The organism is Chryseobacterium sp. StRB126 (assembly GCF_000829375.1).
Classification (GTDB): Bacteria; Bacteroidota; Bacteroidia; order Flavobacteriales; family Weeksellaceae; genus Chryseobacterium.
This window is the reverse complement of the sequence record NZ_AP014624.1, coordinates 5,013,679-5,129,021: the sequence shown is the minus strand read 5'-3', so window position 1 is coordinate 5,129,021 and position 115,343 is coordinate 5,013,679. Positions and strand designations below refer to the sequence as shown.

The 115,343-nt window shown below is 36.0% G+C and carries 92 protein-coding genes, 9 tRNA genes and 1 other RNA gene (2 of these 102 only partly in view); 81 read left to right on the top strand and 21 right to left on the bottom strand.

The features are described from left to right. The 6 genes from CHSO_RS23200 to CHSO_RS23180 all read left to right on the top strand — a co-directional run. A protein-coding gene (locus CHSO_RS23200; protein WP_045501184.1) for an OmpA family protein crosses the window boundary here: on the top strand, window positions 1–227 show its final stretch. The gene continues 607 nt to the left of window position 1, outside the view; 227 of the gene's 834 nt are visible here — the last part of the coding sequence; the start codon falls outside the window, past its left edge; it ends in the stop codon at window positions 225–227. Between the two features lie 470 nt (window positions 228–697). Then, complete coding sequence (locus CHSO_RS25745; protein WP_144429021.1) at window positions 698–850, top strand: CCPGW family putative bacteriocin; 153 nt, start codon at window positions 698–700, stop codon at window positions 848–850. Between the two features lie 136 nt (window positions 851–986). Next, window positions 987–1,634 carry an O-methyltransferase gene (locus tag CHSO_RS23195; protein WP_045501183.1) on the top strand — a complete coding sequence of 216 codons (648 nt, stop codon included), beginning with the start codon at window positions 987–989 and terminating at the stop codon, window positions 1,632–1,634. Window positions 1,635–1,721: 87 nt separating this feature from the next. Then, window positions 1,722–2,438, top strand: coding sequence for a C40 family peptidase (locus CHSO_RS23190; RefSeq protein ID WP_045501182.1), 717 nt, complete (start codon window positions 1,722–1,724; stop codon window positions 2,436–2,438). Between the two features lie 3 nt (window positions 2,439–2,441). Continuing rightward, the gene (locus CHSO_RS23185; protein ID WP_045501181.1) at window positions 2,442–2,906 is read left to right on the top strand and encodes a DUF1648 domain-containing protein; all 465 of its coding nucleotides are present in this window, start codon (window positions 2,442–2,444) and stop codon (window positions 2,904–2,906) included. Window positions 2,907–2,917: 11 nt separating this feature from the next. Next, complete coding sequence (locus CHSO_RS23180) at window positions 2,918–4,156, top strand: 3-deoxy-D-manno-octulosonic acid transferase (RefSeq protein ID WP_144429020.1); 1,239 nt, start codon at window positions 2,918–2,920, stop codon at window positions 4,154–4,156. On the opposite strand, the gene CHSO_RS23175 is transcribed toward CHSO_RS23180, so the two are convergent. From CHSO_RS23175 to CHSO_RS23165, 3 genes are read right to left on the bottom strand one after another with little or no spacing between them, the layout of a single operon-like run. Then, the gene (locus CHSO_RS23175; RefSeq protein ID WP_045501179.1) at window positions 4,148–4,774 is read right to left on the bottom strand and encodes a hypothetical protein; all 627 of its coding nucleotides are present in this window, start codon (window positions 4,772–4,774) and stop codon (window positions 4,148–4,150) included. The two genes, CHSO_RS23180 and CHSO_RS23175, sit on opposite strands and share 9 nt — an antisense overlap. Then, a complete protein-coding gene (locus tag CHSO_RS23170) occupies window positions 4,774–5,529 on the bottom strand; it encodes a glycosyltransferase family 2 protein (RefSeq protein WP_045501178.1) in 756 nt (251 codons plus the stop codon). The genes CHSO_RS23175 and CHSO_RS23170 overlap by 1 nt, the downstream gene beginning before the upstream one ends. 25 nt (window positions 5,530–5,554) lie before the next feature. Beyond that, entirely contained in the window at window positions 5,555–6,532 is a 978-nt protein-coding gene (locus CHSO_RS23165) for an acyltransferase family protein (RefSeq protein WP_045503250.1), read from the bottom strand. A 198-nt stretch (window positions 6,533–6,730) separates the two neighbouring features. Between CHSO_RS23165 and CHSO_RS23160 the strand changes: the two genes are divergently transcribed. The 13 genes from CHSO_RS23160 (at window position 6,731) to CHSO_RS23100 (ending at window position 23,065) form a co-directional block, all read left to right on the top strand. After that, window positions 6,731–7,210: a lipocalin family protein gene (locus CHSO_RS23160; RefSeq protein WP_045501177.1), complete on the top strand. Its 480-nt coding sequence runs from the start codon at window positions 6,731–6,733 to the stop codon at window positions 7,208–7,210. 181 nt (window positions 7,211–7,391) lie between these two features. Next, window positions 7,392–10,205, top strand: coding sequence for a leucine--tRNA ligase (leuS, locus tag CHSO_RS23155; protein WP_045501176.1), 2,814 nt, complete (start codon window positions 7,392–7,394; stop codon window positions 10,203–10,205). Window positions 10,206–10,444: 239 nt separating this feature from the next. Next, window positions 10,445–11,308: a MotA/TolQ/ExbB proton channel family protein gene (locus CHSO_RS23150; protein ID WP_045501175.1), complete on the top strand. Its 864-nt coding sequence runs from the start codon at window positions 10,445–10,447 to the stop codon at window positions 11,306–11,308. Window positions 11,309–11,364: 56 nt separating this feature from the next. Further along, window positions 11,365–11,973, top strand: a complete 609-nt coding sequence (locus tag CHSO_RS23145) for an ExbD/TolR family protein (RefSeq protein WP_045501174.1) — start codon at window positions 11,365–11,367, stop codon at window positions 11,971–11,973. Between the two features lie 10 nt (window positions 11,974–11,983). Next, complete coding sequence (locus CHSO_RS23140; protein ID WP_045501173.1) at window positions 11,984–12,550, top strand: ExbD/TolR family protein; 567 nt, start codon at window positions 11,984–11,986, stop codon at window positions 12,548–12,550. Window positions 12,551–12,577: 27 nt separating this feature from the next. Further along, window positions 12,578–13,417 (top strand): energy transducer TonB, encoded by an 840-nt coding sequence (locus CHSO_RS23135; protein WP_045501172.1) that lies wholly within the window; start codon window positions 12,578–12,580, stop codon window positions 13,415–13,417. A 78-nt stretch (window positions 13,418–13,495) separates the two neighbouring features. Continuing rightward, window positions 13,496–13,693: a C4-dicarboxylate ABC transporter gene (locus CHSO_RS23130; protein WP_171817683.1), complete on the top strand. Its 198-nt coding sequence runs from the start codon at window positions 13,496–13,498 to the stop codon at window positions 13,691–13,693. Beyond that, window positions 13,683–14,561, top strand: coding sequence for a PstS family phosphate ABC transporter substrate-binding protein (locus CHSO_RS23125; protein WP_045501170.1), 879 nt, complete (start codon window positions 13,683–13,685; stop codon window positions 14,559–14,561). Before CHSO_RS23130 ends, CHSO_RS23125 begins: the two co-directional genes overlap by 11 nt. Before the next feature lie 88 nt (window positions 14,562–14,649). Further along, window positions 14,650–16,302, top strand: coding sequence for a tetratricopeptide repeat protein (locus CHSO_RS23120; protein ID WP_045501169.1), 1,653 nt, complete (start codon window positions 14,650–14,652; stop codon window positions 16,300–16,302). An 82-nt stretch (window positions 16,303–16,384) separates the two neighbouring features. After that, window positions 16,385–17,104, top strand: coding sequence for a bacillithiol biosynthesis deacetylase BshB1 (gene bshB1 / locus CHSO_RS23115; protein ID WP_045501168.1), 720 nt, complete (start codon window positions 16,385–16,387; stop codon window positions 17,102–17,104). 35 nt (window positions 17,105–17,139) lie between these two features. Further along, window positions 17,140–17,215, top strand: a tRNA-His gene (locus tag CHSO_RS23110). 346 nt (window positions 17,216–17,561) lie between these two features. Further along, the gene (locus CHSO_RS23105; RefSeq protein ID WP_045501167.1) at window positions 17,562–17,996 is read left to right on the top strand and encodes a hypothetical protein; all 435 of its coding nucleotides are present in this window, start codon (window positions 17,562–17,564) and stop codon (window positions 17,994–17,996) included. 26 nt (window positions 17,997–18,022) lie between these two features. Next, the gene (locus CHSO_RS23100) at window positions 18,023–23,065 is read left to right on the top strand and encodes a DUF4132 domain-containing protein (RefSeq protein WP_045501166.1); all 5,043 of its coding nucleotides are present in this window, start codon (window positions 18,023–18,025) and stop codon (window positions 23,063–23,065) included. Between the two features lie 148 nt (window positions 23,066–23,213). Here the strand turns inward: CHSO_RS23100 and CHSO_RS23095 are convergent, their stop codons facing one another. Then, window positions 23,214–23,549 carry a DUF3276 family protein gene (locus CHSO_RS23095; RefSeq protein ID WP_002976288.1) on the bottom strand — a complete coding sequence of 112 codons (336 nt, stop codon included), beginning with the start codon at window positions 23,547–23,549 and terminating at the stop codon, window positions 23,214–23,216. Between the two features lie 99 nt (window positions 23,550–23,648). Then, entirely contained in the window at window positions 23,649–25,310 is a 1,662-nt protein-coding gene (locus CHSO_RS23090; RefSeq protein ID WP_045501165.1) for an ABC transporter ATP-binding protein, read from the bottom strand. A 91-nt stretch (window positions 25,311–25,401) separates the two neighbouring features. On the opposite strand from CHSO_RS23090, the gene CHSO_RS23085 reads away from it, so the two are divergent. From CHSO_RS23085 to CHSO_RS23065, 5 genes are all read left to right on the top strand, one after another. After that, a complete protein-coding gene (locus CHSO_RS23085; protein ID WP_045501164.1) occupies window positions 25,402–26,307 on the top strand; it encodes a transcription antitermination protein NusB in 906 nt (301 codons plus the stop codon). 1 nt (window position 26,308) lies between these two features. After that, entirely contained in the window at window positions 26,309–26,818 is a 510-nt protein-coding gene (locus CHSO_RS23080; protein WP_045501163.1) for a DUF1573 domain-containing protein, read from the top strand. Between the two features lie 10 nt (window positions 26,819–26,828). Then, window positions 26,829–27,194 carry a preprotein translocase subunit YajC gene (gene yajC, locus CHSO_RS23075; RefSeq protein ID WP_045501162.1) on the top strand — a complete coding sequence of 122 codons (366 nt, stop codon included), beginning with the start codon at window positions 26,829–26,831 and terminating at the stop codon, window positions 27,192–27,194. Window positions 27,195–27,464: 270 nt separating this feature from the next. Beyond that, window positions 27,465–28,199: an SDR family NAD(P)-dependent oxidoreductase gene (locus CHSO_RS23070; protein WP_045501161.1), complete on the top strand. Its 735-nt coding sequence runs from the start codon at window positions 27,465–27,467 to the stop codon at window positions 28,197–28,199. A 320-nt stretch (window positions 28,200–28,519) separates the two neighbouring features. Then, window positions 28,520–29,365, top strand: a complete 846-nt coding sequence (locus CHSO_RS23065) for a mechanosensitive ion channel family protein (RefSeq protein WP_045501160.1) — start codon at window positions 28,520–28,522, stop codon at window positions 29,363–29,365. A gap of 77 nt (window positions 29,366–29,442) precedes the next feature. Here the strand turns inward: CHSO_RS23065 and CHSO_RS23060 are convergent, their stop codons facing one another. After that, window positions 29,443–29,988 (bottom strand): hypothetical protein, encoded by a 546-nt coding sequence (locus CHSO_RS23060; protein WP_045501159.1) that lies wholly within the window; start codon window positions 29,986–29,988, stop codon window positions 29,443–29,445. A 212-nt stretch (window positions 29,989–30,200) separates the two neighbouring features. On the opposite strand from CHSO_RS23060, the gene CHSO_RS23055 reads away from it, so the two are divergent. Both CHSO_RS23055 and CHSO_RS23050 read left to right on the top strand, forming a co-directional pair. Further along, on the top strand, window positions 30,201–30,773 hold the full coding sequence (locus CHSO_RS23055; protein ID WP_045501158.1) for a Crp/Fnr family transcriptional regulator: 573 nt from the start codon (window positions 30,201–30,203) through the stop codon (window positions 30,771–30,773). A gap of 265 nt (window positions 30,774–31,038) precedes the next feature. Beyond that, a complete protein-coding gene (locus tag CHSO_RS23050) occupies window positions 31,039–32,307 on the top strand; it encodes an adenylosuccinate synthase (protein WP_171817682.1) in 1,269 nt (422 codons plus the stop codon). A gap of 66 nt (window positions 32,308–32,373) precedes the next feature. Here the strand turns inward: CHSO_RS23050 and CHSO_RS23045 are convergent, their stop codons facing one another. The 3 genes from CHSO_RS23045 to aspS form a co-directional block, all read right to left on the bottom strand. Next, entirely contained in the window at window positions 32,374–32,802 is a 429-nt protein-coding gene (locus CHSO_RS23045) for a bleomycin resistance protein (protein WP_045503247.1), read from the bottom strand. A gap of 61 nt (window positions 32,803–32,863) precedes the next feature. After that, window positions 32,864–33,478, bottom strand: coding sequence for a hypothetical protein (locus CHSO_RS23040; RefSeq protein ID WP_045501156.1), 615 nt, complete (start codon window positions 33,476–33,478; stop codon window positions 32,864–32,866). Between the two features lie 53 nt (window positions 33,479–33,531). Next, a complete protein-coding gene (gene aspS, locus CHSO_RS23035; protein ID WP_045501155.1) occupies window positions 33,532–35,286 on the bottom strand; it encodes an aspartate--tRNA ligase in 1,755 nt (584 codons plus the stop codon). A gap of 184 nt (window positions 35,287–35,470) precedes the next feature. On the opposite strand from aspS, the gene CHSO_RS23030 reads away from it, so the two are divergent. Further along, complete coding sequence (locus CHSO_RS23030) at window positions 35,471–36,865, top strand: MATE family efflux transporter (RefSeq protein ID WP_045501154.1); 1,395 nt, start codon at window positions 35,471–35,473, stop codon at window positions 36,863–36,865. A 214-nt stretch (window positions 36,866–37,079) separates the two neighbouring features. Continuing rightward, window positions 37,080–37,199 (top strand): 30S ribosomal protein THX, encoded by a 120-nt coding sequence (locus CHSO_RS25510; protein WP_084221053.1) that lies wholly within the window; start codon window positions 37,080–37,082, stop codon window positions 37,197–37,199. Between the two features lie 60 nt (window positions 37,200–37,259). Here CHSO_RS25510 and CHSO_RS23025 read toward each other — a convergent pair whose 3' ends face one another. Both CHSO_RS23025 and CHSO_RS23020 read right to left on the bottom strand, forming a co-directional pair. Then, window positions 37,260–37,916 carry a DUF937 domain-containing protein gene (locus tag CHSO_RS23025; protein ID WP_045501153.1) on the bottom strand — a complete coding sequence of 219 codons (657 nt, stop codon included), beginning with the start codon at window positions 37,914–37,916 and terminating at the stop codon, window positions 37,260–37,262. A gap of 208 nt (window positions 37,917–38,124) precedes the next feature. Beyond that, window positions 38,125–38,634: a DUF2480 family protein gene (locus CHSO_RS23020; protein ID WP_045501152.1), complete on the bottom strand. Its 510-nt coding sequence runs from the start codon at window positions 38,632–38,634 to the stop codon at window positions 38,125–38,127. Window positions 38,635–38,780: 146 nt separating this feature from the next. Between CHSO_RS23020 and lpxB the strand changes: the two genes are divergently transcribed. The 12 genes from lpxB to CHSO_RS25225 all read left to right on the top strand — a co-directional run bounded on the left by lpxB (window position 38,781) and on the right by CHSO_RS25225 (window position 62,466). Then, complete coding sequence (gene lpxB, locus CHSO_RS23015) at window positions 38,781–39,884, top strand: lipid-A-disaccharide synthase (protein ID WP_045501151.1); 1,104 nt, start codon at window positions 38,781–38,783, stop codon at window positions 39,882–39,884. A gap of 33 nt (window positions 39,885–39,917) precedes the next feature. Further along, entirely contained in the window at window positions 39,918–41,009 is a 1,092-nt protein-coding gene (locus CHSO_RS23010) for a glycoside hydrolase family 99 protein (RefSeq protein ID WP_045501150.1), read from the top strand. Window positions 41,010–41,147: 138 nt separating this feature from the next. After that, on the top strand, window positions 41,148–42,926 hold the full coding sequence (locus tag CHSO_RS23005; protein ID WP_052480700.1) for a ComEC/Rec2 family competence protein: 1,779 nt from the start codon (window positions 41,148–41,150) through the stop codon (window positions 42,924–42,926). Window positions 42,927–43,072: 146 nt separating this feature from the next. Beyond that, window positions 43,073–43,735 carry a succinate dehydrogenase cytochrome b subunit gene (locus tag CHSO_RS23000; RefSeq protein ID WP_045501149.1) on the top strand — a complete coding sequence of 221 codons (663 nt, stop codon included), beginning with the start codon at window positions 43,073–43,075 and terminating at the stop codon, window positions 43,733–43,735. 15 nt (window positions 43,736–43,750) lie between these two features. Then, complete coding sequence (locus CHSO_RS22995; RefSeq protein ID WP_045501148.1) at window positions 43,751–45,763, top strand: fumarate reductase/succinate dehydrogenase flavoprotein subunit; 2,013 nt, start codon at window positions 43,751–43,753, stop codon at window positions 45,761–45,763. 24 nt (window positions 45,764–45,787) lie between these two features. After that, complete coding sequence (locus tag CHSO_RS22990; protein ID WP_045501147.1) at window positions 45,788–46,555, top strand: succinate dehydrogenase/fumarate reductase iron-sulfur subunit; 768 nt, start codon at window positions 45,788–45,790, stop codon at window positions 46,553–46,555. A 312-nt stretch (window positions 46,556–46,867) separates the two neighbouring features. Further along, window positions 46,868–48,397: a TlpA family protein disulfide reductase gene (locus tag CHSO_RS22985; RefSeq protein ID WP_045501146.1), complete on the top strand. Its 1,530-nt coding sequence runs from the start codon at window positions 46,868–46,870 to the stop codon at window positions 48,395–48,397. Window positions 48,398–48,505: 108 nt separating this feature from the next. Continuing rightward, window positions 48,506–49,918, top strand: coding sequence for a 23S rRNA (uracil(1939)-C(5))-methyltransferase RlmD (rlmD, locus tag CHSO_RS22980; RefSeq protein ID WP_045501145.1), 1,413 nt, complete (start codon window positions 48,506–48,508; stop codon window positions 49,916–49,918). 104 nt (window positions 49,919–50,022) lie between these two features. Then, complete coding sequence (locus tag CHSO_RS22975) at window positions 50,023–50,475, top strand: DUF6452 family protein (protein ID WP_232509117.1); 453 nt, start codon at window positions 50,023–50,025, stop codon at window positions 50,473–50,475. Beyond that, window positions 50,441–51,106 carry a DUF6048 family protein gene (locus CHSO_RS22970; protein WP_045501144.1) on the top strand — a complete coding sequence of 222 codons (666 nt, stop codon included), beginning with the start codon at window positions 50,441–50,443 and terminating at the stop codon, window positions 51,104–51,106. Before CHSO_RS22975 ends, CHSO_RS22970 begins: the two co-directional genes overlap by 35 nt. 886 nt (window positions 51,107–51,992) lie before the next feature. Further along, window positions 51,993–57,188, top strand: coding sequence for a fibronectin type III domain-containing protein (locus CHSO_RS22965; protein WP_084221052.1), 5,196 nt, complete (start codon window positions 51,993–51,995; stop codon window positions 57,186–57,188). Window positions 57,189–57,435: 247 nt separating this feature from the next. Next, the gene (locus tag CHSO_RS25225; RefSeq protein WP_052480699.1) at window positions 57,436–62,466 is read left to right on the top strand and encodes a GEVED domain-containing protein; all 5,031 of its coding nucleotides are present in this window, start codon (window positions 57,436–57,438) and stop codon (window positions 62,464–62,466) included. Window positions 62,467–62,554: 88 nt separating this feature from the next. Here CHSO_RS25225 and coaE read toward each other — a convergent pair whose 3' ends face one another. The 4 genes from coaE to ruvB form a co-directional block, all read right to left on the bottom strand. Next, a complete protein-coding gene (gene coaE, locus CHSO_RS22950) occupies window positions 62,555–63,181 on the bottom strand; it encodes a dephospho-CoA kinase (RefSeq protein WP_045501142.1) in 627 nt (208 codons plus the stop codon). Window positions 63,182–63,190: 9 nt separating this feature from the next. Next, window positions 63,191–64,057 (bottom strand): MBL fold metallo-hydrolase, encoded by an 867-nt coding sequence (locus CHSO_RS22945; protein WP_045501141.1) that lies wholly within the window; start codon window positions 64,055–64,057, stop codon window positions 63,191–63,193. Between the two features lie 12 nt (window positions 64,058–64,069). Then, window positions 64,070–64,681 (bottom strand): FMN-binding negative transcriptional regulator, encoded by a 612-nt coding sequence (locus CHSO_RS22940; protein WP_045501140.1) that lies wholly within the window; start codon window positions 64,679–64,681, stop codon window positions 64,070–64,072. 65 nt (window positions 64,682–64,746) lie between these two features. After that, the gene (gene ruvB, locus CHSO_RS22935) at window positions 64,747–65,769 is read right to left on the bottom strand and encodes a Holliday junction branch migration DNA helicase RuvB (protein WP_045501139.1); all 1,023 of its coding nucleotides are present in this window, start codon (window positions 65,767–65,769) and stop codon (window positions 64,747–64,749) included. A 251-nt stretch (window positions 65,770–66,020) separates the two neighbouring features. On the opposite strand from ruvB, the gene hutI reads away from it, so the two are divergent. From hutI to CHSO_RS22910, 5 genes are all read left to right on the top strand, one after another. After that, the gene (gene hutI, locus CHSO_RS22930) at window positions 66,021–67,247 is read left to right on the top strand and encodes an imidazolonepropionase (protein WP_045501138.1); all 1,227 of its coding nucleotides are present in this window, start codon (window positions 66,021–66,023) and stop codon (window positions 67,245–67,247) included. Between the two features lie 19 nt (window positions 67,248–67,266). After that, window positions 67,267–68,328 carry a DUF695 domain-containing protein gene (locus CHSO_RS22925; RefSeq protein ID WP_045501137.1) on the top strand — a complete coding sequence of 354 codons (1,062 nt, stop codon included), beginning with the start codon at window positions 67,267–67,269 and terminating at the stop codon, window positions 68,326–68,328. Between the two features lie 415 nt (window positions 68,329–68,743). Next, a complete protein-coding gene (locus CHSO_RS22920; RefSeq protein ID WP_045501136.1) occupies window positions 68,744–70,756 on the top strand; it encodes a BCCT family transporter in 2,013 nt (670 codons plus the stop codon). 125 nt (window positions 70,757–70,881) lie between these two features. Further along, window positions 70,882–71,805, top strand: coding sequence for a formimidoylglutamase (hutG, locus tag CHSO_RS22915; protein ID WP_045501135.1), 924 nt, complete (start codon window positions 70,882–70,884; stop codon window positions 71,803–71,805). A 137-nt stretch (window positions 71,806–71,942) separates the two neighbouring features. Continuing rightward, on the top strand, window positions 71,943–73,235 hold the full coding sequence (locus CHSO_RS22910; RefSeq protein WP_045501134.1) for an aldehyde dehydrogenase family protein: 1,293 nt from the start codon (window positions 71,943–71,945) through the stop codon (window positions 73,233–73,235). A gap of 163 nt (window positions 73,236–73,398) precedes the next feature. Here the strand turns inward: CHSO_RS22910 and pyk are convergent, their stop codons facing one another. Genes pyk through CHSO_RS22885 form a run of 5 tightly spaced genes read right to left on the bottom strand, consistent with a single transcriptional unit; the run spans window position 73,399 to window position 77,580 of the window. Continuing rightward, window positions 73,399–74,844, bottom strand: coding sequence for a pyruvate kinase (pyk, locus tag CHSO_RS22905; RefSeq protein ID WP_045501133.1), 1,446 nt, complete (start codon window positions 74,842–74,844; stop codon window positions 73,399–73,401). After that, window positions 74,837–75,310 carry an IPExxxVDY family protein gene (locus CHSO_RS22900; protein WP_045501132.1) on the bottom strand — a complete coding sequence of 158 codons (474 nt, stop codon included), beginning with the start codon at window positions 75,308–75,310 and terminating at the stop codon, window positions 74,837–74,839. The genes pyk and CHSO_RS22900 overlap by 8 nt, the downstream gene beginning before the upstream one ends. Further along, window positions 75,288–76,052 (bottom strand): ribonuclease III, encoded by a 765-nt coding sequence (rnc, locus tag CHSO_RS22895; RefSeq protein ID WP_045501131.1) that lies wholly within the window; start codon window positions 76,050–76,052, stop codon window positions 75,288–75,290. Before rnc ends, CHSO_RS22900 begins: the two co-directional genes overlap by 23 nt. A gap of 9 nt (window positions 76,053–76,061) precedes the next feature. After that, window positions 76,062–77,306: a beta-ketoacyl-ACP synthase II gene (gene fabF / locus CHSO_RS22890; RefSeq protein WP_045501130.1), complete on the bottom strand. Its 1,245-nt coding sequence runs from the start codon at window positions 77,304–77,306 to the stop codon at window positions 76,062–76,064. Window positions 77,307–77,340: 34 nt separating this feature from the next. Then, window positions 77,341–77,580 carry an acyl carrier protein gene (locus CHSO_RS22885; RefSeq protein ID WP_002976354.1) on the bottom strand — a complete coding sequence of 80 codons (240 nt, stop codon included), beginning with the start codon at window positions 77,578–77,580 and terminating at the stop codon, window positions 77,341–77,343. A 392-nt stretch (window positions 77,581–77,972) separates the two neighbouring features. On the opposite strand from CHSO_RS22885, the gene catB reads away from it, so the two are divergent. Next, window positions 77,973–78,602: a type B chloramphenicol O-acetyltransferase gene (gene catB, locus CHSO_RS22880; protein ID WP_045501129.1), complete on the top strand. Its 630-nt coding sequence runs from the start codon at window positions 77,973–77,975 to the stop codon at window positions 78,600–78,602. A 154-nt stretch (window positions 78,603–78,756) separates the two neighbouring features. Here the strand turns inward: catB and ssrA are convergent. Continuing rightward, window positions 78,757–79,155, bottom strand: a transfer-messenger RNA (tmRNA) gene (gene ssrA, locus CHSO_RS25505). Between the two features lie 269 nt (window positions 79,156–79,424). Between ssrA and rpsU the strand changes: the two genes are divergently transcribed. The 35 genes from rpsU to CHSO_RS22695 all read left to right on the top strand — a co-directional run. Further along, on the top strand, window positions 79,425–79,622 hold the full coding sequence (gene rpsU, locus CHSO_RS22875) for a 30S ribosomal protein S21 (RefSeq protein ID WP_045501128.1): 198 nt from the start codon (window positions 79,425–79,427) through the stop codon (window positions 79,620–79,622). Between the two features lie 78 nt (window positions 79,623–79,700). Next, window positions 79,701–80,588: a tyrosine-type recombinase/integrase gene (locus CHSO_RS22870; protein WP_045501127.1), complete on the top strand. Its 888-nt coding sequence runs from the start codon at window positions 79,701–79,703 to the stop codon at window positions 80,586–80,588. Then, window positions 80,585–80,875 (top strand): HPF/RaiA family ribosome-associated protein, encoded by a 291-nt coding sequence (locus CHSO_RS22865; RefSeq protein WP_045501126.1) that lies wholly within the window; start codon window positions 80,585–80,587, stop codon window positions 80,873–80,875. The genes CHSO_RS22870 and CHSO_RS22865 overlap by 4 nt, the downstream gene beginning before the upstream one ends. Window positions 80,876–80,985: 110 nt before the next feature. After that, window positions 80,986–81,059, top strand: a tRNA-Thr gene (locus CHSO_RS22860). Between the two features lie 20 nt (window positions 81,060–81,079). Continuing rightward, window positions 81,080–81,160, top strand: a tRNA-Tyr gene (locus CHSO_RS22855). 88 nt (window positions 81,161–81,248) lie between these two features. Next, window positions 81,249–81,321 (top strand) — tRNA-Gly (locus tag CHSO_RS22850). Between the two features lie 89 nt (window positions 81,322–81,410). Beyond that, window positions 81,411–81,484: transfer RNA gene (locus tag CHSO_RS22845), tRNA-Thr, on the top strand. A 19-nt stretch (window positions 81,485–81,503) separates the two neighbouring features. Continuing rightward, window positions 81,504–81,584 (top strand) — tRNA-Tyr (locus CHSO_RS22840). An 87-nt stretch (window positions 81,585–81,671) separates the two neighbouring features. Further along, window positions 81,672–81,744 (top strand) — tRNA-Gly (locus tag CHSO_RS22835). Between the two features lie 41 nt (window positions 81,745–81,785). After that, window positions 81,786–81,857, top strand: a tRNA-Thr gene (locus CHSO_RS22830). 342 nt (window positions 81,858–82,199) lie between these two features. Next, complete coding sequence (locus CHSO_RS22825) at window positions 82,200–82,880, top strand: response regulator transcription factor (RefSeq protein WP_045501125.1); 681 nt, start codon at window positions 82,200–82,202, stop codon at window positions 82,878–82,880. Beyond that, on the top strand, window positions 82,881–84,245 hold the full coding sequence (locus CHSO_RS22820) for an ATP-binding protein (RefSeq protein ID WP_045501124.1): 1,365 nt from the start codon (window positions 82,881–82,883) through the stop codon (window positions 84,243–84,245). It abuts the gene before it with no gap. A 224-nt stretch (window positions 84,246–84,469) separates the two neighbouring features. Beyond that, entirely contained in the window at window positions 84,470–85,711 is a 1,242-nt protein-coding gene (locus CHSO_RS22815) for a TolC family protein (RefSeq protein ID WP_084221051.1), read from the top strand. A 3-nt stretch (window positions 85,712–85,714) separates the two neighbouring features. Further along, the gene (locus tag CHSO_RS22810) at window positions 85,715–86,800 is read left to right on the top strand and encodes an efflux RND transporter periplasmic adaptor subunit (RefSeq protein WP_045501123.1); all 1,086 of its coding nucleotides are present in this window, start codon (window positions 85,715–85,717) and stop codon (window positions 86,798–86,800) included. 62 nt (window positions 86,801–86,862) lie between these two features. Further along, window positions 86,863–89,961 carry an efflux RND transporter permease subunit gene (locus tag CHSO_RS22805; RefSeq protein WP_045501122.1) on the top strand — a complete coding sequence of 1,033 codons (3,099 nt, stop codon included), beginning with the start codon at window positions 86,863–86,865 and terminating at the stop codon, window positions 89,959–89,961. A 266-nt stretch (window positions 89,962–90,227) separates the two neighbouring features. Then, on the top strand, window positions 90,228–91,433 hold the full coding sequence (gene tuf, locus CHSO_RS22795; RefSeq protein WP_045501120.1) for an elongation factor Tu: 1,206 nt from the start codon (window positions 90,228–90,230) through the stop codon (window positions 91,431–91,433). A gap of 54 nt (window positions 91,434–91,487) precedes the next feature. Continuing rightward, window positions 91,488–91,558: transfer RNA gene (locus tag CHSO_RS22790), tRNA-Trp, on the top strand. Between the two features lie 12 nt (window positions 91,559–91,570). Then, a complete protein-coding gene (gene secE / locus CHSO_RS22785; protein ID WP_045501119.1) occupies window positions 91,571–91,777 on the top strand; it encodes a preprotein translocase subunit SecE in 207 nt (68 codons plus the stop codon). Between the two features lie 21 nt (window positions 91,778–91,798). Then, window positions 91,799–92,341: a transcription termination/antitermination protein NusG gene (gene nusG / locus CHSO_RS22780; RefSeq protein ID WP_045501118.1), complete on the top strand. Its 543-nt coding sequence runs from the start codon at window positions 91,799–91,801 to the stop codon at window positions 92,339–92,341. Window positions 92,342–92,991: 650 nt separating this feature from the next. Next, the gene (locus CHSO_RS22770; RefSeq protein ID WP_045501116.1) at window positions 92,992–93,612 is read left to right on the top strand and encodes a hypothetical protein; all 621 of its coding nucleotides are present in this window, start codon (window positions 92,992–92,994) and stop codon (window positions 93,610–93,612) included. 10 nt (window positions 93,613–93,622) lie between these two features. Further along, a complete protein-coding gene (locus tag CHSO_RS22765) occupies window positions 93,623–94,261 on the top strand; it encodes a hypothetical protein (protein WP_045501115.1) in 639 nt (212 codons plus the stop codon). Window positions 94,262–94,267: 6 nt separating this feature from the next. After that, window positions 94,268–94,936 carry a hypothetical protein gene (locus CHSO_RS22760; protein ID WP_045501114.1) on the top strand — a complete coding sequence of 223 codons (669 nt, stop codon included), beginning with the start codon at window positions 94,268–94,270 and terminating at the stop codon, window positions 94,934–94,936. Window positions 94,937–95,306: 370 nt separating this feature from the next. Beyond that, the gene (rplK, locus tag CHSO_RS22755; RefSeq protein WP_045501113.1) at window positions 95,307–95,753 is read left to right on the top strand and encodes a 50S ribosomal protein L11; all 447 of its coding nucleotides are present in this window, start codon (window positions 95,307–95,309) and stop codon (window positions 95,751–95,753) included. A gap of 11 nt (window positions 95,754–95,764) precedes the next feature. After that, complete coding sequence (rplA, locus tag CHSO_RS22750) at window positions 95,765–96,457, top strand: 50S ribosomal protein L1 (protein ID WP_045501112.1); 693 nt, start codon at window positions 95,765–95,767, stop codon at window positions 96,455–96,457. A 17-nt stretch (window positions 96,458–96,474) separates the two neighbouring features. Continuing rightward, a complete protein-coding gene (gene rplJ / locus CHSO_RS22745) occupies window positions 96,475–97,062 on the top strand; it encodes a 50S ribosomal protein L10 (RefSeq protein ID WP_045501111.1) in 588 nt (195 codons plus the stop codon). Window positions 97,063–97,108: 46 nt separating this feature from the next. Further along, window positions 97,109–97,477 carry a 50S ribosomal protein L7/L12 gene (rplL, locus tag CHSO_RS22740; protein ID WP_045501110.1) on the top strand — a complete coding sequence of 123 codons (369 nt, stop codon included), beginning with the start codon at window positions 97,109–97,111 and terminating at the stop codon, window positions 97,475–97,477. A gap of 273 nt (window positions 97,478–97,750) precedes the next feature. Beyond that, a complete protein-coding gene (locus tag CHSO_RS22735; RefSeq protein WP_045501109.1) occupies window positions 97,751–98,248 on the top strand; it encodes a hypothetical protein in 498 nt (165 codons plus the stop codon). A 118-nt stretch (window positions 98,249–98,366) separates the two neighbouring features. Then, a complete protein-coding gene (locus CHSO_RS22730) occupies window positions 98,367–99,497 on the top strand; it encodes a hypothetical protein (protein WP_045501108.1) in 1,131 nt (376 codons plus the stop codon). 38 nt (window positions 99,498–99,535) lie between these two features. Continuing rightward, entirely contained in the window at window positions 99,536–102,136 is a 2,601-nt protein-coding gene (locus tag CHSO_RS22725; RefSeq protein WP_045501107.1) for a T9SS type A sorting domain-containing protein, read from the top strand. A gap of 446 nt (window positions 102,137–102,582) precedes the next feature. Further along, the gene (gene rpoB, locus CHSO_RS22720) at window positions 102,583–106,404 is read left to right on the top strand and encodes a DNA-directed RNA polymerase subunit beta (protein ID WP_045501106.1); all 3,822 of its coding nucleotides are present in this window, start codon (window positions 102,583–102,585) and stop codon (window positions 106,402–106,404) included. Between the two features lie 127 nt (window positions 106,405–106,531). Then, window positions 106,532–110,797: a DNA-directed RNA polymerase subunit beta' gene (rpoC, locus tag CHSO_RS22715; RefSeq protein ID WP_045501105.1), complete on the top strand. Its 4,266-nt coding sequence runs from the start codon at window positions 106,532–106,534 to the stop codon at window positions 110,795–110,797. Between the two features lie 87 nt (window positions 110,798–110,884). Beyond that, window positions 110,885–111,190 carry a DUF3467 domain-containing protein gene (locus CHSO_RS22710; protein WP_027375539.1) on the top strand — a complete coding sequence of 102 codons (306 nt, stop codon included), beginning with the start codon at window positions 110,885–110,887 and terminating at the stop codon, window positions 111,188–111,190. Window positions 111,191–111,551: 361 nt separating this feature from the next. Further along, window positions 111,552–114,398, top strand: coding sequence for a T9SS type A sorting domain-containing protein (locus CHSO_RS22705; protein WP_052480698.1), 2,847 nt, complete (start codon window positions 111,552–111,554; stop codon window positions 114,396–114,398). 3 nt (window positions 114,399–114,401) lie between these two features. After that, complete coding sequence (locus CHSO_RS22700) at window positions 114,402–114,857, top strand: hypothetical protein (RefSeq protein WP_144429019.1); 456 nt, start codon at window positions 114,402–114,404, stop codon at window positions 114,855–114,857. Window positions 114,858–114,931: 74 nt separating this feature from the next. Further along, window positions 114,932–115,343 carry the 5' portion of a hypothetical protein gene (locus tag CHSO_RS22695; protein ID WP_144429018.1) on the top strand. It continues 77 nt past the right edge of the window, so 412 of the gene's 489 nt are visible here — the first part of the coding sequence; its start codon is at window positions 114,932–114,934; its stop codon lies beyond the right edge, outside the window.

Here is a 115,343-nt window from a genome sequence, read left to right as displayed (position 1 = left end):
ACAACTGGGATCTTTCTGCATTAAGAGGTACCTCTGTTGCTAAAGTTCTTCAGACTCAGTTTGGGGTAGATCCTGCAAGAATTACAGCAGGAGGTCGTTCCGAGTACAACCCGAAAGCGACTAACATGAGCGTTTCCGGAAGAGCAGAAAACAGAAGAACGGAAATTATCATTATGCCTAAGCTGGATGAGTTTATGAAGCTAATGGATATTGCTCCAAAGAAATAATAATGAAACTATTAAAAAAAATCCCGAGAAATTCGGGATTTTTTCTTTAATCAAATTAATTCTTCTTTTTTCAAAAGAGAAATAATTCGTCGTAAAAAATGATTGGATATTTCAGTCTTGTTTTTTTTTGCAGAAGATTGTGTACTTCCTTTTGGGAGTACATTTTTTTGATTCTCATGGTTAGTTTGTGGTTGATCTTCTGCAATCATTTTGTTTTCTAGTGTTTTTACCCCTTCGTTCTCTTTGCAAACTTAGAATTAATACTACAGAAAAAACATCCGTATTTTCACGGTATTTTGTATGGGCTTTTTCCCGAGTGTTAGATTATTGAACTCTCTAAAATAATTCGTTTTAAATATAATTATCTGATTAATAAAAGAAAACGTATATTTAAATCTTAATATAGGGAAATAAAAATAGAGGTATCCGAAAATCTTCAAGAGTGGGAAATTAATACTAAACAAAATAATATGAAAAATTCAAAAAAACTTTCAAGAGGAGAAATGAAAAATGTAAAAGGTGCTGCCTTAGCTTGTAATCCGATGATAATTTGTCAAAAAACCATTGACTGCTGCCCGGGATGGGTATGTGCTTCAAAAGGAAGATACTGTGTAGCTTTATAATAACCTTCTCTACCTCAGAGAAAATATATCTAAGAAAAGAGGGATTAATTTCTCTCTTTTTTTTGTATCTTATATTGAACAAAAGCTAGGTTCAAAAAAGTTTTAAAATTCTTAAATTTGTTTAAATTAAAATGGTATGAGTTTTTTTGAAGAAAAGAATCCTGAAATGGATAGATATTTGGAAGCACACGCTTCCTCAGAATCCGAAATTCTGAAAAAGCTGAGAAGAGAAACTTATCAGAAAACCACCCAACCTCATATGATTTCGGGCTACCAGCAGGGAAGATTGCTGACGATCATTTCTCAAATGCTGCAACCTAAAAGCATTCTTGAAATCGGTACATTTACAGGATATGCTACCTTATGCCTGGCTTCAGGATTAGCAAAAGATGGTAAAATAACTACCTTAGATGTGAATGAAGATCTGGCTTATCTGCCGAAAAAATATTTTGAATCCAGTGAATACGCTGCTCAGATTGATTTTAAACTTCAGGATGCTAAGGAGTTTTTAAAAGAAACAGATGAGTTTTTTGATTTAATTTTTGTAGATGCCGATAAAGAAAATTATGCCGAATATTTCAAACTGATAAAACCTCATACAAAGTCAGGATCAGTAGTGATGTTCGATAATGTTCTGTGGTATGGTAAGGTGCTGGAAGAAAATCCGAAACTGAAATCTACACAGTCTATTCAGGAATTGAATGATTTAGTGGCAAAAGACGAAGATTTTGAAAATCTTATTTTACCTTTGCGCGATGGAGTCAACTTCCTTCGCAGGAAGTAATTATAAAGAAAAGATTAAGAGATTTAGAAACTAAGCAATAATGTCATTTCTAAATCTCTTAATTTTCCTAATTTCTAAATAAATAAAATGAATAAAGGAATTTGTATCGTAACAGTAGCGCCGATTCGTGCTGAAGGCTCTGACAAGGCTGAAATTGTTACGGAAATATTGTTTGGAGAAAGTGTAGATATTTTAGAAGTGAATAAAAACTGGACTAAAATAAAAATGCACTATGACGGTTATGAAGGATGGATGGATACCAAGCAGCTAAAAACAATAACAGATGAAGAACTGGCCAATAGAAAAGTGACTGTAGTGACGGAAGATTTTTCTTCTGTATTGATGAAAGATGGTAAAACTTTACTATCCATGGGATCTGAAGTGGACTTTCCTGTGGTAGCCTCAAGAAGAAGCCATGATGTGAGGGAAAGTGTTGCTCTTACTGCTAAAGAGTTCCTTAATGTGCCTTATTTATGGGGTGGTAAAAGTTTTTTTGCAGTAGACTGCTCCGGATTCACTCAATTGGTGTATAAAGTTCATGGTATTAAGATTCCAAGAGACGCTTCACAGCAGGCAGAAGTAGGAGAGGCTCTTACTTTTGTAGAAGAAACCAGACCCGGAGATCTTGCCTTTTTTGAAAATGCTGATGGGAAGATTATCCATGTGGGTATAATGCTCGAGAATCAGAAGATTATTCATGCCTCAGGAAAAGTGAGAATTGATACTTTGGATTCTACCGGAATCTTTAATGAAGAAATGAATAAGCATACTCATAAATTGAGAGTGCTTAAAAGTGTTATTTAAAACATGAAAACTTCCAGCATATTATTAATTGTGAATACTCTTTTACTGGTTGTAATCTGGGTTTTTACTGGAATCAAATATGTTGGGCTTCCTGAAATCATTCCCACTCATTTTGATTTCCATGGGAATGTAGATGGAGAATCCGGGAAAGAAACAATTTGGGCTTTACCATGTATTGCGGCTTTTATTCATCTCCTTTTTGTTGGGATAAAAGATCCCAACTCACCGCTTTTGAATGTTCCTCAAAGTTTTCGAAATGAAAAAACGTTAAAGCTATATCTGTTTTCTCTGGAATTGCCTGTAATGGTTCTGTTTTTGGATATAATTGTTGAAAGTATACGTATTGCTGAAGGCAGGCAGAAAGAACTTAGTGGTGCTGTCTTCTTTATTTTAGGGGGAATATTGGTTGTAATTGGTACGGGACTTATCAAATCATTTCGGGAAAGTAAAATAAAGTCTAACGACTAGATCTATCAGAATTGAATTTACTTTATAACATATTTATCAGTCTTCTTATTTTTGGAATGAAGGTTTTCTCATTATTTAATGATAAAACTAAAAAGGGCGTTGACGGAAGAAAGCGATCTTTAGATAAGGTACAGTCTGCTTTTTCAAAAACAGATAAGGTCATCTGGATGCACGCTGCCAGTTTAGGAGAATATGAACAGGGATTGCCTGTATTGGAGAGACTTAAAGAACAATTCCCAGATCATAAAATTCTGATAACTTTCTTTTCTCCGTCAGGATATGAAAATGTAATTAAAAAGAAACATATTGCAGATGTGATCTGCTATCTGCCGTTTGATAAAAAGAATATTGTAAGAGAATTTATATCTCAATTTGATGTTAAACTATTTTTTACGGTGAAGTATGATTATTGGTATAATCTGTTTTCGGTGCTTAAAGAGAGAAATACAAAGATATATGTGATTTCTGCCTTGTTCTACGAAAGACAATCATTTTTTACTTCTTATGGAAAGTGGTTTGTAAAGGAGCTAAAAGAGAATGTAGATTGGTTCTTTCATCAGACTCAATTTTCACTTGCTTTGGCTAAAAGTGTGGGCTTGGTGAAGTCTTCTGTAACAGGAGATACAAGGTTTGACAGGGTAAAACAACTCAGGGACCGTAATAATCATGTGGATTATATTGTAGATTTTATAGGCGGTCATAAAGCGATTGTTTTCGGGAGCTCATGGCAGGCGGAAGAGAAAATTGCAGAAGTGGTTTCCCGTAAAAATAAGGCAGTCAAAATAATTATTGCACCTCATGATCTGAAGAGAGTAGAACATCTGAAAAATATCTTTACCGATGCTTTGTTATACAGTGAGATCAATGATTCCCTACCTGTAAATTTAAACTCTCAAATCTTAATTATTAATAATATAGGATTGTTATCTAAACTGTATTCCTATGCTGATGTAGCAGTTGTTGGTGGCGGATTTCATGATGCAGGACTTCATAATATACTGGAGGCTGCCACATTCGGGGTTCCGGTTATCTTTGGAAATCATTATAAAAAGAATCCTGAAGCAGACGATCTTATCAGCAAGAATGGCGGAAGATCTTTTGCAGACGAATATACCGCTGCAGAATTTGTTTTATTCCTCACCAATGAAGATAATGAGGAAGAACTAGCAGAAATGTCTGAAAATGCAAAGAATTTCGTTGATGAGAAACCTAATTCTACAGAAATGATCCTTCAGAAAATTCTATCTTAAGAATCCCTGGCTTTTTATATCCTTCATGATTTGTTCAATGTTGTCAGGAATGTTGTCAGATTCAAACCAGTTAAGGTCAAGCCCGTTATTGATACATAGCTTTTGCAGATAATGGTTTTCAGTTATTTTTTGCTGTATTGTTCTTAAAAGATCATCAAATTCCATCCAGTAATCTTCATCCAGTTTCTTAATTAAGATCAGAGATTTGAATATCTTATTGATGATATAAATATAAAGTTTATAAACATTATCAAACCGTTGTCTGCTCAGATCATTATTGTAATCTAAAATTTTATCAACCATCAGCAGATTGAGTGAAGCTTCCCCGAATTTGTCTGTTGTTATTTTGATATGCTCAGTGACTTCTGCACTTATTTTTCGGATAATGGTCAGAAAATATTTAGCATTACCAATATATTTTGAAGCCAGCAGAATTTTTTCTTCTACATTTTGTTCCATTGCATTTCTCTTATCATCGGTATTTTCCGGATCAATAAGTTCAAAATACAATTTCTTTGATAATAATTTATCCTTTCTCAGAAGCCTGAAAATAAGTTTATCTTTTTCTGTGCTGGAAAAAGCACTCAGCGCTGCTTTAAATTCTTTTGAATACTCCATTAATTGAATATTTTTGAATATTTCATAAATCCGTTAACAGCCCAGTTTGCTGTATAGTACAATGATTTTAAAGTGGAGAATCCCATGAAATCTTTATAGACCAGATATTGATCTTTAATGATGTTTTTTTTCTTTCTGGAAACACTGTTTTCACGCATTCTATACTTCGCCATTGTTTTGTTGATAGGCATCCCTTCCGGAATTACTTTAAGGAGATTTAGCCACATGACGTGGTCCTCACGCTTACTTTTTACCGGGAATAGAAACTTTCCAACCCTTTTAGTATCATACATTGTAGAAACCGGAGCCAGCCGGCATGTCTTCAACAAATTAGAAAATGTAACCACTTTATCTGCAAGAAAATCTTTTAATATAGGTTGAAGCTGCTCATCACATCTTGAATAATTACAGTATACAAGTTCTGCATTGTGTTCCTGCATATAATCTGTCATGGTCTCAAGGTATTCAGGATGCCAGAAGTCATCAGAATCCAAAAAGGCAATATATCGGCCTTGGGCTCTTTCAAGGCTATTGTTTCTTGCATTTCCTGCGCCACCGTTTTTCTCCAGAATCTGAAGCTTTATTCTGGGGTCATTATATTTCCTGATAATTTCAACAGTATTGTCTTTAGAAAGATCATCAGTAATCAGCCACTCCCAGTTTTCATAGGTTTGGCTAAGGACAGATTGTATCGTTTCCTCTATAAAATCAGCAGAATTGTAGCAGGGAGTGATAATGGAGACCAGGTCTTTCATTCGTGTAGTAAAATATTATGTAAAATTATAAAAATCTTTTTTCATAAAGGTGCCATGAAGCAATTCCCACTCCAATAACAACAAACATGCATAGAATGCTCATGATATAAGGATTGTAGTTGGCAAAAAGGCCCAAAGTTGCAAATACTCTGATGATAGGGAAATGGAAGATATAAATTCCGTAAGTGAAATCCCCGTATTTTCCGAAATTATTCAGGAATTTAAAAGAATAAGCAATATACAGAACAATAATACTGATCATTATGGGAGAGAACAGCTTTATATCAAAAACAAGATCAATCCAAACCGTAACGATAGCAATGATGAAAAGAATATTTTTATATTGAATAAACTTATCAAAGTGAAAATACAGAAGCATTCCGCCAATAAAATAACATAATGAGCCGGGAAGTTGCCGGGAAAGTGCTGCTTTTCCTGCCATTTCGAAGTAATTCAGATAAACCAGAGAAAGAAAATAGAGTACGATCAGGCTAATGGTACGGTATTTATTGTTTTTTCCAAACAGTAAAAACATGAGCGGAACGGCTATATAAAAGCACATTTCGATCTTAAGCGTCCATAATGCTCCGTTTACAGCCTGGTTTCCAAATACACCCGGAAGCCACGGAGCCTTAAAGTTGAGGAATATTGAGTTCCAGAACAGGTATTTATAAACCTGCGTATTCCCAAAATATTCAGAAATCGGCAGGGTGCTTACCAAGCTTAGAAGGGTAGCACAAAGAAATACAACAAGCAAATAAGCCGGAACGATCCTATTGAATCTTTTTTTTGCGTAGCTTTTTAGACTGGAAGACCTTTCGTAGCTTCTTGCAATTAAGAATCCGCTTACAATAAAAAACGAGAAAACAGCAACTTCAACAGGGCTATGCGTTAAAAAAGAAAGCTTTTCAGAAGCACTTAAAGCACCCAAGTGTCCCATAAATACAATAAAAGCGAGGAGAACACGGATGAAGTCAAAATTGTTTTTCGTTATATCTTGCATTTTTTTTCTTTCCTACAAAAATAACTTTTTTAATAAAACAGAGGTGTTTTAGAATGTTCAATATTTGTTAAATAAAGGCAATATGGCTTCTTTTAGTTTTAAAATATGTATAAATAGAAGCTGATAAAATAATTTTTCATAAAAAATGGTAATATAAATCAAAAAAATTATAATTTTAGCCCTTGAAAAAATTGATCTATGAAGAAATTAGCACTACTATTTTTTGGTTTATCATTATTGGTAACCACCGGATGTAATAATAGCAACGATATTGTTATAGAAGAACCGATTATTGGATTCTGGCAACCGCAAAAAGAGGTGGTTACTACTGTTGAGGTAGGTGAGCAACCAATTTCAGATGTGATTACTTATACCGACTGTCAGAAACAATCCAGATGGTGGTTCAGTACAGAGACAACCGGGAAAAGAATAGATGTGGAGGATCCTATTACGGGAACGGCTTGTAATATTTTGCCGGATAAAAACTTTAGCTACTCGTATGACAAGAGCAGTAAGGCTCTTCAACTGAAATATCAGGGAGTGGTAGCACCAGAAAATACAAAGGTTGTTACGCTAGACGCAACTACGCTCAACTTATCAATAAGAGTAGAAACCGAAGATCCTACAATATACAAAACAAGAACTATTACGTTTAAAAGGGTAAGCCCTAAACCTTAATAGTAACTTCAGGATATAATAAATTAAGGTCTCATCTTCGGGTGGGACCTTTCTGTTTACCGGGGAATTGCAATTCATCATAAATTAAATTTCTATTTCCTTTAAAATCATTATTTTTGTGAATCTTGTTTAAAAGAAAAACAATTCAATATTAAAGTCTAACATATAACATATATATAAAGTGTTTTACGATCATCAGCAGATAGAAAAAAAGTGGCAGAAATACTGGGAGGACCATCAAACCTATAAAACTTCCAATAATACCGATAAACCTAAATTTTATGTACTCGATATGTTTCCGTATCCATCCGGAGCAGGACTTCACGTAGGACATCCACTGGGATATATTGCGTCAGATATCTATGCGAGGTATAAAAGACACCAAGGGTTTAACGTTCTCCATCCGGTAGGGTATGACAGCTTTGGGCTTCCTGCTGAGCAGTATGCAATCCAGACAGGGCAGCATCCGGCAATCACTACAGAACAGAATATCAACAGATACGAAGAGCAGTTAAGAAAAATAGGATTCTCATTCGATTGGAGCAGAGAAGTAAGAACTTCTGATGCATCTTATTATAAATGGACACAGTGGATCTTTATTGAACTGTATCATTCTTGGTATAATAAAAATACAGATAAAGCAGAAGCTATTGATACCTTAATCAAACATTTTGAACAAAAAGGTACAGAAGGCTTAAATGCCAATCAAAACGATGAATTAAATTTCACGGCTGAAGAATGGGCTAATGCTTCTGATATTGATAAAGAAGATATCTTATTAAACTACCGTCTTGCTTACAGAGCAGAGACTACTGTAAACTGGTGCCCTGCATTAGGAACTGTTTTAGCAAATGATGAGATCAAAGACGGAAAATCTGAAAGAGGAGGATTCCCTGTATTCCAAAAGAAAATGATGCAGTGGAGCATGAGAATCTCTGCATATTCTGAAAGATTATTACAAGGGCTATCTACATTAGACTGGCCACAACCTTTGAAAGATTCGCAGGAATACTGGATCGGAAAATCTCAGGGAGCACAGGTTCAGTTCCAGGTAGAAGGTCATGATGAGGTTGTTGAAGTTTTCACGACAAGACCTGATACCATTTTTGGCGCAACCTTTATGGTGTTGGCTCCGGAAAACCCATTAGTGGATACGATTACTACAGCTGCTCAGAAAGCAGAAGTAGATACTTATATAGAAGAAACTTCCAAAAAAACTGAAAGAGATAGAATGTCTGACGTGAAAAACGTGAGCGGAGCTTTCACAGGAAGTTATGCAATCAATCCGTTCAGTGGAGAAAACATGCCAATCTATATTTCAGATTATGTATTGATGGGCTATGGAACAGGAGCAGTAATGGCAGTTCCTGCACATGACGAGCGTGATCACAGATTGGCAAAGAAGTTTAATTTAGAAATTAAAAAAGTTGTAGCAACTGAAGAAGACGTTCAGGAAAATTCTTTTGATTCTAAAGACTCTGTTTGTGTAAATTCAGACTTCTTAAACGGACTAAATTATAATGATGCCAAATCAAAAATAATTTCAGAAATTGAAACGAAAGGTATCGGTCACGGAACTACGAACTACAGACAGCGTGATGCAATTTTCTCAAGACAGCGTTATTGGGGAGAACCGGTTCCTATATATTATAAGGATGAGATGCCATATACGTTGCCGGCTTCTGCTTTACCATTGGAACTTCCTGAAGTTGAAAAATATTTGCCGACTGAAGATGGAGATCCACCATTAGGAAATGCAAAAACATTTGCTTGGGATGAAGTGAACCAGAAAGTAGTTTCTACGGATTTAATTGATGACAAAACTATTTTCCCATTAGAATTATCTACAATGCCGGGCTGGTCTGGAAGCTCTTGGTATTTCCTTAGATATATGGATCCACAAAATGATGGAGAGTTCTCTGCAAAGAATCTTTCAGACTATTGGGGACAGGTAGACTTATATATAGGTGGTAGCGAACACGCAACCGGTCACCTATTATATTCCCGTTTCTGGAATATGTTCTTAAAAGACAGAGGGTATATCAATCATGATGAACCTTTCCAGAAATTAATCAACCAGGGAATGATTTTGGGAATGAGTGCATTCGTGTACAGAATTGATGGTACTAATAAATATGTATCTAAAAATTTAGCCAGCGGATATCAGACTCAACAGATCCATGTTGATGTAGCCTTATTAAAAGGAACATCTGATGAATTGGATACTGAAGCATTCAAAGCATGGAGACCAGACTATGCAGATGCAGAATTTATTCTGGAAGATGAAAAATACATCACAGGCCGTGAAGTAGAAAAAATGTCCAAGTCTAAATACAATGTAGTAAACCCTGATGACATCTGTGAAGAATATGGGGCAGACGGATTGAGACTATATGAAATGTTCTTAGGGCCATTGGAGCAATCCAAGCCTTGGAACACACAAGGGCTAAGTGGAGTATATGGTTTCCTTAAAAAATTCTGGAATCTTTATTTCAACGGAGATGTATTTGAAGTTTCTGAAGAAGAACCTACAAAAGCGGAATATAAAGTTTTGCATACCTTAATAAAGAAAGTCGTTTACGATATTGAAAATTTCTCTTTCAATACTTCAGTATCATCATTTATGATTGCTGTAAACGAACTTCAAAAATTAAAATGTAACAAGCGCAATATTTTAGAACCTTTAGCCGTTATCATCTCTCCATATGCGCCGCATATCTGTGAAGAATTGTGGAGTGTATTAGGACATGATACATCTATCGAATTCGAGAAGTTTCCGGTATTAAACGAAGATTATCTGATTGAAGATGAAATTGAATATCCGGTAAGCGTAAATGGTAAAATGAAGTTCAAAATTTCTCTTTCGGCCCAATTATCTGCTAAGGAGGTAGAAGATTTGGTGATTTCAAATGAGAAAATGCAACTGATTCTGGAAGGTAAAACCCCTAAAAAAATCATTGTAGTCCCTCACCGTATTGTGAATATCGTAATTTAAAAAAAATTAACATTGGGAAATTAAAAAAAATGGGTGTCTTATTTTTATGATTTTTTAACTTAAATGTTAAATTTGGAAAAAATAAATAAAATATTTAAGAATAATTATTATATCGAAATCGTATTAAATTTTCTTTATCAAAAAAAAGCAAAATGTTTAATTAAGACTCTTGCATTTTAATTAATTTTGCCTTTAATTTACACCCTGTAAAATTTTAAAACAATATAATTTAGTTAAATATGGAAATGAATGTTTCAAAAAATGATGAGCAAGTAGTTGCTAGAAAAGCGGGAGGTTTAAATCCAGCTGTTATTATTCCTATTTTATTAGTAATAGGAATTTGTATTTGGTTATTCGTTTTAGGTAACCCAGGTAATTTTAAAGCTGATCCAAGATTAGCAGGTGCATCAGTAGCGTTTTCTGATGTTGAAGGTAAGGAGATGCATCCAGAAGGGTTTTTAGGGATGATCTACATGGGAGGTATTATTGTACCATTACTTGTAACATTCATGATTACTGTTATTGTTTTCTCATTTGAAAGATACTTTGTATTAAGCAAAGCTTCAGGTTCAGGTAATGTAGATAACTTTGTAGTAAAAGTAAGAAGCCTACTAAATGGAAACAAAATTGACGAAGCTTTAGAAGAGTGCGACAGACAACAAGGTTCTGTAGGGAACGTTGTGAAAGAAGGTCTTACTACTTACAAAGCTCTTGCTCACGATACTACTTTAAATAAAGAGCAGAAAATGGTAGCTCTTAACAAAGCTATCGAAGAAGCTACAACTCTTGAGATGCCAATGCTTGAGAAAAATATGATGATCCTTTCTACACTAGGTACAGTTGCAACGTTAGTAGCACTACTAGGAACGGTAATCGGGATGATTAGAGCATTCTTCGCACTAGGTGCTGGAGGTGGTACTCCTGATGCTGCAGCTCTATCAATCGGTATCTCTGAAGCCTTGATCAACACGGCATTAGGTATTGGTACTTCTGCAGTAGCAATTATTCTTTATAACTTCTTTACTTCTAAAATTGACGGATTAACTTATAAGATCGACGAGATCGCAATGAGCATCCAACAGTCTTTTGCTGAATTCCACTAAGATGGAACTGTGTTTTGCACAATAAAAGAAGTTTAAAAAATAATTTATAAAAAATAATGGCGAGAATTAAACCAAAAAGACATGGAGTAGTTACGGACATGACCGCGATGTGCGACGTTACGTTCCTATTACTTACGTTCTTTATTATGACCACGCAGTTTAAAAAACCTGATGTGGAGCAGATCAAACCGCCATCTTCAATTTCGGAAAAATTACTTCCTGATGCTAGTTTAATGACTATCAATGCTACACCGGACGGAAAATTTTATTTCCAGCCAGTAGAAAATGCATCAGAAAGACTTGCACTTTTAGATAAAATGGGTCAGAAGTATGGCGTTACTTTTGATAATAATCAAAAAGCAGCTTTCCAGAAAGTTCAGGCTATTGGAGTTCCAATGAACCAATTAAAAGGGTATTTGGATTTGCCTGAAGATGAGCAGAAAAGTTACAAGAGTCCTACAGGGATTCCTATGGATAGTACAAATAAGCAATTAATTGATTGGGTAAAAGAAAGTTTAAGCGTTAACCCTGACTACAAGTTAGCTATTAAAGGTGACGTTACTACTAAATACCCTAAAGTTAAAAGCCTATTTGAGGGTTTAAGAGATATTGATTTTCTTAAATTTTGGTTGATTACATCACAAGAAGGTAAACCTAATGAATAATTAAGAAGAAATGGCAGAAGTACAAGTACAGGATAAGAGTGCCAAGGGTGGCAAGGTTCGATCCAAGAAAAACAACCCCAGAGTCGATATGACTCCGATGGTTGACCTTAATTTCTTACTATTGATGTTCTTTATGTTTACGTCAACCTTTAGTAAACCAAATGTGATGGACTTAGGTCTTCCGGCTAAACCAAAGCCTACTGATCCTAAACCACCTCCAACAGAAATTAAACTTTCAAATTCAATTTCTCTATTACTAGGAAAAGACAATAAAGTATTTTGGCACCAGCAGGATCAAACATCCTTAAATGACCAAAATCTTATGGAAACTAGTTTTGACAGAGAAGGAATTAGAAAAGTAATTGAGCAAGCAAAATCTAGAGCAGCGGATCCTACCAAATTTACGGTGATCATTAAGCCAACTGACGATGCTGTATATAAGAACTTTGTTGATATTCTTGATGAAATGGCAATTACCAAAAGCGAACAGTACGGTGTTACTGATGTCAAACCTTGGGAAAAGGCTATTTATGAAAAGAAAGTAGGTGGTGCTGCTGCACCGGCTGCTACAAAGTAATTTAACCATAAAATTGTTATATTATCTATGGCAGATGAAAATGTATACGGTAGGAATCTAACTTTAGATGAAATCGTATTTGAAAATAGAAACAAGGAATATGGTGCCTATGATCTTAGACATCAGTATCCTAGACTTCTGACAAAATCTTTTATTGTCGGAACATCTATCTTTCTTTTGGTAGCTTTGTCTCCGTTCATCTATCTTACAATTAAAAACCTTACAGCTCCGCCTAAGCAAGAAGTAAAGGCAGATCTTGTAAATATTGTGGAAGATGAACCAATTATTGAGCAACCTAAAGAAGAAGAACCACCACCACCTCCTCCTCCAAAAGAGGAACCAAAAATTGAGGTGATCCAAAACGTGGTTCCAGAGCCTGTAAAAGCTCCGAAAATTGAAACTCCACCACCACCGATTTCTAAGCAGTTGGAAACTACAACTGGTTTGAATAATCAGGAGGGGGTAAAAGCTCCGGCTTATACACCACCACCGCCACCACCATCTACAGGTACAAAAACTGCAACTGTAGAAGTGAAAGCGAATAACCCTAACGAAATCTACAAAGATGTAGACCAGTCTGCAGAATATCCTGGAGGTATGGGTGCATTAAGAAAATTCTTAGGAGAAAACTTCGATACTTCATTAATGGAAGGAGGTGAAGGTACCCTTAAAGCTAAGCTTAAGTTCGTTGTAGAAAAAGACGGAACTGTTTCTGCAGTTACTATTGAAGAGAAATCTCCAAATAGCGACTTCAACAATGAGGCAATTCGTGTAGTTAAGAAACTTAAAAAATGGACTCCTGCGAAGAGAAACGGGGAGAGCGTTAGATCTTACTATAGCGTACCATTTACTATGAACTTTGAATAATTAGACTTATTTATTCAAAATATAAATAAAAAGAGAGGCTTATGCTTCTCTTTTTATTTTTTTTGGTATTTTTGTTACATGATGTTCAAGTGGTTATCCCTCATTGCGGGATTGTTTTATATCGTTTTAGGAATTGTAGTAATGGTCTACAGATTCTTTTTTACTATTTTAGACCCTATTGTAGCGTATGCTTTAGGTGGGGTATTTGCTCTTTATGGAATATTTAGAATCTATAGAGCTGTATCAGAAATCAAAAAAAACAGAAATGAAGAATAGTTTTTTTAAGACTGCTGCCATTGTTTCTCTTAGTTTAATGGCCATAGGCTGCAAAAAAAAAGACGATAATGCTCCTTCTTATAATAAAGGTAACCTAACAATTTTTACGGATGGTTCCTTTCAAAGTGTTACAGAAGCATTAGCTGATGGCTATATGATCAGTTATCCTGAAACACATATTAAGGTCGAAATTAAAAAAGAAGACTTAGGATTCCTGGATTTGCTGAATGAGAAAGCAAAGATTATTGTAATGTCCAGAAATCTTAATGCAGAAGAAGTAAAAACTTATGAGGAAAGAACTCAATTAAAATTTACTCCTGCTAAATTTGCTGCAGATGCTGTAGTTTTTGTAGTTCCAAAAGACTCTCCAAAAGAGAGTATTAGTATGGATGAAATCAATAGCGGGCTACTTTCGGAAAATAAAGACTTTATTTTTGATGGAACAAATTCTAGTAATCTGAATTTTGTTGCTGAAAAATTAAAAAAACAGCCTAAAGACCTTAAATTTTCCATTATTCCGGGAAATCAAAAGGTTATAGAAGAACTAGGAAAATATCCAAATAAAATTGGCGTTATTGGACTTAATACTTTCAGTCGTCCTTATGATAAGGAATCAGAGAAATTGAGAGATATGGTGAAAATTCTTCCGGTTATTAATAATGGAAAAGCATACAATGCGGATTCCGAAGGACTTCGCTCTATGGATTATCCTTTTACAAGAGTCCTTTATTTCCTGGCGAATGAAGGTGGTTTTAATATCGCGAGTGGATTTATTAGATTTTCATGTACCCATTTAGGACAGAAAATTGTTCAAAAAGAAGGTTTACAGCCTTACAACCTGTACAAAAGAGAGGTGCAGATGCGTTAAAAATGATTAGATTCACAATTTACCCTTAAACAAAATATTTTGGTCTGAAAATTGTGTAGCATATAACTCAATTATTAGAAAATATAAAATGAAAGATATAATGAATATGAATGTAAAGAAGATTGCTTTTGGAGCAGCCGTGGTATTTTTTACCGGTTTTGCCTCTGCACAGACATTGCAGGATGGTATTAACAGTATAGACAGTGATAAATTTGCTCAGGCAAAAACAAACTTCACTGATATGATTGCTAAGGAGCCAACAGCTGAAAATTATTTCTATTTAGGAAATACTTTCTTAAAGCAAGGAGAACCAGATTATGCAAAGGCTACTGAAAACTTTAATAAAGGATTAGCTGCAGATGCTAAAAGCTTCGTTAACAAAATTGGTTTAGCTACCGTAAAGCTTGGAAAAGGCGATAAAAGTGCTGTTGCTGAAATTCAAAAAATCGTAACCGATTCTAAAGAGAAAGATGCAGAAGTATTATTTAGAGCAGCAGAAGCTTTAACTTTATTTGAAAAGAACAGTTCTCCGGATCTTGCTATCCAATTCCTGACTAAAGCAATTGAAAAAGCTGAGAAAAAAGGAGTTCCTGCACATTACTATTATACATTAGGAGATGCTTACAGATTGAAAAGATCTCCAGGTGATGCTATGAGCGCTTATGACAAAGCATTGCCATTAGCTAAAAATAAAGCTTCTGTTTATACAAGAATGGCTACATTATGGATGGCTGCTCAGATATGGCAGAAAGCTAAAGAAAGCGTAGATAAAGCAATTGCTGTAGATCCTACTTATGCACCAGCATACAAAGCATTGGCTGGATATGATATCAGATACCAACAAAATGCTAAGGCTACACAAGACCTTATCAACTATACAAAATATGCTGATGAAGATCCGTATACTCAGTTAGAAATTGCAAAATTATACTTCACTAACGAAGATTATGCAAACTCTAAAGCTGTATTGGATAAGATTTTTGATAAAATTGATGATCCTATTAAGTTCAAATTAAGAGCTTATCAAGCTTATGCAGATGGAAATTATGCGGATGCAAAACAGAATATGGACACTTTCGTTGCTCAGGCTGACAAATCAAGAGTATTGCCTGCTGACCAAGGTTTACAAGGACTTATCGCTGCAGGATTAGCAAAAGACGAAAAAGATGCTGCTAAAAAATCTGCTCTAACAACTGAATCTCAGCAAAAAATTGCTATTGCTAAAGCGGCAAAAGACGAAACAATGAAGTGGGATTTAGAATTGGCAAACATTGCTGGAGGTGGTGGTGCTTCTCAGGCAGAAGCAGATAAAGGACCTACTAACCCTGCTATCGAAGCATTGAAGAAACAAGTAGCAGCTAACAACCAGGATTCTGATGCTTTATTCAAATTAGCAACAGCTTATCAGGATGTTAAAAACTGGAACGGGGCAATCCTTACATGGCAGAAAATGTCAGCACTTCTTCCTGACTGGGCACCGGCTTATTATAGCCAGGGATATTCTTACCAACAGGCAGGAAACAATGATGCTGCTAAATTAGCTTATGAAAAGTTCATCAGTACTGTAAAGCCTGCTGAGCAGGAAGCTAACAAGCAGACTCTTGCTTACGCTTACTTTGCGGTAGCTTATATGAGTAAAGATTCTGATGTAGCAAAAGCAAAAGATTATGTTGCTAAATCTTTACAGTTAGATCCAACTTATCAGGATGCTGTAAAATTAAACGCAGAGATCAACAAATAATTTAAATTTTAAATTATAGATATTAAAACTTCCCATTCGTAATGTTTGGGAAGTTTTTATTTTAAACCTTATCTTTGATACTATGAAAACAGATATACTTGCTTTTGGAGCTCATCCTGATGATGTAGAATTGGGATGCGGAGGGACAATTGCCAAAATGGTTGCTGAGGGGAAAAAATGTGTTGTAGTAGATCTCACCAGAGGAGAACTTGGAACAAGAGGTACAGATGAAACAAGGAAAACAGAGGCCGCAGATGCAGCAAAAATCCTTGGGCTCTCCGCAAGAGAGAACTTGGGAATGAAAGATGGTTTTTTGGTGAATTCCGAAGAGTATCAAATGAGGATTGTAAAAATGATCCGCAAATACAGGCCGGAAATCGTTTTAGCTAATGCGATTGATGATAGGCATCCAGACCATGCAAAAGGAGCGAAATTAGTATCGGATGCGTGCTTTTTGTCCGGACTGAGAAAAATTGAGACCGTAGTGGATGGAGAAGTTCAGGAAGTATGGAGACCCAAGCATGTTTTTCACTATATTCAGTGGAAAGATATCAAACCAGATTTCGTTATAGACATTTCAGAGTTCCTGGATAAAAAGATTGCTTCATGTATGGCTTATAAAACTCAGTTTTATGACCCAACTTCTAAGGAACCTGAGACTCCAATTACTACAAAAGACTTTTTTGAGAGTTTAACTTACCGAGCTCAGGATTTAGGGAGATTATCGGGAGTTACTTACGCTGAGGGCTTTACATCAGAAAGGTTAATTTCTTTGAAAAATTTTGACAGAATTGTTTGGTAGTTGAAGAAATTGTCCTATATTTGCACTCAGAAAACGGTGATTGTAGCTCAGTTGGTTAGAGCGTCGGATTGTGGTTCCGAAGGTCGGGGGTTCGAGACCCCTCATTCACCCAAAGAAAGTACACTTTTTGAAAGTGTACTTTTTTATTTTACCCCTATTCTGAGGGTGAAATAATATCTGTTTTTTATTTTTTTTCGAAAAGCTTTTTTCCGCTATCCATTCATACTCCTCACGCCAGTACCTAAAAATGGGATTACTTGTGGCGAGGTAACTGTTTCTATCGGAGCTATATTAATAAGTAATGAGCAATAAATATTAATTTTTATTTGTTATCTCTCTTTGCCATTTACTTGTGAAGCAAAATTAGTTTCCTTTTACTTGATATTCGTCATAAAACCTCAATTTGGTACAATAGAACTTTTAAATTTCACTATATTTAAACACACTAAGTTCAAATATGGATATAAAAGTCACTGTAAAGCAGTTGGGCAGGAAGCATCCTGTTCTTTCGGAACAAAAAATTGAAATCGCTTACGAAGATTCAATGATCTTTTTAGAAAATCTATTAAAGCTAATCGTTCAGCAGCAGGTTGAAGAGTTTAATGCTAAGTCATTTGAATTCGAAGATGAAGACTATACCAAAATTCCAACAGATAATTACCTGAATATCCTTACAGATACCGGTAAGATAGGTTTTGGAAGTATTTATAATCTTAATAAAGCAAATGTGCAAAAAGCCCAAGATAGTGTAATTCAGGCATTTGAAGATGGTATGTTTGCTGTATTTTACAATGATGAGCAGCTTGAAAGTCTTAATCAAACTATAGATCTGAGTTTACAACATACATTTACCTTCATCAGGCTTACCTTTCTTGCAGGAAGTTATTGGTAATCAAATTATACTAATATATAAAATACATGGAAATCACAAAAAAATTAGAATCGAAAAAACTAATTAAAAACTTTTATGAAAAACAACGGAAAGACCTATTGGAACATTCGGAGCAGGGGGTTCCTTCTTCCCTTTTTCCAGATAGACCAATCCTTACCAAAGAAGTAGCAGAATTAAGCAAATTACTGAAAGGTAAACCTAATTATTTTGAAAGAGTAAATTTAGGGTCAAAAGAAGCCGAAAAACTTAAAGAATATATCAACCCTGATATCTGGGAAGATCAGGACTATTATAATTTATTAATTTATCTTTTTGGGGAGAATGCAGACTTGGTAAAGTATGCATGGAATAAAATGCAATACAAAATGTATCAGAATAATTATTCCAGACGTTCTTTCCGCGCTCCTCATCGTGAAGATTATATAATGCTCAACCAGGTTAACTTCATTAGAGAGCTAATGATATTCCCTTGTATTTATTCTTATAACGATGACCAGAATTTTGACCTGTCTTTAGAAGAACAGATTATTTATGATAATGAATTAGTTCATAACTCAAGTCGATTCTATGTTTGGTCTGCCGCAATAGATACTGGAAATACGGCTATTTATCAATTGATTGAAGATATTATTTTCAATAAACATACTGAAGGAAAAGTTTCCCTGAATATTATTAAAGCTTTACTCAATTGTGAACAGAAGAAATGTTGGGAACTGGTGGAAAAACTTTTACTGGCAGCACAGAGACAAGAAGGCTTACGCCAAACCATATTAGAGGCTTTGGATGAAACAAGTGTTGGTGCATTGGAGTACATGATACATGTGATTATTGACCAAAAGCTCACTCGCTTCTCATCCGTTGTAAGAGCTATAGATACGTGGACCGGCTTGGGCTGGGAGGCAGAGAAAGAATCTGTAGTAAAAAATATCCTGTTATCGGCAGACCATTATTTTAAAAATCCGGGAGAGATCGCGGAAGCGATGAAAAGCAGAAATAATAATGAAGTGTATATGGCACTTTGGGTACAAGGGGTAAAGGATGTTGAAAAAACGGTTCCTTATCTGCATCAGCTTTTTGATAAGGGTGATGTGGCGAAAAAATGTCTGGCTATTAAATTTGCCATAGAAACTGCAGATCCTTATATTCAGATGCCCTTATATTATAAAGCAGTTTTAGAGGGTAATATTGAGGTGTTAGCTTTTGCTGGTTACCCAATGTCTATGCTGTTAAGTAACAATACAGATTCCAAATTTTTCATCAATAATGCAGATTATCCGGACTTTTTTGAAAAACTGCATGAACTGACATTAAAGACAGAAATAAAAGAGAAAAAATTTGAAGGAAAAATATTCTCATGGCTGAATGCAGCATTCAAAAAAAGCGATTTGTATGCCTCTATGTTTTATCTGGTAGGAGAAGATAGTGATAAACTTGATATTGTTCTTTCTTATTTCGATCAGTTTGATCTTCCGTTGCGGGAGTTATTAACCAGAAATATATTACGTGAATTTTACTGTTATTCTTTATCGTATGCAGTAGGAAAGAAGAAATTAAAAGTAACGGCTTTTCAAAAAGAGTTTGCTTTTAAGATTTTGAAAGACAGGGGAGAAGCTTTAATTGCATCCGGAATTAATGTTTTGCTGCAAGATCCTTTAAATAAGGAGGAAATTATGGTTTTCTTTGATCTCTTCAAAAGAAAGGGAGGTGTCCTTCGAAAAAAACTTATAGAACTTGTTATTCAGCAGAATGATAATGTTATTACTCCATTAGTTGAAGAATTGATGGGAAAAGGTGATCTGGAGCAGCGCGCAGCCTCATTAGATATTATGCTTCAGCTTCAAAAAGAAAAAAGAATATCTACCCAAATTGCCAACTGGACTCAACAATATGCTGAAAGATCAAAAATAACGGAAAGAGAACAAGGTTTATTGGATCAGATTAATCCAGCCGGAGATCAGCCGATTCTTTCTGAAGACAATGGATATGGTTTTTATAATCCTGGCGTGATATCAAAGTTTGCTTTGCCGAAGGTAAAACCGGACTCTTTATATGCACAGGCTACTAAGAAAGATAAATACGGGTTTACAAAACCCATGGATGATATAAAAGAGGAAATAAAGAAGCTTAATGATTTGTTTCTCCAGCATAAAGATCATGAATATGAATCTGATGAATGGGACGGCTCTGTAACCACTTTGCTGATAGGAAATACTTTTCGCCAGATTAAAAGAAATACAGATGGTTTTACTTCTGTACAATTAGCAGAAAATTACCCATTGCATGAGGTTTGGGAGCAATGGTATCTGGAGTCGGGTTTACAGCCGAGAGATTTATTTTTATTAACATTGGCTGAGAGTTGTGACAGAAAAATCTTCAGGGATTTTATGGAGAATTATGTATTCTATTACAAAGATCTTTTAATAAATCCACTGAAAGGAAGATATGCATGGGAAAATCCAATCATCATGATTCTGCAATCGTTAAAGGATAAATTCGTATTCGAAGAGCGTATAGATTTTGCATTAGATGCTGCCAGTACGGTCTTTGCCAATCTTCCTGAAAGCATTATTCACTATAAAGGAAAAGATAGCAATGATTATTATTACCAGGACCAGGGTAATGGCTGGCAAAGGCTTGATTTTTTCATGCCTTTCTTATGGGCAGTTCCTGAGTCGAATCTTACTGATGAGCAGCATAACAAACAATGGAATTTATACCGATGGATGCAGCATAACGGACTGCAGGAAAATATAAGTAAATCTGTACCCGATTTTTACTTCTTCTGTAAAGCCTATGAATTAAAACTCATTACCAAACAAGAACTTTACGAAGGAATACTTACTGCAGATTCTGCAATCGGAGATCTTACAAGAGGCAAACTAATCAATGGTAATGAGAATATTCTGGAAGAATTTCCTTTCCTGAAACCTATGATTGCGGAAATACAGGATAAATTCCTTGATGTAGAGCTTATCCGCGGTGATGCCAATACCGCAGTTTCTCACTTTGTCCAGGAGTTTCGTACGATATATGGAGCGCAACGTTTGGTTCAGCTTCTGAAAGGTTTGGGTAAATCGGGATTGTATGCCAACTATATTTATGCTTACAGGAATGAAAATATGACCAAGCAAAAGCTCTTCTCTAAATTGATTTCAGATTGTTATCCTCTAGAAACTGATACTCAGAAGGCTTTTGATGAAATGATGAAGAAAGAGAAAGTCTCAGAGCTTCGTTTGATTCAGGCAGCAGTGTACGCACCGCAATGGCAATTACTCATCAGCAGTTACTTAGGTTGGAAAGGCTTGGATTCAGCAATATGGTGGATGCATGCTCATACCAAGACCAGTGCTTATGAAGAGCAGAATGCAAAACTAGAAAGTGAGGTGGCAAAATATTCATCCGTAGATATTCAGGAGTTTAAAGATGGAGCTGTGGATAAAGATTGGTTTACAAAAGCCTATAAAGAACTAGGTAAAGCCCGTTGGGAGATGTTATATGAATCTGCAAAATATATTTCCGATGGAAACGGTCACCGAAGAGCAAGATTGTATTCCGATACCTTGTCCGGAAGTTTAAAGATTAAAGAAGTTACGGCTAAAGTAAAAGACAAACGTGATCAGGATTATCTTCGTGTGTATGGACTTGTTCCTTTAAGCAAAGCCAATCCGGAGAAAGATGTGTTGAGCAGATACGAGTATATTCAGCAGTTTAAAAAAGAAAGCAGGGAGTTTGGCTCTATGAAACAAGCAAGTGAAGCTCTGGCAATTCGTGTGGCTCTGGAAAACTTGGCAAGAAATGCCGGGTATCCGGATCCGGTAAGACTTACTTGGGCTATGGAGACCAAGCAAATTCAAACCCTTTTATCAAAAGAAACCCAAGTGACGATTGATGGGGTAACTGTGGGCTTAATTATTGAAGATAACGGAAAAGCAGAGCTTGTCGTTTTTAGAGATGATAAACAGTTGAAATCTATTCCACCAAAAATTAAAAAGGATAAAGCCATTGTGGAATTAACCAATAACCGCAAAATTATGCGGGAACAGTGGACTCGTTCCAGAAAAGGATTGGAAGAAGCTATGATAAGAGGTGACGAATTTTTCTTAAAAGAAATGAAAACCCTTTTTGAACATCCTGTTATCGTTAAGCATTTAGAGAAGTTAGTATTTATTTCCAATAATGATAAAATAGGCTTTTACCATGATGGAAGCCTTGTGAATGCTCACGGAGAGATCCAGGAACTGAATGAAGATAACACTTTACGTATTGCGCATTGTGTAGACTTGCATGAACATTCTGTATGGAGTGATTATCAGCATTATTGCTTTAACGAAAAGCTGATTCAACCGTTTAAGCAAATTTTTAGAGAACTCTATGTTCCTACACCTGATGAATTGAAAGATAAATCTATTTCCCGTAGGTATGCAGGACATCAGATTCAACCAAAACAGACATTGGCATTGCTTAAAACAAGAGGGTGGAAGGTAGATTATGAGGAAGGATTACAGAAAGTGTATCATAAAGAAGGCTTCCAGGTGAAGCTATATGCTATGGCAGATTGGTTCTCACCTGCAGATATAGAAAGTCCAACCTTGGAAACAATAGAATTTCATTCATTAAAGGATTATAAGAATATTCCTTTTGAGAAAATTAATCCAAGGCTATTCTCGGAAGTAATGCGGGATGTAGATCTGGTGGTTTCAGTAGCACATGTAGGAAGTGTAGATCCTGAAGCCAGCCATTCATCCATTGAAATGCGGACGGTACTGATGAAGGAAACGGCTCGTCTGTTCAAACTGGATAATGTGAAAATTGAAGGCTCACATGTACTGGTAAAAGGGCAAATAGCAGAATACAGCGTACATTTAGGAAGTGCGGTTGTTCATCAGATCCCGGGGAAATATTTATCTATTCTTCCCGTTCATTCCCAGCACAGAGGAAGATTATTCCTGCCTTTTGCAGATGATGATCCAAAATCAGCAGAAGTATTATCTAAGGTATTATTGTTGGCTAAGGATCATGAGATACAAGATCCAACCATATTATCGCAAATAAAACGGGAGTATGTATAAATAAAAACAAAACGGTATGCTTTTAAAGCGTACCGTTTTTTATATATAGAGTGAATAAATAATTATTGTTAGCTGAATGGAAATCACTAACCATAAAGACATAAAAAAAGCATCCTTTTCAGATGCTTGTGTTTTTAGATATTCTTTTTTAAACTTCGTCGTCAGAATCTATAGTGTAAGATCTGCTTTTGAAATCTTTGTCATGTTTTTCTGAAATTACATCCTCACCCTTTTCATTAATGATGAAATCTGTGGACTCATTAAACATCTCCTGAAAACTCTTAAAATCTTCCTTGTAAAGGTAAATTTTATGCTTCTCGAATGTAGCTTCCCCATTCTCTCCGAAATTCTTCTTACTCTCAGTGATTGTAAGATAATAATCTCCCGCTTTCGTCTCGCGCACATCAAAGAAATAAGTTCTTCTCCCTGCTTTTAACACCTTAGTGAAAATCTCATTTTCATGGCGTTCCTTGTATTCACTCATTGTTAGATATTTTTTAATCTTGTTAAGAACAAATATAAAAGAATTCTTTTAATCACAAAATTTTTTTTATGATTTATTTAACAATTAGGAATGAAATAGCTATGCGGTTACAGAATTGGCAATTTCGGTAAGGTTGATAATCTGATGTGCTTTTTGAGCGCTAGACTCTCTGTGTGTGATAATTATGGATGTCGCATTGCCAATTTTTTTGTCAATATTTTCAAGGATATTCTGCTCTGTTTCGGTGTCTAAAGCAGACAAAGAATCGTCAAAAATAATGATATTTGGGTCCTTAATCAGGGCTCTGGCAATGCAAATTCTTTGCTTTTGTCCCCCCGAAAGCATTACCCCACGTTCACCAACAAGTGTTTTATATTGTTCCTTAAACTCCACAATATTTTTGTGAACATCTGCGATCTGAGCGTACTCAATTACTTTTTCGTGTGAGGGATGATCTATGGCAAATCCGATGTTGTTTTCAATAGAATCGGAGAATAAATAGCTTTCCTGAGGAATGTATCCGATGAAGTTTCTGTAGTTGTACAGATTATGTTCTTTCAGGTTTTTTCCATCAATCAGAATTTCTCCTTCAGTAGGATCTATAAGCCTGCATAAAAGAAGAGCAATGGTAGACTTTCCACTTCCGGTTTTTCCCATTATGGCAAGGGATTCTCCGGCTTTAATTTTAAAACTTAAATTATCCAGTGCTCTGATCCCTGTATTGGGATACACATAAGATACATTTCTGAATTCGATTTCCCCTTTAATAGGATATGTTTCAAAATTGGTATTGACAATCTCAGATTTTTTATCCATGAATTCATTGATCCTTTGCATAGAAGCTTCAGCTCTCTGATTTACGGAAGTTACCCAGCCTACCATAGAGAATGGGAAAATTAGGGTGTTGATATACATGAAGAAATCAGCAATTTTACCAATGCTTAGTTCTCCTGCAATATATTTTGTTCCTCCAATCCAGATAACGGCAACATTCAATAGGCCAATAACAAACAAGATAATGGTAAAGAAATAAGCTTCTGTTTTGGCAAGATCCAATGCTTTGTTCTGGTAATCGGTTACTTTAATTCCGTAGTTTTTTTCAATGTATTTTTCTCTCGCGAAAAATTTTACCACACGGATTCCTGAAAAACTGTCCTGTACAAAAGTTGAAATAGCAGACTGGCTTTTCTGCATAATTTTCGACTTTTTATTGATGATTGAGCTTACTTTATAAATAGCAAAAGATAAAATAGGAAGTGGGAGTAAAGTCCACAAAGTCATGGAAGCATCCGTTTTTACCATATAAATTGCCGTAATCAACACAAGAACAATAAGGTTGGCCACATACATTACGCCTGGGCCAAGATACATTCTTACCGCCACCACATCTTCACTTAATCTGTTCATTAAATCTCCGATGGTCGTCTGCTTATAATCCGTTAAAGATAAATCCTGATAATGTCTGTAAATTTTATTTTTCAGTTCATATTCAATTCTTCTGGAGGCCACAATAATGGTTTGTCGCATCATAAAAGTAAAGAATCCGGTTAACAGTGAACAGCCTACGATGATTCCAACATAGATAAGCACCTGTTGATTGAAACCGAGGTTTCCGCTTTTGGTAAGTTCATCTACAGATTTTCCTACAAACTGAACTTTATATATATTGAAAAAATTACTGGCAATGATAAATAGTACCCCCCAAAACAAAAGTATTTTGTGTTTCCAAAAATAGGGGTTTAAGGTTTTTAGAGCTTTCATATAGTTTTACAAAATTACAAAAATGTCATCAGACTACGAATTACATCAATTTTAAATTTTGTATCTTTGCACTCATTAAAAAGCTCTTTGAATGTTAGGAAGACGACAAATTCGTGAAAAAGTAGTACAGGCGGTGTATTCATACTACCAGAACCCTGTAAAATTTGATGTTTTAGAGAAAAACATGTTCGCTGGAATAGAGAAAATCTATTATCTCTATATTTATCAGCTTAATTTTTTAGTAGGACTTAAAGATTTAGCAGAACATCAGATTGAAATCGGGAAGAACAAGTATCTTAAAACCGATGCAGACATCAATCCTAACCAAAAATTCATCAACAACCAGGTATTGCTTAAGCTGGAGGAAAATCCAGAAAGATTGTTCTTCACAGGTCAGCACAAGCAGCTGAAATGGGATATGCATGATGATTTATTGGTAAAGACTTTCCAAAGAATTACTGCTGGAAAACGTTATCAGGATTTCATGAAAGAAGAAGGATATTCTTTTGAAGAAGATCAGAAGTTTATCGGAAAATTATTTTTAAGATATATTGCTGAAAATGATGATTTCCACGATTATCTTGCAGATAAAGAACTTTCATGGTATGATGACATCCATATTGCCAATTCCATGGTGCAGAAAACAATAGGATTCCTAAGAGAAGATGAAGAAAGCAGAACTTTAATCAAAATGATTAAAGATGAAGACGACAAGACTTTCGCAGCTAAATTATTGAAAGATACTCTGAACAACTGGGAAAACAACGAGAAAAAGTTGGAAGAAAGATTGGAAAACTGGGATCTTGAAAGAATTTCCCTGATGGACAAAGTGATCTTATCAACTGCTATTTCAGAGCTTGATAACTTCGCCTTCACCCCTTCAAGAGTAATTATTAATGAATATATTGAGATTGCAAAAGTGTTTGCTACAGACCGTTCGAATATCTTCATTAATGGTATTTTAGATAAATATTGTAAAGATCAAAATAGAATATAAAATGAAAAAGACGTTATCAATTATCGCCTTGTCAATTATAGGCTTTGGATTAGTTTCATGTAAAAAAGAAAACAAAGAAACTCAAAGCCCTGAGGCTGTAGCTACTGATTCTACGGCTCTAGGAACTCCAGTAACAGCTGACTCTGCTGCTACATCTGTAACAGGAGAAGCTCCTGCTGCTCCGGTTTCTAACGAACCATCTACTTCTATCGCTTTATCTGAAAGCAATTTCGATTTCGGAAAAATTAAAAAAGGAGATAAAGTAGAGCACGTTTATGAAGTTACCAATACAGGAAAAAATCCATTGGTGATTTCTGAAGTAAAGCCCGGATGCGGATGTACTGCTCCTGATTTTACAAAAGAGCCTATCATGCCTGGTAAAAAAGGAAAAATTACATTGCATTTTGACTCTTCAAGCTTTGATGGAAACGTTCAGAAGTATGCAGATGTTTTTGCAAACGTAGAGAAGGCTCCAATCAAATTAACGTTCACTGCGAACATTCAACCATAATTTTTAAAATATGTTGACATTATTTTTACAGGCACAGCCACAAGGTTCTTCATCTATGATGCTGATCATGATGGGTGTGATGTTTGTAGGGTTTTATTTCCTGATGATCAGACCTCAGATGAAGAAACAAAAACAAGAAAAAAACTTTCAGGAAACCCTTAAAGTAGGTACTAGAGTAGTCCTTACTTCTGGTCTTCACGGAAGAATTGCTCAGGTTCAGGATGACGGTTTTGTAATCGAAACATTATCCGGAAAACTGAAATTTGAAAAAGCTGCTGTTTCTAGAGAAATGACAGAAAATCGTTTCGGAGATAAAGCAAAAACGGCTGATAAATCAGCGGATAAAAAAGAGACAGAAACTGAAGAAAAGAAATAATTTAATTCAGTTTGAAAATATTTGGCTGCGGCGGGTGAACTTCGTTCACCCGCCGCAATTTTTTATAGCTCTATTTTAAATATACTGTTTGTTAATGGGACTTGAGTGTATATTAATGAGTATTCAATATCAATGCTGTCATTCTGAATGAAGCATGGCGTAATGAAGAATCTCATGAAAACATTTTTTTATTATCAAAACGTTATAATGTATAAATTCATTTGTTGCTATCGGTAAAAGTAATATTCAATAAAAAATTATCTTTGCCCCATGAATCAAAACACAAGCAAAACGGTTCTCATTTTAGGAGCCAATTCAGATGTAGCAAAACAGAGCATTATCCAATACCTTGAAAAAGGATTTTCTGTAATGGCGGCTTCCAGAAATACCAAATCACTGGAAGATTTTATGAGATCCAATAATCTGGATCAGAATAAAGTGACGGTGCTATATTTTGATGCTGCAGACTTTGATTCTCATCAACAGTTTTATAACGAACTTGCTGTAAAACCTCATATTGCTGTATATTCCGCAGGTTTTCTTGTGGATAATCAAAAGGCTTTGAGAGATTTTAAAGGAGCCAAACAAATGATGGAGGTTAATTATATGGGCGGAGTGTCTATTCTAAGCATTATTGCTATGGATGAAAGCAATAAAAACCTGGAAAGAATCATCGGACTATCTTCATTATCCGGAGTAAGAGGAAGAAAAAGTAATTTTGTGTATGGAAGTACTAAGGCTGCTTTCACCCAATATCTTGCAGGATTAAGACAAGAGCTAGCGTCCAGAAAAATAACGGTTAATGCTTTGGTGATAGGGTATATCCGAACAAAGATTAATGAAGGGTTAGAACTCAATGAATCCTTAATTATGGAACCAGATTATGTAGCGAAATATATTGTGAATGCCGGAAATGGCTTTACAATTGTTCCTAATTTCAAATGGAAAATGATTTATCATATCCTTAGGCTTTTACCAGAAAGCTTAGCGGCAAAATTGCCATAATTCTTTAATTTTTGCTGTTCAAAATTAATTTTAAGGAAAGATTTTTTCTCTGAAATGAGACTTCGGTATTTTTTTTGTAATGATAGCCTCGAATTATTCTTCCTGGCAAGATTCAATTTCTAAAATAATCATTGAGTAAACAGAAATAATCTGTTCTGCTTTCAGCCTATTGTAATGCATATAATCATTGATTTTAACTTCCAAAGAGTTAAGGTTGATCTTTTTTGAAAAAAAATATGCTTTCTATTCAGATTCATTTTAAAATTTTGCATTACAGGGAAGAATATCTGTAATGATATATAAAAATAAGCAGTATAAAAATGGACGATTTACAATTGAACAGCATTCAAAAACATTGGGATACCTTAATAACTTCAGCTATTTCATGGGCTCCGAGAATCTTTACTGCAGTTATTTCTGCATTATTGATTTATCTGATCGGGTCATGGATGATAAGAATGATTAAGAAACTTGTTGCAAAAGGTTTCAGAAAACGTAATATGGAAGCTTCTTTACAGCACTTCCTTCTAAATATTATCAATTGGGGACTTAATATTCTTCTCTTCATAGTAGTGGTTACTCAATTAGGAGTACAAACCTCAGCCTTTGTGGCGATGATTGGTGCTGCAGGTTTAGCTGTAGGTTTGGCTTTGCAGGGTTCTCTGACAAACTTTGCAGGTGGAATTCTGATTCTGTTATTAAAACCATTTAAAATAGGAGATTTTATTTCTACCAATTCCGGAGTTTCCGGAACAGTAGAGGCCATTGATATTTTCCACACAAAACTAATTACTCCACAGAATCAATTAATCATTATTCCTAACGGGGTGGTTTCCAATAATAGCATTACCAACTTTACACAGTTAGGAACAAGAAGAACATCATTGGATATCGGAGTTGCTTATGATGCTGACCTTAAACAGACAAAAGAAGTTCTGATGAGAGTAATTCAAAAGAATCAATATGCTCTTTCTGAGCCGGCACCCCAGGTAGTGGTAACAGCACTTGGTGATAGTGCAATTAATTTATCAGTGAGAGTGAGTGCTACTACAGAAAACTTCTGGAAAATGAATGAAGATCTTATCATTGATTGTAAAGAAGCCTTAGATCAGGCCGGAATCGGAATCCCTTTTCCACAGAGAGATATACATGTTTACAATAAATAGTTATCTGCCAAGATTTAAAATTATAAAAAAACTCCTGTATTACTTCAATGCAGGAGTTTTTTATAAGATATTATTCTTTATTTTTCTTGCTTTGAGTATTGTTCAAGGAAACTTGTGAAAGTTTTATAATCTCTTTCCTTAAAATCACTTTCAGAAAAAACAAAATTGAGGTTGCTGTTAATAATACTCAGAATAAGGTATTGATCAACGAATTTATAGCTGGTTTTACTCCATACACTGCCTATTGTACTCAATGAATTCTCGATAGTAATATTATCTTTATCAAGAATTATAAAACTGGCATTCTCATTTTTTTGTTTAAAATCATTGATCTGCTCTTCCATGGATTCATAGAACTTCTTTTTACGTGTGAAATACTGATAAAGAAGTAAGAAAATGTAACCAAGAAAAATAACTCCCGCATATCTAAAGATAGTAGAAGCAGGATTGTTCTGAATAAAATTTAAAGAGGAAAATCCAAGTGACAGAAATAAGATAGCATAAAATATTGCTTTTTTAAGTTCTGTAAATCCTTGTTTCCATGTGTAGTGAAAGAAAAATTTTTGATGTTCTCGTTCCCTATTTTCATCAAAAGGAACTTCCAGTTTAATAGATTCATTCATTAGTTAAAGTTTTGAGAGTAAAAGTATAGAAATTAATCAATATTCTATTCTTTACTTCAATGTCTTTACCATACAAATCTCCTTTCCTAAAAAGGTTTCAAGCTGTTTTTTCAGGTTATTATGAGCTGTCAATTTGTTTTTTACCAAATGGCAATTGTTTTTACATTCTACTTTTATACCTTTATCTTTCCACAATCTGCGGATAAAATAATATGGAAGAACTTTTTAATTACATCAAAAAATTTGGATTGCTGAATGCACAGGATGAACTTCTGATTGCAGAAGGTATCCAGGAAATTTCTGTGAAGAAAGGTGAAATTTTTGTAGAAGCAGGAAAAGTAAGCCAGAAAATAGCTTTTGTAAAGAAAGGAGTATTTCGTTCTTTGTATTATAACAAGGAAGGAGATGATTTTACCCGTTATTTTATCTATGAAGGTCGTTTTATTGGCGATTTCCAGGGGTTTACAGATCAACTTCCTGCCCATGAATACATAGAAGCCATTACAGATGCTGTTTTACTTGTTATTGATCTCAGTCATTTTAAAGTATTAGAGAAAAAAATTACGATCTGGCCTGTTTTATTTGCCAGAATTCATGGGTTTGTGGCTGAAAATAAGCTTAAAGTGGCAAGCATTATGCTCAATCAGGATGCAAAATCCAGATATATTCACTTTCTCAACCATTATCCGGGGCTTGCTAATAGAGTTCCACAGTCTATGCTGGCTTCTTACCTTGGTGTGACGCCTTCATCGCTAAGCAGAATCAGGAGGAATATTAATGAGTAATGAGTAATGAGTAATGCAGCTCCAACAAAATAAATTATCTACAAATTGTAAATATTCAATAGGAACGAGCTTTAGCCCGTTCTATCATTTTAAAAGCCTTCCATTGGCTTTAGCCAAAACCTAGTCAATACGTCTCATATTAAAACAAACTCTCGCCTCATACTTGTAAGTAATTCTCCTCTACATTCACACAAATACGTTTTTGTCAAATGGCAATGGTCTCTTTTTCAAACTGCCATAGCTTTGTCCTATGAAAAATAATTATATGGATATTGTATTAGGACTTCAGTGGGGAGATGAGGGAAAAGGAAAGTTTATTGATCTTATCAGTGAAAATTATGATATTGCAGCCCGTTTCAACGGTGGCTCGAATGCTGGGCATAGCATTGAAAGAAACGGGAAGAGAATCACCCTTAAAATGATTCCTTCGGGAATTTTTATGCAAGGGGTTCAGAATGTTATTGGGACAGGAACTGTTCTTGATCCGATAAGTTTTAAAAATGAAATTCTGAATTTAAAAAAGTTTGATGAAACTCTTCAGCCGGAGAAGAATCTGATTATTTCTAAAAAGGCTCATTTTGTATTGCCTACTTATAAACTTTTGGATATTTTCATGGAAGAAAGTCCAGCGTATACAACCATAGGAACAACAAAGAATGGTATTGCTCAGGCATATTCAAGTAAAATTTTAAGACAGAATGTAAGAATCGGGGATATATATTCATCGGATTTTCAGGAGAAAGTAGAGCGTATTCTAGAGAGAGATTATCAATTTTTGTCTGAAGGTGGGATGGAATTACCCTCTTTACAATCAATTCGTGAAGAGTTTTTTGATTCGGTGGAGTTTTTAAAGCAATTCAATTGTACAGAAACAGAATTATTCCTGAACAAAGCGATGTCTGAAGGAAAGACAATCTTGGCAGAAGGATCACAGGCTGCTTTATTGGATATTGATCATGGTACTTATCCTTATGTAACTTCCTCTTCAACTACTGCTTCAGGAGCTTGCAGCGGATTAGGTATTTCTCCTAAAAAAATCGGTGAGATTTATGGGATTGCCAAAGCATATTGCACAAGAGTAGGAAACGGAATATTCCCAACAGAACTTTTTGATGAAATGGGTGAGGAGATCAGAACAAAAGGAAATGAATTCGGATCCAATACAGGACGACCTAGAAGAACCGGGTGGTTGGATCTTCCTGCTTTACGATATGCTGTAATGATTAACGGGGTTACTCAATTAGTTTTGACTAAAGCGGATGTTTTAAGCGGATTAAAATCTGTAGCAGTCTGTACTCATTATGAATTGAAAGACGGAACTATTGAAACGAATGCCGGAACACTTCCTGAAAATGCAAAACCGGTATTCAAATGGCTGGATGGCTGGAATGCTGATTTTTCAGTGATTAAAGAGCTTTCTGCACTTCCAAAAGAGTTAAAAGATTTCCTTACTTTTCTAGAAACAGAATTGGAAATTCCTGTGGGATATCTTTCTACAGGGCCGGGAAGAGAGCAGATTTTGAAAATGAAATAGTAATAAAAAACGGGAAGTAAATATTTCCCGTTTTTATTTTTTTGACAATGCAAACAATATATTGTATTACTGTGACTGCTCTCTGTATTCCCGTTCACCCAAATATTGTTGAAATCTTAAAAGGTAACCATCCGGATCCTGAATTAATAATTCTCTTACTCCTTCTTCCTGATCATTTATTCTGTACCATTCTTCTTTCGGTTCTCTAAAGTAAGAAAGATTGTGTTCTGTGATTTTTGCGATAATAGTATTCAAGTCGCTTACTTCAATTTGGAAATTAATTCCCCTCCCTCTTGGAAATGAGAGGCTACCCGTTATCCATGCATCAGGATGATCTTCCTCAAGCATAAATTGAGAGCCTTCGTAGGAAATGAATACAAACCGGTCTTCTTTTCTTTCAAACTCTATGGTAAACCCAAGCTGCGTCACATAAAATAATTGAGACTGATGGAGGTTGCTTACAAGTAATTCCGGGGTTAATTTATTGAAATCCATATTTACAATTGCTGTTATTATAAAAATAGCGGGGTAAATGCCCTGCTTCAAATTTATGCTTTTACATCTTATCATTTTGTATTTCCCAGCTTTGTAAAAACTCCAGATCTAGATAATAATTGGTAGGAATGTATTTATCGAAGTAAACTTTTGTTGAGGTATATTGCTGAAAAATTTCTTTTAATGTAATCTTGTCAATATTGGTATAAGCAGTAAGGAATAGAGGAGTGTCATCTTTCGTATATTCAACGGTTATTTTTGTTTTTACAAATTCAATACCAGATTTGTTATAGAAAATATTGGCATAATCATTTTGATCTTTACCGACTCCAAAAACATAACTTTCTATCATCGAGTGGATTAAATCTATATTTTCAAAGATTTTGTGACGTTTTATATCTTGAATCACAATTTCTTTATTAAAATTTTCAAGCGGATATCCTTTTTCACTTTCAATAGTGGAATGAATATAATAGTAAATGGGAGCAATAATGAGAATTCCAATTATAAAATATCCTGCTTTAAAATCTAAACTACTTTCATATTTTGAATAACCGATTCCATGAAAAAAGAAAAATAGACCAATGAACCAGAGAATGGTCATTGCAATTGTCCATGGTGTCCATTTTTTGTTTTTGGAAAGTGGAGTACTTGTTTTTTCCTCTGATTTATTCATGTATTAGGGTTTTTCATGGTATAAAAAAGCGGGGCAAATACCCCGCTTTAAATTTATGCTTTTAAATTTAATTTTAACTCTAGTTCATCGAGCTGTGCATCAGCAATGGAAGCCGGTGCATCAATCATAACATCACGCCCGGAATTGTTTTTAGGGAATGCAATATAATCTCTGATTACTTCATTTCCATCCAGGATAGCTACTAAACGGTCAAACCCGAATGCTAAACCACCGTGTGGCGGTGCTCCGAATTTGAATGCATTCATTAAGAATCCAAACTGAGCTTCTGCTTCTTCTTTTGAGAATCCTAGCAGGTCAAACATTTTAGATTGAAGATCTCTGTCAAAAATTCTGATAGATCCACCTCCAATTTCATTTCCGTTAAGAACCATATCGTAAGCGTTAGCTCTTGCTTTACCCGGATCTGTTTCCAATAAGTGAATATCTTCAGGTTTTGGAGAAGTGAAAGGGTGGTGCATAGCGTGGAATCTTTCAGAGTCTTCATCCCATTCCAATAGAGGGAAGTCAACAACCCAAAGTGGTGCAAATACATTTCCTTTTCTTAATCCTAAACGGTTACCAAGCTCCATTCTCAATGCAGAAAGCTGTGCTCTTACTTTGTTTTCGTTTCCAGAAAGAATCAACATTAAGTCTCCTTCTTTAGCCCCGAATTTTTCAATGATCTTTGCTAAATCTTCTTCGTTGTAGAACTTATTTACCGATGAAGTTTTCACACCATCATTCTGGAATTTAGCCCAAACCATACCTGAAGCTCCGATCTGTGGACGTTTTACCCAATCCACAAGCTCATCAATCTGCTTTCTTGTATAGTCTGCACATCCTTCTACATTAATTCCGACAACCAATTCAGCTTCATCAAATATCTTAAAGTCTTTTCCTTTTACAAGCTCATTAAGTTCTACGAATTCCATTCCGAAACGAATATCCGGTTTGTCATTTCCGTACTTTCTCATTGCATCAGCAAAAGTCATTCTTGGGAAATCTCCAAATTCCTGACCTGTAATATCCTTGATAAGAGTTTTAGTCATTCCTTCGAAAACGTTCATTACATCTTCCTGCTCTACGAAAGCCATTTCACAGTCGATCTGTGTAAATTCCGGCTGTCTGTCGGCTCTTAAATCCTCATCACGGAAACATTTTACGATCTGGAAATATTTATCCATTCCACCTACCATCAAAAGCTGCTTGAAGGTTTGTGGAGACTGTGGTAATGCATAAAACTGCCCCGGGTTCATTCTGCTTGGAACCACGAAATCTCTTGCTCCTTCCGGAGTAGATTTAATCAAAACAGGAGTTTCCACTTCAATAAAACCTTCATCAGATAAATAATTTCTTACTTTCTGAGCCATTTTATGACGGAAGATCAATTTATCTTTTACCGGATTTCTTCTGATATCCAGGTAACGGTATTTCATTCTTAATTCCTCTCCACCGTCCGTTTCATCTTCAATAGTGAAAGGAGGAAGCTGAGAATCGTTCAGGATGGTTAGTTTTTCAACTAAAAGTTCAATTTCTCCTGTAGGAATATTAGGATTCTTACTTACCCTTTCAATAACTTTTCCGGTAGCCTGAATAACAAATTCACGGCCTAATTTTTTAGCTTCTTCCATCAGTTGTGCAGAAGAACGCTCCTGGTCAAAAACCAGCTGGGTAATTCCGTAACGATCTCGAAGATCTACCCAAATCATAAATCCTTTATCACGGATAGTCTGTACCCATCCAGATAGTGTAACTTCTTCATTCAGATTTTTCAGAGATAGCTCTCCGTTGGTGTGTGATCGAAACATAATTATTTGTTTAAAGTTCAATGTTTAAGGCTCTATTTTGAACCTTGATTTTTTCGTTGGCAAAGATAAGATTTTTGCAGGTTTTATAAATAAAAAAACTTCTGATTAATTTTATTGCCAATTGCTAAGGCATACTACAAAGCAGATTTGTATTTTTGAGAATATATAAATTATAATCAGAACAATGACTAAATATATTGACTTTTTTAAAAAAGCTTTTCGTGGAGAAGAAACTGATTTTACGAAGATAAATATCAGAAGTGCTGTTCTGCTTCTGGCTATTCCCATGATGTTGGAAATGGCGATGGAATCAGTGTTTGCATTAGTAGACCTGTATTTTGTGGGACATCTGAAGGAGAGTGGTTTTGCCATTCAGACGGTGGGGCTTACAGAGTCTGTACTTTCCGTAATGTACTCCATTGCAATTGGGATGAGTATGGCGGCAACAGCGATGGTAGCGAGAAGAATTGGGGAGAAAAATCCGGAACAGGCCTCCCAAAGCGCAGCACAGGTATTGTTGGTTTCATTTGCAATAACACTTGTTTTAAGTGTTTTAGGTGTTGTTTATGCTGAAGAAATTCTGATCCTGATGGGATCAAGACCGGAGGCGGCTGCTTATGGAAAAGACTTTACGAGAATTATGATGGGAAGCAGCACAATCATTATGCTTTTATTCCTTATCAACGGGATCTTTAGAGGAGCAGGAAATGCGATGATTGCAATGAAAAGCTTATGGATTGCCAATATTGCCAACATTATTCTTTGCCCTGTTCTGATTAAAGGTTTTGGACCTATTCCTGCAATGGGCCTTACCGGAGCTGCTTTGGCGACTACTATTGGGCGAAGTATTGGAGTGATCTATCAGCTGTATCATCTTTTGGTGGCAGACACACAGATTAGGATTAAACTTCCTTATTTTAAAGCAGACTATAATTTAATTAAATCTATTGTAAAAATTGCAACTCCCGGGATTTTCCAATTTGTGATTGCTTCATGCAGCTGGATTTTTTTGGCAGAGTTGGTAGCAACTACTGGTGGCGAAAATGCTTCTGCCGGTTATCAGACAGCATTAAGGTTAATGATGTTCTTTATGCTTCCGGCTTGGGGATTAAGTAATGCAGCATCTACTTTGGTAGGGCAGAATATGGGAGCCAATGAAATGTTGAGAGCAGAACAATCTGTAATGAAAACAGTGAAGTATAATGTAATTTTTATGGTAATTGTAAGCTTGATATTTATTCTCTTTGGTAACTTTTTAGTAAGTTTCTTTACGCAGGAAGCAGAGATCAAGAATTTTGCTAAAAATGCACTTCACATCATGAGTATAGGTTTTATTTTCTATGGAATAGGAATGGTGATGATTAATGCTTTCAACGGAGCAGGAGATACCTGGACACCAACCTGGGTAAATCTTTTTGGATTCTGGCTATTCCAGATTCCTTTGGCTTATTTTCTTTCCAAATACCTGGAAATGGGACCAAAAGGAGTATTTATCTCCATTCCTGCAGCAGAGACACTGATTACAATTGTTGCTTTTATTTTGTTTAGAAAAGGAAAGTGGAAGACGATTAAGGTTTAAGAGAAAGGAAGCTGGAGGATGAAAGCTAGGAGTTTATGAAGATTAAAGTACAGATGATCATCTTTTATCTTAATTAAATGATCATATGAAATTAACGACTGGCAGAACTTCCCTCTTCCCGCCTTCAGCTTCCCTCATAAAACTAAATCCTTTAAACGATTGTATATAAGTCATATATTCCCTAAATTCGTAGTAACAACAAACACTTATTACTATGGGAAAGGGAGACAAAAAATCAAGAAAAGGGAAGATTCATTCCGGAAACTATGGAAAAAGGAGACCTAGAAAAGCATCGAAGTCTATTGGTGCACCAGAGGAAAAACCTAAAAAGTAATGACAATAAAAAAGACCGAAGAAAACTTCTCCGGTCTTTTTTTATGACAAATTAAATTAATTATTTTCCAAAAATATTTCCAAGGATGCTTCCTAGTCCGCCACCTTGTTGCTGTTGGTTTCCGCCGCCGCCGCCAAGTACGCTTCCTAAGATGTCATTCAAAGGATTTCCTGATGATTGAGCTTGTCCATTACCCAAAACACTTCCGAGGATGTCATTTAATGGGTTAGATTGTTGAGCCTGTGCCTGGTTAGAGGCATTTCCTAAGATTCCGCCCAAAAGATCACCTAAACCTCCTGCTCCAACATTGCTCTGTTGTTTTTGCTGGCCAATATATCCCATAACAACCGGTGCTAACATCGCAAGAATAGGTCCTATCTTATCAATTGAAATTCCTGTATTCTGTGATAACTGGTTTTCTACTGTGCTCTTTTGTCCACCAAAAATATGGTCAAGGATAGATCCACCCTCAGCCTGTCTGGCTTCAACTTGTGAAGGATCGTTTAAGATGCTTCCGTTATGATCTTTGTCTAAAGCACTGTTTAACGCCTCAGCTTCCTTGGCATCCTGAGATTTATTTCTTAGGTAAGAAATGATAAGAGGAGCGGCTACTGCTAATAAAGCTATTACCTGATTTCTATTGATTCCGAATTTGTTTTCAGCCTGTTCAGCAACCTGGTTGCTAGTGTTCCCTGTAAGGAGGTCTATTAAGCTCATTTTTTGTGTTTATTAAAGTATTAATTGACTCAAAGTTATCAAAAAATATGCCTCACAAAATTTTTTGGATTCATAATTATTGTTAAAGTTTTCTGATGGATATCTCAAAATGCTTTATTGTTGTGGAGTAGTAAGATAAGTCATCAACAAAAGAAATGCAAATGTTGAAAAATTGGCAGTTAATACACTATAAAGAATTGATTTGTTCTTAGTTTCTCACAATCGGAACATTAGAACATGCTTCTCCAAACATCAGAGATTTTACAATAGGTTTTAGCTGTTCTACCAATTCTATATAAGCATTTTCAGGAATTTCCTTATCCGAACATCCTTTTACCAGCACTCTTTTTCCTCTCATATCATCAAAATCATAGGTCTGGATAGCATTATGCATCAGAATAACTTCCAGATCCTCGCGGTTTCCAAACACAATTTTTTTGGTTACATCAGTTAGTTTAGCAGTCAGTACAAAATAAGCCCAAAGGGGGATAATGGTGTCTACAGAATTGTATATATAGATATATGAATCTTTATATTCTTCTACGTTGATAGCTTCTACCTTTTCTCGGAAATCTTTTTCCTTCAGGATCATTTCCTGAAAAAGGAAATCTTTAAGGTCAATACCTTTTCTTTCCCCTTTTGGAAGTAAAGTGGTAAGGTCAAAATTCACAAGGCCGCTTTCAGCAACTTTATTTCGGATTTCAAATTCTTCTGACATTTTTATCATTATCTTTGAACAAATTTACGAATTAAGATCAATATACATTTTAATTTGTTCTCTATCCTTACCATAGAAACTGCCCATGATTCAAAATATAGGCTGTTTCTGAGGGGTCATTAAAACAAATAAAGATTTCGGAAGAAATGAAATATTACATTATTGCAGGAGAAGCTTCAGGTGATCTTCATGGAAGTAATTTGATGAAAGCGCTTAAACAAAAGGATCCGGATGCGGAATTCAGGTTTTGGGGCGGTGATCTGATGAAAGCTCAGGGCGGAACACTGGTAAAACATTATCGTGATCTGGCATTCATGGGCTTTTTGGAAGTTGTCATGAATCTGAGAACCATTTTAAATAACATTAAATTCTGCAAAGAAGATATTCAAAACAATAGACCTGATGTTCTGATTTTGGTAGATTATCCCGGTTTTAATTTAAGAATTGCCAAATTTGCCAAGGAATTGGGAATTAAGGTGATTTATTATATTTCACCACAGCTTTGGGCGTGGAAAGAAGGGAGAGTAGAGATTATCAGAAAATATGTAGATGAAATGATGGTCATTCTTCCGTTCGAGGAAGACTTTTACAGAAAGCATGGGATTCATTCACACTTTGTAGGCCATCCTTTATTGGACGCGATCTCTGATTTAAAAGAAATCAGTATTGATGACTTTAAAAAAGAAAATGGATTGAACGAAAAAGAAATTATTGCACTTTTACCGGGCTCCAGAAAACAGGAGGTTGAAAAGATGCTTGAAATTATGCTTTCCGTAAGACCCCATTTTAAAAATTATCAGTTTGTGATTGCAGGAGCACCAAGTCTTCCCAAGGATTTTTATGAGAAATATGTGGATGATAATGTACACTTTGTGTCGAACAGAACGTATGATTTACTGAGATGTTCCAAAGCAGCTCTGGTAACTTCCGGGACTGCCACATTAGAAACGGCGCTGCTGAATATCCCTGAAGTGGTATGTTATCGTGGAAGTGCTGTTTCTTACGCCATTGCCAAAAGATTAGTTAAAAATATCAACTATATTTCATTAGTGAATCTTATCATGGATAGAGAAGTGGTGAAAGAACTTATCCAGAGTGATCTGAATACTAAGAATCTGGTGGATGAGCTTAATAAAATTTTAGAAGGAGGGAAAAGAGAACAGGTCCTGCATGACTATAGCCTTTTGAGAGAAAAGCTTGGAGGCAAAGGGGCCAGCGATCATGCGGCTGAGGTGATTTTAAAAACCTGACACCAATTCCGGAAATATAATTCCCTTATTACCATGAAACATCTAAAGAATTTTTTATTATTACTTGCCTGTACAATTTTTTCAATAAGTTTTTCCCAGGAAGAAACAATATCAAGAGATAAAGTGCAGATATTCTATTATGGCTGGTATGGAAACCAGAAAACTGACGGCGGCCTGCAGCATTGGAATCATGAAATTATTCCTCATTGGAGCAACCCTAAATGGAATAATCTCGGACATTACAAAGGAGGGGAAGATATTGGAGCTAATTTTTATCCTGAATTAGGAAATTATAGTTCCAATGATAAAACGATTATTGAGAAACACATGAAGATGATGAAAGAGGCTGGTGTGGGTGTTGTGGTGATAAGCTGGCTGGGGAAAGATTCTTTTACTGATAAAAGGGTGATGCAGTATCTGGATATTGCAGACCGTTTTCATTTAAAAATAGCCTTTCATATAGAGCCTTTCTATAAATCCGTTACAGAATTTAGAGATCAGCTTTCTTATCTTGTGAAAGCATATGCTCATCATCATGCTTTTTACAAAAAAGACGGAAAACCTTTGTATTATGTGTATGACAGTTATAAAATAGCTCCGGAAGAGTGGTCGAAATTGCTTTCTAAAAACGGAGAGAAAACAATACGTAATACAGAATTAGATGGCTATTACATTGGTTTATGGGTAGAGAAAAATGATTCAGCTTTTTTTGATACTTCCGGTTTTGATGGTTTTTACACTTATTTTGCCAGTGAAGGTTTTGTTTTTGGAAGCACAGCTTCTAACTGGAAGTATATGGCTCAGTATGCAAAAGATCATCATCTTATTTTTATCCCATGTGTGGGCCCAGGCTATTCAGATACAAGAATCAGACCTTGGAATGAAGCTAATTTTAAAAGCAGAGAAGACGGAAAATATTATGAAAGAATGTTTGATGCAGCTATTACAATTAATCCTGAATTTATAGGAATTACTTCATTTAACGAATGGCATGAGGGAACACAGATAGAACCTGCAATTCCTAAAAAGATAAAAGGCTTCATCTACGAAAACTATGGAAAAGATCCGTGGATGTACATCAAAGAAACAAAGCGTTTAACAGATAAGTTTTTGAAAGGAAAGTAAAACTTTTTATGCAAACGTAATTTCATAGGAAAAAAATAAGCGCCCTGTTAATCTCTTTAAAGATAACAGGGTGTTTTATTTAGTAATTACAGTAATAACAATGAACTGTTAAATTTCTTATCTTGGTGATATATTTAATTGGAATTGAATAAGGAACCCCTATTGATCTTAGTTATATGCTTTATCCTTGGAATTTTTTTTCAGGACTATTTCTTATTGGGAAAAGAACGGATGTATAGTGTGGCTATCATTGAAACTGGAATCTTAATTTCTATATTCTTCAATACTTATTTTTTACATAACACCAGGGTTATTTTGTTTGGGATACTTTTCTTCGGAATGGGTTTAGTTTTTCATTTCTTTAATAATCATTCTCCAAAAGCTAATACCTCTGCGAATAAAATGGAGACTGTTATTTTGAAAATTTCCCAGAAATTAAATTCAACAGAAAAATATAAAAAGTATGAAGGAATAGTTCGTTTAGGGAAAAAAAGTTTTAATTCAATTATTTATATTCCGAAAAACCATGAGGAATTAGATTATAAGAATTATTATAAAGCTGAAGCTTATATCACACAGCCCCGGCAACCCCAATACGATTTTCAATTCAATTATGCGAAATATCTGAAACGGAAGGACATTGACTATCAAATTTATCTTTCGAAAATTTTTTTTGCTGTTGAACGGAATGATTTGAGTTTTACTGAACAAATCCGCCAATACAGACTCAATGTCCTACAGAAAATAGATAAGACAGATATGTCCGGAACTACTAGGGCATTTTTGAAAGGAATTATTCTGGCAGATCGAACAGAAATGGATATGGACACTGTACAAGATTTCAACCGATCTGGGCTGGTGCACCTATTAGCCATTTCCGGAACTCATATTGTGATTATTTTCGGACTTTTTAATTTTTTAATGGTCCGTTGTATTCCTTTGAAATTCAGGAAGTATTCAATTATTTTAAGTTTGATTTTTATTTGGTTGTTTGCTTTATTTATCGGCTTCGGAAATTCGGTGCTGAGGGCATGTATCATGTTGTGTGTGTATTTTATTTTTGTTTTATTGCAGAGAAAGCCAGATTTGTTGCACTCGCTGGCATTGTCAGCATTTATTATTTTAATTCTTGACACTCAGCAGCTTTTTGATGTGGGGTTCCAGCTTAGTTTTTTGGCGGTATTAGGAATTTTTTGGTTGAATCAGCCACTTTTAAAATATTTTCCAAAAGCAGATAATTATTTAAAAAAACTGATCTTTAATACCATTACCATATCCTTGTCAGCTCAGTTGGTAACGCTTCCGTTGGTTCTGTATTATTTTCACCAATTTTCATTTGTTTCGATTGTTGCTAATGTGATTATTGTTCCTTTTTCTGAAGTGATTATTGTGTTTTCATTTTTGATGACTTTTCTTATTGCCTTTGGTCTGGATTTCAGTTTTATTAATCAATTGTATGATGGAGTTATACAAATACTTCTGAAGGTTATTCACTGGTTTGCCGGAGCAGATTGGGTATTTATTAAAAACATTCCGATGAATCTGATTGAAGTATTAGTCATATCAATAGCCATATATTTGTTAAGAGCATTGATTTTAAAAATAAACTTTAAAAATTCAATGAATTTCATAATCACTATTTTGGCATTCTTGGTGATAAGAATCGGATGTAATATTATTGAAAATCAGAAGGAAGAAGTACTTTTGCATTCCTTTAATAAGAATAAAATCATCTCCATAAAGAAAGGGAATAATGTCTGTTTTTGGATTCCTGATAGGGTAGGCAGAGAAAAGGTTTTACAATATATCATTGAACCTTATTGTTCTTCCAGAAGAATAGATCAATTTGAAATAAAACGGATTCCTTTTTCAACTAAAAAAATAGTTTTTGGAGATCAGATTTATGATGTGAAATAAAGATTTATGATTTTTTTGTTTTCCTTTATTAACAACGTATAAGGCTCTTATTTAGAAAGATTACAAACTGTCTAATTGTGAGATTTCTCACTTTTCGATATTGTTAACATTTCTTAATTTTGTGGGAAATTCAAATTTAAACTTATATGGCAGGTTTAACGAGTTCTACGATAGGTAGAAAATACGCTATGGCATTATCAGCTATGTTTTTGCTGATTTTTCTTATACTGCATTTGACAACCAATTTGTTATCAGTTCTAAACAGGGATGCATTTAATACAGCATCTGAGTTTATGGGCTATAATCCTTTTGTGCAGTTCTTAATGCAGCCTATTCTTGGTTTTGCAGTAATATTCCATTTTGCGATGGGATTTGTATTGGAGATCAAGAATAATAAAGCGCGTCCAGTAAAGTATGCATCCAACAATGCTGCTGTAAATTCTTCATGGATGTCCAGAAATATGATTATTTCCGGGGCAGTTGTGTTGGCTTTCTTGGCGCTTCACTTATATGATTTCTGGTTACATGAAATCAATTATAAGTATGTAGAGGGAATAGCTCCTGATTCAGAACGCTTCTGGCCAGAGCTTCATGAGAAGTTTGCTGATCTTTGGAGAGTTGCTTTATATGTGATCTCTTTTGTACTATTAGGCTTACACTTAGCTCACGGATTCCAATCTTCATTCCAGTCTATTGGAGCAAGACATCCAAAATACACGCCTGTTATTAAAGCTTTCGGAACATGGTATTCTATCCTTATTCCGGCAGGATTTATCATCGTGGCAGTTTTTCATTTTATAACTCAATAATATCAATATACTAGTATGAGTAAATTAGATTCAAGAATTCCAGCGGGTCCTCTTAAAGACAAGTGGAAAAATCATAAAGATCATATGAACCTTGTTGCACCAAACAACAGAGATAAGATTGATATTATTGTTGTAGGTACAGGTTTGGCAGGAGGTTCTGCTGCAGCTACTTTAGCTGAGCAAGGATACAATGTAAAAGCATTCTGCTACCAGGATTCTCCAAGAAGAGCGCACTCTATTGCAGCTCAGGGAGGGATCAACGCAGCTAAGAATTACCAGGGAGATGGTGACTCTACCTACAGATTATTCTACGACACCATTAAAGGTGGTGACTATAGAGCAAGAGAGGCTAACGTTTACAGATTAGCGGAAGTTTCTGCAAATATTATTGACCAGTGTGTTTCTCAGGGAGTTCCTTTCGGTAGAGATTACGGCGGTCAGTTAGATAACCGTTCATTTGGTGGGGTTCAGGTAAAAAGAACATTCTACGCAAAAGGACAAACAGGACAACAGTTATTATTAGGAGCGTACTCTTCAATGAGCCGTCAGATCGGTAAAGGAAGAATCAAGATGTACAACCGTCATGAAATGCTTGATCTGGTAATTGTTGATGGTAAAGCAAGAGGAATTATCGCAAGAAACCTTGTAACGGGTGAAATTGAAAGACACTCTGCTCACGCAGTAGTAATCGCTTCAGGAGGATACGGAAACGTATATTTCCTTTCTACCAATGCAATGGGATCCAACGTTTCTGCAGCTTGGAAAATCCACAAAAAAGGAGCTTACTTCGCAAACCCTTGTTACGTACAGATTCACCCTACTTGTATTCCGGTTCACGGAACTCAGCAGTCTAAACTAACTTTGATGTCTGAATCATTAAGAAACTCCGGAAGAATCTGGGTTCCTAAAAAGATTGAAGATTCAGTAGCGATCAGAGAAGGTAAATTAAGACCTGAAAATATTAAAGAAGAAGATAGAGATTACTATTTAGAAAGAAGATATCCTGCATTCGGTAACCTTGTACCGAGAGACGTTGCTTCAAGAGCAGCTAAAGAAAGATGTGATGCTGGATTCGGAATCGAAAATAATGATACTCAGGAAGGTGTTTACCTGGATTTCTCTACGGAGATCATGAAAAAAGGTAAAGAAGCCGCTATTGAAAAACATATTCACAATCCTACAGATCAGCAGATCTATGATCTTGGTAAGAGCTGGATTGAGGAGAAATATGGTAACCTATTCGTAATGTACGAAAAGATTACTGCTGATGATCCTTACAAAACTCCAATGAAGATTTATCCTGCAGTTCACTATACAATGGGTGGTGTATGGGTTGATTATAACCTTCAGTCTACAATCCCTGGATGTTTCGTTATCGGTGAAGCTAACTTCTCAGATCACGGAGCTAACAGGCTTGGAGCATCTGCATTGATGCAGGGTCTTGCAGACGGATATTTTGTATTGCCTTATACTATTGCAGATTACCTTTCTGCAGATATCAGAACAGGAGCAATTCCTACCAACTCAGCAGCGTTTGACGAAGCTGAAAAAGAAATTAAAGATAAAGTTGATTTCTTCATTAATAATAAAGGAACTCATTCAGTAGACCACTTCCACAAGAAACTGGGACACATTATGTGGAATAAAGTAGGAATGGGAAGAACTCCTGAAGGATTAAAAGAAGCAATCAAAGAAATTGAAGAAGTAAGAAACGACTTCTGGAAGAACGTAAAAGTTCCTGGTGAAGGAGAAGGAATGAACACTGAGCTTGAAAAAGCATTCAGAGTCGCAGACTTCCTTGAATTAGGACAATTAATGGCTATCGATGCGCTAAACAGAGAAGAATCTTGTGGTGGTCACTTCCGTTGGGATCACGCTACTCCGGACGGAGAAGCGGAAAGAGACGACGTAAACTTCAAATACGTTGGAGCTTGGGAATATCAGGGAGCAGATATCAACGCGGAAGTGTTGCATAAAGAGGAACTGATCTACGACAACATCGAGGTTAAAACTAGAAGTTACAAATAATCTCCAACCTATAAATATAACATTATGAGTGCAAAAAAAGGCTTACATCTTACGCTGAAAATTTGGAGACAAAAAAATAATAAATCTAAAGGTCAGTTTGAGACCTATAAAATATCAGATGTATCTACAGATTCTTCATTTTTGGAGATGTTGGATATCCTGAACGAAAATTTAATTAACGAAGGTAAAGAGCCTATCGCTTTCGATCACGACTGTCGTGAAGGAATCTGTGGTATGTGTTCTCTTTACATTAATGGTAGAGCCCATGGTCCTGATACAGGAATTACTACCTGTCAGCTTCACATGAGAATGTTCAAAGACGGAGAGACTATCGTTATTGAACCATGGAGAAGTGCTGCTTTCCCTGTTATCAAAGACTTAATGGTAGACAGAAGCGCATTCGACAGAGTAATGGCAGCAGGTGGTTTCATCTCTGTAAACACTTCTGGTAATACATTGGATGCGAACGCAATTCCTGTTCCTAAAGAAGATGCAGACAAAGCGATGGATGCTGCTGCTTGTATCGGATGTGGAGCTTGTGTGGCTACATGTAAAAACGGATCAGCAATGCTATTCGTTGGAGCTAAAGTTTCTCAGTATGCATTACTTCCTCAGGGTAGAGTAGAAGCTAAGAGAAGAGTTCTAAACATGGTAAAAGCTATGGATGAAGAAGGATTCGGAAACTGTTCAAACACTGGAGCTTGTGAAGTTGAATGCCCTAAAGGTATTTCTCTTGAAAATATCGCAAGAATGAACAGAGAATACATGTCTGCTCTTGTAGATCAAGGATAGAATTGATTCAAAATACTTAAAAATCGTCCTCGTTCCGGGGACGATTTTTTTTATATCTACAGTTTGGCTGTTAAAGTTTGTTAACTTATTAATAGATCTTAGGTTTACTTTGCTGAATAAGTATATATTTGGAGGGCAGTTGAATGATGTGAATAACACATTATTTTCATTGTTTTTCACCAGTAAAAAATTGATAGAGAAAGCAATTGAGGTCTCGCTTTTTATTGGTGGTAATAAAATTTTTAAAAAAAATTATCAGTGTGAATTAACATGCCCTAAAAAGCGTATTTTTGTGTAATATTAAAAATTGAAATGAAAAAATATCTTTTATTGTTTATCATTGCGATCTTCGTGATGTCTTGTTCAAAAAAAGTAGAAGTAAAAGGAAAAATTACAGGAAGCTCACCATTAGAAAGAATCGAATTTGTAGAAGCTTCTGGAGTAGGAACACTACCTTTAATTAATATCGGTCTTGATAAAGAGGGTAACTTTTCAGGAAGTTTTGAAGCTCCTAAAGACGGAATGTATGTTATCAATTATGCTAACAAACAAAACCTGATCTACCTTGAAGGAGGACAAAAAGTAAATATCTCAGGAAATGCAATGACATTCCCGAACGAATATGTTATTACAGGAGATGCTAAAAAGAATAACGATTTCCTTACAGCTTCTCAGAAGTTCTTAGGCGAATATGGTAATAAAATTGACCTAAGACAATTAATGGCCGGAGATGAATCAGCTTTTGTTAAAGGGATGCAAAAAGTAGAAGCAGACATCAATAAAAATGTTGATGATCTGGCAGCCAAAAATAACCCTAGCAAAGCACTTTTGGAATGGAAGAAAAACGATGTTAAGGTAACCGTTCTTAACCTTCTTGCCAATTATGAAATGTCTCATGGTGCTATGGCAGGTAATCCGTCTTATAAACCTTCCAAGGCTTTAACGGACTATCAGACCAAATTGGATAATGATAAAGAAGCTATGGTGAAAACTATTCCACTTTACAGACAGTATCTTCTGGTAAAAATGACTCCTGATTTTCAGAAATATGCAGAAGCAAACAGTAAAAATAAAACTGGAATTACCACTTCAGAAATGTTTGCTAAATATTTAAGCACTAAAAAAGATATTTCCCAAACAGCGAAAGATTATCTTTTAGCATTTGTAATGGCTCAGGCTGATATTCATCCAACTACTACTACAGCAAATATTGATAAAATCAAAAAATTAATTGATACAGATATCAAAGATGCTACCATCAAAAGTGACCTGTTAAAAATGCAGATGGCAATTACAGGTCTTAAAATCGGTGAAGTAGCTCCGGAAGCGGCTTTAGTAAAACAGGATGGAAAAGCATACAAGCTTTCTGAAAATAAAGGGAAACCTTATATGCTATTCTTCTATGCTTCATGGAATCCTTATATTGGAGAAGCTACAGTACCGGTTTTAAAAGAAGTTGTTAATTTCTACAAAACCAAAATGAACTTTGTTTTTGTGAACGTAGATGATACAAAAGATCAGTTTATCAAAACTAGCAATTCATTATTAAAAGGTATTCAAGGAGTAAATGTATACGGAGAAAAAGGAATGGAATCTGATATTGCTAAAAAATATGGAGTATACGGATTTAAATTACCTTGCTTTGTTATTGTTGATAAAGATGGAAAAATTGCCAGCAGATCATTTGTAAACCTTGGTGAGCAGGAACTGGTAACCATTTTAGATAAACTAACAGGGCTTTCAGCTCCAAAAGTAGATCCAAATGCACAGATGCAACAACAATTGCAGATTGATCCTGCTGCACAACAGCAAGCAAATCCTCAGTCAGCACCTACAAAATAATAAACTTTAATATAGATCAGAACCTTATCCTCGGATAAGGTTTTTTTTATTGTATTTTTGCAAAGTGAAACTTTTAATGTTTCGATTAGGAAAATAGAAAATTTTAGAATGAGCAGAAAGAATAAGAAAAATTTAGTTCTTGAAAATATAAAGCTGTTAACAGCCGGAGCAAAAGGAGTTGCTATCGGGAAAACGGAAGATGGTAAAACAGTATTGGTTTCAGGGGCAATTCCGGGAGATATTGTTAATGTAAGAGTGAAAAAAGCCAAATCCAAATATTATGAAGGAGAAGCGGTAGAGGTCTTGGAGAAGTCTCCTTTCAGAACAGAACCAAAATGTGTTCACTTTGGAACTTGTGGAGGGTGCAAATGGCAAAATATGAGCTATGAAAAACAGCTTGATTTCAAACAGGAAGAAGTATATAACAATATCAAAAGAATTGGTGGGATTGAAGATTTTGAAACCGTATCAATCCTGGGTTCACAAGAACAATATTTCTATAGAAACAAAATGGAGTTTTCTTTCTCCAATGCAAGATGGCTTACTCAATATGAAATCAGCTCTGAGGAGAATTTTGGAAGTAAAGACGCTTTAGGATTCCATATTCCAGGAATGTGGAGTAAGATTTTAGACCTTAAAGAATGCTTCCTGCAGGAAGATCCTTCTAATGCCATCAGATTGGCAGTAAAAGAATATGCTGTTGAGAACGGATTGGATTTCTTTGATGTACGAAACCATGAAGGATTTCTGAGAACCTTAATGATGAGACAAAACTCTAAAGGAGAATGGATGGTATTATTCCAGCTTTTTAGAGAAGAAAAAGAAAACAGAGAGAAACTTTTTGCATATATCCTTGAGAAGTTTCCACAGATCAAAACATTGGTGTATGCTATTAATCCAAAAGCCAATGACTCTATCTACGATCTGGATATTAATGTATATTTTGGTGAAGGATATCTAATGGAAGAAATGGATGGACTGAAGTTTAAAATAGGGCCGAAATCATTCTTCCAGACCAACTATAAGCAAGCGTTGGAATTATACAGAAAGACACTTGAATTTGCAGATCTGAAAGGTGATGAAGTAGTATATGACCTATATACCGGAACGGGAACAATTGCTCAGTATGTAGCAAGAAACGCAAAACAGGTAATCGGGATAGAATCTGTTCAGGAAGCTATTGATGCAGCCATTGAACATGCTGAATTAAATGGTCTTACCAATACAACTTTCTATTGTGGAGATATGAAAAATGTCTTTAACGATGAATTTATGGAAAACCATCCAAAAGCAGACGTTTTGATTACTGATCCACCAAGAGATGGTATGCACCAAAAAGTAGTTGAACAAATCTTAAAATTAGCTCCGGAAAAAGTAGTCTATGTAAGTTGTAATTCAGCAACACAGGCTAGAGATCTGGCATTGATGAAAGAACATTATACAGTAGTAAAAATATTACCGGTAGACATGTTCCCACAAACTCATCACGTAGAGAATATAGCATTGCTGGTTAAAAAATAATTTAATTAAATTTGAGTTCAAATCTTAATATGAAACGCCAGTTCCATCTGACTAAAAAAAATAAAAATAGAAATATACAGATGAAATATTTAAAATTTCTCACAATGGTCTGCTTGGTTGGAATGTTCTTTTCATGTGGCAGCGATGATGATATCTGTGAAAGCGGTGAAGGAACTCCAAGAATGAAGGTAGCCTTCAGGTCAGCAGAGTCTGGTAAAGAAACAACACTTGATTCATTATCTGTGGCAGTAGACTATGGCTCAGGAAAAGTGGATTTGGGGTGGCAAAAAAAAATAGACTCAAGGCTTATTCCTTTAAGAGTAGATGATTCGCCCTATACAGATATTTATTTTAAAACATCTACTAAAAGTAAAGAATCACAAGTAAGAGTTAAATATACGACTCAGGCAACCTATGTGTCTCCAGGGTGTGGCGCTAAAAAAACATATGAGAATGTAAGCTCAGAATTAATAACTATTGACCCTGTTAAAAGTGTTGTAAACGGACAAAATCAAATATTGAATGAAGACAAGACTAATCTTTACCTTGTTTTGTAGCCTTTTCGGGGTATTAATCGGAGCACAGGCAGGAAAAAAAGAAGAAGAAAAAAAGACTCATTGGAAATATGAGCCCAATTTTATGGTTGGGTTTGATGTATTGAATGCCGGAGTAGGATTTTTTTCAGACAGAAAGCTATACCAGGGATTTATTTCTTCCAAAATTAATGGAAGTGTTCATGCCATTGCTGAAGCCGGTTTTGAAAAAAATATATATCAGAAAAATGGTTATGATGCTAAAGCAAATGGTCCTTTTGTTAAACTTGGTGCATTCTATATGCTGGCTAAAGATAAAGAAAATGAATTCAATGGGTTCTATGCAGGTGGAAAACTGGCCGGATCATTTTATAACCAGGAATATATGGCTATTCCTGTTAGAGGATATGGTGGAAGCAGCTCTTCGGTAGCTTTTCCGGCATCATCGCAATCTTCTTTCTGGCTGGAAGGTACCTTGGGAGGAAGAGTGCAGTTATTTGACTCTAATTTTTATATAGATGTGAATTTGCAGCCGCGTTATTTAGCTTATACTTCTAAACAGGATAATATTTCTCCAATGATTATTCCGGGATTTGGAAAAAGCTCTTCAAAATTTAATATGGGATTCGCATGGAATATCGCCTATAAATTCTAATGAATATTCAATAACGAATTTATTATTTAACCTGAGTTCGGGATAAAACATTTCTGTTTTTAGTAAGTGAGGAAGCCTGGAGCCGAGAAGGGAAGTGAGTTGAGGTTAAAAAACACTTACAACCCTGTAATTTATTATTCCTTTAAAGACTGCTTCATCAAATTTTACGGCAACGTCAGAAATTGTAGCTCCGATAGTAACTTCCAGCTTCCAGCCTCTTATCCTTAATTTTATGATCCCGAACTCGGGTTATTTATCATATCAACAAGCCTTGGGAAATTTCCCAAGGCTTATTTGTTTTTTGCATACGCTTATTAGTAAGGGTGCCGTATCATTTAAATTCATGCTTTAAAGTTGTCCGCATGAATTAATAAAAAGAGGTTAGTTTCAGATTTATTTTAATATTATAAATGTTTCGTAAGTATTATGAGGATTTATCGTGAAAAATATTTTTAATATATACTCTGGTAAATTAAATAATAAAAGAATTGAATTGATAATAATAATATAAATAGCTATTAAACGTTAAAAATAAATGGAGTTATTGTTGTTAAAAGTAATAATATTTTATAAAGTATTTAATTCGTTAAAAACTAATATTGACGCCAAATACTAGTGAATTTGTATTATTTTGTATTATTTTTTATTTTCAATCATATAGCTTAATGTTGTTTAATTTTTTCAAAAAAACATTTTAATGAATATATTATAATGAAAAAATGATTAGATTTGTGTAAATATTAAAATATTAGCTTATGGGATAAAATTATTTTTTTTACTACAGATTTTCTGTAAATCATGAGGTTTTAGAATTGTAAATCAACCTCGTAAAATACGAAATACTATAATTCTTAATTATCGTTATCATTATTAAATTTTAAAAAATATGAGTGGACTTTTACTCTGTAAAATGAGCCGGCCTTTTAAGGTGCTCATTGCATTGCTCTGTATGGTCATCGGATTGTCTATACAGGCACAAACCATTACAATTGGTACCGGAACGTCAACCCAAAAGTATCCTTTAGGGGTTAATTATGGTTTTGAACGTTCCGCTGCAATTTACACCGCTGCAGAAATTGCTGCAGCAGGAGGAACTGCAGGAAGTATTCTATCCTTGGGATGGAATTCTACTGCAGCTGTAAATCTTGCAAGACCAGTAAAGATTTATATAAAGCCAGTAGGAACTACTACAGTGATGACATCGCAAAACTGGGGTACTGCAACTTCCGGAGCTACTTTGTTGTTTAGTGGTACTACCGGGCTTATACCCGCAGGATGGTACACCATTCCTTTGCAGCTTCCTTTTACTTATAATGGAGTAGATAACCTTATGGTGCTTGTTGAAACCAATTATGGAGGAGGGGGAACTAGCAGTGGCGCATCCAAGCTCACCTATTCTAATGTTACGAATGGGCATATGTATATTCAGACTGATACTAATCCACCAACCACTCAAACTGGTACGTTGACTAATAACAGACCGGATATTCAGTTAACTTTTGGTACACCACCAGCATGTTTACCGATGCCTCCAGGAGGATCATTAAGTACAGGAACAATTACTGCAACAAGTGCTGTAATAAATTGGACTGCTTATGTACCAGCTCCGGCACAAGGTTATGATATATTTTATAACACAACGAACATACCACCAGTAGCAGGGTCTACACCTAATTTAACGGTTCCGCCGGGAGCACCTACTGCTAATATCGGTCCATTAGCTCCATTAACAACTTATTATGTTTGGGTAAGGGCAAAATGTAGTGCAACTGAACAAAGTGAATGGTCTACATCGCTAGTCTTTGCTACACCAGCAACTTGTCCGGCTATGCCTACCAGTGGATCTATAACAATGGGGACGATTACACCTACTACAGCAGTGATTAATTGGACTTCATTTGGTTACACACCGGCAGAAGGATTTGATATCTATTATAATACCACGGGAGCTGCACCTAATGGGAATACTCCGCCAATGCAAAATGTTCCATCAGGGTTGACAGCATTATTAAGCCCTTTGATTCCTGATACAACCTATTATGTATGGGTGAGAGCAAGATGTAGCTCAACAGACCAAAGTACTTGGAACATTACTCCAAAACCATTTGTAACACCACCTACATGTCTGCCGGTTCCCGTTGCTGCGGGGGCAGCAACAGCAGGCTCAGTAGTATCAATGACATCTAATAGTGCAGTTGTTAGCTGGCCAGCATCACCTTCTGCACCAACAGGGGGGTATGAGGTTTATTATAGTACAACTAATACTCCACCAGTAGCTGGTACGCCGGCTTCACCAGGAGCTGTTGTTTCTGGAACTACGGCTACTCTATCTCCGTTAGTTGCTGGGACTACTTATTATTGGTGGGTAAGAGGAATTTGTTCTCCTACCGACAAAAGTAAATGGGTTCAAGGACCTCAGTTTGAACTAGGACAAATAGGTTTTGGTACTGCTGTTAAAAGTACTGAGCTTCCTGTGAATTCAAACTGGGGATATAATTATTCTCAGCAAATTTATAAAGCTTCGGAAGTATTAGCGGCTGTCGGAACGGCTAAATTTATTACTGAACTTAAATTCTATGTAGAAAATCCTGCTCCTGATCAGCCTAAATATAATGAGTGGGTTGTTTACATGGGGAATACAACACAGAATAATTTTACAACAACATCAAGCTGGGTGCCATTCTCTTCATTGAAACAGGTTTGGTCGGGAACTTTACCAACGATGACGTCAGGAACTTGGGTTACTATACCGTTGACAAGTCCTTTACTTTGGGATGGAACAAGTAATATTGTGGTTGCTGTAGACGAAAATGCACCAAACTATTCATCAACTCCATATGCTACTTGGAGAGCTTTCGCTGGAGGAACTCCTGAAAGAGGGCTGCAGTATAGAAATGATAGTACTAATCCTGATCCTGCTTCTCCACCATCAGGAACCAAGCAGGCAAATATTCCACAGATTGTCCTTAAAGCTATAGAGCTGGTAGCATGTACAACAGCACCTCCTACTAATATTAAAGTAAATAGTATTACAGCAAGTACAGCTATTGTTTCATGGACACCTACAATTGGAGCAACTTATAAATTACAATATAGACCATTTGGAGGTGGACCTTGGAAAGTAATTGATATTACAGCTCCATTAACAAGCAGCTGGCCATTGTTTAATTTGACAGATGGGACTCAGTATGAGGTGCAAATTGCAACAATCTGTGGTGGTACACAGGGGGCATTCTCTTCAAGTACTCTGTTTTCAACACTGGCTCTTACTTATTGTACGAATGTTCCTGGTAACGGTACACCAAGCGGATATATCAGTAAGGTGGTAGTTACTCCAACAAATGGTCCGTTAATGGTTAGTAATTCAGGATATGATGGCTATAAAGACTATTCTGCTGATCCTACAAGATTAGTTACTTTAGTTAGAGGTACATCAGGTAATAAAATAAACATTACTAAATTCTGGCCTGGCAATTCATCAAGTTACGGAATAGGAGTTTGGATTGACCTTAACAGAAATGGAGTTTTTGAACCAAGTGAAAGATTTGTTGATGGTTCATATAGCACAACTAACCCTGCGAGTACAGTAGCAGCTGGCTTCCAAATACAACCTCTACCAAGTACAGCCACTTATGACGGTAATCTTCTTACCCGTATGCGTGTTGTCATGATGGATGGTACTGTTACTTCTCCATGTACATCATTTGGAACATATAATGTAGGAGAAGTAGAAGATTATGCTGTAAGATTGATTGATCAGCCTGTATGTACAACGAATCCGCCAACAAATATTACAGTTTCAAATATTACGGATAAAAGTGCTACATTCTCTTGGCTTGCAGCACAAGGAGCAACTTATCAGTTACAATATAGAGAATTTGGAACTAGTGCTTGGACGCAAGTGCCTTCTACCTCTATTCCTGCACCAGGAAATATGTACACTATTCCTACTACGTCTCCATTGAAAGAGCAAACGAAATATGAAGTACAAGTAGCTACTAAATGTACGGCTAGTTTCGGATCTTGGTCAACTTTAATACAGTTTACCACATTGCCATTACAGTATTGTCCTATAACGGGTAGTGGAGATAACGATCATATTTCAAATGTTACGGTTGTTTCTTCTAACTCAGGAGTGCCACCTATGAGCAATACTACTGTTCAGAATTCTTATACCAGTTATTCAACTCCGGCAACCCTTATTACTTTAGATGCAGGTTCTAATGATAACAAAATTATTGTTGCAAAAGGATGGACCGGATCAACAGGCAATGATGCAGTAGCAGTTTGGATTGACTTTGACAGAAATGGACAGTTTGATGCTGGTGAAAGAATTCTTGGTTCTGCAGCGAGTACTACTACACCAGTTACTACACTGTTTAGTGTGCCTAATGCACCTCCTGCTTATATAGGACCATACACAACTACAATGAGAGTTGTATTGAAACGTTCAACAGGTACCACTATTCCTACGGCATGTACCAATGCTATTGACGGAGAAGTTGAAGATTATGCTGTTAGAATCAGACCATGTAGTAATGTAACTCCAACTGCTCCTACCTTTCCTTTAGCTACGATAACTCATACAACAGCTGTTGTTAATCTCGTTGGTGGGGCTAATACAGTAACTTATCTGGTAAGATATAGAGTGGCTGGAACTGGAACATGGACACAAATATATGCGTCTACAGCATTAGGAAACCTACCGCTTACCCTTACAGGACTTAGCCCTGCAACAACTTATGAAGTTGATGTAGCTGCAGTTTGTGGTGGTACAACGGGTACTCCTACAGCAATTAAAACATTTACAACGAGATGTGATCCTACACCTCCAACAATAACAATAAGCAATATTACTCCAACAAGTGCTTTAATTACTTGGAATCCTGTAGTAGCGAGTGCGACTTATAAAATGAGATGGAGAAAAGTTGGAGCTCCAGCTTGGAGTTCAGACGTTCCCCTTCCGGGTCCTGGTAATACATACCAGTTAAATAACCTGGAGTCATTTGTTACTTATGAGGTTCAGATTGCCAATCAATGTGCTGGTGAGACAAGCTGGAATGATTTCTCAAATTCTAAAGTATTTACAACGGTAAGAATATGTGAAATTGCACCTCCAGGATTAACGATTACACAATTATTACCTACATCTGCAGAGATTACATGGGATGCGTATCCAGGAGCAACATATCTCCTTAGATACAGAAAAGTAGGTATTCCAAGTTGGACTGAAGTTCCTACGGCGGTTAATACTATTATCCTGAATGGGCTTGTAGAAATGACGAAATATGAAATGCAGGTAGTAAACATCTGTAATGGAACCCCAGGAACGTATACTCCTCCTTACTACTTTACAACACCTACGGTAATTTACTGTAAGATGAAATCAGAAAATTCAGCAGGCGAGTATATTTCTAAGGTAACTGTTATTCCAAATGGAAAAACAAAAATGGAAAATGAGTCAAAAGAATCAAGCTATACAGATTATACAGGAGTTCCTAAAACATTTATCGAGTTAATTCAGGGGTCTACAGATAATGAGATCATCATCGAGAAAAAATGGTTAGGAAAAACTTATAATGAAGGAATTGCAGTTTGGATTGATTTCAATAGAAATGGAGAGTTTGATATTTATGAGAAAGTATTTAGCTCAACTCCAAACACAACAACTCCTGTATCAGGTAAATTTAATGTACCAGCAGATGCTTTTGTAAGTACAACAGACTACAAATATGTTGTAATGAGAGTGGCAATGGAAAGAGATGGTGTTCCTGTAAACTGTATGAATGTTAAGAATGGAGAAGTGGAGGACTATACAGTAAGAATTTCTAAAGCTGGAGTTCCTAATCCAATTAACCAGACAGATATCCTGATCTATCCGAACCCTGTAAGCTCAGTATTGTATGTGAAAAATATCAGCAAAAAAGCTAAATATAAAATTTACAATGCTGCAGGACAAATCATTGTAGATGGTATTTTATTAAATAATGAAATTAATGTAACAAAATTGATTAATGGAGTTTATGTAATAGATATCGATGACAATGGTAATACTGCTCAAAGAAAATTTATTAAAAAATAAATAATCTAAATTTCAAATAGAATAAGCCTTCAGAAATGAAGGCTTATTTTTTTGTTCAAGTTTTTAATTGCTAATGAAATAATTCAACAGGTGTTGAAATTTTCACTAGAATACGTATTAATTGTTTAATTTTTCAATCAGTATGGAGTTTTATTAGTGATTTGATAGTTGATTTATGTTTATACATTGTTTGTTGATAATTAAATGAGTAGGTTTGTGAGATTAATACAAAGTTTTGAGAAATATTATGAAGAAAATTTTTACTTCTTTCTTTTTCTTTAGTTTGTTGGTAATGCTCCATGCCCAATGGACTCCTACGACATTCAAAGGAAACGCAATTCGGGAAAACTCACAAGCTAAAAGCTTTTATTCTTTGGACATTTCCCTGTTAAGATCTCAATTAGAGAATGCACAAGAAACAGGTCGTGATGCAAAACCGGTCACCATATCTTTGCCCACTCTAAGCGGAAAAATTGAAAAATTTACTGTATATAGTTTCCCGGTTATAGTAAGGGAGCTAGCAGATCAGTATCAATTGGGTTCTTATGTGGGGATAGGAATAGATGATCCTTCAAAATATTTACGATTTAGTCTGGCACCTAATGATTTTCAGTCCATGATTATATCGGGTGAAGGATATGAATTTATAGAGCCTGCTAATGGAGATAAAACAATCTATGAAGTACATCCGAAAACTGAAGGCGGAAAAAATGGTTTTGTGTGTTCAACCGCGGAAAAAGAAATAGATAAACATGAAATAAATAAACTATATAAAGCAGGAAGTTCCTTTGCTAATCAATCAAAGAATTTTGCGAAATCTTCGGATCGTAAATACAGAACTCTGAGACTGGCAATGTCTGTTACAGGAGAGTATACTCAGTTTCATGGAGGAACAGTAGCGGGTGCTTTAACAGCCATTAATGCTACCCTCACCAGAGTGAACGGAGTTTTTGAAAAAGATTTTGCCCTTCATTTAAATTTACAGAATTACCCGAATGTAATTTATACTAATCCAAATACTGATCCATATACTGGAGTACCTGCAGGAGGAGGTGCTCCCAATTCATGGAGCACGGAATTACAGCAAACCTTAACAGCTAATGTTGGAAATGCTAATTATGATATTGGTCATTTATTTGGAGCAACTGGTGGTGGTGGAATGGCGGGGTGTATAGGGTGTATTTGCCTCGATCCGGGCTCTTCAAATCCCTCAACAGGTAATGGGAAAGGTTCAGGGTATACTTCTCCTGCAAATGGAGGACCTCAGGGAGATACATTTGATATCGATTTTGTGGCTCATGAAATGGGGCACCAACTAGGAGGAAATCATACTTTCATGTATCAGTATCAGACACCCAATGTACAGTTTGAACCAGGATCAGGAAGTACCATTATGGCTTATGCAGGAATAGCAAATGGAAATGCTGCGGGGGCGGGTATTTTTCCTTCTCCGGGAGGTACATTTGATATACAGCCAAATACAGATGCTTATTTTCTTAGAAACAGTATCAATCAGGTTCAAGCTGTTTTAGTGGCTAGAACATGTGATATTGAAACAACAGTTACCAATACTTCTCCTGTAATTGGAGCACTTCCAACTTACAATATTCCAAAGGGGACAGCTTTTGTTTTAACTGCTTCTGTTACAGATGCTGAAAATGATCCAATGACATATACCTGGGAACAGGCAGATGCCATGATTAGTGGCGGACCTTCTATTGATAATATTAATTTAGGAAATACTACTTCCGGAGCATCATTTAGGTCATTGATCCCTTCAACAAGCCCCACTCGTTATTTTCCTAAACTATCTTCAGTATTAAATGGTGTTTTACATGACACAAGTGGTTGGGAAGCTGTATCTACAGTACCAAGAACAACAACTTTTTCAGTGACAGTAAGAGATAATAACCCTGTTGCCAGCCAACAACAGACACAGAGTGCCACACAAACCATTATTGTTGGTAATAATGGTCCTTTCAAAGTAAACCCTATTACCGTTTATAATAACGGTCCAACCAATGTAACATGGGATGTTGTAGGTACCCATGTGGCGCCTTATAATACAGCCAATGTAAAAATAGATTTTACAACTGATAATGGAGTAACTTGGAATGTAGTTTCTGCTTCAACACCTAATGACGGAAGTGAATCTTTAGATTTTAGTTCTTTTCCTTTAATAGTTGGTGGTATTGCTAAAATCAGAGTAAGTGCCATCAATAATGTTTTTTACGCCATAGGTAACGCTCCAATAGATACCCTGCCAATTTGTACCTCTAATCCTCCGGGTGGAGTAGTGGCTAATACAGTAACTCAAAATTCTGCCATAATCACTTGGAATGCTTCATTTAATGCTACCTATATTATGCAGTATCGTATAGCTGGAACAACTGCCTGGACTACCCATACCCCTAATCCTACAACAAATACAGTAACGCTTACAGGGTTGACAGCAGGAACACATTACGAAGTTCAGATCGCTAATATCTGCTCAGGAACAACAGGGAATTTTTCAGCCCCTATGGTTTTTATGACCTCTTATTGTGCAGCAACCTCAAGCAATACGGGTAATGGCTATATCTCCAATGTAACTGTAGCCGCTACGAATTCTTATACCATGAGTAATACTTCCGGAGCCAATAATTATACAGATTATTCTGCCAATGCTACAAAGTTAATTACTGTGGTTAGAGGAACTAACAATAATACCATTTCGGTTTCCAAATCCTGGCCTGCTGCCATGAGTAACAAAGCGGTAAGTGCCTGGATCGATTTTAATAAGAATGGTACTTTTGAAACGGCTGAAAGAATTTTAAATGTAACTAATAATACAGTAACTCCTGTAATAACAACATTTCAGACCCCTGCAGGTGCTTATGCAGGACCGTTTACAACCCGCATGAGGGTTCTTCTGAGAGACGCTAATAATCCTAATCCATGTACGTCTTTTACAAATGGTGAAGTTGAAGATTATGCCGTGAAAATTATTGATATGCCAGCATGCACCAGTGCTGCACCATCTCATATTACGATTACTAATCTTACTCCTAATTCAGCAAATGTATCATGGGCTGCAACTACAGGTGCTGTATATGTTTTAAGACACAGAAAAGTTGGAAACCCAACATGGACGACCATAAATCCTGTACCAGCCCCTGGAAATAATTATACTATTTCAGGGCTAACCGAGCAGACCCAATATGAAGTTCAGGTAGCTACCAAGTGTAACGGAGCTGCACAAGGGCAATTCCCTCCTTCTTTGCAATTTACTACTCCTGTATTATCATATTGTTCAATGACCGGTACTGGTACGAATGATCATATTTCAAATGTCACAGTCACTCCTGTAAATCCTGGATTGCCGGTAATGAATAATAACTCTGTGCAAACCAATTATATAAGTTATACAACTCCGGCTACTCTGATAACGCTTGAAATAGGTTCTGTAGATAATAAAATTTCTGTTGTTAAAGGTTGGACAGGGTCTACAGGAAATGTAGCTGTTACAGCCTGGATTGATTTTAACAGGGATGGTACATTTGATAATTCAGAAAGGATTCTTAATGCAGCGGCAAGTACAACAGCTGTTGTCGGTGCTAAATTTGGAGTTCCTTCAGGAGCTTATTCCGGTCCATTGGCAACTACAATGAGAATAGTTCTGAAACGAAGCAATGCGCCTGCAATGTGCCAGAATGCAGTGGATGGAGAAGTAGAAGATTATGTAGTACAATTAAGACCCTGCAGTACAGATACTCCAACAGGTCTTATTGTTAATACAGTTACTCATAATTCTGCAATCATCAATTGGACCGCAGCAGCGAATAATCTTACTTATCTTTTACAATATAGAGTACAGGGAACTCCTATATGGACTGATGTATACATGACCAGTGTTACACCTACGTTGAATAACCTATTACCTTCTACCACTTATGAAGTACGGGTTGCAGCAAATTGTGGAAAAACCCCAGGAATATTTACTGCTGTCAGTACATTTACTACAAGATGTGATCCTGCTCCTCCAAGTGTTACAGTGGGTAATGTTACAACTCATTCTGCAATGGTTACCTGGAACACGGCAGTAGTGAATGTAAAATATAAAATGAGATGGAGAAAAGTTGGGGTTACAGGTTGGCCTAATCCTGAAATTAATCTTCCTGCTGCCCCTATAAATAACTATACATTAGCAGGGTTAGATCCATATACTACCTATGAAATACAGATTGCTAATCAATGTGCTAATGAGACCAATTGGAATTCTTATTCAAACTCTGCAGTATTTACAACGGAAAGAATCTGTGAACTTCCGCCGCCAGGATTAACGATTACTCAGCTATTACCTACATCAGCAGACATCAAATGGGATTCTTTCCCTGGATCAACTTATATTCTCAGATATAGAAGAGTGGGGAATCCAAGCTGGACTAATATTCCGGTGACTATGAATAGTTATACATTAACGGGGTTATTGGAGCTTACAAAATACGAAATGCAGGTTGCTAACGTCTGTAACGGAACAACAGGAACATTTACATTGCCTTATTACTTTACAACTCCTACAATAACGTATTGTAAAATGACCTCCGGAAGCGCTTCAAGTGAACATATTGCTAAAGTTACTGTAAGACCGAAGGGTAAATCGGTGATGGAAAATGCTTCAGGAGCTTCAACATATACAGATTATTCCGGAGTTCCAAAAACGCTTATCGAATTAATTCAGGGGTCTACGGATAATGAAATCATTATTGAAAAGAAATGGATAGGAACCAGCCGTGATGAAGGAATTGCGGTATGGATTGACTTCAACAGAAATGGAGAATTTGATATTGATGAAAGAATATTCACTTCCCCACCTAATACAATGAGCCCTGTTACAGGTAGATTCAGTGTGCCGGCGGATGCTTTTGTGAGTGCAACAGATTATAAATATGTAGTGATGCGGGTAGCGATGCAGAGAGATGGGATTCCGGTAAATTGTCTGAAGTTTAATAATGGGGAAGTAGAGGATTATTCTATAAGGATATCCAGAAAATATAGTCCTAATCTTCTGAATCAAACGGATATTCTTATCTATCCCAATCCTGTGCGTTCAGTGTTGTATGTGAAAAATATCAGCAAGAAAGCAAAATATAAAATCTACAATACAGCCGGGCAGATTGTTGTAGAAGGTATTATATTGAATAATCAGCTTAATGTCAGCAGGCTTATCAATGGTGTGTATGTAATAGATATTGATGATAATGGGAACACTGCACAAAAGAAGTTTATTAAAGAATGATATACTGACTAGTGACTAGTCCTGAAAAAGCCCTCAGAAAAATGAGGGCTTTTTTGTATTTAAAAGTTAGTGAAAACTTTAACTGTTTTTATTCAATAGCAAAGATGATCTTTTCAGTCTGTTCTTTTAACTCTTCCAGATTGGTATTATTATAAATGATACAGTCTGCCATTTTAATTTTATCCCTTTCAGGCATTTGTTTTTCCATAACAGCTTCTACTTCACGGTAGGTTTTATTATCCCTATCCATCACTCTTTTGATTCGGATATTATCCTCTGCTGTTACCAAAAGAGACTTATAGCATTGTCTGTTAAGTCTTAATTCAAATAATAACGCAGTTTCTTTAAACACCAGATATTTGGTCTGCTGTTTTACCCATTGTTCAAAATCCATGCGTACAGCAGGGTGAATAATCTCGTTTAATTGCTGAAGAAGATCTTGATTACTGAAAACCTTACCCGCTACAATTTTTCTGTCATACAGACCGTTTTCATCATAAGATTCTTCGCCCAGAAGTTCTTTGATCTTTATTTTCAGCTCTTCACTATCATTGACAATATCTTTTGCCCGGTCATCAGAATAATAAACCGGAAAACCGAGTTCTTCAATAAATTTAGCAACTGTAGTTTTTCCTGAGCCAATTCCTCCGGTTAACCCAATAATCTTGGGTGCGGGTGGCTCGGCCTGTTGGCCCTCTGAATGTAATTCCTCCATAATTAAAAATTAATAACCAAAAACATCATTAAAACTGAACGTTTCGTCAAGCCTTACTCCTTTTTCAGTCATTTTTAGACTAGCTAGCTCATTGTGAGCATCATGTTCAAAGAATAATAAATACTCATTATCCACACACTGTTTAAGGAATTTTCCTTTTTCTTCCAGTGTTAAAAGAGGTCTTGTATCATATCCCATCACATAGACCTGATTGATGTGGCCCGCAGTAGGAATAAGGTCAGCTGCAAAAACAACCGTTTTTTCCTGATACTGAATGACCGGAAGCATTTGCTTTTCCGTATGTCCGTCTACAAAAATGACATCCATTTTCAAATCCGGTGCAAAACCATAATTTCCGGTAGTTGGAAGCGGTAAAAAGTTTAGCTGTCCGCTTTCCTGCATAGGCATAATATTTTCCTTCAGGAAGCTTGCTTTTTCTCTCGCGTTAGGCTCTGTAGCCCATTGCCAGTGGTTTTCATTCGTCCAGAACTGAGCATTTTTAAAAGCAGGTCTGTATCCTGTTCTTTCATCATTCCATTCAATAGCGCCGCCACAGTGGTCAAAGTGAAGGTGAGTAAGGAATACATCTGTGATATCTTCCTTTACAAAACCATATTTTTTTAAATTTTTATCTAAAGTATCATCTCCCCAAAGCGAATAATGCCCGAAGAATTTATCATCTTGTTTATTGCCCAAACCACAGTCTACAAGGATTAATTTTTTTCCATCCTCTATAAGCAGGGAACGGGTTCCCAGTTCAATTAAGTTTTTTTCGTCTGCCGGATTGGTTTTTTCCCACAAACTCTTTGGGACGACACCAAACATAGCACCGCCGTCCAGTTTAAATTTTCCACATTGTATTGGATATAACTTCATATATATTTTGATTTATTTCTTTATTAATTTCATCTTCTCAGCAATTTTTCGGGCATCTTCATCCGATTGTTCCAGATGAGAAATGATATTGTTAAAATCATTTTCCTTCCTGTTCTGAGACAGCTTTTGTTTGATAAATATTTCCGTTGGAATCACTTTAATCCCAAAAGCCCCCTTCATTTCCTTTTCCACAAATTCCTGTCCCATATCTTTTACCATCATAGGACATTGCTGAAAATTTTCATATTTTGAGGTTAATGTATCCAGATGGTTATACAGTTCATTATGGTTCATCAACTCCACTTTTCCATAGATCTGTACTGCTTCATAGTTCCATGTAGAAACATTAACGTGGTCATACCAGCTGCTGGAGATATAAGTATGAGCACCTAAAAAGTCACACAATACTTCATCCCCATTTTTCAGGGTTTTTGCCTGTGGATTAGCTCTGGAAATATGAGTTTCAATATAAGGATTTTCCGGATCACTTTCATTCAACATCATCATGGAATGCGTAGCACGGATCTTATCAACAGAAGAAATGAGTAATGCAAAGGAATTTTCCTTGATGATTTCTCTCATTACATCCATATCTTCACTTCTGTACAATTTAGGAACAAACATAAATTAGCAACTCTTCTTTATAAATTTAAACGCAAAACTTTAAACCAGCCATCCAGAACTTTATACTAAAAAAGCTCTCCCGGATTTCTTGGTCTTGAAATACTTAAATGCTGATAAGCTTTATCAGTAACCTCTCTACCTCTCGGAGTCCTGATGATAAACCCTTCCTGAATCAAAAACGGTTCATACACCTCTTCCAGCGTTTCCGGATTTTCTCCGATGGATGTTGCCAAAGCAGAAATTCCTACAGGTTTTCCCTTAAAGTTTTCAATCATGACACGCATGATCTTATTATCCATTTCATCCAATCCAAACTCATCCACATTGAGAGAGTTTAAAGCATATTTTGTAATATTGATCTCAATTTCACCATTCCCTTTAATTTCGGCAAAGTCACGCACTCTTCTCAGTAATGCGTTGGCAATTCTTGGGGTTCCACGGCTTCTTCTAGCGATTTCAATGGCAGCATCTTCATAAATCACTACGCCTAAAACTCTTGCACTTCTCTGAATAATTACAGACAAAAGTTCAATAGAGTAGTATTCCAGTCTGCTTTGAATACCGAATCTTGCAAGCATCGGCTTGGTCAGCATTCCGCTTCTAGTGGTTGCCCCCACTAGCGTAAAAGGATTCAGCCCAATTTGTACACTTCTTGCGTTAGGACCTGTTTCCAGCATAATATCAATCTTGTAATCCTCCATTGCTGAATACAGATATTCTTCCACAACCGGAGAAAGACGGTGAATCTCATCAATGAAAAGAACGTCATTTTCCTCAAGATTGGTTAATAAACCGGCTAAACTTCCAGGCTTATCCAATACAGGACCGGAAGTAATCTTGCAGTTTACCCCAAGTTCATTGGCAATAATATTGGCTAAAGTTGTTTTCCCCAAACCTGGAGGACCATGCAACAGAACATGATCTAGCGCACCACCACGTCTTTTGGCAGCAGTAACAAAAACCTCAAGATTTTCCAGCGTCTTTCTTTGTCCCGCAAAATCTTTAAAGCTTTGGGGACGAATTTGTTCTTCCTGCATCAACTCCTCCCGAGAGTAGTTTTCCTTATCTGGATGTAAAAAATCTGGCATTAATTCATTTCATTTACTTCAAAGATAGCAAATTTAGGCTAAGATTTAAATGAAGATTGAGAAAAGGTGAATTTGAAACTGAGATTAAGATAAAGGCTGAGGTTTAGAGTGAGACTAAGAGCTAAATTGAGATATTTTAAGTATTTTTGAGAGGAAAATTAAAAGTTGATTGATTTCATTTTGAACATACAGTTGGTTGTATTTAAATTGCAGATAGAGATTATTCACTTTCTAACCTTTAACCTAAATAAATGAAATTAATAGGCCCATTTAAGCAGGTTGTAACACTTGCCAATCTTCCATTAAGAGGAAAACTTACTGATGAACAATTAGAAATTATTGTAGATGGAGGAATAATTGTTGAAAATGATACCATTAAGAGAATTGGTGATTTTGAAACTTTAAAAAATGAAAACTCAACAATAAAAATAGAAACCATTGAAGGAGTACAGGTGGTTCTTCCTGCTTTTGTAGATTCACATACCCACATTTGCTTTGGAGGAAACCGTGCCAATGATTTTGCGATGCGTAATGCAGGAAAAACTTATCTGGAGATTGCTGAAAGTGGTGGTGGAATCTGGAGTTCCGTACAGCATACAAGAAATGCTTCGAAGGAAGAATTATTGAAAACATTGCTGGAAAGAATTAAGTTTCTAGTTGATCTGGGAATTACAACCATTGAAGTAAAAAGTGGGTATGGATTAGATGTGGAAAGCGAATTGAAGATGCTTCGTATCATCAAAAAGGCTCAGGAATCAACAAAAGCTACTTTAGTTCCTACGTGTCTTTCTGCTCACTTAAAACCAAGAGATTTTGAAGGCAGTAATCAGGAATATCTAAACTATATCCTTACCGAAATTCTTCCCAAAGTAAAAGAAGAGAACCTGGCAAAGCGTGTGGATATCTTTATTGAGAAATCAGCTTTCCAGCCAGAAGAAAGTAAAGAATTTTTACTTAAAACTAAAGATTTAGGTTTTGAAATAACTGTTCATGCAGACCAGTTTACGCCAGGAAGTTCAAGAATTGCTGTAGAAGTGGGGGCTCAATCAGCAGACCACTTGGAAGCAACCATTGATGAAGATATAGACTTCCTTGCTCAATCTGATACTGTTGCTACAGCACTTCCGGGAGCAAGTTTAGGATTAGGCGAAAAATTTACTCCGGCAAGAAAACTATTAGATGCAGGAGCCATTGTAGCCATTGCAAGTGACTGGAATCCGGGATCGGCACCTATGGGGAATTTAATTACCCAGGCTTCAATTTTAGCTACCTTCCAGAAATTGACAACAGCTGAGGTACTAGCTGGAATGACTTACCGTGCTGCTTATGCTCTTAATCTTGAAGATAGAGGAAAGCTTGAGATAGGTAAAAAAGCAGATTTTGTGACGTATAAAACCAATAATTTTCAGGACGTTCTTTACAATCAGGGAAGTTTACAGGCTGAACACGTTTATATTGATGGAAAGAAGATAGATTAAAAAATAAGACTTAATCACAATGGAAGAAAAACTGGATTATAAAAGTTTTTGGGAGTGGTTTTTAACAAAGGAAAAAGATTTCTATAAGATTGTTGAAAAGGGTGACCAGGAAGCTATTGAAAAAGATTTTTTTGATAGTATAGCTCCTAAGCTCAGCCAGATTAATGAAGGATATTATTTTCTGACCGGAATGAGCGATGATTCCACGGCAGAATTGATTCTTACTGCCGATGGAGAAATCAAAAATATTGTTTTTATTGAAGAACTTATTGAAGTAGCTCCTAAACTCGATCACTGGAAATTTACGGCATTAAAACCTGCAATGGATATTAAGAATGTACACGTCACAATGGGTGATTATCCATTTACAAAGGATAACATTTTTTTCTATTCCAATGAACAGGAAGAGTATCCTGATGAGATTGATTTGGTTTTTGTGTACGATGGAAATGCTGAAAATAAAGATGCAATAACCACAGGCATCTGTATCTTTTTAGATAATTTTTTAGGAGAATTAAATTTTGCCACGCAGATTGATACGTTTACTGTAGTTGGAAGAGACCAAGCCAAAAAAGAACTTGTTCCCATTGAAAAGCTGAAAGATTTCCTTTCATGGAGAGAAAGAGAATTTACAGAAAAATATAAAAGTGTAATAAGAGAAGAGGTTGAAGATAAGTTTTCTATTCTCAGAGCTTCTTTAAACAATGAAAAACCTCTTATTGCCTGCATGAATCTTCCTTTACTGAATTATGATGCAAAAGCTTCTTATCCATGGGTCTCAGTACTGAAATTTCATTATAACGGAGAGAATAATGACGGGCTTCCTGAAAAAGAAGATTTTGAAAAACTAGGTGATATTGAAGATAAAGCCATAGAAGATTTAAAAGAAAAAGGATATTTGTATATAGGCAGGGAAACTGCAGATAATAGTAAAGAAAGTTATTTTGCAGGTAAAGACTTCAGAGAGATCTCTAAAGTTTTTAAAACCATAAAAGACAGTAATTCTGAATATAAAATCTCATTCAGTATTTTTAAAGATAAATACTGGCAGTATTTTAAATATTATAATAACGCTGTTTAAAATAAAAGTGTGGAAGAGTTTCTTTTCCACATTTTTTTGCGGATAAAAAGATCCATAAGGAAATTAATTCCTGTGTTGTAAAAGCATAATATTGAATGTTTTCAATCATCTGTGTAAGTAGTGAAATCTATGGGAAACTTTACCGTTTTTTGAAGCAAAATATTTTTGATAAATGAACATGAATAGGAGAGGAGTAAAATCATAAAGTCTCCCATATTTTTCATATTCTCTATAAGTTTTCTTATATTGCGAAGCAATTAGCGTTGATTTTTAGATCAATAACGCATTTTCTATAGTTCTTAAGTGCACCGGAGATTCCGGAAAACCTGGATATTTTCTTTTTTCTCAGTACTTTTTTTACAGCTATATCCCGTACCAGGAAGACTTGTCAATACTATAAACGAAAATATAAAACATGAATTTTCAAAATGTTAGATCTACTTTTAACAAAGGGGTCACTATTCCGAGTTTGATATTTATTATAGGCACCTGTTTTCTATCAGCAGTGTATCCAAAACCGACTGAAAACATCCTGAATGAAATTAAACAATTCATATTTATCAATTTAAATTGGGTCTATGTATGGTCTGTAACTTTATTTGTTATTTTTCTGGTATACTTGCTATTCAGTAAATATGCCAACATAAAGCTGGGAGCTAATGACAGTAAACCGGAATACTCCTTTTTCTCCTGGATTTCTATGCTCTTTGCAGCGGGAATGGGAATTGGATTGATCTATTTCAGTGTTGCAGAACCCATGCAGCATTATTCTTCAGAAGTTTTTGCAGATAATCATTATGTAAGCCGGGCTAAGCAGGCACAGCTTTATACCTTTTTCCACTGGGGAATTCATGCTTGGGCCATTTATGGAGTAGTAGGGCTGTCTTTATCTTATTTTGCTTACCGTTACAGGTTGCCGCTTTCATTAAGAAGCTGCTTTTATCCTTTATTAAAAAATAGAATAAATGGAAAGTGGGGAAATGCGATTGATGTTTTTGCCTTATGCTGTACTTTCTTCGGCATTACAACAACCTTAGGGTTTGGAGTGGTACAGATCAGTTCTGGTCTGAACATTCTTCATATTACCCCTGAGAATAGCTTTACCTATCAGATTATTATTGTCGTTACTCTTGTTTCTCTTTCTGTTATATCTGCCATTTCCGGAGTAGGGAAGGGGGTGAAAATATTGAGTAACATCAATGTTATTAGTGTGATTGCTCTTTTACTTTTTGTATTAATAATGGGCCCAACTGTATATCTGATTGGAAGTTTTACAGAAGGACTGGGAAATTATATCAATAACTTTTTCAACCTTACTTTCAATACCCATGTCTATGAGAAAAATGCATTGCCATGGTTTTATGACTGGACAATTCTGTATTGGGCATGGTGGATTTCATGGTCTCCTTATGTAGGATTGTTTATTGCGAGAATTTCAAAAGGAAGAACTATAAAAGAGTTTATTCTGGCTGTTCTAATACTTCCAACATTATTCAACTTTATCTGGATGTCCGTATTTGGAAACAGTGCCATTTGGTTTGATTTAAATATTGCCAACGGGCAGTTAAGCCAGTTTGCATCAGATCCGGACGCATTAATGTTCCGTTTCCTGGAGTATCTGCCCTTATCAGAATTTACAGGATTCTTCGTCATTCTCATCATCCTTATCTTTTTTGTAACATCAGCAGATTCAGGAATATTTGTAATGAACAGTATTGCGACTAAAAATGCCAGCAAATCTCCCAAATGGCAAATTGTATTCTGGGGAGTATTATTGGCGGTTCTTTCTCTTCTATTATTAAATGTTGGAGGGTTGAAAGCGCTTCAAAGTATGACCTTAATTACAGCCCTGCCATTTTCTATTGTGGTCATTTTATTCATTGTAAGCTTGATGAAAGGATTGGTAATTGACCAGAAATATTATGACAGAAACTTTTCAGTATCCACAGTGCCATGGTCCGGTGAATTCTGGAAAGAACGTTTAAAAAATATTGTTTCTTTTAAAGATAATGCTTCTGTAGACGGCTTTATTAAGGTCAAAGCAAAAGAAGCTTTCACCGATCTTCAGCAGGAATTTGCTGCTAACGGAATTGAAGCCAACATCAACCATCATGAAAATCCTGTCAGAATAGAAATAGAAATCCATCAGGGAGTTGTTAATAATTTTGTTTACGGAGTGGAAAATAAAATAAAAACAGTTTCTGAACATATGATGAATGAAGAAAACCTTCCGGATCTGGATAATAACAAAACACACTATCCAAGATCCTATTTTGGAGATGGAAGAGAGGGATATGATGTACAGTATTTTACAAAAAATGAATTGATTTCCGATGTCCTGAAACATTATGAACGATTTTTAGAAATTATTTCAGAAGAACGAAATGAAATGTTTATCAGCAGCAATGCCAATGAAAATAAAGACTAAAAACAAAGCTATTTATCTTACAGGAAATTCTTTGTATAATGTGTAAAAGGCGTTTTTTTTTCTAAACAATATTAGTTAGCTTTACTGGATAGAATGATGTGACTAAAATTGAATTTTAAAGGATTATGTTTCAAAATATTTGGCAGGGTAGATTAGATGGAGAAGAGCTTCTTTTCCACAGGCTATTTCAGAGAGTAAAAGAAGAACAGAATTATGACAATATTTTAACGAATGATTTCGTTTTGCATGGTTTTGCCGTGGATGAAGGAGTCAGGAGGAATAAAGGCCGTCAGGGTGCTAAGGATGCTCCCAACGTGATCCGGAAAAATATGTCTAATTTTCCTGTGATTCTTCCTGATTTCTCGATGTTGGATTTTGGAAACGTTACCTGTGAAGACGGTAATCTGGAGAACACTCAGAATAATCTTGCCAAGAATGTCTCAAAAGTCCTTTTAAAAGGTGGTAAATCCCTTGTTTTAGGTGGCGGACATGAAGTAACCTATGCTCATTATTTAGGCATTAAAACAGCCTTTCCGGAGCAAAAAATAGGAATTATCAATATAGATGCCCACTTTGATAACAGGCAGCCGGAAAAAGAAGTAGGGGCAAGTTCAGGAACAGGATTCTGGCAAATTGCTCAGGATGGGCCTATCAATTCCCTTCACATCGGAATCCAGAGAAATTCCAACACTTTAAAGCTGTTTGATACTGCCCATCAATATGGAATGAAATACATCCTTTCGGATGAATTATTCTTTGAAAACCTTCCATCTGTCTATCAGCGTATTGATGACCTGTTGGAGAATGTGGATTTTGCTTATCTTACCATTTGTATGGATGTTTTTAATGCATCTATCGCTCCGGGGGTTTCAGCTTCAGCATATAATGGTATCTTTGCAGACGCAACCTTTATGCATTTTTACAGACATATCTTAAAAAATAAAAAACTGGTTGCACTAGACGTGGCAGAAGTTAACCCGTCGTTCGATATTCAAGACAGAACGGCAAGGCTTGCAGCTTGTCTGGTGAATGAATGGCTAATGATTTAAGATAAAGCTATATTCTTCCGATAGAGAAAATCATTCTTTTATTGACCCTTAAGGAATAGAATTTGCTGACTTTATCGTGCTTTTACAATAAAAGCGCTCATAAATTCATTAGCTGAATTTAAAACAGAAATTATATTATGGAACAATTAATTGAAAGCAAGCTTATTAAAGCAGACGAAGTGTTTTCAGTGTGGCGAAAAATGCCGTTTGAAGAAAAGCAGAAGTTAATCGCAAAAGCAGCAGAAATATTAAAAAATAATTCAGAAAAATTTGGAAGGATCATTACTACTGAGATGAATAAGCCCATTTCGGAATCAATTGCTGAGGTGGAGAAGTGTGCTTTAATGATGAATTATTATGCTGATGCTGAAAATATCTTAAAACCTGAAAAAATAGAATCCGAATTTGCCTATTCCGAAATTCATTACGCTCCAAAAGGAGTAATCTTGGGAGTAATGCCTTGGAATTTTCCTTTCTGGCAAGTGTTGAGGTTTGCTGTTCCTGCAATATTGGCAGGAAATACAGTGGTTTTAAAACATGCTTCAATCTGTTTCGGAAGTGGAAATGCCATTGAAGAAGTTCTTTTGGAAGCAGGTTTTCCGGAAGGAGTGTTCCAGAATCTTGAAGTGGGACATAAAGCGGTAAAAGAAATCTTAGAGCATGATGCTGTAAAAGGAGTAAGCCTTACAGGAAGTGGAAAAGCAGGAGGAGAAGTAGCCTCTATCGCTGGATTAAATATCAAAAAATCTTTACTTGAGCTGGGAGGAAGTGATGCATTTATCATTTTTGAGGATGGAGATCTTGAAGCAGCAGCAAAAGCAGGAGCAAAATCAAGACTTCAAAATTGTGGACAGACCTGTACGGCAGCTAAAAGATTTATCCTTGATGAAAAGATAGAAGATCAATTTTTACCCCTCTTCATTGAAGAATATAAAAAATACGAAATTGGGGATCCCTTTAATAAAGAAACGAAATTGGCAGGAATGGCAAGACCAGACTTAGCTGATGAGTTGGAAGCTCAATTCAACAGAGCGTTAGAGAATGGAGCCGAAATCATTCTTCCTTTAGAAAGAGTTTCAGATAATGAATTCAAACCCGGTTTAATAAGAGTTAAAGAAGGTAATCCAATCCTAAAAGAAGAGCTTTTCGGTCCTCTTGGAATGGTAATGATCGCTAAAAGTGCTGAAGAAGCATTACAAATTGCTAATGATATTCCTTTTGGACTTTCAAACTCTGTATGGACTCAAGATAAAGACCGTCAGCTATTCTTTATTGAAAACCTTGAATCAGGAACGGTAAATATCAACAGAATGACCAGTTCTGACCCTCGTTTTCCATTTGGTGGCTCCAAGGCTTCCGGATATGGAACAGAGCTTTCTTTACACGCTTTAAAAGAGTTTGTGACCGCAAAGACGATCGTAGGTAACTAAAAACCATATAAATTTCATTCGAGAAATCTCAGAGGTTTTTCACTTTACATTATAAAAATAAAAACTCCTGAAAATTAATTTTTCAGGAGTTTTTTAATGTTTAGACAAAAAGTAATTTTGCTTATTGCTTATTGCTTATTGCTTATTGCTTATTGCTTATTGCTTATACTGTCGTTAATCTCAAAGTATTGGTTTTACCTCCTTCATAGGACGGTGTCGCATTGATATTGATAACGAAATCACCTGTTTCGATATAACCGTAGTTATGCGTTAACATATTTACCTGAATAATGGTCTCATCAGTAGACTTCTTCATATCGTAATAGTAAGCGTGAACACCCCAAAGAAGATTCAGCATAGTAATTACTCTTTTGTTTCCACTGTATACAATAATCTGAGAGTTTGGCCTGTGAGCTGCAAGCTGGAAGGCTGTATACCCCGAGTGAGTCAACGTTACAATCGCAGAAACATTTGTTGTTTTTGCAATTCTTACTGCTGCCAGACATACCCTGTTGGTAATAAATCTCTCATCAATACAGTTATAGTCTTTTTCAATAGGTTCGTTCTTGTGTTGGTAAAAGTGAGTGGTTTCAATGTTTTTCACAATTTTAGCCATGTTTTCTACCACCTGTACCGGATATCTACCTACAGAAGTTTCTCCTGAAAGCATTACCGCATCAGCACCGTCCAATACAGAGTTAGCCACGTCATTTACTTCTGCTCTGGTTGGCGTTAAACTGTTAATCATCGTTTCCATCATCTGAGTTGCGATAATTACCGGCTTAGAATAGAATCTTGCTTTCTCTACCAGATTTTTCTGAATAGCAGGAACTTCTTCCATTGGAACTTCAACTCCTAGGTCACCACGGGCAACCATTAGTCCGTCACACTCCAATAAGATTTCTTCAATATTTTTAACCCCTTCAGGTTTTTCAATCTTCGCGATAATCGGAGTTTTGAATTTACCGTTTGGATGTTTTGCAATTAATTCTTTCAGGTCAATGATGTCTTGTGCATGACGTACGAAAGAAAGAGCGATCCAGTCTACTTCCATGTCCATCATGAAATTAGCATCCTGAATATCTTTTTCCGTTAATGCAGGAAGAGATACCTGTGTATTAGGAAGGTTAACTCCTTTCTTAGAGCTTAAAGGTCCCCCTTGGATTGTTTTAGCTTTTACAGTATCGACTTCGTTGGTTTCAGTAACCTCCAATACCAGCTTACCATCATCGATAAGGATTCTTTCCCCAACTTTTACGTCTTGTGGAAACTGTTGGTAAGTCATGTATACCTTAGTAGAATCTCCCTCAATCTTTTCATTGGTGAAGGTAAGAATGTCACCAGGATTAAGGTAAGAACCTTCTTTTACAACACCTACTCTCAGTTTAGGCCCTTGAAGGTCACCTAAAATACCCACTGAATAGCCGTACTCGTTGTTTAGTTCTCTAATTATTTCAATATTCTTTCGAACTAAGTCGTAATCTGCATGGGAAAAATTTATTCTGAAAATATCAACACCTGCCTTCATCAGATCTAACATTACCTCCTTCGATGATGAAGCAGGCCCTAGTGTAGCAATAATTTTTGTCTTCTTTAAATACTTATTCATAATACTGGATAATTTGATAAAGTTCCTCTTCAGAACTCAATGTATAATCTTGAATTGGAAACACAAGATTTTCAGGGAGCAAAATTACGGAAAAATCAGGAAACTGTTCCGAACTATGCAGAATATATTCTACATCTACCTGATTATTTAATAAAAATTTAATGTTTTCTTCTTCTGTAAAGAGCTCGGTTTGAACTTTTTTTTGTTTACTTTCGGAAGATTTATTGGAAATAAAGGTGAAACAGGTCTTGGAAAACTTGTGATAGGCCTCAAACCTTGGAAAAAAATAATCATAATAATCTCCGTGAAAGACCATGTCTTTTTTTCTTGAGAAACTGAGATTATTAAGTTGGTTTATTTTGTAGAAAAACTCATGAGCGGGTATATCTTTGGCTAATCTTACCAATCCTATGGCAATATCTTCAAATTCTATATCATCAAGATCATAAAGTTTTTGAATTTCCAAGTATATTTTCTTTTTTATTTAAAATATAAAAAGCCCTCTGTGCTGCTTTTTCTTCAGCCTTTTTCTTGGAGGTTTCTGTAGCATTGGCAATCTTTTCATCTCCAAGCCATACATGACAACGGAACATGATGGCCTTATTGGCCTGTATTTCCTCGCAGGTTTCGTACTTTATATTTACCTTCTTCTTCTGGCTCCATTCGAGAAGGAGACCTTTATAGCTGACAATTTTATTCTCCAGTTTGTTAATCTCGGAAGGTGTCAAAAGTTTTTCCAGAATGATTTTTTTACAAGCATCATAATGGAAATCCAAATAAACCGCACCTATTAAGGCTTCAAATAAATTTCCGGAGATATTTTCACCTAGAGCTGAAGAATTATTCTGCTTTTGCAGAAGATCTGTAAGCTTAAGGTCTTCTCCTAATTTATTAAGATTTTTCCTATTAACAATCTTAGATTTCATTTGTGTCAGATATCCTTCATTAGCCTGAGGATAGGTCTGGAACAAATGACAAGAAATAATTGTACCCAAAACAGAATCTCCCAAAAATTCAAGCCTTTCGTAATTGCTGTCTTGATTTTTAGAAGAATTTTTCAAAGAAAAAGCCTCGCGGTAAAGAGCAATATTTTGTACCTCTGTACCCAAAACTCTGTGAAGCTCGGTACTGAGAAAATAATCTCTTTCCGTTAATTGTCTTTTTCTTTTTTTGAGAAGGAATTTAGAAAAGTATTTCTGTAACTCCATTCATTGAATTTAGATTTTCTTAAATAGAACGCAAGCGTTATGCCCACCAAATCCAAAAGTATTGCTCATGGCTACTTTTACATCTTTCTTCACAGCTGTATTAAACGTAAAGTTTAGTCTGCTGTCTATCTTTTCATCATCAGTAAAATGGTTGATGGTAGGAGGAACAATACCATGAATAATAGTTCCTAATGCAGCAATAGCTTCAATAACACCGGCAGCTCCTAAAAGGTGACCTGTCATTGATTTTGTAGAATTGATCTGAATGTCAAAAGCATGCTCGCCCAATAATTTCGAAATTGCGTTGGATTCTGCGATGTCTCCTAATGGAGTAGAAGTACCATGCATATTGATATGATCTATTTCATCAGCAGTTAAGCCTGCATCTTCCAAACAGTTTTTCATTACCAGATAAGCACCAAGGCCTTCAGGATGTGGAGCGGTCATATGATATGCATCTGCACTCATACCACCTCCTAATAATTCTGCATAAATTGTTGCACCACGTTTTACAGCGTGCTCGTATTCTTCAAGAACAATACATCCAGCACCTTCGCCCAATACAAATCCATCTCTGTCTTTGTCGAAAGGTCTCGAAGCTGTTGTAGGATCATCGTTCCTCGTAGAAAGTGCCATCATTGCATTAAATCCACCGACACCACTTGCTGTTACGGCTGCTTCAGAGCCTCCGCACACAATAACGTCTGCTTTTCCCAATTGGATAAGCATCTTGGAATCAATTAAAGCATTAGCTGAAGAGGCACATGCAGATACTGTTGTATAATTCGGTCCATGGAAACCATATTCAATTGAGATTTGACCAGGTGTCATATCTGCAATCATTTTAGGAATAAAGAAAGGATTGAATCTAGGAATGTCCGTATTGGCCCATCCTAAAACTTCCGTTTCAAATGTTTCCAGACCTCCGATTCCGGAGCCCCAAATTACACCCACTCTGTTTTTATCTACATTATTTTCAATAATACCAGAATGTTCTACAGCTTCTCTAGCAGCAACAAGTCCCAATTGAGTATTTCGGTCCATTTTTTTAGCTTCTTTCTTATCGAAATGCTGTAACGGATCGAAATTTTTTACCTCACAAGCGAACTTGGTTTTAAAGTTTGTGGCATCAAAAAGAGTAATCGGAGCGGCTCCGCTCTCACCTTTTACAAGATTTTCCCAGTATTCTTTTGCATTATTTCCGATTGGTGTTATTGCTCCAAAACCTGTTACAACTACTCTTTTTAATTCCATAAACTTTGTTTAATTTCTTTTTTGTTGAAGAATATTATTTATTTACTACTTCTTCGATGTAAGCGATAGCGTGCCCTACAGTAGTAATTTTTTCAGCTTGATCATCAGGGATTTGAATGTTGAATTCTTTTTCAAATTCCATGATTAACTCAACTGTATCTAGTGAATCTGCTCCTAAATCGTTAGTGAAGCTAGCTTCAGGAGTTACTTCTGTTTCTTCAACGTCAAGCTTATCAGCGATGATAGCTTTTACTCTTGATGCAATGTCTGACATAGTAAATTATTTTTTTTAATTGTTAGATGGTGCAAATATATAAAATTCTTGACGATAAAACATTTTTTTAGTCTTTTTTGTGGAGAGAAGGCTTTCATTTTACATCCAAAAAGTTTAGTGTTTTAGTTTTCAGCTATTTATATTTGATTGGATTATAGATGTTTAATTTTTATTTCTTGATGAATTAACTTATTTTTATTCAAAATGTTTAAAATGAGTCGGTTTTTGCCTCTATAAAGGCTAAGATTAAACAAAAATCTAAAGTTTTTTTACCTATATTTGTGTGTTATGAAATTAACACGTTAGCTTTTTTGAATAAACAGATCACCTTTTCTAAAGGATAGCTTATAGCTGTTCTCTTTATTTCTATTGTTATATTTAAAAGCTAAAAAATGAAAAATTTCTTTGAAAGTCCTTTTAAAGGCAAAATCATAAAAGACCATATTCAAAACCCTAATATTATTGCCGGTCAATATTCTTATTATTCTGGATATTATCATGGACATTCTTTTGACGACTGTGCGCGATATTTGCTTCCAGACAGAGATGATGTAGATAAATTGATTATCGGTTCTTACTGTTCTATTGGAAGTGGTGCCAGTTTTATCATGTGTGGAAATCAGGGGCATCGCTATGATTGGATTTCAAGTTTTCCCTTCTATTATATGTCAGAAGTTGAATGTTTCCAAAACAGCAAGGATGCGTTCAAACTGGCTGGTGATACTGTTATTGGGAATGATGTGTGGATTGGAACGGAGGCTATGATCATGGCTGGAATTACAATTGGTGACGGAGCGGTAATCGGAAGTCGTGCTTTAGTGACAAAAGATGTGGAACCTTATACAATTGTAGGAGGAAATCCCGCAAAACCAATCAAAAAAAGATTTAGTGAGCATCATATTGTATTGCTGCTTGAAATGAAATGGTGGGAGTGGGATGAAAGCATTCTTGAAAAAGCAATTCCCATTATTTGCTCTGCAGATATTGATGCACTCTACGAATTTTATAAAAAGATGAAATAGTTGAAAGGCTTTGAAATGAAGCCTTTTGTATTCCTGATATCATTGAATATTCCTAATTATATAGCAATCTGAAAATAGTCTTGTATATTAATTTAACAAGCTACATGATCAGATTGAAAATTAAAAAAACCACTGAATACTTCAGTGGTTTTTTTAGTGGAGTTGGAGGGATTCGAACCCTCGTCCAAACAAGCAATACATAAGCTTTCTACATGCTTATTCTACCATTGGTTTTCGACGGGAAGCAGAGGATAGACACCCAACTTCCAGCTTATCTTCTAAAGTTTTCGAGTTTCAGCCGAAGCATCTGAAACCTTATTCCCGCATTCCTATATCCCAGGATCAAACGCCGCAGAACAGAGCATTTGTGGAATATCTTGCTTCCTTACTATCTTCAGGAAAACGCTTGATCTACTATACTTCGATATTAAGCTGCAAGAGCGAACTCTTCGTTGCCAGTTAAAATTTTGTAGCAAGGGATTATAGAGATCGCGCCACGGTTCTCTGCATGCTTACTTACCCATTGGTCTTGCTGTCGAAACCAGTCAACCCCATAGATAAAGTGAATGCAAAGATAAAGCTTTTTGTTCATATTTCATTACTATGGATAATTTTAATGAAAATAAGGTGTGAAATAGATGTGTTGAAGGTATTAGAGTTTGAATATTTTAGTATTGTGGATAAAAATATTATCATGTGATAATAGCCATTAATACTTAGTTTTTTTAAATAAATGAGATTGATTGATGATTGTTTGTAGCAATATATTTTGTGATGTAAAAAAAAATGTCTAGTTTTGCAATCCAAAATGAGATGTAAAATATGTTAATAATTCCAGTAAAAGATGGGGAATCCATCGACAGAGCTTTAAAAAAATACAAGAGAAAATTTGATAAAACAGGTACTGTTCGTCAATTAAGATCTAGACAAGCTTTTATCAAGCCTTCTGTAACTTTGAGACAATCTAAGTTGAAAGCTGCTTACAAACAAAGAGCACTTAGCAAGGAAGAGCAGGCTTAAGATTTTTTCTTAACCATATTTAATTCACTTCTTAAATTCTTATATTTGAGGAGTGAATTTTTATTTTTATACCCTATGATGCTGGAAAAGTTTTTAGAATATTTACAATTCGAAAAAAGATATTCTCCCCATACGATTACAAGCTACAAAAAAGACCTTGAAGACTTTTCCCATTTCTTTCTCCGAACAGAATCTTCCAAAGATATTTCCAAAGCCGATAAAAAGATCATCAGAAACTTTATCGTTGATTTAAGTGAGAATAGTATATCCAAAAGAAGTATTAATAGAAAACTCTCATCACTTAGAAGTTTTTATCTTTTCCTCTTAAAGATAGGTGAAATTAAGGTTTCTCCTACTGAGGGGGTTTCTTCCCTGAAATTTTATGCAGAAAAGCAAATTCCTATGTCTGAAGAGGAAATGGCTGATCTTAATGACCGGATCTTCGAGCAGCAGCATGATGTCCTGGAAAAATGTATTATGGAAGTGCTTTATCAAACCGGGATGAGAAAAGCTGAGCTTTGTGGCCTGATATTTGAGAATGTTGATATAATAGGAAATGAATTGAAAGTAATAGGAAAGGGGAATAAAGAAAGAGTAATTCCTATTTCTGAAGACCTGTCTGAGCTTCTCAAAAGCTATTTGGATATAAGAAATCCACAGGCTGAATATCAATCCTATTTTTTTGTCAATAAGAAAGGGAAAAAACTCAATGAAAAATTTGTTTATGTTGTAGTTAATAAGTACCTTAGTTTTATAACAACAAAAGAAAAAAAAAGTCCTCATATCCTTCGTCATAGCTTTGCTACTCACGTGTTGGATAATGGGGCGGAGATCTCCAAAGTAAAAAAAATATTAGGGCATTCCAGTCTTGCCAGTACTCAAGTCTATACGAATGCTAATATTGAACAATTGAAAAAAGTGTTTAATCAAGCTCATCCTCGAGCATCAAAAAAAGAAGAATTATGAAGATCACAGTTCAATCAATTGGTTTAACTCCACACGAACCACTAGAGTCACACATCGAGAAAAAAGTAAGCAAGCTAGATACATTCTATGATAAAATTCATGAGTGTAAAGTATTTCTAAAAGTAGAAAATAATGCCGATAAAGCGAATAAAACAGCTGAGATTATTTTAGCGGTTCCGGGTGACGATATCGTAGTAAAGAAGACTTCTGTAAGTTTTGAAGAAAGTTTGGACCTTTGTGTTGATACAGCTAAAAAGCTATTAATCAAGAAAAAAGAAATGGCGTAGAAAAAAAAGTTAAAAAAAGTTTATAAAATATTTGAGAATTCAAAAAATCCGTTCTATATTTGCACTCGCAAAAAAGGAACAGCGATCTTTTGAATTCTTTTTTATTAAATGCCTCCATAGCTCAGTTGGCCAGAGCACGTGATTTGTAATCTCGGGGTCGTGGGTTCGAATCCCTCTGGAGGCTCAATTTAATATAAAATATCTGGGGAGATTCCAGAGTGGCTAAATGGGACTGACTGTAACTCAGTTGCTTCGGCTTCGTAGGTTCGAATCCTGCTCTCCCCACTATATTTTTTTTGAAAAAAAGTTTGCAAGATTAAAAAATAATTCTTAGTTTTGCACAGCGTTTACCAATGGTTTTGGAAACAAAATTGCGGAAGTAGCTCAGTTGGTAGAGCGTCAGCCTTCCAAGCTGAATGTCGCGGGTTCGACCCCCGTCTTCCGCTCAATAAAAATCAATGCTAAAGTTGATTTTTTTAACACTGAAATTTGTAGAGTAGAGTTTCTCAATCACTTTCAGTCTAATAGTTAAATTGCCTCCATAGCTCAGTTGGCCAGAGCACGTGATTTGTAATCTCGGGGTCGTGGGTTCGAATCCCTCTGGAGGCTCATTTAATATAAAATATCTGGGGAGATTCCAGAGTGGCTAAATGGGACTGACTGTAACTCAGTTGCTTCGGCTTCGTAGGTTCGAATCCTGCTCTCCCCACTATATTTTATATTAAAAAAGTTTGCAGAATTAGAAATTAATTCTTAGTTTTGCAAAGCGTTTACCAATAATTTTGGAAACAAAATTGCGGAAGTAGCTCAGTTGGTAGAGCGTCAGCCTTCCAAGCTGAATGTCGCGGGTTCGACCCCCGTCTTCCGCTCAATAAAAATCACGCTATTCAGTGTGATTTTTTTAATTAATGCCGACTTAGCTCAGCGGTAGAGTGCTTCCTTGGTAAGGAAGAGGTCACGGGTTCAAGTCCCGTAGTTGGCTCTCGAATCTCCCGAATTTCTTCGGGAATTTTTTTTGTCCTAAAAATTCGAAATACTACTCATTCATAAAAATATTAGCTTTCTAAAAAAGGAATTTATTAAATCAATATTATCTCAAACAATCTTAAAATAAATAATCCGATTTTAGAATTATAGAGAGCTAGAAAAGAAAAATAGTTATACGGTTGTTTAAAAATAGTGGAGAAAATCCAGTTAAGATGGAAAATTAAACCCTGGATTTCCATAGGTAGAAAACCCTAGAGTATCCTATTCTCTTTTAGTTTTATCACCGATCGGTAATCATCATAAAAATTTTCGCTAAATTCGTGTAAAATAATTTTTGATGAATATTCTTTTATTAGAAGACGATCTTATTCTTTCTGCAGAACTTTGCCGATTTTTAGAATCCAATAATTTCACCTGTGATAAAATCTATGATGGAGAGACTTTTCTTCGTCAGATTAAAAATAATTCCTACGATCTATATCTGTTGGATATCAACGTTCCAAAAATAAATGGGCTGGATGTCTGTCAGACGATCCGTTCTTTTGATAAAAGTACTCCTATTATTATCATCTCCGCTTATGGAGATATTTCAGATAAGAAAGATGCCTTTACGCGATTGGCTGATGATTATCTGGTAAAACCTTTCCAATTTGAAGAACTCCTTTTAAGGATCAATTCCCTGCTGAGAAGAAAAATACCTTCAGATACTTCCGACCAGGATATTATCAGAGTAGATGATCTGATCATCAACAAAACGGAACAGAAGGTGTATCGTGGTGGAAATGAAATAACGCTTACCTTAAAAGAGTTCCAGTTATTGGTTTATCTTGCAGAAGCGCAGGGTAGAACTGTTTCCAAACAACAGATTACTGAACATGTGTGGGAGCATAACTTTAATACCAATACCAATACGGTAGAAGTGTACATCAATTTCTTAAGAAAAAAAATAGATAAAGATTTTAAAATAAAATTAATCCATACCCGTTCAGGTTTCGGATATTACTTAAGTCCATTATAAATGTCTTTAAAAAGAAAGATAGCTCTAACAATCAGTATCGCCTTTTCATTGCTTTTTGGAATGGTGATGGCGGTCATTTATTTATCTTTCAATGATTTCAGAAGGGATGAATTTAAAGAAAGATTCAGACAGAGACTGGAATTTACGACCCACTTTATTTCAAAGTCTAAAGATTTTGAAGAAGAAGCACCCATTTTTTTCAATGAAAACTCAGATAATATTCTTTTGAATGAAAAGATTTTAATCTTCAATGAACAGAAAGAACTTATCTACAGTACTATTAAAGACCGAAATGTAACCTGGGACAGTGCAATGCTTAAGGAGCTGGATAAAAAGAAGATTATTTATACCGAAAAAACAGTTCCGGAGATTTATGCTGCACTGAGAAACATTAATGGTGAGAATTATTATATCCTTACCAGTGCCTTTGATACGAACGGAAAATCAAAGTTGGGTTTCCTGAAATATCTTTTAATTACTGCTTATGCTATGAGTACTCTTCTTATAGGTTTTTTCAGTTATTACTTTGTAGAAAAGTTTCTTCGCCCTTTAGAAGATCTGAACAAGGAGATTTCAGAAGTAACGGCCCATAAATTAACCACTCAGATTCCCGTGCAGGAATCTAATGATGAAGTAAATGTTCTTGCAAAATCTTTTAATACGATGATTGTTCGGCTTAATGATGTATTTCAGTCGCAAAAAGATTTTACGGCGAGCGCTTCCCACGAAATCAGAACACCTATCACCAGAATGGCCTTTCAATTGGAAAACCTGATTAAATTTGAAGAACATTCACCCAAAACTCTATCCTCATTACAGCAAATTCAGCGGGACGTTTACCAATTATCAGACTTAACGAATTCATTGCTTTTACTTACCAAGTTTGATAAGGAAAATATTCAAAGTATTTATGAAGATGTGAGAATAGATGAAGTAATTTTTGAAGCCTTTGAAGGAGTGGAAAAAAGTTATCCTGCCCTTAAACTGGATTTTCTCATTGCTGAGGAAACTTCTGAAAATGCTTTTCTTACCATTAGCGGTATCCAGTCATTATTAGTGATTGTCTTTATTAATTTATTTAAAAATGCAGCTGTATATTCTGATAATACAGAAGTAAAAGTATTGATAACTGAAACGAGCACTAATCTTAGTGTTGATGTGATTTCCCACGGTGCTACCATTTCAGAAGAAGAACAGGCTAAGTTATTTGAAGCTTTTACACGAGGAAATAACGCCCAGAATATTTCAGGTTCCGGTTTAGGACTAAGAATTGTTAAAAGAATTTTGGAATATCATGATGCCGAAATCAGGTATTCTTCTCCTGGCGAGTACATGAATAAATTTACTGTACTTTTTAAAAAATAAATTTTCAGAATTATTTATTATTCAAAAGCTGTTACAATTTTTGTTAAACTTTGGATTAAATTTTTTAGAAAAAAAATCCAACCATTGGAGAGAAATTTTAGTTCTTAAACTTCTTTAATCCCATTCAAAATAACCTGTTTAAGGCGATTTTAATATTTTTTTAAGCCTCATTTAAGTTTCTTTTAATCACATCCGAGCAATTTTGTAATTTAAAAAGAAAAATAATGAACAGAATTGCAGTGCTGTGCCTGGCCGTTTCCTCATTCATGGCGGCACAACAGCAAATGTCTCTTTTGGATTGTGAAGAAGCTTTCCAGAAGAACAATCTCCAGCTGCTCGCCGAACAATACAACATCAATATGGCTGATGCTGATATTTTGCAGGCCAAAATATGGGAATTGCCACAGTTGAGTGGACAATTCAATGCTTACAACCCTCAGGATAAAAAGTTTTTTGATGTAGGACATTCAAAAGGAGCTGGTATTACCCAGTTAATTTATATGGGGGGTAAGAAGAAAAATGAAATTGCTTTTGCAAAATCTAACAAAGAACTGGCACAGCTTCAGTTTTCCCAACTTCTTGTTGATCTGAGAGCTCAGCTTCGTACCACTTACTATAATCTTTACTACGAAAAATTAAAACTTGAAAATACAGATAAACAATTAGGGTATATGAATGACCTGTTAAGCGCTTATCGGGTACAGTCAGCCAAAGGAAATGTTTCCCTTAAAGATGCTGTAAGGCTTCAGAGTCTCGTTATTCAACTGAATCATGACAAACTTGAAATTAATAAAAACATTCTCGGTTTTGAACAGAGTTTAAAAGTTCTTACTGGAATTTCAGAAGATATAGAACCTTTGATGCCCGAATCTGAAGCCAAAGAAGCACTGGCCACCCAGCCTTTTGGAGATGAGGAAGAACTCAAAAATAAAGCATTGGAAAATAATGCAGATTATCGGTATAACTTAAAATTAATTGATAATAGTAAGCTTTACGCCCAATGGCAGAAATCATTAAATGTGCCGGATCTTAATGTAGGAGCTGCGTGGGATCAGGCAGGAGGAACTTTTAATAACGAAGCCAATTTAACATTGGGAATTCCTTTGCCATTATGGAGAGTGAATCAGGGAAATGTAGAAAAAGCAAACTATGCCATCCAGCAGAATCAAAAAAATGCAGACTTTCAGAAACTGACCCTTGAAACCAAGGTACAGGCAGCTTATAAGACATGGAAAGCGCAATATGATCAGCTTGCGGATATCAAAACAACAGATCTTCAGAATATGGACATTGTGTATAATGGGATGGTGACCAACTTTAGAAAAGGAAACATCAACCTTATTGAATTCACAGATTTTATGGACAGTTACCGGGCAACGGCACTTCAGATCTACGATATGAAGAATGAGATCATGCAGGCAGCAGAACAACTTAATCAATTAGTACAAACGAAAATCTTCTATTAAACAATGAAAACTTATATTATCCCCGTATTAATGATTTTATCATTGATGGCCTGCTCAAAAAAAGAGGAAGAGAAAACCAATCAGGCGAAAAAAGGTTTTGAACTTAGTAATACGATGCTGAACTCTATTTCCCTGGCAAAGGTTGAAAAAAAGAATGTAGAAGATGAATATAACTTTTATGGGAAGATCTCTGCCGATAAGAACAGTTATATAGACGTTTATCCACTGGTAGGAGGAAATGTGATGAGTGTAAATGTAGAGCTTGGAGATTACGTGAGAAAAGGACAGGTGCTGGCTACCATCAGAAGTACGGAACTTGCCGAAATTCAAAAAGATGTGAGTGATGCTAAAACGGATCTTGTAGTGGCCAAAAATAATCTTAGAGTTGCCAAAGAACTCTATGAAGGAAAATTAAATACGGAAAGAGACGTTCTGGAAGCTAAAAGCCAACTGCAGAAAGCAGAAGATCAGTTGCAGAGAGCAGCAGCAGTAAGCACGGTTTATAATGTGAAATCAGGAAATATATACAGTGTAGTAGCTCCTATTAACGGATATATTGTTCAGAAAAGTATCAATAAGGATATGCAGTTGAGAAGTGACCGAAGCGATAATATTTTCGACGTAGCGAATACTACCAATGTATGGGCCATCATGAATGTTAATGAATCGGATATTGAAAAGATCAGCCTTGGAATGAAAGCACAAGTATCTACACTTTCTTATCCGGACAAAGTTTTTGATGGGAAAATTGATAAAATATTTAAAATCATCGATCCACAAACCAATGCGATGCAGGCCAGAGTAGTCTTGGATAATGCGAATGGATTATTGATTCCGGATAGTAAGGCCACTATAAAAGTTTCCAGCCTGGAAAGCAATACAATGCTAACTGTTCCTTCTAAAGCAGTAATTTTTGACGATAACAAAAGTTTTGTAGTTGTTTTTAAATCCAGAACTGATGTGAAAATAAGAGAAGTCAAAGTACAGAAACAGGTAGGGGATGTTACTTATATCGCAGATGGTCTTAAAGAAGGAGAGGAAGTAATTACCAATAATCAGCTTTTGATATACCGTTCTCTGAACAGTTGAAAATTGTAGTGATTTAAAATAAATTCTTTCAACGGCTTTTTTAGGTCATCAATGTATCTATCATGAATAAATTCATAAAAAATATAATCGCATTTTCATTAAAGAATAAAGCATTTACCTTTATCTGGGTGGCTATTTTAGCGGTTGCCGGATTTATAAGTTTCAAAAACATGCCTATTGAAGCTTTTCCGGATGTTACCAATACCCAGATTGTAATCATTACCCAATGGAATGGGCGTAGTGCAGAAGAAGTAGAACGTTTTGTTACTACACCCATAGAATTGGCAATGAGCCCGGTTCAAAAGAAAACCAGCGTGAGAAGCACCACGATGTTTGGACTTTCCATTGTTAAAATTCTGTTTGATGATGGGGTGGATGATACTTTTGCCAGAAATCAGGTTAATAACCAATTAAGAACCATTAGCCTTCCTGACGAGGTAGACCCTGAAGTGCAGCCACCCTACGGGCCAACCGGAGAAATTTTCAGATATACGCTGGAAAGCAAAACAAAGGATTCCCGTAAACTGCTTACCCTACAAAACTGGGTGATAGACCGTGCCCTAAGAGGTGTACCCGGAGTAGCGGACATCAACGTTTTCGGTGGACAGGACAAGGTATTTGAATTAAGTATTGATCCCAGAGCACTGGATAAATATAACCTCACACCGCTTCAGGTATATGATGCCGTCACCAAAAGTAACCTGAATGTTGGAGGAGATGTAATTGAGAAAAACGGACAGGCTTATGTGGTAAGAGGAATAGGGCTGGTGAAATCTATTACAGATATCGGAAATATTACCATTCAGAATGACAGTGGAAACCCTGTTTTGGTAAAAAATGTAGCAGAAGTTCACGAAAGCTCCATGCCTAGAGTAGGGCAGGCAGCTCTGAATCATCACGATGATACCGTAGAAGGAATTGTGGTGATGAGAAAAGGAGAGAATCCAAGAGAAGTTCTGGTAGGGGTAAAAGCTAAAATTAAAGAACTGAACGAAAAGATTCTTCCGAAAGATGTAAAAATGGTGACTTTCTACGACAGGGATAACCTGATGGATTTCACTACCCACACAGTAATGCACAACTTAATTGAAGGAATTGTTTTGGTAACTGTGATCGTTCTGATCTTTATGGCGGATTGGAGAACTACATTAATCGTTTCTATCATCATTCCTTTATCCCTATTGTTTGCCTTTTTATGTTTAAAACTGGCAGGAATGAGTGCGAATTTACTTTCTCTGGGAGCTGTAGACTTTGGAATTATCATTGATGGAGCCGTCGTCATGGTGGAAGGACTCTTTGTAATGCTCGATCATAAGGCTCATCGATATGGAAAGGAAAAATTCAATAAACTGGCAAAAGGAGGCTGGATTAAGCAAACCGGAACTGGTTTAGGAAAAGCAATATTCTTCTCCAAGCTTATCATCATTACCTCGTTGATCCCGATCTTCTCATTCCAGAAAGTGGAAGGAAAAATGTTCTCACCTTTAGCTTTTACTTTAGGATTTGCACTGATAGGAGCATTGATATTTACGTTAACGCTTGTTCCGGTGCTTTCTCACATCCTTTTAAATAAAAATGTAAGGGAAAAAAATAACCCGTTTGTTAATTTCTGGGACAGAATTGTGTTAAAAGGCTTCAACGTAACCTTTAAACATAAAAAGACGAGCATGATTGTAGCCATCTCATTCCTTGCAGTGACACTGTTTTCCGGGAAATTCCTTGGAACCGAATTCTTACCACAGCTTAATGAAGGTTCTCTTTGGATTACTGCAGAAATGCCGATGAGCTCATCATTAAAAGAATCCCTGAAAACTGCGGATCTTCTGAAAAAAGATATCATGAGTTTCTCTGAAGTAACAGATGTTCTTGCACAAACGGGAAGAAGTAATGACGGTACAGACCCGAACGGATTCGGATTTGTGCAGTTTGCCGTAAACCTTAAACCAAGAGAAGAATGGAACCGAAAGATCACCTACGATGAACTGATTAATGAAATTGATCAAAAGCTGAGAAGCTATCAAGGGATTACATTTAATTATTCTCAACCGATCTCAGATAATGTGGCAGAGGCCGTGGCCGGTTTTAAAGCAGAAAACGGAATTAAGATCTATGGAGATAATTTAGAAACCCTGGATAAATTAGCGCATGAGGTTTTATCAAAAATTAAAGATGTTGAAGGTGTAAAAGATCCCGGGATCATTAAAAATATCGGTCAGCCGGAAGTGAGTGTGGTATTAGACAGAGATAAAATGGCTGCTTACGGAGTGATGCCGGCAGATGCACAGGCTGTGCTGGAAATGGCTTTTGGAGGTAAAACTGCTTCTGAGATGTTTGATGGAGAAAGAAAATTCCCAATCCGTCTCCGTTATTCCCAGGAATACAGAACCAATGAAAATGATATTGCCGCTTTAATGGTGCCTACTCAGGATGGCGCAAAAATTCCTTTAAAAGAGATCAGTACTATTGTTAAAGATAATGGAGCTGCCTTTATTTACAGGGATAATATCAAAAGATATATCGGAGTAAAATTCTCAATCCGTGACCGTGATTTGGGAAGTACCATTGCTGATGCTCAGAAGAAAGTAGCAACTATTGATTTTCCGGATGGATATTCTGTAGGTTGGACAGGACAGTTTGAAAACCAGCAGCGCGCTTCACACAGATTGGCACAAGTGGTTCCGGTAAGTATTCTGATGATCTTTTTCCTTCTGTTCATCCTATTTGGAAATATGAAAGATTCCCTTCTGGTATTAGCGAATGTTCCATTTGCTCTGATTGGGGGTATTATTGCTTTACATGTTACCGGAATGAATTTCGGAATTTCTGCCGGAGTAGGGATGATTGCCCTTCTTGGAATATGTATACAGAACGGAGTAATTTTGATTACAGAATTCCATCAGAATGTTAAAAACGGGATGGATATAGATAATGCTATCTTAACCGGAGTGAAAGCCAGAACCAGGCCGGTAATTATGACCGCTCTTATGGCCTCTATAGGATTGATGCCTGCAGCCTTATCTACAGGGATCGGGTCTGAATCTCAAAAGCCTTTAGCTATTGTAATTATAGGTGGATTGATAACTGCCACCGTACTTACGCTGCTTATTTTTCCGATCATTTTCTGGATTTTTAACAGGCCTAAAAGGCTAAGTCAAGTCTGATTATCTTTCATTTTATATATTAATTGAGCCTGAAATATTCTGTATTTCAGGCTTTTCTGTAAAACGGGCTGTAAAAGGTTTCAGAAAGATTTTTTCAATCCGGAAAAATGTGTAAATTTGCAGTCTCAATGCATCGAAATATAAGGTTTGTCCTTCATTGGATGAGAATATTGAAAGTTTTTTGAATAAAAAGTTTTTGGTATTTAAAAATTCATTATATTTGCACACCGAAAATTTGAAAAACAATAAATAAATAATTTTAAATCATGGCAAAGGAAACGTTTAATCGTAACAAACCACACTTGAACATTGGTACTATTGGTCACGTTGACCATGGTAAAACTACTCTTACAGCTGCTATTTCTGCTGTATTAGCTAGCAAAGGTCTTGCTGAGAAAAAAGACTTCTCTTCAATTGACTCTGCTCCAGAAGAAAAAGAAAGAGGGATCACTATCAATACTGCTCACATCGAGTACGAAACTGTAAAAAGACACTATGCTCACGTTGACTGTCCAGGTCACGCCGACTATGTTAAGAACATGGTAACTGGTGCTGCTCAGATGGATGGAGCTATCGTAGTATGTGCTGCAACTGATGGTCCAATGCCTCAAACTAGAGAACATATCCTACTTTGCCGTCAGGTAAACGTACCTAAGATCGTTGTTTTCATGAACAAAGTTGACATGGTGGATGATCCAGAATTGTTAGAACTTGTTGAAATGGAACTTAGAGATCTATTAGCGACTTATGACTTTGATGGAGATAACTCTCCAGTAATCCAAGGTTCAGCTCTTGGAGCACTTACTGCAGCTACTAACGGTGACTCAGAAGATAAGTGGTTCAAAACTGTTGAAGCATTAATGGATGCAGTTGATGAGTGGATTGACGAGCCAGTAAGAGATACTGATAAGCCATTCTTGATGCCAATCGAAGACGTATTCTCTATTACAGGTAGAGGTACTGTAGCAACTGGTAGAATCGAGGCTGGAGTTATCAACACTGGAGATCCAGTTGATATCGTTGGTATGGGTGAAGAAAAATTAACTTCTACTATTACAGGAGTTGAGATGTTCAGAAAAATCCTAGACAGAGGTGAAGCTGGTGATAACGTAGGTCTATTGTTGAGAGGTATTGAAAAAACTGACATCAAGAGAGGTATGGTTATCGCTAAGAAAGATTCTGTGAAGCCACACAAAAAATTCAAAGCATCTGTTTATATCCTTTCTAAAGAAGAAGGTGGACGTCACACTCCATTCCACAACAAGTACCGTCCTCAGTTCTACGTAAGAACTACTGACGTTACAGGTGAGATCTTCTTACCAGAAGGTGTTGAAATGGTAATGCCTGGTGATAACTTAGAGATCACTGTAGAATTGTTACAACCAATCGCTCTTAACGAGGGTCTTAGATTCGCGATCAGAGAAGGTGGTAGAACAGTTGGTTCAGGTCAGGTTACTGAAATCTTAGACTAATCATCTTAAAATAAATTAAGCTTCCGAAAGGAAACTCTCGGAAGCTTTTTAACTACGGGCATCGTCCAATGGTAGGATACCGGTCTCCAAAACCGTTGATCAGGGTTCGAATCCTTGTGCCCGTGCAAATATAAATTATGAGTTCATTTGTCGATTTTTTAAAAGGTTCTTATAACGAATTCAGACATAAAGTTGAATGGCCAAAATGGGCTGACCTTCAGTCTTCTACAATTGTGGTGACTATTGCGACAGTGATTCTGGCATTATTTACATTTGGCGTTGATGAATTGTTTTCTAAATCAATCAGCAACATCATTGGAATGCTAATCAACTTGTTCAATTAATTATAAAAGTATTTTCCCAAAATGAGCGAATTGAAATGGTATGTGCTGAAAGCTATCAGCGGACAGGAAAATAAAGTGAAAAACTATATTGAGACAGAAATCAAACGTCTAGGGTTTGAGCAGTACGTTACTCAAGTGGTTATTCCTATGGAAAAGGTAATTCAAATTAGAAACGGTAAGAAAGTTCCTAAAGAAAGACCTTACTATCCTGGATACTTAATGATTGAAGCTGAGCTGATGGGAGAGATTCCTCACGTTATCAAAAACATCCCTGGAGTTATTTCTTTTTTAAGTTTAACCAAAGGCGGAGACCCTGTTCCTATGAGAAAATCAGAAGTGAACAGAATGCTTGGAAGAATGGATGAACTTTCAGAATTTGCAAGCGATGTTGAGATTCCATATGTAGTAGGAGAAAATGTAAAAGTGATCGATGGTCCTTTCAACGGATTCAATGGTACAATTGAGAAGATTCTGGAAGATAAAAAGAAAATTGAAGTTTCTGTATTGATCTTCGGTAGAAAAACTCCAATGGAACTAAGCTACATGCAAGTAGAAAAAGTATAATATTTTTACTATTCAAAATATAAAAAGACTGCTATTAAGTGGTCTTTTTTTTGTGCTATTATCCTATCAGTTGTGGAAGAATATAAGAGATGAATAATAAGATATCTATGTTGGCTGAATTTAGGAGTGTAGATAATGTCAATACCTTACTAAAGGAGTACTGAGCTGCTCCTTATTCTATCCTTTGGCTTATTCATACTCTCTCTATATAATGAATGCAATGTATCAAATTTGAATGTCTCTTGCTGTGTTTCTTTCTGAAATAATTCATTATTGAAAAAAAACAGCCTGTTTTTGTTTATTTTATTTAATTTTTTATAAATTTTAAAAGATTTTTTTATTAAAAGTATAAATAATGAACTTTTGTTAATGGCTTCTATATAAGACTTTATGTGCATTTAATATTCACTTTCAGGGGATAATGTGTGTTTTCCTTTATGTTTAATGAGATTTATGATAAAGAATTCACTTTTGATGGCATACTTATTGTAACTTATTTGGCTATTAACCCATAAAACTTATTGTTTTCCTTATTAAGTGCTCTATGTACAGATGCACAGTATATTTTTTGTGTTTTTAAATTAAAAACCTGAAGATGTGATTAATGAGGTGCGGTGAATAGAAATTTATAGCAAACACACAACCGAAAAATGACAAAAACTATTTCGATGATCCTTTCATTAGGTTCAGCAGTATTTATTAATGCCCAAGTTGGAATTAATACTGCAAAGCCGGAAAAGGAACTTACTGTGAACGGAACGATGAAGACGTCTGGTATTGTTTTCAAAAAACCAATGGAAAAATTGGGAGCAGATGAAAATTATACTTTTATTATCAAATCTCCGGCGCCGGAAAATAAAATTACGGCTTATAATGATTCCTTTGTACCGAATTCTCCGGCACCCATCAATATCATTCAGTTTAAAATTACTTGTGATCCTTCAGATAAAGACTGGGTAAGAGAATTTGATACAAAAATTAATTCCAAGAAATTTTTAGTGGTAATTTCTTCCTTCGGGTTTACTCAGCCTGTAAGAACAAATACTGCAGACTGGTTAACTCCGGTTCCCCAGATTTTTGCTTATTCAACAGGTGGAACTTGGAAACTAAAGGCTGATTACGAAGGATTTTCGCCAACTCCAAATTTACCCACCGGAGAATGGACTTTGAATTTATTGGTTTATGATAGATCCTATGCTAAAGAAGTAAATTCAACTCAGGATCTCCGATCTTCTACAACAGGTGCTGCTGCAGCTCCTTTAATTCAATAAAAACACGAAAATGAAAAAAATTATCTCATTATTTTTTATAGCTGCTGTTTCATTAGGCCTGAAAGCTCAAGTTGGTATTAATACGATCAATCCAAAAGGAACTCTTGATGTAGAAGGTGAAACTCTGGTAGAATCTTATTTAATAGATACTGAAAATGCAACAGCAAGAGGAAATTATTTACTTCTTACCCGCTCAAAAGATTCTTCTCCCGTAGGAAAAGTGAAACTTCTTGATATTACGCTTCGTAATGTAGCACCGGTAAATATGTATACTGTAGTTTTAAAAAATGTAAAACAGGATGAAGTTATTAATCTGAATACAGGTTTAGATGCTGACAAATATGTGGTAGCGATTACGGGAGCCGTTTTTAGTGGCGCTGTTTCTGCAACAACAACTGCTACTTCAAGATTGTATGGTGCTTACTCTACTGAAGTGACTAAAGTACAGAAAGGAGGAAAAAACTATCAGGCTATTAACTTAAGTTTTAAAGGGGCAGGTACTGTGAATTCACAAAACGGAACCTGGACATTGACATTAAATGTATTTGAAAAATCGCTGGTAAAAGACTGGGGTACATTTGAGGGCTCAGTATCCGCTGCAGCTTCTTTTTCCGGAGTATCAACTAATACGCCTCTTGGGCTTCAATAATAAAACATGATAAGAAAGATTTATATTACAATGATGGTAGGACTGGGTGTATTCTTGAATGCTCAGACCGGTAAAGTAGGAATCAAAACAGATAAACCTACAGAAACACTTGATGTAAACGGAAAAACATATACCAATTCCTTATACCTGAGAAATCCTGGGGAACCAACCATGACAGGAGGAAGCTTTCTGGCAACATCGGAAAATGCATTGCAAATCTATGATCCGAATTTAGAAAGCAGTGGGTTATTCAATTATATCAAGCTTACTCTTACGAATGTTTCAGGAGATGGAATTACAGATTATGATACGAAAATAGACGCTAATAATTTTCTGGTTGTGCTTCATAATTATTCTTTCAAACTTAATAATAGTAATACCAACGTGATGCTTGATTATGGGAACAATGGAGTGAATGACAATAAGCAGGGATCTCCTGATGTTGTAGCATTTAAAAGTAACGGAACCTGGCATATCAAGGCAAAATTTACAGACAGTAGAATTATTGCCAATACATCTACCGGCCCAATAAGAGATTATAACAATTTTACAGTAGATCTTTATTTGATGGCCTATAAAAGATTGATCACAAAGCATAATATCAGTGATGTTAATGCTGACTTGGGAGGAACTAATGGTTCTACTCAAACCATTAATAAACCCTCAGGGTTTTAAAATAAAAAATACAAGTAATGGTAAGAAACCAGGCTGTTGAAAATGAACGATAGCCTGGTTTTTTAGTTGAATCAAATAATATATTGATTGCATTGTAGTATAACATATGTTGTTTTTAGTTGATAGTGTGAGATAACTATGAAAACCTTTTTTAAAAACACTATTTCGGATATTGACAAAAGATGAATGGATTTAAACTCTAAGTTTTTTTATGTTATTTTTTTAAAAATCAGCAATATCCGTTTGTAGTTTCAAAAATATTTTATACTTTTGCAGTCCAAAAAGTAGGTTTGTCATAAGTGAGTGCGATAACCTACTGAATAATAAATGCTTCCAAACTCATTAATTATTCAAATTTAAAAAACAAACAATGGCTAAGAAAGTCTTTAAAATGGTAAAGCTTCAGGTGAAAGGTGGCGCAGCTAACCCTTCTCCACCAGTAGGTCCAGCATTAGGTTCTGCAGGTGTGAACATCATGGAGTTTTGTAAGCAATTTAACGGAAGAACCCAAGATAAGCCAGGGCAAGTTTTACCTGTAGTAATTACAGTATACGAAGACAAATCTTTTGAATTCGTTATTAAAACTCCACCTGCAGCAATTCAGTTAATGGATGCGGCTAAGATCAAGGGAGGTTCTGGTGAACCAAACAGAAACAAAGTAGGTGCTGTAACTTGGGAACAAGTAAAGAAAATCGCTGAAGATAAAATGGCGGATCTTAACTGTTTTACAATGGACTCTGCAGTTTCTATGGTTGCAGGTACTGCTAGATCTATGGGATTAAGAGTAACAGGAACTAAACCAACTTTTAACGCTTAAAACTATTAGAAATGGCAAAATTGACTAAAAAGCAAAAGGAAGCTTTAAGCAAAGTAGAAAAAGGAAGAATCTATAACCTTGAAGAAGGTTCAGCTCTTGTAAAAGAAGTGAACACTGCAAAGTTTGATGCTTCTGTAGATATCGCTGTAAGATTAGGTGTAGACCCAAGAAAAGCAAACCAAATGGTAAGAGGTGTTGTATCTCTTCCTCACGGTACTGGTAAAGATGTTAAAGTTTTAGCTTTAGTAACTCCAGATAAAGAAGCAGAAGCTAAAGCTGCTGGTGCTGATTATGTAGGTCTTGACGAATATTTACAAAAAATCAAAGATGGTTGGACTGATGTTGACGTAATCGTTACGATGCCAGCTGTTATGGGTAAATTAGGTCCATTAGGTAGAGTATTAGGTCCAAGAGGTTTAATGCCAAACCCTAAATCAGGAACTGTAACAATGGAAATTGGTAAAGCAGTAACTGAAGTGAAAGCAGGTAAGATTGATTTCAAAGTAGACAAGTATGGTATCATCCACGCTGGTATTGGTAAAGTATCTTTCGATGCTGCTAAGATCAAAGAAAATGCGCAGGAATTGATCTCTACATTGATCAAAATGAAGCCAACTGCTGCTAAAGGAACTTATGTGAAGTCTATCTATTTGTCTTCTACAATGAGCCCAGGTATTGCAATTGATACTAAATCTGTTAACTAATAATAATCCTTAAGACAATGACAAAAGACCAAAAAGTTGTAGCAATACAAGAGATCAAAGATTTGCTTCAGGATGCAAAAGTAGTATACGTAGCAGATTTAGACGGTTTGAACGCTGGTAAATCTTCTGACTTCAGAAGACAAGCTTTCAAACAAAATATCAAAGTAAAAGTTGTAAAAAATACACTTTTACAGAAAGCAATGGAGCAAATCGAAGGAGTAGATTACTCTGAAATGTTCCCTACTTTCAAAGGTAACTCAGCGTTGATGATTGCTGATACAGCAAACGCTCCTGCTAAGTTAATCCAAGGATTCAGAAAGAAAGAAGAAAAGCCAGCTTTAAAGTCTGCTTTTGTTCAAGAAACTTTCTACTTAGGTGACAACAACCTAGACATGTTGGCTAACATCAAGTCTAGAGAAGAAATGATCGGTGAAATCATCGGATTACTTCAGTCTCCAATCCAAAGAGTTGTTTCTGCTCTTCAAAACAAACCTGAAACTGTAGAAGCTAAAGCTGAAGAAGCTGCTCCTGTAGTTGAAGAAACTCCTGCTGCTGAAGCTCCAGAAGCTGCTGCAGAAAGCACTGAGGAAACAAGTGCTGAATAATTATACTCAAAAAATTAAATAAATAATCAACAAAAACATTACAACAATGTCAGATTTAAAAAATTTAGCTGAAACGCTAGTAAACCTAACTGTAAAAGACGTAAACGAATTAGCTACTATCCTTAAGGATGAGTACGGAATTGAGCCAGCTGCTGCTGCTGTAGTTGTTGCTGCAGGTGGTGCAGGTGAAGCTGCTGAAGAAAAGACTGAATTCGACGTAATTCTTAAGTCTGCAGGTGCTTCTAAATTAGCTATCGTTAAATTAGTAAAAGATTTAACTGGTGCTGGTCTTAAAGAAGCTAAAGATATCGTAGACGGAGCTCCTTCTGCAATTAAAGAAGGTGTTTCTAAAGACGAAGCTGAAGCTCTTAAGAAGCAATTAGAAGAAGCTGGTGCTGAAGTAGAATTGAAATAATTTTCAATTTTATTATAAATATAAGAAGCCTGAGCAATTTGCTCAGGCTTTTTTGTTGTGAGTATTAAATAATACATGCACTTTATTTACATATGTATTTGAATATTTTTACAATGTATAATGTTATATTTTATTATCATTAACTATTTGATAATTATTAGTGCTATATTTTAATTTAATTCATTGTATTGGATAATTTTAATGAATTTTTTTTATTAAAATATTGTTTTGTTTGAAAAAGTGTTATATTTGTATTGAAAAAAAACACAACAATTGGATAGAAATTATTTTCTTTCCTATGGTCAAATAGCATTTCTTCTGCTATTGTTGGCTATAGGAAAACTAAATGCAAACATTATATCTTTACAAGTAGGCAAAACCGATTTGCTGCACTATACAGATATTAATGATACTGACCTTTACCCATATTTATTTGATACATCTTCACAAGAGCTTATGAGCTCACTGGAATGTAGTGTTTATCATCATACAAACATGAATGATGATTCTCCGCACACAGCTTTTGAAAACTCCTTACAAAGTAATGTACCAATTGTGAATGACAGGAATTATTTTCTTTTATCCATGAAGGGCTTCAAGTCTATTTTTGTCTGGAATAAATGGAGAATGGTAAATTTTGCTGTTCATACAGATGTATTGGATATAATAAAGCAGGTTAAGAGATTTTACGTTAACTCTGTTAAACTCATTGATGGTTTTAAGTTTATCATTAAGATCCCTGATAAACAGATGAATGTTTCTATAAAATAATATTTCAGATTTTTTACGGTTCCTTGCGGAGTTTCATTTATAGTTTTAAATGAAATAGTTATTGAACTGTCCTTTCTAAAAAAAACAAACACAAAAAAACAACTAATATCAACAAAGAATGAAAAGTAAATTATTCACTCTAGCACTTTTATCTGTCGGGTTTTCTATATCTGCACAGGTTGGGATTAATACAGCGCAGCCTCAGGCTAGTCTTGACGTGATGGGTTTTCCATCAGATGTTAATAAACTTGACGGAATTATCGCTCCAAGGCTTACAGGAGTACAGCTGAAAGCTAAGAACTATACAGTTGCTCAAACAGGAGCCATAGTGTATGTTACTGCTGCAGAAACAGCACCTACCGGACAAACTGTAGATGTTATAACACCCGGGTACTATTATTTTGATGGTACAAAATGGGGGAACTTAAATGCAGATTGGCGTACAGTAGGGAATAGCGGTACAGTAGCTACCTCTTCAACGTTAGGAAAAGATATTTCTAATGGGAATTATCTGGGAACAAGTGATGGCCAAAACCTGGTATTGGCTACTCAAAAGAATGTAAAAGCAATACTGGATGTAAACGGAACGCTGCAAGGTGGAAATGTTAACGATGCAGCAGGACCTTATGCTGCTTTTTCCTGGGGGTCAAACAATACCACCAATTCAACATCATCCAATATTGCCATGGGAAGGAATAATACAGCTACTGCCATTAATGCTAATTTCCCGGCTTTAGCTATTGGAGCCAATAATTCTGCTACCAGTGGGGCTAAGATCATTGGGAATTTAAATGCGGCATCAGGAGCTAATCATCTTGTATTTGGGAATTCTAATACTGTGAGTGGTGTCGCAGGGCTCACATTAGGGAATCAACATGTCAACAGAGGTGGAATTGCTATAGGGAGTGGAAATACAGTAGACCCAAATAGCATTGCAGTGGGCTCAGCAAGTTCAGCTACAGCAGGACAATCTATAGCAATTGGGTTTTCAGCGATGGCAGGGTCCGGCCAATCGGTATATGCTAATAAATCACATACTTTTTTTAATATAACAAACGGAACAGATACCGTTGTTGGAATTAACATGATTCCTACGGCTGATACTGCAACGGGAGCAGCACTTCAGATGAAGGGTATTGCTACATCCGGAACAACTTGTTCCAATAAGGAAGAAGGAGCCATCCGATATAATGCAACTGCAAAAAAACATGAAGGTTGTGATGGAACAAACTGGAGAGCTTTTTATTAATTGAAATAATAAACACAAACTTTTTAAAACAATAAAAAATGACCAAAAAATTATTCAAGAAACTAGCTGTAGTGCTTATGGTATTCGTGATGTCTATCACGGTATTGGCACAACAGGGCTATGAGCCTATCCGTGGGATGGGTGTGGAAGCAAAACCAGTAAACAATTCCGGGATTTGCTTAGCATGTTATAACGGAAGTATGAATCCGGTGGTGGATGCCAGTCTGGATAACAGTGTGAATATGGGGAATTTCGCTTCTTTAGTAAGTGGAAACGGAATCTCTGTGAAGAATAAGAATACAGTTTATCCTGCTGGTTATATTACCGGATTTAATGTGGATCTAGGAACAAGTTTTATTACGATTGATCTTTTAAGCTCATTAAGAATTAGTACTTATAAAAATGGAGTTCTTCAGGAAACTACTACAAACAGTACGCTTTTATCAGTGCCGGCATTCGGGGGAAGCAAGAACAGAATATTCTTACACTTTAGAACTTCCAAAGAGTTTGATGAAGTAAGATTGTACCAAACCAATGTCCTTTCTGTATTCAGTGCACTGAATGTGTATTATGCATTTGCATTTGATCCGGCCAGAGTACCGATAGATAATAATGGAATTTGTGATGATATCATTGCAGGAAGTGGTGTAGATGGTAACGTGTCTGGAAGCAGCAGTTTCCTTGCTCCGCTTTCTTATGTTCAGAACAAAGAGAATATAGGTGACGGAAATAAAAATTCTTTCGGGAAAATAGTTCTTCCTATAGGATTATTAGGCTCTTATTCAGTAGGTGTTTTAGATAAAAATCAGATATATCCTGCAGGAAACAGAACTGGATTTGTAATTGAGCCTGACGATCAAGGGAAGTTATTAAGCGCTGAATTTTTAAAGAATATTACGATTGAAACCTATTTATTTGGAGAAAAGCAAGAGTCCAAACAATTATCAGACGGAGGTGGATTGATTAATATTAAAGTTCTAGGATATGGTTCAGGGAAACAAAAAATAACTTTAACAACCACCAAGCCTTTTAATGAAGTAAGATTGAAAATTACTCAAACAGTAGGGTTCAATTTGGGAGCACTTAAAGTATATTACGCCTTCGAAGAGCCGATTTCTTGTGAATGTGATGATAAAATTCAGACTAGCGGTTCAGCGGTACCTGGAAATTTAGTAACAGGATCAAGCTGGACATCAGGGCCTGGATTCTTGGGTCTTATTTTAGCTAAAATGACAAATCCGGAAGCTATTGTGGACAACAATCCATCCAATTATGCAACAGCAACAGTTCCGGCTGCGTCTATCTTCAGTATTTTCTCAGCATTTGCAACGGTAAGCAGCAATAGTATGTTGCCTGCTAATACCATGACCGGATTTACTGTGGAAAAAGCAGGAAACCTTCTTGGGGTAAGCGTTCTTGAAAATATTACGGTAACATTATATAATGGAAACTCTGTAACGGATACTTTTACAAGCTCGGGCAGCCTTATCAGTGGGAATTTCTTTACTACGAATTCCAATAAATTTTATGTAGGTGGAAAGGCTACAAAACCTTTTAACAGAATGAAAATTACCTTCAACAGTGGTACAGCTGTTCGTATTCCTCAGAATTATTATATCTATAATGCATTTGCCAGTAAAGATGATGATAATGACGGAGTTCCAAACTGCTTCGACCGTTGTCCTAATGGTGATGACAGTATCGATAATAATGGTAATGGTATTCCGGATTGTGCAGAAGGATGTACAGTGGTGAATGATAAATCGCCAACATTAGATACGGATGGTGACGGTGTTGTTGATGCCTGTGATTTTGACTCTGACAATGATGGTATTCCTGATTCAATTGAAGACTTTGATAAGAATGCTAAATTTGAAGATGATGATTTGGAAGGAGATATCTTAATTACTCCTGTCTTAGGAGATGCTATTCCAAATTATCGTGACCTGGATTCTGACAACGATGGAATTTTAGATCTATTTGAATCAGGTATTCCAGCTTCAGTAATTAACCAGATAGATGCAGATCATAATGGTATTATTGATAATGGTGTTGCAGTAGGTAAAAACGGGTTAGCTGATGTATTGGAAACGTATCCGGATTCCGGAACTTTAAAATATCCAATTAGAAATGTGGATGGAGATAATACTCCTGATTTCCTTGATATTACTTCTGATGGTTCAGACTTTGATCTGTATAAGATAGGAAAAGGTAACCTTGATACATTGGGTGGAGGATTTATCTCTACCATTAATGATAGTGATAAAGATGGTATTCAGGCAGTAGTAGATACAGATCTTGTGAAGAGAGGAGCACCGAATTCTCCACTTTCACCCTATGCTTCATTGCTGAAAAATGCATTGACAGCGACAGCAAAAGCTTCTGGAACTTCAGAAATAAAAGAAGCTGCTAATGATGTGAAGATTTACCCTAACCCTGTTAAAGCTGGAGAAAGCCTTATGGTGACAGCTTCAGAAGAAGGAACTTACACATTGTTCTCAGCAGAAGGAAAAGCGGTGAAGTCTGATAAATTCTCTGCACGTACAGGTATTGATACTGCTTCATTGCCTACAGGAGTTTACATCATTAAGATTGAAACCAAATCAACAGTGAAATCTTATAAGGTTATTGTAAAATAATTTTGTAACTTCATAATAAGGTGAAGGCTGCTCGTTTCGGGCAGCCTTTTTATTTTAACAGCTTAAAAATGAGACTATTTATTTGTTATTGTGGATAACTTTTTGTATATTTGCCCCTCTTTTGGCGCGAATAATTGTTTGTAAATTTATAAAATATTGAAAATCAACTCTTTCATTGTGTAATAACATGGAAGGGATTTCGTGTTTATAGATATTACGGATAATACCGTCTCAAAAGTAAGAAAAATATTTTGCATTACGCTGTGAAAAGATATACCAGTGTTGCAGTTAGGAATCAGACTGTAAGAATAAAGAACAAAGAATAAAGACAATTTCTGATAGCGCCAAATATCTCCATGTCTTTTCTCTTTTCTCTTTTCTCTCCTTTTCTTTCCTGATATTTTTAAATGAATCAAAATATTTTTTAACCCTTTCTTAAAAGTTTTATGAGTAAAACAAAATCAACAACTCAAGGAAATCCGAGAATTAATTTCTCATCAGCGAAAGGAAAAATTGTAACTCCAGACTTCTTGGACATCCAAATCGAGTCTTTCAGAGAATTTTTCCAGCTTGATACACTTCCTGAAGCCAGAAAGACAGAAGCTCTTTACAAGACTTTCCAAGAGAATTTCCCAATTACGGATTCAAGAAACCAATTCGTATTAGAATTCTTAGACTATCTGGTAGATTCTCCACGTTATTCAATTGATGAGTGTGTGGAAAGAGGACTTACTTATTCAGTACCTCTAAAAGCAAGACTTAAATTGTACTGTACTGACCCGGAACACGAAGATTTCCAAACAGTGGTTCAGGATGTATATTTAGGTCCGGTTCCTTACATGACGCCAAGTGGATCTTTCATTATCAATGGTGCTGAAAGAGTTATTGTTACGCAGCTTCACCGTTCACCTGGTGTATTCTTCGGACAAACTTACCACGCTAACGGAACCAAACTTTACTATTCAAGAATTATTCCTTTCAAAGGATCTTGGATGGAATTTACAACGGATATCAACAGCGTAATGTACGCGTATATCGACCGTAAGAAAAAGTTACCATTAACAACTTTATTAAGAGCTATTGGTTATGAATCTGATAAGGATATCCTTCAGATCTTCGACCTTGCTGAAGAAGTGAAAGTTTCTAAAGCGGCCCTTAAAAAAGTAGAAGGGAGAACATTGGCTGCGAGAGTATTGAACACTTGGTTCGAAGATTTCGTAGACGAAGATACAGGTGAAGTAGTTTCTATCGAAAGAAACGAAATCATCTTAGATAGAGAGACTATCCTGGAGAAAGAACACTTAGATCTTATCTTGGATGCTGGTGTGAAATCTATCTTGATTCACAAAGAAAACAGCAATGAATTCTCTATCATCCAGAATACATTACAAAAAGACCCTACTAACTCTGAGAAAGAAGCAGTAGAGTATATCTATCGTCAGTTAAGAAATGCAGATCCACCAGATGAGGAAACTGCAAGAGGAATCATTGAAAAATTATTCTTCTCTGAGCAGAGATACTCTTTAGGTGAAGTAGGACGTTACAGACTAAACAAAAAGTTAGGTCTTAACATCCCAACTACAACTGAAGTTCTTACAAAAGAGGATATCATTGCAATCGTAAGACACTTAATTGAACTTGTAAACTCTAAAGCGGAGGTGGATGACATCGACCACTTATCAAACAGAAGAATTAAAACTGTTGGTGAGCAATTAGCAGGGCAGTTCGGTGTAGGTCTTTCAAGAATTGCAAGAACAATCAAAGAGAGAATGAACGTTAGAGATAACGAAATATTTACTCCACTTGATCTTGTTAATGCTAAGACGTTAACGTCTGTTATTAACTCATTCTTCGGTACCAACCAGCTATCTCAGTTCATGGACCAAACCAACCCTCTATCAGAGATCACTCACAAGAGAAGATTATCTGCACTAGGGCCTGGTGGTTTATCAAGAGAAAGAGCAGGTTTCGAGGTTCGTGACGTTCACCATACTCACTATGGAAGAATTTGTCCGATTGAAACTCCGGAAGGACCAAACATCGGTTTGATTTCATCGCTAGGTATTTATGCAAAAATCAACAACCTTGGTTTCATCGAAACTCCATATAGAAAAGTAGAAGGTGGTAAGATAGATCTTAACGCTGCTCCTATTTATCTGAATGCAGAAGACGAAGAAGATAAAGTAATTGCTCAGGCAAACGTTGAATTAAGTGATAATGGTGATTTCTTAACAGACAGAATTATTGCAAGATTAGATGGTGACTACCCGGTAGTTGAACCAGCTCAGGTTAACCTTATCGACGTTGCACCTAACCAGATTTCCGGTATTTCTGCTTCATTAATTCCATTCTTGGAACATGATGATGCGAACCGTGCATTGATGGGATCTAACATGATGCGTCAGGCCGTTCCTCTATTGAAGCCACAGGCTCCAGTTGTTGGTACAGGGCTTGAGCAGCAAGTTGCAAGAGATTCAAGAATCTTAATTAACGCTGAAGGTACAGGTACAGTACAGTACGTAGATGCTGACAAGATTACCATCAAATATGAAAGAAGTGAAGACGAAGATTTAGTACAATTTGAGTCTGCTACTAAAACATACAACCTTACTAAGTTTAGAAAAACTAACCAGAGTACTACCATTACCCTAAGACCAAACGTAAGAGTAGGTGATGTAGTGGAAAAAGGACAGGTACTTTGCGACGGCTATGCGACGGAAAAAGGAGAATTAGCTCTTGGTAGAAACTTAGTGGTAGCGTTCATGCCTTGGAAAGGATACAACTTTGAGGATGCCATCGTAATCAACGAAAAAGTTGTACGTGAAGACTGGTTTACTTCCATCCATGTGGATGAGTATTCACTTGAAGTTCGTGATACTAAATTAGGTATGGAAGAGCTTACAGCAGATATTCCAAACGTATCTGAAGAAGCTACTAAAGATCTTGACGAAAACGGTATGATCAGAATCGGTGCTGAAGTGAAGCCTGGAGATATCATGATTGGTAAAATTACTCCAAAAGGTGAATCTGACCCGACTCCTGAAGAAAAACTTCTTAGAGCAATCTTCGGTGATAAAGCTGGTGATGTAAAAGATGCATCATTAAAAGCTGACTCTTCATTAAGAGGGGTTGTTATCAACAAGAAGTTGTTCTCTAGAAACATTAAAGACAAAAAGAAAAGAACTGAAGAAAAACTTAAACTTGAAGAGATTGAAAACACTTACAAGGCTAAGTTTGACGAGTTGAGAAACACTTTAATTGAAAAATTAAATACACTGGTAAGCGGTAAAACTTCTCAAGGGGTACAAAATGACCTTGACGAAGAAATTATCGGTAAAGGGGTGAAGTTTACTCACAAGTTATTAACTTCAGTTGAAGATTATGTAAATGTTAGCGGTTCAGATTGGACAGTAGACGCAGACAAGAATGAATTGATTAAACAATTGATTCACAATTACAAAATCAAATATAACGATATCCAAGGGGTTAAAAACCGTGAGAAATTTGCAATTTCAATCGGAGATGAGCTTCCAGCAGGGATCATGAAGCTGGCTAAAGTTTACATCGCTAAGAAACGTAAACTGAATGTAGGGGATAAAATGGCAGGACGTCACGGTAACAAAGGTATCGTATCGAGAATCGTTCGTGAAGAAGATATGCCATTCCTGGAAGACGGAACACCAGTAGATATCGTATTGAATCCACTAGGGGTACCTTCTCGTATGAACATCGGACAGATCTATGAAACAGTTCTTGGATGGGCTGGTCAGAAATTAGGAATGAAGTTCGCTACACCAATCTTTGACGGAGCAACTCTTGATCAGATTACTGAGTACACTGAAAAAGCAGGCCTTCCTAAATTCGGTCACACTCACCTTTATGATGGTGGTACCGGAGAAAGATTTACACAGGCAGCTACGGTGGGTGTTATCTACATGCTGAAACTAGGACACATGGTTGATGATAAGATGCACGCACGTTCTATTGGTCCTTACTCATTGATTACTCAGCAGCCGTTAGGAGGTAAAGCTCAGTTCGGTGGTCAGAGATTTGGAGAGATGGAGGTTTGGGCACTTGAAGCATTCGGTGCATCTAACATCTTGAGAGAGATCCTTACTGTGAAGTCAGATGACGTGATTGGTAGAGCAAAAACTTATGAAGCAATTGCAAAAGGTGAATCTATGCCTGAACCAGGTATTCCGGAATCATTCAACGTATTACTTCACGAGTTACAAGGTCTTGGATTAGACGTAAGACTTGAGGAATAAATTCCATTTGAAATTAATTTATTTGAAATTTGAAATTCTGTACGCAGATTTCAAACAAAAATTAAAATAAAATTTTTAGAGATTCATTAATCTCAAATTTCAAATGTCAAATCTCAAATAACAAAAAATGTCAAATAAAAATAAATCAAGTAGATTTAATAAAATAACCATCGGTTTAGCTTCACCGGAGTCTATTTTACAAGACTCAAGAGGGGAGGTTTTAAAGCCGGAAACTATTAACTACAGAACTCACAAGCCTGAAAGAGACGGGCTATTCTGTGAGAAAATTTTTGGTCCTGTAAAGGATTACGAATGTGCTTGTGGTAAATACAAGAGAATTCGTTACAAAGGGATCGTTTGTGACCGTTGTGGAGTAGAAGTTACTGAGAAAAAAGTAAGAAGAGAGAGAATCGGGCACATCAACCTTGTAGTTCCAATTGCACACATCTGGTATTTCCGTTCATTACCAAACAAAATCGGATACCTTTTAGGAATTCCTTCTAAGAAATTAGACATGATCATCTACTACGAAAGATATGTAGTGATTCAGCAGGGTATTGCTAAAAAATTAGACGGTTCTGATTTTGAAAATATGGAATTCCTTACAGAAGAAGAGTACCTTGATATCATGGAAACTCTTCCTGTAGAAAACCAGTATCTTGATGATTCTGATCCAAACAAATTCATCGCCAGAATGGGTGCTGAAGCTGTAGAAGATCTGTTAAAAAGAATTGATCTTGATGCATTGTCTTTCGACTTAAGACACAAAGCTCACAATGAAGGTTCTAAGCAAAGAAGAACTGAAGCGCTGAAAAGATTGAACGTTGTAGAAGCATTAAGAGGTGCTAATACAAGAATGATCAACAGACCAGAGTGGATGATTATGCGTGTGCTTCCTGTTATCCCACCAGAACTAAGACCACTAGTTCCATTGGATGGAGGACGTTTCGCAACTTCTGACTTAAATGACCTTTATAGAAGAGTTATCATCAGAAATAACCGTTTGAAGAGATTATTGGAGATCAAAGCTCCTGAAGTAATCTTGAGAAACGAGAAGCGTATGCTTCAGGAATCAGTAGATTCATTATTCGATAACACAAGAAAATCTTCTGCAGTAAAATCTGAATCAAACAGACCATTGAAATCACTTTCTGATTCATTGAAAGGTAAACAAGGTCGTTTCCGTCAGAACTTACTAGGGAAAAGGGTTGACTACTCTGCGCGTTCGGTAATTGTTGTAGGTCCAAACTTACAGCTTCACGAGTGTGGTATTCCTAAGGATATGGCAGCTGAACTTTACAAACCATTCATCATTAGAAAACTAATCGAGAGAGGAATTGTAAAAACAGTAAAATCTGCAAAGAGAATTATCGATAGAAAAGAACCAGTAGTTTATGATATCCTTGAAAACGTGATGAAAGGTCACCCTGTTCTACTGAACAGAGCACCTACTCTTCACAGATTGGGTATTCAGGCTTTCCAACCTAAGATGATCGAAGGTAAAGCGATCCAGCTACACCCGTTAGTAACAACAGCATTCAACGCCGATTTCGATGGTGACCAGATGGCGGTACACTTACCGTTAGGACCAGAAGCGATCCTTGAAGCTCAGTTATTGATGTTAGGTTCTCAGAACATCTTGAACCCTGCAAACGGTTCTCCAATTACAGTACCATCTCAGGACATGGTTCTTGGTCTTTATTTCATGACTAAAGAATTGAGCTCTACAGAAGATATGAAAGTAAAAGGAGAAGGTCTTGCATTCTATTCTCCTGAAGAAGCGGAAATCGCTTACGCAGAAGGTAGAGTTTCATTGAATGCTAAAGTAAGATGTAGACTACCAGTTAAAGAAGACGGAGTAATCGTAACAAAATTGATCGAAACTTCTGTAGGTAGAATCTTATTCAACCAAATCGTACCTAAGCAGTCAGGATATATTAATGAGCTTCTTACGAAGAAATCATTAAGAAACGTTATCGGTAAGATCCTTGCTGATACGGATTTCCCTACCACTGTGAAGTTCTTGGATGCAATGAAAGATCTAGGGTATTCAAACGCATTCAAAGGAGGTCTATCATTCTCTCTTGGAGATATCGTAGTACCTGTAGAGAAAAAGCAGATGATTGCTACTTCAATTGAAACTGTAGACGAAATTAGAGCTAACTATAACATGGGTCTAATTACCGATACAGAACGTTATAACCAGGTAATCGACGTTTGGACTAACACCAACGCCGGATTAACTGAAATGATCATGAGCAGAATGAAAACTGACCAAGGTGGTTTCAACTCTGTATACATGATGCTTGACTCTGGGGCGAGGGGTTCTAAGGAGCAGATCCGTCAGTTATCAGGGATGAGAGGTTTGATGGCAAAACCGCAAAAAGCTGGTTCTACCGGTGCGGAGATCATCGAAAACCCGATCCTTGCAAACTTTAAGGAAGGTCTTTCTATCTTAGAGTACTTTATCTCTACCCACGGTGCTCGTAAGGGTCTTGCGGATACCGCTCTTAAAACTGCCGATGCTGGTTACCTAACCAGAAGATTGGTAGACGTTGCACAGGACGTTATCGTTACAGAAGATGACTGTGGAACATTGAGAGGAACAGAAGTTACTGCACTTAAGAAAAATGACGAGATCGTTGAAAAAATCTCTGAAAGAATCTTAGGTAGAGTATCTCTTCACAATATTTATGATCCTGAAAGTGATGAATTAATCACTGAAGCTGACCAAGTAATTACTGAGCAATTAGCTAAGAGAATTGAGGCAGCAGGATTAGAAGCTGTTGAAGTACGTTCACCACTTACATGTGAAGCTAAAAAAGGAATCTGTGCGAAATGTTACGGTAGAAACTTAGCAACAGGTAAGATGATCCACATGGGTGAGGCAGTAGGTGTTATCGGTGCACAGTCAATTGGGGAACCGGGAACTCAGCTTACGTTGAGAACCTTCCACCAAGGGGGTACCGCAGGTAACGTTTCTGAAAACCCATCTATTGTTGCAAGAAGAGACGGTATCGTAGAAATGGATGAAGTAAGAACAATTACTTCTGAAGATGAAAACGGTAATACAGCTGAGGTTGTAGTTTCTCGTTCAACAGAATTTAGATTGGTTGCTGATAATGAGTCTAGAACTCCATTAATGGTAGCTAACGTACCTTACGGATCTATATTATCTGTGAAACCAGGTGATAAAGTGAAGAAAGGAGATACGATCTGTAGATGGGATCCGTATAACGCGGTTATCATTGCTGAAACTGCAGGTAAGGTAGAATACGAGGATATTATCCAAGGTATTTCATTCCAACTTGAAATTGACGAACAGACAGGATTTGAAGAGAAAGTAATCTCTGAATCTAGAAATAAGAAAGCCGTACCTACTCTTAAAGTGGTAGACTCTAAAGGGGTTGAGCAAAAAGCTTACAACTTACCGGTAGGAGCCCACTTAATGGTAAACGATGGTGAAAAAATTAAGGCTGGTAAAGTCCTAATCAAGATCCCAAGAAAATCTGCAAAAGCAGGGGATATCACCGGAGGTCTTCCGAGAGTTACCGAATTATTCGAAGCAAGAAACCCTTCAAACCCAGCGGTTGTTACTGAAATCGACGGGGTAGTTTCTTACGGAAAAATTAAGAGAGGTAACCGTGAATTGATCGTTGAGGCTAAAACTGGAGAAAGAAAAATTTACTTAGTTAAATTATCTAACCAGATCTTAGTACAGGAGAATGACTTCGTTAGAGCTGGTTCGCCACTTTCTGACGGTTCAATCACTCCAGACGATATCTTAAGAATTAAAGGTCCAACAGCTGTTCAGGAATACTTAGTAAACGAAATCCAGGAAGTTTACCGTCTACAGGGGGTAAAAATCGACGACAAGCACTTCGAAATCATCGTAAGACAGATGATGACAAAAGTATCTATCGTGGATGGAGGTGATACTCAATTCCTAGAAGGAGCTCTTGAGCACAAGTATGACTTCTTGGAAGAGAACAATAGAGTATTCGGTCTTAAAGTAGTAGTAGATGCTGGTGATTCTAAAGAATTCATGCCAGGTCAGATGATTACTGCAAGAGAATTAAGAGATGAAAACTCTAAATTGAGACGTGAAGATCAGAGGTTAGTAGAAGTAAGAGAAGCTCTTCCTGCTACAGCAACTCCTGTACTACAAGGTATTACAAGAGCAGCACTTCAAACGAAATCGTTCATGTCTGCAGCATCGTTCCAGGAAACAACTAAAGTACTTAACGAAGCAGCAGTTGCTGGTAAGATAGATGATCTTAACGGTCTTAAAGAAAATGTAATTGTAGGACACAGAATTCCTGCAGGTACTGGTCTTAAAGAGTATCAGAATGTTATCGTAGGTTCTAAGAAAGAATTCGAAGACCTTAACTAAAATTAATGATTTGAAATTTGGGATTTGAAATTATTTTTATATTTTCACAATCTCAAATTTCGAATTTTAAAAACATAATTTATAACAATGGACAACAATCAAAATCCACAAGACGGAAACATCAACATCGAATTAAACGAAATGGTAGCTGCTGGTATCTATGCTAACTTAGCGTTAGTAAACCACTCTCCATCTGAATTTGTAGTAGACTTTATTCAGTTGATGCCAGGTGTTCAGCAGGCTAAAGTAAGATCAAGAGTAATTCTTGCTCCACTTCACGCTAAAAGAGTATTAAGCGCTCTTCAACAGAACATCGCTAACTACGAGCAGCAGTTCGGAGAAATCAAAGAAGTTGAGCCTTTCGTATTAGGAGGAAACAACGTACAAGCTTAAGATTTTTCTTACAATAAAATAAGAATGCCCTGGTTTTTTACCAGGGCATTTTTTATGTGATATTTTGTTTGGCAAGGCTTAAAATTGATCAATAAAGGATCGAATTAATTAGATTTATTTTCTGTTACAATAAAAATAAGATATAGAAATTAATGTATTGGATTGCAATTAATTCACAAAACTGTTCTTTTTTATAAGTGTTTGCAATTTTCATAATTCTACTATTGATATAGACCTGTAAAATGGGTAAAATATAATATCGATTAGCTTTATTAAGTTTAAATACAAATTGAATATATTTAGTTAATATAGGTTAAACTATCTTGTTTTTCTTAATTAAATTTGTGAAAAATTGAAAGGAATGAAACTTTATCCTATCGCAGCTGCTTTACTATGCATCAATATGTATGCTCAGCAGCAAAATAAACCTCAAGCCAATCAGAAGCATTTACAGGAGCTTTATTTGAAATATGAAAAAGATATTAAGAAAGCCCGTAAGAATTCGAAGTTAATGGGAACTCCTCCAGATCTATATAATGAGGAGGATTATAAAAGAACCATGGATCCTGTTACAGGAAATGTTAATTTTGAAAAATTAGCAAAAGTAAATAAAGATATTTTGATGGGGCAATACAAGGCTACTCAGCCAATGTCTTTTATTGCCGGTAATCAGGGATCTGCTACAGGAAAAATAATTAATGAACCCTGGATTGAAAGAGGACCTTATAATGTAGGAGGAAGAACCAGAGCAATCATGTATGATCCCAATGATCCTACAGGTAAAAGAGTTTTTGCCGGCGGAGTTTCAGGAGGACTTTGGGTGAATCAGGATCCTTCAGTAAGTACAAACGAATGGCAGCCTTTAAGCACATTCTGGGCAAATACTTCTGTGGTATGCATTACTTATGATCCCAACAATTCTCAGACATTTTATGTAGGTACGGGAGAATCATCAACCACTGATGTTGTAGGCTCAGGAATCTGGAAAACTACAAATGGTGGCACTACATGGACTCAGATTTTTACCGTTCCGGTTACTTATGCTTCTAATGGGGTAAGAAATGGGAATTTTTATATCAATGATATTAAAGTAAGAAATAACAACGGGGTTTCAGAAATATATGCAGGAGTAAGCGGTTCTTATGTTGGTATATCCTTTAATGACGGATGGCAGGGATTAAGCCAGGCAGGATTGTATAAATCTGTAGACGGCGGGGCAACATTTACCAAAAACACTAACCTGCTGGCAATGAATACAACAACGAATGTAGTAAGTACAACAGGATATTCTATCCAGCAAATAGAAATTGCAGCTGATAATTCTATATGGCTTTCTACAAGGAGTTCCAGGTTTACAAATATAGATTCAGGAGGTAGAATTTTTAAATCTACTGATGGGAATACTTTCAATCAAATCTATAATGTAGGAAATACTGGCTCAAGAGTTAATTTTACGCTTTCGAAAACGGATGCCAATAAAGCTTACGCTTTTATGCAGGGAGTTGGAACTACTGAGCCTATCAGAATTGTAAAAACAGCGGATGGCGGAGCTACATGGCAGTCTACTTCAGATGTGCCACAAGTTATCAAATTACCTAAAGCTACAGATACAAGTATCCCAACCAATGACTTTACTAGAGGACAGTCTTTTTATGATCTGGTTATAACTACAGACCCTCTGAATGATAATACCCTGTATATTGGAGGTATTGATCTATTTAAATCTACAGATGGAGGCGCTAACTGGGCGCAGATTTCAAAATGGTCTAACAATAATGCTATGGCTAACCTTGCTGTTTCTACGGTACATGCCGATCAGCACGCTATAGTATTTAACCCATTTAATAATTACAATACCGGCCAAATGATGTTTGGAAATGATGGCGGAATCTTCTTTGCTGCCAATAAAGAAAGTATTGGTGCTGTTGGAGGTATGGTAGCCAGAAATACAAGATATAATGTAACCCAGTTCTACGGAGCTGTACTTAATCCTACAAAAACTCCTGCAAATGAGGAATTACTGGCAGGAGCGCAAGATAATGGTTCATGGTGGCTGTATGGTGTGCCACAACCTAACAATTTCCTTACTCTTGCTGCTGCTACTGGAGGAGACGGAATGTACCCGGAGTATGACGATCAGGACTTATATGAAATATCAAGCTATACCAATAATAGCCATTATTTGCTGAACTCAACGCCGAATGCTAATTATCTGATTTCAACTTCTGCTAATAGGAGTATGGGGCATTTTGTAAACGAAATTGCACTGGACAGAATGAATGATGTTTTCTATTCTTACCGTTCAGGGCTTACGCTTTTCAGAACGGCCGGGCTAAGCAGTACTGCGACAACATTCACCAATGATCAGATTAATGTAGGAACGGCACAGAATGGTGAACAGGTTTCATGGCTTAAAATTTCCCCTCATACAACGGCATCTTCTACACTTTTTGTAGGGACTAACCTCGGAAGGCTTTTCAAAATTACCAATGCCAATACCCCATCCTATACATCTACTGTATTAACATCCCCTGCTGCAGGAACTATTTCAGATGTAGAATTTGGGACGAATGAAAATGAAATTTTATTAACATTATCTAATTATAATCAGATTAGCGTATTCTACTCAACAGATGGGGGAACATCATGGCAGAATAAAGAAGGAAACCTACCGGATATGCCGGTAAGAACTATTCTTAGAAATCCGGATGATCCTAATGAAGTATTAGTAGGTACAGAACTGGGAGTATGGGGGACAACAAATTTTCTTTCCGGAGCTCCTACATGGTCATCGGTAACAGGAAATATCGGGAATGTAAGAGTAACAAGTCTGGATTACAGACCTTCTACAAAAACGGTTCTTGTTTCTACTTATGGAAGAGGAGCATGGACAACTCAAAATACGAATACACTGGCTACTTCAGAAACTTCGGGAGTATCCCCAAGAACAGTAAACAGAGTATATCCTAATCCATCCAAGGGAATTGCCCGTTTAAGATTTAACAATGCCAATCATAGTACCGTAGATATCAGTATATTTGATAAAGCTGGAAGGTTGGTATACAGCAAGAAAAATGTAAAATCTGATGAAGAATTCGGTCAGAAAATGACGCCGGGAACTTATATTTTGAAAGCTGAAGATAAAGGAGAAATTGTATTTAGCGGTAATTTCCTGGTAATCGGACGTACTGGAGGTGATGATGATTAAAAAATGAATAATCCATTACTATTAATATTATTTTGGATACTGGCTTCCTGTGGAATGCCAGTATCCAATTTTCAGGATAAAGAAGTATCCGTAATTTCTGCTGAAAAAACGGAATGGTCTGGTGGAAGAGCTGGAGTGAAAGGAATAATGTATACCATAAAACTGAGGAAAAAAAATAATGTTATTATCAAATCTCTGATGGCAGAAGGTAACAAAATTCCATTTAGTCAGAATATATCGGGAGATGTTATTGTAATACAAGGTAGCTTCCAGTATAAAAATAATAATGAGGCCAATGTTGAAGATTTACCGGTAGGATCATCTATAGGAAGTACAAAGAAGACTGTCAATCTTAAAGATAGTTGGATAGAGTATACCTTAGAAAAATCTAATATATCCCATAGGATTAGTATTCCAAAGTTTACTTCGGTAGAAACTTATGAAGAACTGGCACCTTAAAATATCCTTTATTTTTGAATAGAAAACTATTTTTTATCTTTTTATGTATTCCGGTAATCATGTTATTTAATAATATGGCTTACAAGGTTGTTTCGCATGTAAAAAGAAAACTATACGAACATACACAGTATAATATTACCCGGCATTCTTTAAAGAAATCGCAAACCGTATGTTTTACAGAAGATGATCTTGTAAAAGCAGAATGGAAAGAAGATAAAGAATTTGTGCTTAACGGATTTTCTTATGATGTTGTTCGGGTGAGCAAGGTTAATGGGAAAAAACACTTTCTCTGTTACCTTGATAAAAAAGACATTATCATCAATTCATTGGTGGACCTTTCAAAAAAATTAACCGTTAAAAAAAGAAACCTGAGCACCCAGATTGATCTCCCGGGTCATAAGAAAGTTTTGCTTAAAACATCCCGTTTTACCATTCTTGGTGGAAAGGGATCTTTCATTTTTTTAGCGCTGGATTTAAATACAACAC

Excerpts from the sequence above, each read along its gene's own strand:
- CHSO_RS23085 (WP_045501164.1), top strand. The coding sequence starts at position 25,402 with ATGTTAGGAAGACGACAAATTCGTGAAAAAGTAGTACAGGCGGTGTAT.
- lpxB (WP_045501151.1), top strand. The coding sequence starts at position 38,781 with ATGAAATATTACATTATTGCAGGAGAAGCTTCAGGTGATCTTCATGGA.
- nusG (WP_045501118.1), top strand. The coding sequence starts at position 91,799 with ATGAGCGAATTGAAATGGTATGTGCTGAAAGCTATCAGCGGACAGGAA.
- yajC (WP_045501162.1), top strand. The coding sequence starts at position 26,829 with ATGTTGACATTATTTTTACAGGCACAGCCACAAGGTTCTTCATCTATG.
- CHSO_RS23120 (WP_045501169.1), top strand. The coding sequence starts at position 14,650 with ATGAAAGATATAATGAATATGAATGTAAAGAAGATTGCTTTTGGAGCA.
- CHSO_RS22700 (WP_144429019.1), top strand. The coding sequence starts at position 114,402 with ATGAATAATCCATTACTATTAATATTATTTTGGATACTGGCTTCCTGT.
- fabF (WP_045501130.1), bottom strand. The coding sequence starts at position 77,306 with ATGGAATTAAAAAGAGTAGTTGTAACAGGTTTTGGAGCAATAACACCA.
- CHSO_RS23150 (WP_045501175.1), top strand. The coding sequence starts at position 10,445 with ATGGAAATGAATGTTTCAAAAAATGATGAGCAAGTAGTTGCTAGAAAA.
- CHSO_RS22975 (WP_232509117.1), top strand. The coding sequence starts at position 50,023 with ATGGTCTGCTTGGTTGGAATGTTCTTTTCATGTGGCAGCGATGATGAT.
- coaE (WP_045501142.1), bottom strand. The coding sequence starts at position 63,181 with ATGGAGGAATTACATTCAGAGGGCCAACAGGCCGAGCCACCCGCACCC.
- CHSO_RS25510 (WP_084221053.1), top strand. The coding sequence starts at position 37,080 with ATGGGAAAGGGAGACAAAAAATCAAGAAAAGGGAAGATTCATTCCGGA.
- bshB1 (WP_045501168.1), top strand. The coding sequence starts at position 16,385 with ATGAAAACAGATATACTTGCTTTTGGAGCTCATCCTGATGATGTAGAA.
- CHSO_RS23030 (WP_045501154.1), top strand. The coding sequence starts at position 35,471 with ATGACTAAATATATTGACTTTTTTAAAAAAGCTTTTCGTGGAGAAGAA.
- CHSO_RS23095 (WP_002976288.1), bottom strand. The coding sequence starts at position 23,549 with ATGAGTGAATACAAGGAACGCCATGAAAATGAGATTTTCACTAAGGTG.
- CHSO_RS22910 (WP_045501134.1), top strand. The coding sequence starts at position 71,943 with ATGGAACAATTAATTGAAAGCAAGCTTATTAAAGCAGACGAAGTGTTT.
- CHSO_RS22760 (WP_045501114.1), top strand. The coding sequence starts at position 94,268 with ATGATAAGAAAGATTTATATTACAATGATGGTAGGACTGGGTGTATTC.
- CHSO_RS22765 (WP_045501115.1), top strand. The coding sequence starts at position 93,623 with ATGAAAAAAATTATCTCATTATTTTTTATAGCTGCTGTTTCATTAGGC.
- catB (WP_045501129.1), top strand. The coding sequence starts at position 77,973 with ATGAAAAATTTCTTTGAAAGTCCTTTTAAAGGCAAAATCATAAAAGAC.
- CHSO_RS23045 (WP_045503247.1), bottom strand. The coding sequence starts at position 32,802 with ATGGATTTCAATAAATTAACCCCGGAATTACTTGTAAGCAACCTCCAT.
- rplL (WP_045501110.1), top strand. The coding sequence starts at position 97,109 with ATGTCAGATTTAAAAAATTTAGCTGAAACGCTAGTAAACCTAACTGTA.
- CHSO_RS23125 (WP_045501170.1), top strand. The coding sequence starts at position 13,683 with ATGAAGAATAGTTTTTTTAAGACTGCTGCCATTGTTTCTCTTAGTTTA.
- CHSO_RS22805 (WP_045501122.1), top strand. The coding sequence starts at position 86,863 with ATGAATAAATTCATAAAAAATATAATCGCATTTTCATTAAAGAATAAA.
- rlmD (WP_045501145.1), top strand. The coding sequence starts at position 48,506 with ATGAGCAGAAAGAATAAGAAAAATTTAGTTCTTGAAAATATAAAGCTG.
- CHSO_RS22945 (WP_045501141.1), bottom strand. The coding sequence starts at position 64,057 with ATGAAGTTATATCCAATACAATGTGGAAAATTTAAACTGGACGGCGGT.
- CHSO_RS22825 (WP_045501125.1), top strand. The coding sequence starts at position 82,200 with ATGAATATTCTTTTATTAGAAGACGATCTTATTCTTTCTGCAGAACTT.
- CHSO_RS23105 (WP_045501167.1), top strand. The coding sequence starts at position 17,562 with ATGGATATAAAAGTCACTGTAAAGCAGTTGGGCAGGAAGCATCCTGTT.
- CHSO_RS23090 (WP_045501165.1), bottom strand. The coding sequence starts at position 25,310 with ATGAAAGCTCTAAAAACCTTAAACCCCTATTTTTGGAAACACAAAATA.
- ruvB (WP_045501139.1), bottom strand. The coding sequence starts at position 65,769 with ATGCCAGATTTTTTACATCCAGATAAGGAAAACTACTCTCGGGAGGAG.
- rnc (WP_045501131.1), bottom strand. The coding sequence starts at position 76,052 with ATGGAGTTACAGAAATACTTTTCTAAATTCCTTCTCAAAAAAAGAAAA.
- CHSO_RS22730 (WP_045501108.1), top strand. The coding sequence starts at position 98,367 with ATGAAAAGTAAATTATTCACTCTAGCACTTTTATCTGTCGGGTTTTCT.
- CHSO_RS23165 (WP_045503250.1), bottom strand. The coding sequence starts at position 6,532 with ATGCAAGATATAACGAAAAACAATTTTGACTTCATCCGTGTTCTCCTC.
- CHSO_RS22705 (WP_052480698.1), top strand. The coding sequence starts at position 111,552 with ATGAAACTTTATCCTATCGCAGCTGCTTTACTATGCATCAATATGTAT.
- CHSO_RS23025 (WP_045501153.1), bottom strand. The coding sequence starts at position 37,916 with ATGAGCTTAATAGACCTCCTTACAGGGAACACTAGCAACCAGGTTGCT.
- CHSO_RS23195 (WP_045501183.1), top strand. The coding sequence starts at position 987 with ATGAGTTTTTTTGAAGAAAAGAATCCTGAAATGGATAGATATTTGGAA.
- CHSO_RS22870 (WP_045501127.1), top strand. The coding sequence starts at position 79,701 with ATGCTGGAAAAGTTTTTAGAATATTTACAATTCGAAAAAAGATATTCT.
- CHSO_RS22995 (WP_045501148.1), top strand. The coding sequence starts at position 43,751 with ATGAGTAAATTAGATTCAAGAATTCCAGCGGGTCCTCTTAAAGACAAG.
- CHSO_RS23055 (WP_045501158.1), top strand. The coding sequence starts at position 30,201 with ATGGAAGAACTTTTTAATTACATCAAAAAATTTGGATTGCTGAATGCA.
- CHSO_RS22815 (WP_084221051.1), top strand. The coding sequence starts at position 84,470 with ATGAACAGAATTGCAGTGCTGTGCCTGGCCGTTTCCTCATTCATGGCG.
- CHSO_RS25225 (WP_052480699.1), top strand. The coding sequence starts at position 57,436 with ATGAAGAAAATTTTTACTTCTTTCTTTTTCTTTAGTTTGTTGGTAATG.
- CHSO_RS23070 (WP_045501161.1), top strand. The coding sequence starts at position 27,465 with ATGAATCAAAACACAAGCAAAACGGTTCTCATTTTAGGAGCCAATTCA.
- hutG (WP_045501135.1), top strand. The coding sequence starts at position 70,882 with ATGTTTCAAAATATTTGGCAGGGTAGATTAGATGGAGAAGAGCTTCTT.
- CHSO_RS22985 (WP_045501146.1), top strand. The coding sequence starts at position 46,868 with ATGAAAAAATATCTTTTATTGTTTATCATTGCGATCTTCGTGATGTCT.
- CHSO_RS23050 (WP_171817682.1), top strand. The coding sequence starts at position 31,039 with ATGGATATTGTATTAGGACTTCAGTGGGGAGATGAGGGAAAAGGAAAG.
- CHSO_RS23175 (WP_045501179.1), bottom strand. The coding sequence starts at position 4,774 with ATGGAGTATTCAAAAGAATTTAAAGCAGCGCTGAGTGCTTTTTCCAGC.
- CHSO_RS23190 (WP_045501182.1), top strand. The coding sequence starts at position 1,722 with ATGAATAAAGGAATTTGTATCGTAACAGTAGCGCCGATTCGTGCTGAA.
- CHSO_RS22820 (WP_045501124.1), top strand. The coding sequence starts at position 82,881 with ATGTCTTTAAAAAGAAAGATAGCTCTAACAATCAGTATCGCCTTTTCA.
- CHSO_RS22865 (WP_045501126.1), top strand. The coding sequence starts at position 80,585 with ATGAAGATCACAGTTCAATCAATTGGTTTAACTCCACACGAACCACTA.
- rplK (WP_045501113.1), top strand. The coding sequence starts at position 95,307 with ATGGCTAAGAAAGTCTTTAAAATGGTAAAGCTTCAGGTGAAAGGTGGC.
- CHSO_RS22810 (WP_045501123.1), top strand. The coding sequence starts at position 85,715 with ATGAAAACTTATATTATCCCCGTATTAATGATTTTATCATTGATGGCC.
- hutI (WP_045501138.1), top strand. The coding sequence starts at position 66,021 with ATGAAATTAATAGGCCCATTTAAGCAGGTTGTAACACTTGCCAATCTT.
- CHSO_RS23060 (WP_045501159.1), bottom strand. The coding sequence starts at position 29,988 with ATGAATGAATCTATTAAACTGGAAGTTCCTTTTGATGAAAATAGGGAA.
- CHSO_RS22710 (WP_027375539.1), top strand. The coding sequence starts at position 110,885 with ATGGACAACAATCAAAATCCACAAGACGGAAACATCAACATCGAATTA.
- CHSO_RS22725 (WP_045501107.1), top strand. The coding sequence starts at position 99,536 with ATGACCAAAAAATTATTCAAGAAACTAGCTGTAGTGCTTATGGTATTC.
- CHSO_RS23140 (WP_045501173.1), top strand. The coding sequence starts at position 11,984 with ATGGCAGAAGTACAAGTACAGGATAAGAGTGCCAAGGGTGGCAAGGTT.
- CHSO_RS23130 (WP_171817683.1), top strand. The coding sequence starts at position 13,496 with ATGATGTTCAAGTGGTTATCCCTCATTGCGGGATTGTTTTATATCGTT.
- rpoB (WP_045501106.1), top strand. The coding sequence starts at position 102,583 with ATGAGTAAAACAAAATCAACAACTCAAGGAAATCCGAGAATTAATTTC.
- CHSO_RS23020 (WP_045501152.1), bottom strand. The coding sequence starts at position 38,634 with ATGTCAGAAGAATTTGAAATCCGAAATAAAGTTGCTGAAAGCGGCCTT.
- CHSO_RS22770 (WP_045501116.1), top strand. The coding sequence starts at position 92,992 with ATGACAAAAACTATTTCGATGATCCTTTCATTAGGTTCAGCAGTATTT.
- CHSO_RS22920 (WP_045501136.1), top strand. The coding sequence starts at position 68,744 with ATGAATTTTCAAAATGTTAGATCTACTTTTAACAAAGGGGTCACTATT.
- pyk (WP_045501133.1), bottom strand. The coding sequence starts at position 74,844 with ATGAATAAGTATTTAAAGAAGACAAAAATTATTGCTACACTAGGGCCT.
- CHSO_RS23160 (WP_045501177.1), top strand. The coding sequence starts at position 6,731 with ATGAAGAAATTAGCACTACTATTTTTTGGTTTATCATTATTGGTAACC.
- tuf (WP_045501120.1), top strand. The coding sequence starts at position 90,228 with ATGGCAAAGGAAACGTTTAATCGTAACAAACCACACTTGAACATTGGT.
- aspS (WP_045501155.1), bottom strand. The coding sequence starts at position 35,286 with ATGTTTCGATCACACACCAACGGAGAGCTATCTCTGAAAAATCTGAAT.
- CHSO_RS23145 (WP_045501174.1), top strand. The coding sequence starts at position 11,365 with ATGGCGAGAATTAAACCAAAAAGACATGGAGTAGTTACGGACATGACC.
- rpsU (WP_045501128.1), top strand. The coding sequence starts at position 79,425 with ATGTTAATAATTCCAGTAAAAGATGGGGAATCCATCGACAGAGCTTTA.
- CHSO_RS22940 (WP_045501140.1), bottom strand. The coding sequence starts at position 64,681 with ATGTTTGTTCCTAAATTGTACAGAAGTGAAGATATGGATGTAATGAGA.
- CHSO_RS22990 (WP_045501147.1), top strand. The coding sequence starts at position 45,788 with ATGAGTGCAAAAAAAGGCTTACATCTTACGCTGAAAATTTGGAGACAA.
- CHSO_RS25745 (WP_144429021.1), top strand. The coding sequence starts at position 698 with ATGAAAAATTCAAAAAAACTTTCAAGAGGAGAAATGAAAAATGTAAAA.
- CHSO_RS22885 (WP_002976354.1), bottom strand. The coding sequence starts at position 77,580 with ATGTCAGACATTGCATCAAGAGTAAAAGCTATCATCGCTGATAAGCTT.
- CHSO_RS23135 (WP_045501172.1), top strand. The coding sequence starts at position 12,578 with ATGGCAGATGAAAATGTATACGGTAGGAATCTAACTTTAGATGAAATC.
- CHSO_RS23170 (WP_045501178.1), bottom strand. The coding sequence starts at position 5,529 with ATGAAAGACCTGGTCTCCATTATCACTCCCTGCTACAATTCTGCTGAT.
- secE (WP_045501119.1), top strand. The coding sequence starts at position 91,571 with ATGAGTTCATTTGTCGATTTTTTAAAAGGTTCTTATAACGAATTCAGA.
- CHSO_RS23080 (WP_045501163.1), top strand. The coding sequence starts at position 26,309 with ATGAAAAAGACGTTATCAATTATCGCCTTGTCAATTATAGGCTTTGGA.
- CHSO_RS23040 (WP_045501156.1), bottom strand. The coding sequence starts at position 33,478 with ATGAATAAATCAGAGGAAAAAACAAGTACTCCACTTTCCAAAAACAAA.
- rplJ (WP_045501111.1), top strand. The coding sequence starts at position 96,475 with ATGACAAAAGACCAAAAAGTTGTAGCAATACAAGAGATCAAAGATTTG.
- CHSO_RS22970 (WP_045501144.1), top strand. The coding sequence starts at position 50,441 with ATGAAGACAAGACTAATCTTTACCTTGTTTTGTAGCCTTTTCGGGGTA.
- CHSO_RS22965 (WP_084221052.1), top strand. The coding sequence starts at position 51,993 with ATGAGTGGACTTTTACTCTGTAAAATGAGCCGGCCTTTTAAGGTGCTC.
- CHSO_RS23065 (WP_045501160.1), top strand. The coding sequence starts at position 28,520 with ATGGACGATTTACAATTGAACAGCATTCAAAAACATTGGGATACCTTA.
- CHSO_RS23185 (WP_045501181.1), top strand. The coding sequence starts at position 2,442 with ATGAAAACTTCCAGCATATTATTAATTGTGAATACTCTTTTACTGGTT.
- CHSO_RS22925 (WP_045501137.1), top strand. The coding sequence starts at position 67,267 with ATGGAAGAAAAACTGGATTATAAAAGTTTTTGGGAGTGGTTTTTAACA.
- rplA (WP_045501112.1), top strand. The coding sequence starts at position 95,765 with ATGGCAAAATTGACTAAAAAGCAAAAGGAAGCTTTAAGCAAAGTAGAA.
- rpoC (WP_045501105.1), top strand. The coding sequence starts at position 106,532 with ATGTCAAATAAAAATAAATCAAGTAGATTTAATAAAATAACCATCGGT.
- CHSO_RS23100 (WP_045501166.1), top strand. The coding sequence starts at position 18,023 with ATGGAAATCACAAAAAAATTAGAATCGAAAAAACTAATTAAAAACTTT.
- CHSO_RS23000 (WP_045501149.1), top strand. The coding sequence starts at position 43,073 with ATGGCAGGTTTAACGAGTTCTACGATAGGTAGAAAATACGCTATGGCA.
- CHSO_RS23010 (WP_045501150.1), top strand. The coding sequence starts at position 39,918 with ATGAAACATCTAAAGAATTTTTTATTATTACTTGCCTGTACAATTTTT.